The organism is Bradyrhizobium erythrophlei, from assembly GCF_042430365.1.
GTDB classification, from domain to species: domain Bacteria; phylum Pseudomonadota; class Alphaproteobacteria; order Rhizobiales; family Xanthobacteraceae; genus Bradyrhizobium; species Bradyrhizobium erythrophlei.
The window spans coordinates 1-111,718 of the sequence record NZ_JBHMET010000144.1 but is presented as its reverse complement, the minus strand read 5'-3'; the positions used below and the strand labels follow the sequence as shown (position 1 = coordinate 111,718).

Annotated in this window: 111 protein-coding genes and 2 pseudogenes (1 of these 113 cut by a window edge); 67 read left to right on the top strand and 46 right to left on the bottom strand. The window is 64.8% G+C overall.

Features of this window, described 5'->3' with window-relative positions; all coding sequences use genetic code 11:
* The 4 genes from thiD to ACFFWD_RS22110 all read left to right on the top strand — a co-directional run.
* Nucleotides 1-80 carry the final stretch of a bifunctional hydroxymethylpyrimidine kinase/phosphomethylpyrimidine kinase gene (thiD, locus tag ACFFWD_RS22125; protein ID WP_376968603.1) on the top strand. 718 nt of this gene lie to the left of the window's left edge, so 80 of the gene's 798 nt are visible here — the last part of the coding sequence; its start codon lies off the left edge, out of view; it ends in the stop codon at nt 78-80.
* A 345-nt stretch (nt 81-425) separates the two neighbouring features.
* A complete protein-coding gene (locus tag ACFFWD_RS22120; RefSeq protein ID WP_376968602.1) occupies nt 426-1,238 on the top strand; it encodes a UDP-2,3-diacylglucosamine diphosphatase in 813 nt (270 codons plus the stop codon).
* Complete coding sequence (locus ACFFWD_RS22115) at nt 1,235-2,326, top strand: glycosyltransferase family 4 protein (RefSeq protein ID WP_376968601.1); 1,092 nt, start codon at nt 1,235-1,237, stop codon at nt 2,324-2,326. Before ACFFWD_RS22120 ends, ACFFWD_RS22115 begins: the two co-directional genes overlap by 4 nt.
* Before the next feature lie 42 nt (nt 2,327-2,368).
* Nucleotides 2,369-3,358, top strand: coding sequence for a threonine/serine dehydratase family protein (locus ACFFWD_RS22110; RefSeq protein ID WP_376968600.1), 990 nt, complete (start codon nt 2,369-2,371; stop codon nt 3,356-3,358).
* Nucleotides 3,359-3,510: 152 nt separating this feature from the next.
* Here ACFFWD_RS22110 and ACFFWD_RS22105 read toward each other — a convergent pair whose 3' ends face one another.
* Complete coding sequence (locus ACFFWD_RS22105) at nt 3,511-4,749, bottom strand: hypothetical protein (protein WP_376968599.1); 1,239 nt, start codon at nt 4,747-4,749, stop codon at nt 3,511-3,513.
* Between the two features lie 75 nt (nt 4,750-4,824).
* Between ACFFWD_RS22105 and ACFFWD_RS22100 the strand changes: the two genes are divergently transcribed.
* A complete protein-coding gene (locus ACFFWD_RS22100; protein WP_376968598.1) occupies nt 4,825-6,024 on the top strand; it encodes an MFS transporter in 1,200 nt (399 codons plus the stop codon).
* On the opposite strand, the gene dgcA is transcribed toward ACFFWD_RS22100, so the two are convergent.
* Entirely contained in the window at nt 5,994-6,989 is a 996-nt protein-coding gene (dgcA, locus tag ACFFWD_RS22095) for an N-acetyl-D-Glu racemase DgcA (protein WP_376968597.1), read from the bottom strand. The two genes, ACFFWD_RS22100 and dgcA, sit on opposite strands and share 31 nt — an antisense overlap.
* Before the next feature lie 149 nt (nt 6,990-7,138).
* Here dgcA and ACFFWD_RS22090 point away from each other — a divergent pair, with 149 nt between their 5' ends.
* The 3 genes from ACFFWD_RS22090 (at nt 7,139) to ACFFWD_RS22080 (ending at nt 10,025) form a co-directional block, all read left to right on the top strand.
* A complete protein-coding gene (locus tag ACFFWD_RS22090; protein WP_376968596.1) occupies nt 7,139-8,272 on the top strand; it encodes an MlaE family ABC transporter permease in 1,134 nt (377 codons plus the stop codon).
* 2 nt (nt 8,273-8,274) lie between these two features.
* Complete coding sequence (locus ACFFWD_RS22085) at nt 8,275-9,045, top strand: ABC transporter ATP-binding protein (protein WP_376968595.1); 771 nt, start codon at nt 8,275-8,277, stop codon at nt 9,043-9,045.
* Nucleotides 9,046-9,158: 113 nt separating this feature from the next.
* Complete coding sequence (locus tag ACFFWD_RS22080; RefSeq protein ID WP_376968594.1) at nt 9,159-10,025, top strand: MlaD family protein; 867 nt, start codon at nt 9,159-9,161, stop codon at nt 10,023-10,025.
* A gap of 230 nt (nt 10,026-10,255) precedes the next feature.
* Here the strand turns inward: ACFFWD_RS22080 and ACFFWD_RS22075 are convergent, their stop codons facing one another.
* Nucleotides 10,256-16,120, bottom strand: coding sequence for an apolipoprotein A-IV repeat region-like domain-containing protein (locus ACFFWD_RS22075; protein ID WP_376968593.1), 5,865 nt, complete (start codon nt 16,118-16,120; stop codon nt 10,256-10,258).
* A 380-nt stretch (nt 16,121-16,500) separates the two neighbouring features.
* Between ACFFWD_RS22075 and ACFFWD_RS22070 the strand changes: the two genes are divergently transcribed.
* Nucleotides 16,501-16,878, top strand: coding sequence for an Hpt domain-containing protein (locus ACFFWD_RS22070; RefSeq protein ID WP_376968592.1), 378 nt, complete (start codon nt 16,501-16,503; stop codon nt 16,876-16,878).
* A gap of 170 nt (nt 16,879-17,048) precedes the next feature.
* On the top strand, nt 17,049-17,369 hold the full coding sequence (locus tag ACFFWD_RS22065) for a 2Fe-2S iron-sulfur cluster-binding protein (RefSeq protein ID WP_376968591.1): 321 nt from the start codon (nt 17,049-17,051) through the stop codon (nt 17,367-17,369).
* Between the two features lie 106 nt (nt 17,370-17,475).
* Here the strand turns inward: ACFFWD_RS22065 and ACFFWD_RS22060 are convergent, their stop codons facing one another.
* Nucleotides 17,476-17,937, bottom strand: a complete 462-nt coding sequence (locus ACFFWD_RS22060) for an acyl-CoA thioesterase (protein WP_376968590.1) — start codon at nt 17,935-17,937, stop codon at nt 17,476-17,478.
* 159 nt (nt 17,938-18,096) lie between these two features.
* Here ACFFWD_RS22060 and ACFFWD_RS22055 point away from each other — a divergent pair, with 159 nt between their 5' ends.
* Nucleotides 18,097-19,125, top strand: a complete 1,029-nt coding sequence (locus ACFFWD_RS22055) for an NAD(P)/FAD-dependent oxidoreductase (RefSeq protein WP_376968589.1) — start codon at nt 18,097-18,099, stop codon at nt 19,123-19,125.
* 134 nt (nt 19,126-19,259) lie between these two features.
* Nucleotides 19,260-19,868, top strand: coding sequence for a DUF2147 domain-containing protein (locus tag ACFFWD_RS22050; protein ID WP_376968738.1), 609 nt, complete (start codon nt 19,260-19,262; stop codon nt 19,866-19,868).
* Here the strand turns inward: ACFFWD_RS22050 and ACFFWD_RS22045 are convergent.
* Nucleotides 19,865-21,868 carry an SGNH/GDSL hydrolase family protein gene (locus tag ACFFWD_RS22045; RefSeq protein ID WP_376968588.1) on the bottom strand — a complete coding sequence of 668 codons (2,004 nt, stop codon included), beginning with the start codon at nt 21,866-21,868 and terminating at the stop codon, nt 19,865-19,867. The two genes, ACFFWD_RS22050 and ACFFWD_RS22045, sit on opposite strands and share 4 nt — an antisense overlap.
* A 90-nt stretch (nt 21,869-21,958) precedes the next feature.
* Nucleotides 21,959-23,035 carry a lysylphosphatidylglycerol synthase transmembrane domain-containing protein gene (locus ACFFWD_RS22040; RefSeq protein ID WP_376968587.1) on the bottom strand — a complete coding sequence of 359 codons (1,077 nt, stop codon included), beginning with the start codon at nt 23,033-23,035 and terminating at the stop codon, nt 21,959-21,961.
* Between the two features lie 703 nt (nt 23,036-23,738).
* Between ACFFWD_RS22040 and ACFFWD_RS22035 the strand changes: the two genes are divergently transcribed.
* From ACFFWD_RS22035 to ACFFWD_RS22020, 4 genes and pseudogenes are all read left to right on the top strand, one after another.
* The gene (locus ACFFWD_RS22035; RefSeq protein WP_376968586.1) at nt 23,739-23,975 is read left to right on the top strand and encodes a hypothetical protein; all 237 of its coding nucleotides are present in this window, start codon (nt 23,739-23,741) and stop codon (nt 23,973-23,975) included.
* Between the two features lie 158 nt (nt 23,976-24,133).
* Complete coding sequence (locus tag ACFFWD_RS22030; RefSeq protein WP_376968585.1) at nt 24,134-25,762, top strand: glycosyltransferase family 39 protein; 1,629 nt, start codon at nt 24,134-24,136, stop codon at nt 25,760-25,762.
* Between the two features lie 27 nt (nt 25,763-25,789).
* Nucleotides 25,790-26,519: pseudogene (locus ACFFWD_RS22025) on the top strand (MFS transporter); the annotation flags it as partial.
* A 290-nt stretch (nt 26,520-26,809) separates the two neighbouring features.
* The gene (locus ACFFWD_RS22020; RefSeq protein WP_376968584.1) at nt 26,810-29,212 is read left to right on the top strand and encodes an EAL domain-containing protein; all 2,403 of its coding nucleotides are present in this window, start codon (nt 26,810-26,812) and stop codon (nt 29,210-29,212) included.
* A gap of 9 nt (nt 29,213-29,221) precedes the next feature.
* Here the strand turns inward: ACFFWD_RS22020 and ACFFWD_RS22015 are convergent, their stop codons facing one another.
* Nucleotides 29,222-29,656, bottom strand: a complete 435-nt coding sequence (locus ACFFWD_RS22015) for a hypothetical protein (protein WP_376968583.1) — start codon at nt 29,654-29,656, stop codon at nt 29,222-29,224.
* 84 nt (nt 29,657-29,740) lie between these two features.
* Between ACFFWD_RS22015 and ACFFWD_RS22010 the strand changes: the two genes are divergently transcribed.
* The 3 genes from ACFFWD_RS22010 (at nt 29,741) to ACFFWD_RS22000 (ending at nt 31,461) form a co-directional block, all read left to right on the top strand.
* Entirely contained in the window at nt 29,741-30,175 is a 435-nt protein-coding gene (locus ACFFWD_RS22010) for an anthrone oxygenase family protein (protein ID WP_376968582.1), read from the top strand.
* 11 nt (nt 30,176-30,186) lie between these two features.
* Nucleotides 30,187-30,804, top strand: a complete 618-nt coding sequence (locus tag ACFFWD_RS22005; RefSeq protein WP_376968581.1) for a hypothetical protein — start codon at nt 30,187-30,189, stop codon at nt 30,802-30,804.
* Between the two features lie 63 nt (nt 30,805-30,867).
* Entirely contained in the window at nt 30,868-31,461 is a 594-nt protein-coding gene (locus tag ACFFWD_RS22000; RefSeq protein WP_376968580.1) for a YdcF family protein, read from the top strand.
* A 15-nt stretch (nt 31,462-31,476) separates the two neighbouring features.
* Here ACFFWD_RS22000 and ACFFWD_RS21995 read toward each other — a convergent pair whose 3' ends face one another.
* The gene (locus ACFFWD_RS21995) at nt 31,477-32,820 is read right to left on the bottom strand and encodes an aminotransferase-like domain-containing protein (RefSeq protein ID WP_376968579.1); all 1,344 of its coding nucleotides are present in this window, start codon (nt 32,818-32,820) and stop codon (nt 31,477-31,479) included.
* 182 nt (nt 32,821-33,002) lie between these two features.
* Between ACFFWD_RS21995 and ACFFWD_RS21990 the strand changes: the two genes are divergently transcribed.
* Nucleotides 33,003-33,242, top strand: coding sequence for a DUF1127 domain-containing protein (locus ACFFWD_RS21990; protein ID WP_376968578.1), 240 nt, complete (start codon nt 33,003-33,005; stop codon nt 33,240-33,242).
* A gap of 132 nt (nt 33,243-33,374) precedes the next feature.
* On the opposite strand, the gene ACFFWD_RS21985 is transcribed toward ACFFWD_RS21990, so the two are convergent.
* Both ACFFWD_RS21985 and ACFFWD_RS21980 read right to left on the bottom strand, forming a co-directional pair.
* A complete protein-coding gene (locus ACFFWD_RS21985; RefSeq protein WP_376968577.1) occupies nt 33,375-33,800 on the bottom strand; it encodes a universal stress protein in 426 nt (141 codons plus the stop codon).
* 164 nt (nt 33,801-33,964) lie between these two features.
* Nucleotides 33,965-34,498 carry a SixA phosphatase family protein gene (locus ACFFWD_RS21980; protein WP_376968576.1) on the bottom strand — a complete coding sequence of 178 codons (534 nt, stop codon included), beginning with the start codon at nt 34,496-34,498 and terminating at the stop codon, nt 33,965-33,967.
* Nucleotides 34,499-34,592: 94 nt separating this feature from the next.
* Here ACFFWD_RS21980 and ACFFWD_RS21975 point away from each other — a divergent pair, with 94 nt between their 5' ends.
* The 5 genes from ACFFWD_RS21975 to ACFFWD_RS21955 all read left to right on the top strand — a co-directional run bounded on the left by ACFFWD_RS21975 (nt 34,593) and on the right by ACFFWD_RS21955 (nt 42,453).
* Nucleotides 34,593-36,080 (top strand): NAD(P)/FAD-dependent oxidoreductase, encoded by a 1,488-nt coding sequence (locus ACFFWD_RS21975; protein ID WP_376968575.1) that lies wholly within the window; start codon nt 34,593-34,595, stop codon nt 36,078-36,080.
* Between the two features lie 62 nt (nt 36,081-36,142).
* Nucleotides 36,143-36,643, top strand: coding sequence for a peptide-methionine (R)-S-oxide reductase MsrB (gene msrB / locus ACFFWD_RS21970; protein ID WP_376968574.1), 501 nt, complete (start codon nt 36,143-36,145; stop codon nt 36,641-36,643).
* Nucleotides 36,644-36,826: 183 nt separating this feature from the next.
* The gene (locus ACFFWD_RS21965) at nt 36,827-38,632 is read left to right on the top strand and encodes a flagellar hook-basal body complex protein (protein WP_376968573.1); all 1,806 of its coding nucleotides are present in this window, start codon (nt 36,827-36,829) and stop codon (nt 38,630-38,632) included.
* 52 nt (nt 38,633-38,684) lie between these two features.
* Nucleotides 38,685-40,568 (top strand): flagellar hook-associated protein FlgK, encoded by a 1,884-nt coding sequence (gene flgK, locus ACFFWD_RS21960; protein ID WP_376968572.1) that lies wholly within the window; start codon nt 38,685-38,687, stop codon nt 40,566-40,568.
* Between the two features lie 7 nt (nt 40,569-40,575).
* Nucleotides 40,576-42,453, top strand: a complete 1,878-nt coding sequence (locus ACFFWD_RS21955; protein ID WP_376968571.1) for a flagellar protein — start codon at nt 40,576-40,578, stop codon at nt 42,451-42,453.
* Between the two features lie 74 nt (nt 42,454-42,527).
* On the opposite strand, the gene flbT is transcribed toward ACFFWD_RS21955, so the two are convergent.
* Complete coding sequence (gene flbT, locus ACFFWD_RS21950) at nt 42,528-42,959, bottom strand: flagellar biosynthesis repressor FlbT (protein ID WP_376968570.1); 432 nt, start codon at nt 42,957-42,959, stop codon at nt 42,528-42,530.
* Nucleotides 42,960-43,329: 370 nt separating this feature from the next.
* Here flbT and ACFFWD_RS21945 point away from each other — a divergent pair, with 370 nt between their 5' ends.
* From ACFFWD_RS21945 to ACFFWD_RS21935, 3 genes are all read left to right on the top strand, one after another.
* A complete protein-coding gene (locus ACFFWD_RS21945; protein WP_376968569.1) occupies nt 43,330-45,036 on the top strand; it encodes a DUF1522 domain-containing protein in 1,707 nt (568 codons plus the stop codon).
* Between the two features lie 201 nt (nt 45,037-45,237).
* The gene (gene flaF, locus ACFFWD_RS21940) at nt 45,238-45,603 is read left to right on the top strand and encodes a flagellar biosynthesis regulator FlaF (protein ID WP_376968568.1); all 366 of its coding nucleotides are present in this window, start codon (nt 45,238-45,240) and stop codon (nt 45,601-45,603) included.
* A gap of 27 nt (nt 45,604-45,630) precedes the next feature.
* The gene (locus ACFFWD_RS21935; RefSeq protein ID WP_376968567.1) at nt 45,631-45,996 is read left to right on the top strand and encodes a hypothetical protein; all 366 of its coding nucleotides are present in this window, start codon (nt 45,631-45,633) and stop codon (nt 45,994-45,996) included.
* An 18-nt stretch (nt 45,997-46,014) separates the two neighbouring features.
* Here the strand turns inward: ACFFWD_RS21935 and ACFFWD_RS21930 are convergent, their stop codons facing one another.
* From ACFFWD_RS21930 to ACFFWD_RS21915, 4 genes are all read right to left on the bottom strand, one after another.
* A complete protein-coding gene (locus tag ACFFWD_RS21930) occupies nt 46,015-46,401 on the bottom strand; it encodes a hypothetical protein (protein ID WP_376968566.1) in 387 nt (128 codons plus the stop codon).
* Between the two features lie 164 nt (nt 46,402-46,565).
* Complete coding sequence (locus ACFFWD_RS21925; RefSeq protein ID WP_376968565.1) at nt 46,566-47,063, bottom strand: hypothetical protein; 498 nt, start codon at nt 47,061-47,063, stop codon at nt 46,566-46,568.
* Between the two features lie 26 nt (nt 47,064-47,089).
* The gene (gene flgJ, locus ACFFWD_RS21920; protein WP_376968564.1) at nt 47,090-47,449 is read right to left on the bottom strand and encodes a flagellar assembly peptidoglycan hydrolase FlgJ; all 360 of its coding nucleotides are present in this window, start codon (nt 47,447-47,449) and stop codon (nt 47,090-47,092) included.
* The gene (locus ACFFWD_RS21915; RefSeq protein ID WP_376968563.1) at nt 47,449-48,573 is read right to left on the bottom strand and encodes a flagellar basal body P-ring protein FlgI; all 1,125 of its coding nucleotides are present in this window, start codon (nt 48,571-48,573) and stop codon (nt 47,449-47,451) included. Before ACFFWD_RS21915 ends, flgJ begins: the two co-directional genes overlap by 1 nt.
* Before the next feature lie 265 nt (nt 48,574-48,838).
* Between ACFFWD_RS21915 and ACFFWD_RS21910 the strand changes: the two genes are divergently transcribed.
* Entirely contained in the window at nt 48,839-49,252 is a 414-nt protein-coding gene (locus ACFFWD_RS21910) for a flagellar assembly protein FliX (RefSeq protein ID WP_376968562.1), read from the top strand.
* A gap of 16 nt (nt 49,253-49,268) precedes the next feature.
* On the opposite strand, the gene ACFFWD_RS21905 is transcribed toward ACFFWD_RS21910, so the two are convergent.
* Nucleotides 49,269-49,655 carry a winged helix-turn-helix transcriptional regulator gene (locus tag ACFFWD_RS21905; protein WP_376968561.1) on the bottom strand — a complete coding sequence of 129 codons (387 nt, stop codon included), beginning with the start codon at nt 49,653-49,655 and terminating at the stop codon, nt 49,269-49,271.
* Nucleotides 49,656-49,759: 104 nt separating this feature from the next.
* Between ACFFWD_RS21905 and ACFFWD_RS21900 the strand changes: the two genes are divergently transcribed.
* From ACFFWD_RS21900 to ACFFWD_RS21880, 5 genes are all read left to right on the top strand, one after another.
* Nucleotides 49,760-50,377, top strand: a complete 618-nt coding sequence (locus ACFFWD_RS21900; RefSeq protein WP_376968560.1) for an NAD(P)-dependent oxidoreductase — start codon at nt 49,760-49,762, stop codon at nt 50,375-50,377.
* A 210-nt stretch (nt 50,378-50,587) separates the two neighbouring features.
* A complete protein-coding gene (gene dksA / locus ACFFWD_RS21895) occupies nt 50,588-50,953 on the top strand; it encodes an RNA polymerase-binding protein DksA (RefSeq protein ID WP_171707889.1) in 366 nt (121 codons plus the stop codon).
* 243 nt (nt 50,954-51,196) lie between these two features.
* Nucleotides 51,197-52,003, top strand: coding sequence for a phytanoyl-CoA dioxygenase family protein (locus ACFFWD_RS21890; protein WP_376968559.1), 807 nt, complete (start codon nt 51,197-51,199; stop codon nt 52,001-52,003).
* A 60-nt stretch (nt 52,004-52,063) separates the two neighbouring features.
* Nucleotides 52,064-53,092: an SDR family oxidoreductase gene (locus tag ACFFWD_RS21885; RefSeq protein WP_376968558.1), complete on the top strand. Its 1,029-nt coding sequence runs from the start codon at nt 52,064-52,066 to the stop codon at nt 53,090-53,092.
* An 87-nt stretch (nt 53,093-53,179) separates the two neighbouring features.
* The gene (locus ACFFWD_RS21880; protein WP_376968557.1) at nt 53,180-53,965 is read left to right on the top strand and encodes a 2-keto-4-pentenoate hydratase; all 786 of its coding nucleotides are present in this window, start codon (nt 53,180-53,182) and stop codon (nt 53,963-53,965) included.
* A 94-nt stretch (nt 53,966-54,059) separates the two neighbouring features.
* Here the strand turns inward: ACFFWD_RS21880 and ACFFWD_RS21875 are convergent.
* The 7 genes and pseudogenes from ACFFWD_RS21875 to flgF form a co-directional block, all read right to left on the bottom strand.
* Nucleotides 54,060-54,152, bottom strand: a pseudogene (locus ACFFWD_RS21875) (carbonic anhydrase); the annotation flags it as partial.
* Between the two features lie 332 nt (nt 54,153-54,484).
* Nucleotides 54,485-54,778, bottom strand: a complete 294-nt coding sequence (locus ACFFWD_RS21870; RefSeq protein ID WP_376968556.1) for an antibiotic biosynthesis monooxygenase — start codon at nt 54,776-54,778, stop codon at nt 54,485-54,487.
* A gap of 133 nt (nt 54,779-54,911) precedes the next feature.
* Entirely contained in the window at nt 54,912-55,346 is a 435-nt protein-coding gene (locus ACFFWD_RS21865) for a hypothetical protein (protein ID WP_376968555.1), read from the bottom strand.
* 249 nt (nt 55,347-55,595) lie between these two features.
* Nucleotides 55,596-56,348, bottom strand: a complete 753-nt coding sequence (gene flgH / locus ACFFWD_RS21860; RefSeq protein ID WP_376968554.1) for a flagellar basal body L-ring protein FlgH — start codon at nt 56,346-56,348, stop codon at nt 55,596-55,598.
* Between the two features lie 5 nt (nt 56,349-56,353).
* Nucleotides 56,354-57,421, bottom strand: coding sequence for a flagellar basal body P-ring formation chaperone FlgA (flgA, locus tag ACFFWD_RS21855; RefSeq protein ID WP_376968553.1), 1,068 nt, complete (start codon nt 57,419-57,421; stop codon nt 56,354-56,356).
* Between the two features lie 2 nt (nt 57,422-57,423).
* On the bottom strand, nt 57,424-58,212 hold the full coding sequence (gene flgG / locus ACFFWD_RS21850; RefSeq protein WP_376968552.1) for a flagellar basal-body rod protein FlgG: 789 nt from the start codon (nt 58,210-58,212) through the stop codon (nt 57,424-57,426).
* A gap of 16 nt (nt 58,213-58,228) precedes the next feature.
* Nucleotides 58,229-58,993 (bottom strand): flagellar basal-body rod protein FlgF, encoded by a 765-nt coding sequence (gene flgF / locus ACFFWD_RS21845; protein ID WP_376968551.1) that lies wholly within the window; start codon nt 58,991-58,993, stop codon nt 58,229-58,231.
* Nucleotides 58,994-59,376: 383 nt separating this feature from the next.
* On the opposite strand from flgF, the gene fliL reads away from it, so the two are divergent.
* The 7 genes from fliL (at nt 59,377) to ACFFWD_RS21810 (ending at nt 70,342) form a co-directional block, all read left to right on the top strand.
* Entirely contained in the window at nt 59,377-59,868 is a 492-nt protein-coding gene (fliL, locus tag ACFFWD_RS21840; protein WP_376968550.1) for a flagellar basal body-associated protein FliL, read from the top strand.
* A gap of 18 nt (nt 59,869-59,886) precedes the next feature.
* Nucleotides 59,887-61,089: a flagellar motor switch protein FliM gene (gene fliM / locus ACFFWD_RS21835; protein ID WP_376968549.1), complete on the top strand. Its 1,203-nt coding sequence runs from the start codon at nt 59,887-59,889 to the stop codon at nt 61,087-61,089.
* Entirely contained in the window at nt 61,086-61,532 is a 447-nt protein-coding gene (locus ACFFWD_RS21830) for a DUF6468 domain-containing protein (protein ID WP_376968548.1), read from the top strand. Before fliM ends, ACFFWD_RS21830 begins: the two co-directional genes overlap by 4 nt.
* Nucleotides 61,529-62,329: a MotE family protein gene (locus ACFFWD_RS21825; protein ID WP_376968547.1), complete on the top strand. Its 801-nt coding sequence runs from the start codon at nt 61,529-61,531 to the stop codon at nt 62,327-62,329. The genes ACFFWD_RS21830 and ACFFWD_RS21825 overlap by 4 nt, the downstream gene beginning before the upstream one ends.
* Before the next feature lie 176 nt (nt 62,330-62,505).
* On the top strand, nt 62,506-66,393 hold the full coding sequence (locus ACFFWD_RS21820) for a tetratricopeptide repeat protein (protein ID WP_376968546.1): 3,888 nt from the start codon (nt 62,506-62,508) through the stop codon (nt 66,391-66,393).
* A 313-nt stretch (nt 66,394-66,706) separates the two neighbouring features.
* Nucleotides 66,707-69,958, top strand: a complete 3,252-nt coding sequence (locus ACFFWD_RS21815) for an AMP-binding protein (RefSeq protein ID WP_376968545.1) — start codon at nt 66,707-66,709, stop codon at nt 69,956-69,958.
* 213 nt (nt 69,959-70,171) lie between these two features.
* A complete protein-coding gene (locus tag ACFFWD_RS21810; protein WP_193395257.1) occupies nt 70,172-70,342 on the top strand; it encodes a hypothetical protein in 171 nt (56 codons plus the stop codon).
* Nucleotides 70,343-70,566: 224 nt separating this feature from the next.
* Here ACFFWD_RS21810 and ACFFWD_RS21805 read toward each other — a convergent pair whose 3' ends face one another.
* Nucleotides 70,567-71,421, bottom strand: a complete 855-nt coding sequence (locus ACFFWD_RS21805; RefSeq protein WP_376968544.1) for a Bug family tripartite tricarboxylate transporter substrate binding protein — start codon at nt 71,419-71,421, stop codon at nt 70,567-70,569.
* 315 nt (nt 71,422-71,736) lie between these two features.
* On the opposite strand from ACFFWD_RS21805, the gene ACFFWD_RS21800 reads away from it, so the two are divergent.
* The 3 genes from ACFFWD_RS21800 (at nt 71,737) to ACFFWD_RS21790 (ending at nt 75,262) form a co-directional block, all read left to right on the top strand.
* A complete protein-coding gene (locus tag ACFFWD_RS21800) occupies nt 71,737-73,497 on the top strand; it encodes an adenylate/guanylate cyclase domain-containing protein (RefSeq protein WP_376968543.1) in 1,761 nt (586 codons plus the stop codon).
* 86 nt (nt 73,498-73,583) lie between these two features.
* Nucleotides 73,584-74,378, top strand: a complete 795-nt coding sequence (locus ACFFWD_RS21795; protein WP_376968542.1) for a dienelactone hydrolase family protein — start codon at nt 73,584-73,586, stop codon at nt 74,376-74,378.
* 560 nt (nt 74,379-74,938) lie between these two features.
* Nucleotides 74,939-75,262 carry a hypothetical protein gene (locus tag ACFFWD_RS21790; protein ID WP_376968737.1) on the top strand — a complete coding sequence of 108 codons (324 nt, stop codon included), beginning with the start codon at nt 74,939-74,941 and terminating at the stop codon, nt 75,260-75,262.
* A gap of 87 nt (nt 75,263-75,349) precedes the next feature.
* Here ACFFWD_RS21790 and ACFFWD_RS21785 read toward each other — a convergent pair whose 3' ends face one another.
* Nucleotides 75,350-76,183 (bottom strand): glyoxalase superfamily protein, encoded by an 834-nt coding sequence (locus ACFFWD_RS21785; RefSeq protein WP_376968541.1) that lies wholly within the window; start codon nt 76,181-76,183, stop codon nt 75,350-75,352.
* A gap of 270 nt (nt 76,184-76,453) precedes the next feature.
* On the opposite strand from ACFFWD_RS21785, the gene ACFFWD_RS21780 reads away from it, so the two are divergent.
* The 5 genes from ACFFWD_RS21780 (at nt 76,454) to ACFFWD_RS21760 (ending at nt 80,119) form a co-directional block, all read left to right on the top strand.
* Entirely contained in the window at nt 76,454-76,690 is a 237-nt protein-coding gene (locus tag ACFFWD_RS21780; protein WP_376968540.1) for a hypothetical protein, read from the top strand.
* A 34-nt stretch (nt 76,691-76,724) separates the two neighbouring features.
* Complete coding sequence (locus ACFFWD_RS21775; protein ID WP_376968539.1) at nt 76,725-77,693, top strand: LysR family transcriptional regulator; 969 nt, start codon at nt 76,725-76,727, stop codon at nt 77,691-77,693.
* 88 nt (nt 77,694-77,781) lie between these two features.
* Entirely contained in the window at nt 77,782-78,492 is a 711-nt protein-coding gene (locus ACFFWD_RS21770; protein WP_376968538.1) for an SDR family NAD(P)-dependent oxidoreductase, read from the top strand.
* 15 nt (nt 78,493-78,507) lie between these two features.
* Nucleotides 78,508-78,756 (top strand): tautomerase family protein, encoded by a 249-nt coding sequence (locus tag ACFFWD_RS21765; protein ID WP_376968537.1) that lies wholly within the window; start codon nt 78,508-78,510, stop codon nt 78,754-78,756.
* 235 nt (nt 78,757-78,991) lie between these two features.
* Nucleotides 78,992-80,119 carry a YbfB/YjiJ family MFS transporter gene (locus ACFFWD_RS21760; protein ID WP_376968536.1) on the top strand — a complete coding sequence of 376 codons (1,128 nt, stop codon included), beginning with the start codon at nt 78,992-78,994 and terminating at the stop codon, nt 80,117-80,119.
* Between the two features lie 37 nt (nt 80,120-80,156).
* Here ACFFWD_RS21760 and ACFFWD_RS21755 read toward each other — a convergent pair whose 3' ends face one another.
* The 3 genes from ACFFWD_RS21755 to ACFFWD_RS21745 form a co-directional block, all read right to left on the bottom strand.
* Nucleotides 80,157-80,312 (bottom strand): hypothetical protein, encoded by a 156-nt coding sequence (locus ACFFWD_RS21755; protein ID WP_376968535.1) that lies wholly within the window; start codon nt 80,310-80,312, stop codon nt 80,157-80,159.
* Nucleotides 80,313-80,398: 86 nt separating this feature from the next.
* Complete coding sequence (locus tag ACFFWD_RS21750) at nt 80,399-80,911, bottom strand: OsmC family protein (RefSeq protein ID WP_376968534.1); 513 nt, start codon at nt 80,909-80,911, stop codon at nt 80,399-80,401.
* Between the two features lie 37 nt (nt 80,912-80,948).
* Nucleotides 80,949-81,374: a GFA family protein gene (locus tag ACFFWD_RS21745; protein WP_376968533.1), complete on the bottom strand. Its 426-nt coding sequence runs from the start codon at nt 81,372-81,374 to the stop codon at nt 80,949-80,951.
* A gap of 354 nt (nt 81,375-81,728) precedes the next feature.
* Between ACFFWD_RS21745 and ACFFWD_RS21740 the strand changes: the two genes are divergently transcribed.
* Nucleotides 81,729-82,703, top strand: coding sequence for an AraC family transcriptional regulator (locus tag ACFFWD_RS21740; protein ID WP_376968532.1), 975 nt, complete (start codon nt 81,729-81,731; stop codon nt 82,701-82,703).
* On the opposite strand, the gene ACFFWD_RS21735 is transcribed toward ACFFWD_RS21740, so the two are convergent.
* From ACFFWD_RS21735 to ACFFWD_RS21715, 5 genes are all read right to left on the bottom strand, one after another.
* Nucleotides 82,700-83,851, bottom strand: coding sequence for an aminotransferase class V-fold PLP-dependent enzyme (locus ACFFWD_RS21735; protein ID WP_376968531.1), 1,152 nt, complete (start codon nt 83,849-83,851; stop codon nt 82,700-82,702). The two genes, ACFFWD_RS21740 and ACFFWD_RS21735, sit on opposite strands and share 4 nt — an antisense overlap.
* A 78-nt stretch (nt 83,852-83,929) precedes the next feature.
* Complete coding sequence (locus ACFFWD_RS21730) at nt 83,930-84,595, bottom strand: hypothetical protein (RefSeq protein ID WP_376968530.1); 666 nt, start codon at nt 84,593-84,595, stop codon at nt 83,930-83,932.
* On the bottom strand, nt 84,592-85,005 hold the full coding sequence (locus ACFFWD_RS21725; protein WP_376968529.1) for a RusA family crossover junction endodeoxyribonuclease: 414 nt from the start codon (nt 85,003-85,005) through the stop codon (nt 84,592-84,594). The genes ACFFWD_RS21730 and ACFFWD_RS21725 overlap by 4 nt, the downstream gene beginning before the upstream one ends.
* Nucleotides 85,006-85,121: 116 nt before the next feature.
* A complete protein-coding gene (gene fliP, locus ACFFWD_RS21720) occupies nt 85,122-85,874 on the bottom strand; it encodes a flagellar type III secretion system pore protein FliP (RefSeq protein WP_376968528.1) in 753 nt (250 codons plus the stop codon).
* Entirely contained in the window at nt 85,871-86,791 is a 921-nt protein-coding gene (locus ACFFWD_RS21715) for a flagellar biosynthetic protein FliO (protein ID WP_376968527.1), read from the bottom strand. The genes fliP and ACFFWD_RS21715 overlap by 4 nt, the downstream gene beginning before the upstream one ends.
* A gap of 354 nt (nt 86,792-87,145) precedes the next feature.
* On the opposite strand from ACFFWD_RS21715, the gene flgB reads away from it, so the two are divergent.
* The 10 genes from flgB to ACFFWD_RS21665 all read left to right on the top strand — a co-directional run bounded on the left by flgB (nt 87,146) and on the right by ACFFWD_RS21665 (nt 96,085).
* Nucleotides 87,146-87,556 (top strand): flagellar basal body rod protein FlgB, encoded by a 411-nt coding sequence (gene flgB, locus ACFFWD_RS21710; protein ID WP_376968526.1) that lies wholly within the window; start codon nt 87,146-87,148, stop codon nt 87,554-87,556.
* Between the two features lie 21 nt (nt 87,557-87,577).
* On the top strand, nt 87,578-88,003 hold the full coding sequence (gene flgC, locus ACFFWD_RS21705) for a flagellar basal body rod protein FlgC (protein ID WP_376968525.1): 426 nt from the start codon (nt 87,578-87,580) through the stop codon (nt 88,001-88,003).
* 30 nt (nt 88,004-88,033) lie between these two features.
* Nucleotides 88,034-88,345 carry a flagellar hook-basal body complex protein FliE gene (fliE, locus tag ACFFWD_RS21700; protein ID WP_376968524.1) on the top strand — a complete coding sequence of 104 codons (312 nt, stop codon included), beginning with the start codon at nt 88,034-88,036 and terminating at the stop codon, nt 88,343-88,345.
* 143 nt (nt 88,346-88,488) lie between these two features.
* Nucleotides 88,489-88,752: a flagellar biosynthesis protein FliQ gene (fliQ, locus tag ACFFWD_RS21695; RefSeq protein WP_376968523.1), complete on the top strand. Its 264-nt coding sequence runs from the start codon at nt 88,489-88,491 to the stop codon at nt 88,750-88,752.
* Between the two features lie 18 nt (nt 88,753-88,770).
* A complete protein-coding gene (fliR, locus tag ACFFWD_RS21690) occupies nt 88,771-89,541 on the top strand; it encodes a flagellar biosynthetic protein FliR (RefSeq protein WP_376968522.1) in 771 nt (256 codons plus the stop codon).
* Between the two features lie 9 nt (nt 89,542-89,550).
* Nucleotides 89,551-90,624 (top strand): flagellar biosynthesis protein FlhB, encoded by a 1,074-nt coding sequence (gene flhB, locus ACFFWD_RS21685; protein ID WP_376968521.1) that lies wholly within the window; start codon nt 89,551-89,553, stop codon nt 90,622-90,624.
* A gap of 146 nt (nt 90,625-90,770) precedes the next feature.
* On the top strand, nt 90,771-93,341 hold the full coding sequence (cckA, locus tag ACFFWD_RS21680; protein ID WP_376968736.1) for a cell cycle histidine kinase CckA: 2,571 nt from the start codon (nt 90,771-90,773) through the stop codon (nt 93,339-93,341).
* Nucleotides 93,342-93,490: 149 nt separating this feature from the next.
* On the top strand, nt 93,491-94,459 hold the full coding sequence (locus ACFFWD_RS21675) for a Tim44 domain-containing protein (protein ID WP_376968520.1): 969 nt from the start codon (nt 93,491-93,493) through the stop codon (nt 94,457-94,459).
* Nucleotides 94,460-94,608: 149 nt separating this feature from the next.
* A complete protein-coding gene (locus ACFFWD_RS21670) occupies nt 94,609-95,286 on the top strand; it encodes a lectin (RefSeq protein ID WP_376968519.1) in 678 nt (225 codons plus the stop codon).
* Nucleotides 95,287-95,377: 91 nt separating this feature from the next.
* Nucleotides 95,378-96,085: a glutathione S-transferase gene (locus tag ACFFWD_RS21665; RefSeq protein WP_376968518.1), complete on the top strand. Its 708-nt coding sequence runs from the start codon at nt 95,378-95,380 to the stop codon at nt 96,083-96,085.
* Nucleotides 96,086-96,235: 150 nt separating this feature from the next.
* On the opposite strand, the gene ACFFWD_RS21660 is transcribed toward ACFFWD_RS21665, so the two are convergent.
* The 4 genes from ACFFWD_RS21660 to ACFFWD_RS21645 form a co-directional block, all read right to left on the bottom strand.
* Nucleotides 96,236-96,889: an acid phosphatase gene (locus tag ACFFWD_RS21660; RefSeq protein ID WP_376968735.1), complete on the bottom strand. Its 654-nt coding sequence runs from the start codon at nt 96,887-96,889 to the stop codon at nt 96,236-96,238.
* Between the two features lie 253 nt (nt 96,890-97,142).
* Nucleotides 97,143-97,832 carry an MgtC/SapB family protein gene (locus ACFFWD_RS21655; RefSeq protein WP_376968517.1) on the bottom strand — a complete coding sequence of 230 codons (690 nt, stop codon included), beginning with the start codon at nt 97,830-97,832 and terminating at the stop codon, nt 97,143-97,145.
* 246 nt (nt 97,833-98,078) lie between these two features.
* The gene (locus ACFFWD_RS21650) at nt 98,079-98,438 is read right to left on the bottom strand and encodes a GFA family protein (protein WP_376968516.1); all 360 of its coding nucleotides are present in this window, start codon (nt 98,436-98,438) and stop codon (nt 98,079-98,081) included.
* 8 nt (nt 98,439-98,446) lie between these two features.
* A complete protein-coding gene (locus ACFFWD_RS21645; protein WP_376968515.1) occupies nt 98,447-99,121 on the bottom strand; it encodes a methyltransferase family protein in 675 nt (224 codons plus the stop codon).
* Nucleotides 99,122-99,263: 142 nt separating this feature from the next.
* Here ACFFWD_RS21645 and ACFFWD_RS21640 point away from each other — a divergent pair, with 142 nt between their 5' ends.
* Both ACFFWD_RS21640 and ACFFWD_RS21635 read left to right on the top strand, forming a co-directional pair.
* Complete coding sequence (locus tag ACFFWD_RS21640; RefSeq protein WP_376968734.1) at nt 99,264-99,590, top strand: ArsR/SmtB family transcription factor; 327 nt, start codon at nt 99,264-99,266, stop codon at nt 99,588-99,590.
* On the top strand, nt 99,590-100,030 hold the full coding sequence (locus tag ACFFWD_RS21635) for an SRPBCC family protein (protein ID WP_376968514.1): 441 nt from the start codon (nt 99,590-99,592) through the stop codon (nt 100,028-100,030). The genes ACFFWD_RS21640 and ACFFWD_RS21635 overlap by 1 nt, the downstream gene beginning before the upstream one ends.
* Here ACFFWD_RS21635 and ACFFWD_RS21630 read toward each other — a convergent pair whose 3' ends face one another.
* Both ACFFWD_RS21630 and ACFFWD_RS21625 read right to left on the bottom strand, forming a co-directional pair.
* Nucleotides 100,031-100,522 (bottom strand): hypothetical protein, encoded by a 492-nt coding sequence (locus ACFFWD_RS21630; protein WP_376968513.1) that lies wholly within the window; start codon nt 100,520-100,522, stop codon nt 100,031-100,033. It lies immediately after the preceding gene.
* A gap of 133 nt (nt 100,523-100,655) precedes the next feature.
* A complete protein-coding gene (locus tag ACFFWD_RS21625) occupies nt 100,656-100,976 on the bottom strand; it encodes a Kazal-type serine protease inhibitor family protein (RefSeq protein ID WP_376968512.1) in 321 nt (106 codons plus the stop codon).
* A gap of 230 nt (nt 100,977-101,206) precedes the next feature.
* Between ACFFWD_RS21625 and ACFFWD_RS21620 the strand changes: the two genes are divergently transcribed.
* Genes ACFFWD_RS21620 through ACFFWD_RS21610 form a run of 3 tightly spaced genes read left to right on the top strand, consistent with a single transcriptional unit; the run spans nt 101,207 to nt 104,025 of the window.
* On the top strand, nt 101,207-102,862 hold the full coding sequence (locus ACFFWD_RS21620) for a fumarate hydratase (protein WP_376968511.1): 1,656 nt from the start codon (nt 101,207-101,209) through the stop codon (nt 102,860-102,862).
* Nucleotides 102,859-103,533 (top strand): DUF429 domain-containing protein, encoded by a 675-nt coding sequence (locus ACFFWD_RS21615; protein ID WP_376968510.1) that lies wholly within the window; start codon nt 102,859-102,861, stop codon nt 103,531-103,533. Before ACFFWD_RS21620 ends, ACFFWD_RS21615 begins: the two co-directional genes overlap by 4 nt.
* Nucleotides 103,534-103,581: 48 nt before the next feature.
* Nucleotides 103,582-104,025 carry a MaoC family dehydratase gene (locus ACFFWD_RS21610; protein WP_376968509.1) on the top strand — a complete coding sequence of 148 codons (444 nt, stop codon included), beginning with the start codon at nt 103,582-103,584 and terminating at the stop codon, nt 104,023-104,025.
* Here the strand turns inward: ACFFWD_RS21610 and ACFFWD_RS21605 are convergent.
* From ACFFWD_RS21605 to ACFFWD_RS21585, 5 genes are all read right to left on the bottom strand, one after another.
* Nucleotides 103,980-104,180, bottom strand: a complete 201-nt coding sequence (locus ACFFWD_RS21605) for a hypothetical protein (protein ID WP_376968508.1) — start codon at nt 104,178-104,180, stop codon at nt 103,980-103,982. The two genes, ACFFWD_RS21610 and ACFFWD_RS21605, sit on opposite strands and share 46 nt — an antisense overlap.
* A 19-nt stretch (nt 104,181-104,199) precedes the next feature.
* Complete coding sequence (locus tag ACFFWD_RS21600; RefSeq protein WP_376968507.1) at nt 104,200-104,496, bottom strand: hypothetical protein; 297 nt, start codon at nt 104,494-104,496, stop codon at nt 104,200-104,202.
* A 77-nt stretch (nt 104,497-104,573) separates the two neighbouring features.
* Entirely contained in the window at nt 104,574-105,128 is a 555-nt protein-coding gene (locus ACFFWD_RS21595; protein ID WP_376968506.1) for an inner membrane-spanning protein YciB, read from the bottom strand.
* 32 nt (nt 105,129-105,160) lie between these two features.
* The gene (locus ACFFWD_RS21590; protein ID WP_376968505.1) at nt 105,161-105,694 is read right to left on the bottom strand and encodes a hypothetical protein; all 534 of its coding nucleotides are present in this window, start codon (nt 105,692-105,694) and stop codon (nt 105,161-105,163) included.
* Between the two features lie 500 nt (nt 105,695-106,194).
* Nucleotides 106,195-107,598, bottom strand: a complete 1,404-nt coding sequence (locus ACFFWD_RS21585; RefSeq protein WP_376968504.1) for a carotenoid oxygenase family protein — start codon at nt 107,596-107,598, stop codon at nt 106,195-106,197.
* A gap of 113 nt (nt 107,599-107,711) precedes the next feature.
* Here ACFFWD_RS21585 and ACFFWD_RS21580 point away from each other — a divergent pair, with 113 nt between their 5' ends.
* On the top strand, nt 107,712-108,443 hold the full coding sequence (locus tag ACFFWD_RS21580) for a TetR/AcrR family transcriptional regulator (RefSeq protein WP_376968503.1): 732 nt from the start codon (nt 107,712-107,714) through the stop codon (nt 108,441-108,443).
* On the opposite strand, the gene ACFFWD_RS21575 is transcribed toward ACFFWD_RS21580, so the two are convergent.
* Nucleotides 108,444-109,043, bottom strand: a complete 600-nt coding sequence (locus ACFFWD_RS21575) for a hypothetical protein (RefSeq protein ID WP_376968502.1) — start codon at nt 109,041-109,043, stop codon at nt 108,444-108,446.
* 163 nt (nt 109,044-109,206) lie between these two features.
* Between ACFFWD_RS21575 and ACFFWD_RS21570 the strand changes: the two genes are divergently transcribed.
* A complete protein-coding gene (locus ACFFWD_RS21570; protein WP_376968501.1) occupies nt 109,207-109,872 on the top strand; it encodes an SET domain-containing protein in 666 nt (221 codons plus the stop codon).
* Nucleotides 109,873-110,048: 176 nt separating this feature from the next.
* Here ACFFWD_RS21570 and ACFFWD_RS21565 read toward each other — a convergent pair whose 3' ends face one another.
* A complete protein-coding gene (locus ACFFWD_RS21565) occupies nt 110,049-111,599 on the bottom strand; it encodes a winged helix-turn-helix domain-containing tetratricopeptide repeat protein (protein ID WP_376968733.1) in 1,551 nt (516 codons plus the stop codon).
* Nucleotides 111,600-111,718 lie beyond the last annotated feature (119 nt).

Sequence of the window (111,718 nt, the reverse complement as noted above, 5' to 3'; positions counted from 1 at the left end):
CCGCCGCTATAGCCGCGGCGGATCGCTTCGCCGTCGGGCACGGCCACGGCCCGGTGCATCATTTCCACAAGTACTATTAGTCTTCCGTAGTCCGGATGCAGCCAACGGGTCGCGCGAACGCGCGCCCGATGACAGGCTCCGCGAAATCCGGGAACGGACCATCCACGGATGCAAGGCCCCGGATCGTGCTTCGCTCCATCCGGGCTACGCAGGGTCGCTCCTCGCTAGTGGCGGATTGTTCGCGCGGCGCGCGGGCAACACACCACGTGTTCCGTACAACCACGGCCCCTGATGTCGCCTGATTGTCGCATCGCGCTGTTATCCGCAGTGCAGGGGCGTGCAACCGATTCTCGTTAACTTTTTTTGGGGCCTTCGGTCGCGGGGATCGTCATCGCCTTGTCATACGAAGCTGTTAGGTGCACGGCATGGGAAGCGACTCCTTGAGTGAAGAGAGCCCCGAGCGGCGCTTTCGCACTTTGTTCATCTCCGATGTCCATCTCGGAGCCCGCGGCTCGCAAGCCGACCGCCTCTTGGACTTCCTCCGTTCTCATGATGCCGACACGATCTACCTCGTTGGCGACATCGTCGACGGCTGGGCGTTGAGGTCGAACTGGTACTGGCCACAGACCCACAACGACTTCGTGCAGAAGATGCTGCGCAAGGCGCGCAAGGGCGCCAAGGTGATCTACGTCCCCGGCAACCACGACGAGTTCCTCCGCAAATATTACGGCACGCATTTCGGCGGCATCGACGTAGTCGAGAACACCGTCCATACCGGCGCCGACGGCAAACGCTACCTCGTGATCCACGGCGACATCTTCGATCTCGTGGTGCAGAACGCGCGCTGGCTCGCCCATCTCGGCGACAAGGCCTACGACTTTGCGATCCAGATGAATCGCTTCGTCAACTTCTTCCGCCGCATGTTCGGCGTGCCCTACTGGTCGCTGTCGCAATGGGCCAAGCTGAAGGTCAAGAAGGCGGTGAACTATATCGGCGCGTTCGAGACCACGCTCGCAGGCGAGGCGCGGCGCCACGGCTGCGACGGCGTGATCTGCGGCCACATTCACTACGCGACCATCCGCGACGAGCACGGCATCCGCTACATGAATTGCGGCGACTGGGTGGAGAGCTGCACCGCGCTTGCCGAGCACGAGGACGGAAGCTTCGAGATCATCACCTGGACCGACCCGGTGCGCCGCGTCGCGCCGGTTCCAAGAGTCACGGCACGCGCTGCATGACGCATATCCTGGTCGCGACCGATGCGTGGCATCCCCAGGTCAACGGGGTGGTCCGCACGCTGACCATGATGGCGCAGGCGGCAAAGAGCCTTGGCGTCGAGGTGAGCTTCCTGACGCCGGATTCGTTCCGCACCTTCGCGATGCCGAGCTACCGCGATCTCCGGCTGGCGCTGCCGAGCCCGGCCAGGATCGCGAAACTGATCGAGGCCGCAAGGCCCGACAGCATCCATATCGCGACCGAAGGTCCGATCGGGCTCTTGGTGCGCCGCCATTGCCGCAAGCACGGCGTGCCGTTCACGACCAGCTTCCATACCCGTTTCCCTGAATATGTCTCTGCGCGATCGCCGGTCCCGGAAGGCTGGGTCTGGCGCGCGCTGCGCTGGTTCCACAAGCCGAGCCAGGCCGTGATGGCCGCGACGCCGGCCCTGGCAAGCGAGTTGCGCCAGCGTGGCTTCCGCAATGTGGTGCTGTGGTCGCGCGGCGTCGATACCGCGCTGTTCCATCCGCGGGATGTCGATCTCTGCCTGCCGCAGCCGGTCTATCTGAGCGTCGGCCGCGTGGCGGTCGAGAAGAACCTCGAGGCGTTCCTGGATCTCGACCTGCCCGGCACCAAGGTTGTGGTTGGCGACGGCCCGGCACGCGCGGCGCTGGAGCGGAAATATCCGGACGCCGTGTTCCTCGGTGCCCGCCATGGCGAGGAACTGGCGGAGATCTATGCCGCAGCTGACGTCTTCGTGTTCCCCAGCCGGACCGACACCTTTGGCCTTGTGTTGCTCGAGGCGCTGGCCTCGGGTCTGCCGGTTGCTGCTTTTCCGGTCACCGGTCCCCGCGACGTGATCGGGGCGGCGCCCGTCGGCGTGCTTGATGACAATTTGCGCAATGCGTGTCTGGAGGCATCAGGCATTTCGCGGCAGGCCTGTGTGGAATTCGCCGCGCTCCACACCTGGCAGGCCTCGGCCCGGGTCTTCGTCGACCATGCCACCAATGTCCGCCCCCTTCCGCCGGAAGGCGAGGGCGAAGTGGTGGAATTCGGCGCGGAGGAACACCATTTCGCTGCCCTGCCGGCGCCGCACCCAAGCTCGCGATAATGCGTCTTGCCGGGCGATCGGCCGCCGCGATACAAATTGCGCATGACGGACATCGCCTCAAAACCACCCGTCGCTGCCGCGGACATTGACGCCGCCGCAAGGGTGGTCGCGCCGTTCGCGGTGCGTACGCCGCTCCTGACCTTCCCCGTTCTCAATGAACGCGTCGGCACCAAGGTCTTCCTGAAACCCGAGATGCTGCAGCGGACCGGATCGTTCAAGTTCCGCGGCGCTTTCAACAAGCTGGCGTCGATCCCGCAGGCCCAGCGGGGCGGCGGCGTGGTCGCGTTCTCCTCGGGCAATCACGCCCAAGGCGTTGCGGCCGCGGCCAGGATTCTCGACATGCAGGCCACCATCGTGATGCCTGCGGATTCTCCACTGACAAAACGCGAGCGCACCAAGGCCTATGGCGCCGAAGTCGTGCTCTACGATCGTGACCGCGACGACCGCGAAGCGATCGCCAACGGCATTGCCAGCAAGCGCGGGGCGACGCTGGTGCGTCCCTATGACGACCCCTTCGTGATCGCAGGCCAGGGCACCGCGGGCCGCGAGATCGCCGAGGACATGGCAGCCCTTGGGCTCGTGCCCGACATCGTCGTGGCGCCGGCCTCCGGCGGCGGCCTGATCGCGGGCGTCGCCACCGCGGTGAAGGCGAAGTTTCCGTTAGCCGAAGTAATCGTCGCCGAGCCGAAGGGATATGACGATCACGCACTGTCGCTTAAGGTCGGGCACCGCGAGCCGCATCCGGTGGCGGCGCGGACGATCTGCGATGCGCTGATGGCGGCGATGCCGGGCGAACTCACCTTTGCGATCAACAGCAAGCTGCTCGCGAACGGCGTCAGCGCGTCCGACGAGGAAGTCGGTGCCGCGGTCGCCTTCGCCTATCGCGAGCTGAAACTCGTGGTCGAGCCGGGTGGCGCCGTCGGGCTGGCCGCGCTGCTCGCGGGGCGGATCGACGCCAAGGACAAGAACGTCGTCATCGTACTGTCCGGCGGCAATGTCGACCCCGACCTGTTCGCGAAGCTGGTCGCCTGATACGACCGACGTCCAAGAGAAAAGGGGCAGAGCGCTGGTCGCTCCGCCCCGTTTTCTTTCCGAACTCGCGCTCAGCGCGTGAAGCCGCGGTGGCCTCGGTTCTGGTTCATCGACTGTAGCGCGCCTAAAAACGTCGACCTGCGCCTTACGACTTACGAGAAGAACGCGATCTTCTCGGCCTGGCTCATGCGGCGGAGCGGCGCCAAGGGATCGTTGGCCGCGGTGGTCGGCTTCTTCACAAGGCCGCTTGCGATGATGGTCGAGCCGAGCGAGATCTCGGCTGCCGGCTCTGGAGCGGGCTCGACACGGGCTTGCGGAGGCGCTGCGACGACAAGTGTCTCGGCGACCAGCGCCTCGACCGTCGGGGCCGGCGGCTCGAACCGCGGTTCGGGACCGGGCGCGAACGCCGGCTCCGACGCCTGTGCCATGATCTCGGGCTCGACGGGCGGCGCGTCAGCGATCCGCATCTCCTCGGCGATCATCATTTCGGCGTCGTCGAACTCGACCGTGTCAGGTGCGCCCATCTCCATCGCGATGATGTCGAGCACGGCTTCGTCATGTGCGTCGGCGGCGGCTTCTGCGGCGACGCGGGCAAGCTCGGCGGCCTCGGCTTCGGCGAGCGCCGCCTCTGCCTCGGCAAGCGCCGCGTCGGTCGGCTCTGGCGGCAAGGCCACGGTGGCTTCGACGACGGGTGCGCTGGCGGGCGGCGCGGCAGGTTCCGGGGCGGAGGCCGCGACATCAGTCGCCGGCGCCGCGGCAGCCGGAGAGGGCTGCGCGAACGGCGTTTCCACGGGGGCTTCGGCGGTCGGCGCCTCCGGAGCGGTTGCGGGGAAAGGCGTCTCGCTCTGGTCGAACGCGACAAGCCCGCGCGTCAACGTCGCGAAGGCGGTCTCCAGCACCGCCCTGGCGTCGTCGAGGGACACCTGCGCGGCGCTGGCCTCGATGGCGCTGGCCTGCGAATCAATGATGTCGCAGATCCGGCCGTCATTACCGATCTCGCGGAGCCGCCAGGAGATCTCCCGGATCACCCGCACCCCTTTGCGGACCGGCGCGAGCGTCTGCTCGAAGCTGACGCCATCCAGGGCCGCGATGGCGGAGGCCTGGGCGGCCTCGACCGCGCCGCGCAGCGCCGTCAGCGCCTCCTCGAGCCGCTCGTTCTGGATCGCCTCCGCGGCAGCTTGCCGCTGGGCGCTGAGGTTCTCCTCGATCCGCGCCACGGCGTCGAGCACCATGCGGGTATCGGCATTGCGGTTGCGCTTGGCGTATTCGCCGAGAAACCAGCGGCCCCGCGCGGTCTCCATGAAGGCCTCGCGGATCGCGGCATAGTCCTCCTCGCTCGGCTGGGCCGCGCGGGCGGAAATCGGCGACAGGGCGAATGCTTCTTCGGCCATCCTAATCTCTTCGCGCAAATCACTGCGCGTTACGCTAACGATCATCACGATATCGCGCGAATCGCAATTGAATTGATGCAGTCCGAATCACAAATCCCCATCGCATCCGAGGTTGCATCGCGGCGATTCGCAACGCGACTGGCCGCGTTCTACGCCACGCTGTTCGGGATGACCGGCACCCATCTGCCGTTTTTCACGGTGTGGCTGAAGGCGATCGGAATCGATGCTGCCTGGATCGGCATCATCACCGCAGTGCCGCCGATGACGCGCTTCACCGTGCTGCCGCTCGTCACCGGCATGGCCGAACGGCGTCAGATGCTGCGCGGCGCGATCATAGTCACGGGGTTCGCGACCGCGTTCGGCTTCTTCGTGATCGGCACCCAGCACCTGCCGCTCCTGGTGCTCGCGATCTATGCGCTGACCTGCTGTGTCTGGACCCCGATGGTGCCGCTGACCGATGCCTATGCGCTGCGCGGCGTGGCGCGCTACGGGCTCAATTATGGACCGTTGCGGCTGTGGGGTTCGGCCGCCTTCGTGGTCGGCGCGCTTGGCTGCGGCTTGCTGCTCGGCAGCATCGCGCCCGTGCATCTGATCTGGATCATCGCCGGCGCTGCCGCGCTCGGCGCTTTCGTCGGGCTCACGCTGGTTCCGCTGGATCGTCCGGTGACGGCATCGGCGCCGGCACATGGCGCGCGCAAGCTGCTGCACGACTCCGGCTTCCTCGCCATCATCGTCTCGTCGGCGCTGATCCAGAGCAGCCACGCCGCCTACTACATCTTCGCATCGATCGCCTGGCAGCAGGCCGGCTTCAGCGGGCTGACGATCGCAAGCCTATGGGCGCTCGGCGTCATCGCCGAGATTGTGCTGTTTGCGCTGTCGCCGCGCTTCACGCTGCCGTCCGCCGTGCTGGTGGTGATCGCCGCCGCCAGCGGCGTGGCGCGCTGGACGATTACCGCGCAGGACCCGCCGATCGCGATCCTTGCCGTGGTCCAGCTTGCGCACGGGCTGACCTTCGGGTTGACCCAGGTCGGCATCATGGGGCTGATGGTGCATCACGTGCCCACCCACATGATCGCGCGCGGGCAGGGTTATCTCGCTGCCTGCAGCGGCATCTTCTCGAGCGTCACGTCGATCCTGTGCGGCATCGTCTATGCGCGCTACGGGCAGGGCGTCTATTACATGATGGCCGCGATGGCCGGCTCAGGCGGGCTCGTGATGTGGCTCGCGCTGAACAGGTTCGCCCATCACCCCCAGAGCGCGGCGTCCGGCGGATAGATCATGCTGCCGTCATAGCGCAGACCGTGATCGCGGTCGCGCGCGAGCAGCAAGGGACCATCGAGATCGACGAAGCGCGCGGCCTGCGCGATCAGCATCGCGGGCGCCATCGACAGCGAGGTCGCGACCATGCAGCCGATCATGATCTCGAAGCCGATCGCGCGCGCGGCATCGGCCATCGCCAGCGCCTCGGTCAAGCCGCCGGTCTTGTCGAGCTTGATGTTGACGGCGTCGTAACGGCCGCGCAGGCCCTCGAGCGAGGCGCGGTCATGCACGCTTTCGTCGGCGCAGACCGCAACCGGGCGCTTGATCCGCGCCAGCGCCTCGTCGTTACCGGCCGGCAGCGGCTGCTCGATCAGGATGACGCCTGCGTCGGCGCAGGCCGCGAGATTGGCGGCGAGGCTGTCCTCGGTCCACGCCTCGTTGGCGTCGACGATCAATTCCGACTTCGGCGCGGCCTTGCGCACGGCGGCAATGCGCTCGCTGTCGCCGTCGCCGCCGAGCTTGATCTTGAGCAGGGGGCGATGCGCCGCCCTGGCGGTCGCCTCGGCCATCGCCGCAGGCGTGCCGAGCGAGATCGTATAGGCGGTGGTGCAGGGCGTCGGCGCAGGGCGGCCGAGCAGGTTCCAGATGCGCTGGCCGGCGGCCTTGGCCTCCAAGTCCGAGAGCGCGCAATCCAGCGCGTTCCGGGCGGCGCCGGGGCGCATCGCCGCCTGGAGGGCGATCCGGTCCAGGCCCCGGGCCAACGGCTCGGCCATCGCCTGCATCGCCTGCAGCGTCGCCTCCGGCGTCTCGCCGTAGCGCGGATAGGGCACGCATTCGCCACGGCCGGTGACGCCGCCCTGGCTGACTTCCGCCACCACGGTCACGGCCTCGGTCTTGGCGCCGCGGCTGATGGTAAAGGAGCCCGCGATCGGCCAGCGCTCGATGCGGGTGGACAGGGTTCGGGAGGGGGTGGAAGTCATTTTAAAGTCTACTATTTCCTGAACCGTATGCTTGCGACCTGCAACCAACTATGGCTGGTTTATGGCTGGTTAGTGACAGATTCGACAAGGCAGTCCGGGCGTGCTGGATACCTGCTTTCGAACGGCCAACCAGCCGAGGGGTGGGCATTTTGAGCGGCGACCCGACACTGGAGCGGATAGCCCAAGGCGAGGGACTGGCGTTGTGCGCGGCGGGCAACTGGACGGCCCGCTTTGCCCCTGCGCTCGAGAAGATCGTCTCCGATGCCGAGAAGCTGCGCGGCAGCCGCCCGCATATCTTCATCGACGTCTCGCAGGTCTCGAAGCTCGACACCTTTGGCGCCTGGCTGATCGAGCGGCTGCGCCGCAGCCTGAGCGACACGACCGCGGAAGCCAAGATCGCCGGGCTCTCGGCCAACTATTCCAGCCTGGTCGACGAGGTCCGCCGCGTCGGCGCCGCACCCAGGGCCGACGGCGATCCGGTGTCGATCGCGGGCATGCTGGAACAGATCGGCCGCGCCGTGGTCGGGATCGGCGGCACCATCATCAGCCTGATCGACATGCTCGGCGCGGTGCTGGCGGCGGCCGGACATGTCCTGATCCATCCGCGCAGCTTCCGCCTGACCTCCACCGTGCATCATCTCGAGCAGGTGTGCTGGCGCGCGGTGCCGATCGTGGTGCTGATCACCTTCCTGATCGGCTGCATCATCTCGCAGCAGGGCATCTTCCATTTCCGCAAATTCGGCGCCGATATCTTCGTGGTCGACATGCTCGGCGTGCTGGTGTTGCGCGAGATCGGCGTTCTGCTCGTCGCGATCATGGTTGCGGGCCGCTCGGGCTCGGCCTACACCGCCGAGCTCGGCTCGATGAAGATGCGCGAGGAGATCGACGCGCTGCGCACCATGGGGTTCGACCCGATCGAGGTCCTGATCCTGCCGCGCATGCTGGCGCTGGTCCTGGCGTTGCCGATCCTCGCCTTCCTCGGCGCGATGGCCGCGCTCTATGGCGGCGGCCTTGTTGCCTGGCTTTACGGCGGCGTCGATCCGGAAGCGTTTCTGCTTCGCCTGCGCGACGCCATCTCGATCGACCATTTCATCGTCGGCCTCGTCAAGGCGCCGGTCATGGCGGCCGTGATCGGCATCGTCGCCTGCGTCGAGGGGCTTGCGGTGCAGGGCTCGGCGGAATCGCTCGGCCAGCACACCACGTCGTCGGTGGTGAAGGGCATCTTCTTCGTGATCGTGATGGACGGCGTGTTCGCGATCTTCTTTGCATCGATCGGAATGTGACGATGGCCGAGCAGACAGCCGACGCCATCATCCGCGTCCGCGACATCACCGTGCAGTTCGGCAAGACGCGCGTGCTCGACGGGCTGAATCTCGACGTCAAGCGCGGCGAGATCCTCGGCTTCGTCGGCCCCTCCGGCGCCGGCAAATCGGTGCTGACGCGCACCATCATCGGCCTCGTGCCGAAGGTCTCCGGCCGCATCGAGGTGTTCGGCGTCGATCTCGATGCCGCAAGTGCCAGCGAGCGGCGCGGCGTCGAGCGACGCTGGGGCATCCTGTTCCAGCAGGGCGCGCTGTTCTCCTCGCTGACGGTGCGACAGAACATCCAGTTTCCGGTGCGCGAATATCTGCGCGTCTCGCAGCGGCTGCTCGACGAGATCATGGTCGCCAAGCTCGTGATGGTGGGCCTGAAGCCGGAGGTCGCCGACCGCTACCCGTCGGAACTCTCCGGCGGCATGATCAAGCGGGTCGCGCTGGCGCGCGCGCTCGCGCTCGATCCCGAACTCGTGTTCCTCGACGAGCCGACCTCGGGTCTCGATCCGATCGGCGCCGGCGATTTCGACGAATTGGTGCGCACCCTGCAGCGCACTTTGGGGCTGACTGTTTTCATGGTAACCCACGATCTCGACAGCCTTTATACCGCGTGCGACCGTATCGCCGTTTTAGGGAACGGTAAGATCATTGCAGCAGGATCGATCGCCGACATGAAGGCCTCGCCGCATCCGTGGCTGCAGCAATATTTCAACGGCAAGCGCGCCCGCGCCGTTGTGAGCTAGCGCATGATCCCGAAAAGTGGAGGCCGGTTTTCGGACAAAATCATGCGCCAACCAAGAAATTTGACGGCGCTGATGCAGCGCAGCTGCGCCAGCGTTAGTCTTCGGAGCAATTGATGGAAACCCGGGCGAACTACGTCCTGATCGGAGCGTTCACGCTGGCGGTGATCGCGGCCGCGGTCGGCTTCGTGGTCTGGTTCCAGAGCCTGCACACCACCAAGCAGCGCAGCCCGATCCGCGTCATCTTCGAGGGGCCGGCCTCGGGCCTGCGCAATGGCGGCAGCGTCAACTTCAACGGTATCAGGATAGGGGAAGTCGTCTCAGTGAAGCTCGACAATCCGCGGCGCGTGGTCGCGCTCGCGATGGTCGAGAACAACGCCCCGATCCGCAAGGACACGCTCGTCGGCCTCGAATTCCAGGGCCTGACCGGCGTCGCCGCGATCTCGCTCAGGGGCGGCGAGGAGGCCGCGCCGCCGGTGCCGCTCGACGAGGATGGCATCCCGGTTTTGACCGCCGATCCGAACGCGCTGCAGGACGTCACCGAGGCGATCCGCGCCACCTTGCAGAACGTCAACCGGATCGTCGCCGACAATCAGCAATCGGTGAAGAACTCGCTACGCAATCTCGAGACCTTCACCTCGGCCTTGGCGCGCAATTCGGAGAAGATCGACAACGTCATGCTCAAGGTCGACGGCGTGATGGGCAAGGCCGACAGTCTGATGCTCGGGCTGAACACGATCGCGGGCGGCAATTCCGGCGGCGAACTCAGCCTGATGGTGAAATCGATCCGCGAGCTCGCCGAGGACTTCGACAAGCGCTCGGGGGCGCTGATATCGGATGGCCGCCGGACGCTCGGCGACATCAGCCGCGCCGTGAACAATTTCGATCGCAATCCGAGCCGCGTGATCTTCGGCGGTAGCAACAACAGCACGCCGGAGCCCGCACCCGCGGCAGCGCCCGCGCCGCCGAGGCGGCGGCAGTGATGGGTGAATAGCATTCCTCCCTCGCCAAACCCGTCATTGCGAGCGCAGCGAAGCAATCCATATCCCCGCTTGCTTGCTGAAGTATGGATTGCTTCGTCGCTATCGCTCCTCGCAATGACGGCGGCGAGTGGCGCCTCGGCACGCGCGCACTGAACAACCAACCAAAAACAAAACGGAGGCCGTTAGGCCTCCGTTTCCATTGGTTATTCGCTACTCGATATTCGCCAGGCTCACCCCAGCCGGCCCGCGGCGTGAGCGAGCAGGGTGTAGACCAGCCCCGTCTCCGAGGTCAGGTGGCTGCGCAGCTCCTGCGGGCCGCGGCCGTCGCGGGCGACCTCATCGAGCAGGCGTTCGAACTCGCCGATATACCGATCGACGGTCTGCTTGAAGCCGCGGTCGGCGCGATACTTGCGGGCGACCTCGTCGAAGGCCTTCTGGCCGGCCGGCGTGTAGAGGCGCTTGGAGAACGCCTTGTTCTCGCCGCGCTGGTAGCGATCCCACATCTCGGCGGCGAGGTTGCGGTCCATCAGCCGGCCGATGTCGAGCGACAGCGACTCCAGCGGATTGACGGCGGCCGGCGGCGCCTGGCGGGGACGCGGTGCCTCGCGGCCCTGTGACGGCGGCTGCGCGTCGCTGCGGTTAAGCAGGTCGGACAGCCAACCGTCGCGGCCATTGTCAGAGCTCGCCGGGCTGACCGGCGGCGCTTCGGTGCGGCGCGAGGTCGGCATGCCGAGGTTCTGCATGCCGAGGTCCGGCGGCGGCAGGGTCGACGCGCTGCCGCCCGTATCGCGCATGCGGGCCTCGCCGCGGCCGCCGACGGACGCCACCATCGGCTCTTCCTGGCGCCCGTTGGCGCGGCTGCCGCTGACCACGTCGAGCCCGCGGCCGTGATGGGCGACGATGCGGTTCAGCTCGGCCAGCGCTTCGATCTGGTCGACGATCACCTTGCGCATCTGCGCGGTGTTCTCGGCGGCCTCCTGCGGCATTTCCAGCACGCCGCGGCGCAGCTCGTTGCGGGTGGCCTCGAGCTCGTTGTGCATCTCGGAGGCCATCTGCTTCATCGCCGTGACCATCGCGGAGAACTTCTCCGTCGATTCCTTGAACATCGCATCGGTCTCGGCGTTGCTCTGCTGGTACAGATCGTTCATCGCGTCGAGGGTCTGCTGCCGTTCGTTCTCGGCGGCCGCGCGGACCGCCTCGAACTGGCGGCTGATCGCCGCCGAACCGGCGCCGGCGGTTTCCGCCACCACGCGGGCGATGTCGCGGGCGCGCTCCTCGGCGGCGGCCAGCGATTCATCGAGCAACCCGGTGAAGCGTGACAGCCGCTGATCGAGATCGGTGGTGCGCAGGTCGATGGTGGTCACCAGCGATTCCAGCGCCGACTTGCGTTCGGTGACGGAAGCGGTGGTGGAGCGGTTGGCCTGCTCGACCACGGTGGCCGCCTCGATCAAGGCCTTGCCGTGGATCTCGAACTGGCTCGACAGTTGGCCGAGGTCCTCGAGCGCCTTGCCGGTCTTGCTGTTGAACACCGTCAACTGGTCTTCCAGCGTCTGCGTCGCCACGCCGTTGCGCGAGGTGACGTCGTTCATGGCGGACACGAAGTCAGCCACGCGGGTCACCAGCGCACGCTCCAGCGAGTTGAGGTTGTCGTGGGCGCCGGTCAGCACTTCCTGCAGCAGGATGTTGCCTTCGCGGAGCCGTTCGAACAGCGCCACCGTGTCGGTGCGCAGGATCTTGCTGGTCTCCTGCATCTCGGTGACGGCCGAGATCGACACCTGGCGCGACTGGTCGATCGCCGCCCGCGAGGCCTGCTCGAGGTCCTTGAGCGACTTCGCCACCGCGCCGGTCGCCTGATCGCCGGCCGACGTGATGTTGCGCGCGACGTCGCTGCCATGCGCGGCCATCGACTGCGAGAACGCTTGGCCGCGGGTCTCGATCGCCTTCAGCGCGTCGGCGGTGGCGCGATCCATGTCGGTCGAGAGCTGGTTCGACTTGGCGGTCAGCGCCTCGACCAGCGAGCCGCGGCGGCTGTCGACCATCTGCGACAGGCGATCGGCCTGCTGCTGCACATAGGTGACGATCTCGTCGGTCTTGCCGGTCATCGTCGAGCCGAATGCGCTGGAGGCTGCCAGCACCGACCGCTCGATATCGGCCGAGGTCGTCTTGACCTTGGTCGAGACCTCGTTGGACATGTTGACCAACGCGGCCTGGGCGTTCTGCGCCGAGGTCTGGATGTTGTCGGTGGTCTTGGCCGTGACCGCACCGAGCGAGCGCTCGATCTCGGTCGAGATCGTGCGGATCTGGTTGGCTGCATCGGCCGAGGTCGCCGCGAACGAGCTCTGAGCGTCGCGCGCGCTGCCGAGGATGGCCTGGGCGGTATCCGCGCCGGCCGTGGTGAGGGCACGTTCGATCTCGGAAGAGATGGTCCGGATCTGGCTTGCCGCGTCGGTGGAGGTCGCCACGAACGAGCTTTGGGCCTCCCGTGCGCTGCCGAGAATGGCCTGGGCGGTATCCGCGCCGGCCGTGGTGAGCGCACGTTCGATCTCGGAGGAGATGGTCCGGATCTGGCTGGCCGCCTCGGTGGAGGTTGCCACGAACGAGCTTTGAGCCTCGCGTGCGCTGCCGAGGATGGCCTGCGCGGTACCTGCACCGGCCGCAGTCAGCGCGCGCTCGACGTCGATCGCCAGCGACTTGACGTGATCGGCAGCTTCCGACGACGCAGCGACCAGGGTGTTCTGGGCCTCGCGCGCACCGGCTGTGATCCGCTCGATCGTCCCGGTGCCGGCCACCGACAGCGAACGCTCGATGTCGGAAGCAAGCGCCGTCACCTTGCTCGCAGCGTCCGCGGACGCGTTGACGAGGGTGTTCTGGGCATCGCGCGCACCGGCGGTGATCGTCTCCGCGGTGGCGGAGCCAGCCATCGACAGCGAGCGCTGCATGTCGGCGGCGAGCGTCTTGACCAGATTGGTCGCCTCGGTGGACGCATTGGCAAGTGTGCTCTGGGCTTCCCGCGCGCTGGCGACGACGGCCTCGGCGGTCGCGGTGCCCGCAATCGAGAGCGAACGCTCGACATCGCCGGCGAGCGACTTGACCTGGCCAGTGACGTCGGTCGAGGCCGAGATCAGCGTGCTCTGCGCCTCGCGCGCCCCGGCGGTGATGGCTTCGGCCGTGGCGGTGCCGGCGATCGACAGCGAGCGCTCGACGTCGGCCGCGAGCGACTTGACCTGGTTTGCCGCATCGGTGGAGGCGGTGACGAGCGTGGTCTGGGCTTCGCGTGCGCCGGCCGTGATGGCTTCGGCGGTTGCACTGCCGAGCATCGACAGCGAGCGTTCGACATCGGCTGCCAGCGACTTGACCTGGCTGGCGGCATCGGCGGAGGCCGAGACCAGCGTGGTCTGCGCCTCGCGGGCGCCCGACAGCACCGATGCGGCGGTGGCACTGCCGGCCGCCTGCAGTGTGCGCTCCACGTCGGACGACAGGGCCTTGATCTGGGAGGCGACGTCGCCGGAGGTCGCGACCAGCGAGGCCTGCGCGTCGCGGGCACTGGTCAGGATCGAGCTGGCGGCGCTGGTGCCGACCGCGGTCAGCACGCCCTCGACCTCGGACGAGGTGAGCTTGAGCTGGGCACCGACGTCGGTCGAGACCGTGAGCAACGCCTGCTGCGCCGTGCGCGCGCCGGTCTGGATGGTCTCGCTGGTGTTGACCACGAGGTTGGTGAGCGAGCGCTCCGCGTCCTCGACGTGGGAGCGGATGCCGGACGACAGCAATTCGGCGCGCGCCATCAGATCGTCGCTCGCCTGGCGTCCGCTGCTCTCGATGCGGCCAGCGACAGCCTCGACGCGCGAGCCGAGCAGATCCTCGAACTGCGCGACGCGAGTGTCGATGTCGTTGGCGATGGCGCCGACGCGGGTCTCGATGCCCTGCTGGATGTCCATGAACCGCGCCGAGATGGTGTCGGTCAGGTGCGCGCTGCGACCGTTGATGGTCTCGGCGAGGCGGGCGCTGTGGCCGTTGATGGTTTCGGTGACGTTGTTGATGCGATGGTCGACCGCGGCGATCGCCTGCACGGTGCCTTCGGTCAGCGTCGTGCCGAGGAGGCCGAGGCGTGAGTCGATCGACTGGATCGCCTGCGCGGCGCCGTCCGTCAGCGAGGTCGCGAGCGTGCCGAGGCGGCCCTCGATGGTGTCGGTGACCGACCTCGCGCGGTTGTCGAAGGTGACCTCGAGAGTCTTCAACCGTCCGTCGATCGTCTCGTCGAGCGACCTGAGGCGGCCGTCGAGCGACGTGTCGAGGAAGGAGAGGCGGCCTTCGAGCGAAGAGTCGAAGGTCGAGAGCTTGTTGTCCAGCGAGGCGTCCAGATTGGTGACGCGGCTGCCGAGCGTGGTCTCGAACTGCAGCAGGCGCTGGTCGAGTGAGGCGGTGATCTCGCCGCCGTTCGAGGTCAGGCGGTGATCGAAGGTGTCGACATAGTTCTTCAGGCTGTCGGCGATGTCCTGGGTGCGCTGGCCCATGCGCTCGACGATGTCGCCGCCGAAGGTCTTCACCGTGCGGTCGAATTCCGAGATGTGGCGGGTGATCAGCGCGCCGAGCGTGCCGGAGTCGCGGGCAAACTTCTCGGCGAGCTCGCTGCCGTGGTTCTTCACCAGCTCGTCGAACGCGCTCATCTGCAGCGACAGCGAATCGTGCGCGGTCTCGGTTTGGCTCACCACCTTGGCGACCAGCGAGTTGACGGTGACGTCGAGCGCCTCGCTCGCCTTGTCGCCGGACGTCATGATCTGGCCGGCGAGGCGGTTGCCGGCGTCGTCGATCTTGCCGACGAGGTCGTTGCTGCGGAGCTCGAGCTCGAGCAGCAGCGAGTCCGAGGAGTTCTTCAGGGAGTCGTGGACCTGCTCGGTGCGGTCGGAGATGCCGTCGACGATGGTCGACGAGCGCTGCTCGAACTCGCTGGTGATGCGGTCGATGCGCTCGTTCAACATCTCGTGGACGCGGTCGGCCAGATCGACGAACTCGTCATGGACGTGGCCGGTCTTGAAGTTGAGGCTGGTGGTCAGCCGCTCGGAGGCGTCCATCACGGCGCGCGTGGTTTCGGCGCTGGCTTCCTCGAGGCGATCGAGCAGGTCGCCGCCGCGCTCGCCGAGCGCGAGGATCATGTTGTCGCCGGCGTGGCTCAGCGCCGTCGTGATGTGCTGGCCGCGCTCTTCCAGCGCGCCGGTGATGCTCTTGGCGACCTCGTCGACGCGCGAGGCGATCGCATCCGAAATCAGCGCGATGTCGTGGCGCAGGTCGATCTGCACGCCGGAAATCGCGCTGCGCACCTGCTCGGCCTGGCCGACCAGATTGTCGCGCTGATGGGCGATGTCCTGCAGCAGCGCGCGGATGCGCACCTCGTTGTCGGAATAGGCGCGCTCGAGCGCCGCGACCTCGTTGGCAACGAGGGTTTCGAGCTCGCCGGCGCGCGCGATCGCGCGCTCGACGCCGTCGCCCATCGCCGCGACCTCGCGGCGGATCGCCTGGCCGACGGTCACCATGGAATCGGCGGCGGCATTCTCGGGCTCGGAGAAGCGGATCGCGACCTGCGCCATCGACTGCGCGATCATGCGCATTTCCTGGCCGCGCCAGGCAAGGCTGGCGAGGAAGTAGAACAGCAGGATCGGCGCCAGGAACAGCGCGGCGAGGCCGGCCACGGCGAGCGCGCCGCCGCTCTGCAACGAGGGCAGGAAGGCAAAGGTGAGGATGCCGCAGCCGATCAGCCAGACACCGGCGGACAGCGTGGCGAGCGTATAGACGTTGCGGGCAGGGCGGCCCTTCTGCAACGCCTGCAGGAGCTGGCCGATAGTTTCGCGATCGTCATTGGCGGCGCGGCGCGGGCTGCGCGGCTCCTCGATCGGTTCGAACACTGGACGGTCCGCGGCGGGGCGGGGCTCGAATGAGGTGGCCGAGAAATCGGCCGCGGCTGGCGGAAGGCTCGGCGGCGCGACGTCCTCGTTGACGGGAGAGCGGTTCTCCGCGCCCTGTTCGCCGATATTGAGGGCCTCCTGGATGGCAGAAAGCGCGACTTCGGTGGGATCTTTGACCTTCTTGGGATTGTTCGCCATGTTCAGTCTAAGCCCTCTTACTATTTTACGCGTCGGCGACCTTGCGAACGTCCCCTCGCAAGCTCGAAGCCGGTGCCCACAGCGGAGTGCAATCGCCCGTCGGCGGCTTGTCCGCTACATCCGCAAACATCCTATTGGTTGAGCGGATCGAATGAAATGGTTGCGATTAAGACATTCTTAATCATCGTTAACAGCTTTAAGCCATAAGGCCTTATGGGTACACGAAATTCCCGTGTCACCCCGTCAATTGTGTCGGGATCGTGTCCGAAATCGGGCAGATTTGCAGTTAATCCCGACAACAATCCGTTAACCAGTTTCATGATTGGCTAGGCCAACAGCCCCGCCGGAAACGTCCCCGGCGGAGACAACTTGGACAGGCCATGCCGCTTCACCTCGAACGGATTGAATGGATGCCATCGCCGCCGCTCGCTCCCGATGACGGTCCGATCGATCTCGACCACCTGCAGCGCATGACACTCGGCGACGCCGGCCTCGAGCAGGAGGTGCTGGCGATGTTTTCCGCCCAGTCGGCCAAGATCTTCGGCGAACTGACCGCCTTGCCGGCCGAGGGGGCGGCGCGCGCGCACACCCTGAAGGGCTCGGCGCGGGCGATCGGCGCATTTGGCGTCGCCGAGGCCGCCGCCCGGCTGGAGGCTGGGGTCGCGACTGGTTCCGACCCGTCAGATCTGCTGGCCGAACTCGGGACTGCGATCGCCGAAGCGCGGGCCGCGATCGACGTGATGCTGCGCCGTTCCTAGGTCGCTGGGCGCCCGATGGGTGCCGAAGCCCAGATCCCGTCGTATGATGCGGCAAAACGGGCCGGCAGGTTTTCCTCCCCCGGGCGCTAGCGCTGCGCGGGTCGACCCGTTATAGGACTGCCGGGACCCTTCCTTCCATCGTCCGGCGTATTCCGGCAGCATGAGCGACCATGGCCAAAATCCACTTCATCGACCATTCCGGCGAGAAACGCACCATTGAGATCGACAACGGCGCGACCGTGATGGAAGGGGCGATCCGTAACGCCATCCCCGGCATTGAAGCCGAATGTGGTGGCGCCTGCGCGTGCGCGACCTGCCATGTCTATGTCGATGAAGCCTGGCGCGAGAAGGTCGGTGCACCTTCGCCGATGGAAGAGGACATGCTGGATTTCGGCTTCGACGTACGGCCGAATTCGCGGCTGTCGTGCCAGATCAAGGTGACCGACGAGCTCGACGGCCTCACCGTGTCGACGCCGGAACGCCAAGCCTAGCGCATCATCGGTTCTGATCGCATCAGGACCGAATTTCTCGCGTGTTGTTTCAACGCGTTTTCGTCACGCGAACCGGATTCACGTCGCTCGAAAACGCCATCGCGCCTCACTCGCCGTCCGGATTGACGCCGCGACGGACCCAGCGCCGGAAATTCTCCTTGACCTCGGCCGGCAGCGGCGCCGGCCTGCGTGTGGCTTCGTCGATCATGACCGTGATCGCTTTCGCTGATGCCACGCAGCGTCCTTCGGAAAACACCACCTGATCGAACGCGGTCGACGTCCGTCCGAATCTGACGAGACCAAGCCCCAGTTCGATCTTGCCCGGCCAGTGCAGCTCGGCGCGGAAGTGGATGTCGAGGCGCACCATGATCCAGCCAAGGCCCGGCGGCATCAGTCCCATGCCGGGATCCTTCACCAGCGTGACGCGGCCGGTTTCGAAATAGCTCGCATACACCGCATTGTTGACGTGGCCGTTCGGATCGAGATCGGCAAAGCGGACATTGTCCGAGAGCCGATAGGGGAAATCTTCCAGGCGCGGCGCGTCTTCAGTGCGGATCGGGGCGTTCACAGGGGTCTCCGTTGGTGTCCCGACCATACAGCCCAGTTGCCGTGGCTCGGCAAGGGGTTGCCGCGCCGGCCTCTGCCCCTATTATGCATGTCAGGATCCGGCACCCGTGGCTGGACAGGCGAGAGCCGTCCGGTCGACCTCAACTGAAAAGAAGCGGATATGAGCGAAGTGATCAAAACCGATGTGCTGATTATTGGCGCGGGTCCGTGCGGACTGTTCGCCGTGTTCGAACTGGGCCTGCTCGACATGAAGGTGCATCTGGTCGACATTCTCGACAAGATCGGCGGCCAATGCGCCGAGCTTTATCCGGAGAAGCCGATCTACGACATCCCGGGCATCCCCTTCGTCACCGGCCAGGGGCTCACCGATCAGCTGATGGAGCAGGTCAAGCCGTTCAACCCGACCTTCCATCTCAACGAGATGGTGGACACGATCGAGAAGATCGGCGATCCGTTGTTCCGCGTGAAGACCGACGCCGGCAAGGAGTTCGAGGCCAAGGTCGTCGTGATCTCCGCTGGCGGCGGCTCGTTCCAGCCGAAGCGGCCGCCGGTGCCGGGCATCGAGGCCTATGAGGGTACGTCGGTATTCTACGCCGTGCGCAAGATGGAGCAATTCCGCGACAAGAGCATCCTGATCGTCGGCGGTGGCGACTCCGCGCTCGACTGGACGCTCAATCTGCATCCGATCGCCAAGCGCATCACGCTGCTGCACCGGCGCGATGATTTCCGCGCCGCCCCGCACAGCGTCGAGCAGATGCGCGCGCTGGTCGCGGACGGCAAGATGGATTTGAAGATCGGTCAGGTCACAGGTCTTGAGGGCGCAAGCGGCCAGCTCGCGGCCGCGACCATGAAGGGCAACGACAACGCAGTCTCCATGATCGCCTGCGATACGATGCTGCCGTTCTTCGGCCTCACGATGAAGCTCGGCCCGGTCGCGAACTGGGGCGTGGCGCTTGAAAACAACCTGGTGCCGGTCGACACCGCGGCGTTCGAGACCAACGTGTCGGGCATCTTCGCGATAGGCGACATCAACACCTATCCCGGCAAGCTGAAGCTCATTCTCTCCGGCTTCCATGAGGGTGCGCTGATGGCGCAGAAGGCGCACCGCTATGTCTATCCGGACAAGCGGCTGGTGTTCCAGTACACGACATCGTCGTCGAGCCTGCAGAAGAAGCTTGGAGTGAGCTGAAGCCGGTCCGAGCCAGATCAAAGACCGTGTACGCCGCGCCACGGCCCCTGCGATCGGTGACGCAGGCACTGGAACCCACCGCGAAATGGCCTTAGTCTGAGGCCATGCATTCGCTGGTTGGTCAGGTGACGATGATGCGGACTGCGCTATCCAGACTTCGATTGATGCTGCCGGTCGCAATTGCGCTGCTCGCCGCGGCGCTGCCGGCGCAGGCCGACGAGCCGTCGGCCGAGGGGTTGTGGCAGAAGGTCGAGGACGGTAAGCCGGCCGGCTGGTTCCTCGTGATCGATCACAGCGGCATCTTCGAAGGCGTGATCGCGAAGATGTTTGCCAAGCCCGGCGACCCGCCCAATCCGGTCTGCTCGAAATGCACCGACGATCGCAAGGACGCGCCCTGGCTCGGCATATCCTTCATCCGCGACATGAAGCGCGACGGGTTGAAATACGAGAACGGCAACGTGCTCGATCCGCGCGACGGTAAGACCTACAAGGCCAAGATGACCGTCAGTCCCGACGGACAGACGCTGACGATGCGCGGCTTTGTCGGCATCTCCCTATTCGGGAAGGACGAGGTCTGGACGCGCCTGCCGGACACCATGCTCGCGCAGGTCGATCCCGCCGTCGTCGCCAAATATCTGCCGGCACAGGCCGCAGCGATGAAGCCGCCACCGGCCCCTGCCATGAAGCCGCCGCCCGCGGCACCGAAGAAGGGCGTGGCTCCCGCGGCGGCGCCTGCGCGCTAATACAATCCGCCGGTCTTGCCGGATGGTGCAGGCACATTGGGCGCCACCGGGATGGGCGGCACCGGCTGCGAAATGATCTCCGGCACCGCGGTGTCGAGCTGCAAGACGCTGGCGGCTGCCGGCACCGCCGCATCCGCCATTGCGGCGTGTCCCTCTGCGGTCGGATGCACCGCGCCGCCATAGACCGCCGACAGGATTCCCCAGGTCGCGTCGTGGATATCATTCGGCTGCATCGAGGACGGCAGCCCCTGCGGATAGGTCATCGCCGCGAAATAGCTGTCATTGGCATCGCGGATCCAGCGCACACGCGGAAGATAGGCGCGGTATTCGCCGGCGCTGCGGCCGCATTTCAGCGGCTGATTGGCCGCGGTGACGATATCAGGGTCGAAGCTCTCGCCGTTGGCGGCGAAACACTCGCGGTCGAATTCCGGATCGGTCGCTGCGCGCGCGCAGAAGCCGTGGCTTGCGAATGTGTCCTGGTGTCCGTCTACGAAGGTCATGCGGTCGGAGCGCGGATTGCGGCAGATGATGCCGGACTGGCACAGCGCGATCGCCTTGAGCTGCGGCAGGAATTCGTTCTGGACGAAGCCGGAAACCGCGGCGAGCCGCTGCGGATCAGCGTTGAAGGAGGGGTGGATGTCGAAGCCGGCGCGGCCGCCGGGACAGGGCGCGCCGCCGCCGGCCAGTGTCGGATTGGCGTAGGTCGTGTAGATCACGCGCGCGAGATCGCCGCCGACCAGCGGCTTCAGCGCGTCGCGCAGCTTGGCAAAGCCGGCCGGCAAGTCGCGCGCCAGCGCCGATCGGGCGTCGTCGACGGAGGCCATCGAGCCGCCGCGCTTGAACAGCGTCCGTTCAATCGGGGTGTCCACGATCACGTCGGCGACGAGGCCGGAGAAATAGATATCGTTGGCGCCGATCGACAGCAGCACGAGATCAAGCTTGCGGTCGGGCTGGCGCCGCTGTGCGGCGGCAAGCGCCTCACGCAACTCCGAGAGCTGGCCGTTGACGGAGCCCGCGCAGGTATTGGCCGATTTCGTCGGCAAACATTCCTTCGCACGCTGGGAGCCGAGCAGGCCGTCGGCGATGGTAGCGCCAGAGCAGGCCAGCGGCAGGTAGGTCACCGCGATATGCGGATATTGCACGGCGAGCGCCAGCGCCGTGCGGGTCTGGTAGCTATACAGCGACCTATGACAGGCCGAGTTGAGCCACAGCGCGCTGTGCCGCTGCCAGTTCGACAGGCTATCCGGCGCTTCGCAGGCCCGTCCGCCTTTGTAGCCGGCGCGGCTCGGCCGGTAATATTGCGCGGTCGCGGAGCCAAGATAGGAGCGGAAGCAGAACCCTTCGTCGGACAGGGCGATCGCGCGGTCGGGATTGCCCTCACCGGAAGCGATGCTGTCGCCGAGGCCGGCGATGAAGAAATCGCGTACCGCGATCTCGGTGGAAACGCGCTGGTTTGCGTCCGAACCGCTCGCGACGTCAACGGTTGCGACCGTCGTGCGGCCGTAGCGGACGCGGAGATTGATAGGCTCGGCGCAGTCGAAGGTCGAGGATTGCGGCCCGTCGCCGTCGTCGAACGACCAGGCGCAGGTCGCGCCGACCGGGACCGCACCGGTGAGGCGGACGACGATCGCGTGGTCGATCGGCGTCAGGTAGTTTTCCTTGACGTTGTCACGGGTGCAGGGCTCGTTGACGCGGCCCTGCACGTCGATGCAGAGCCGGTTCACCACGTTGCGCGCCCAACCGCGGCCGTCGCTCTGCAATTCCAGCGCCTGCTCGGAGGCCAGTACGCTGCGGCCGAGGCCGCTTTCGACATGGAGGCGGAAATCGCGCTCCTCGCGGAACAGGCGGAAACGGTTACGGACTTCCCAGGATATCTGCAGCGGCGGATTGCCGGCGTCCTGCGCATCGGCGGCCGATGCAAATGCCGCAACCAAAGCGCCGGCGAGCAACGCCGCGCCTGCCGTCCAACGAAATGAAAATCGAGCCAGAAATCGAGCCATGGCGCGTTTCACGTCAGCGGTAAGGCAAAAATAAGAGAGCGGGAGTTTGGAGGACCGAAAAAGCCGCACCGAGGGCCGATAAAGTCGCTGTTACCGTTTCAGCCGCTTGATCCGCTGCTGCCGGCTTTCGATTGGTTGCCGCACGGTCGCCGAAGCCGTGCAGGCTTGGCTAAGTCTCCGCCGTTCCTGCCAGGGCTGCACCACGTTGAGCCACAGCTCGCGCGCGCCCATGATCGAGATCGAAATCCCGAACGGGATCAGGAAATAGAGGATACGGAACACCACCAATGTCGCCAGCAGCTGTTCCCTGCTGAACTCCGGCAGCGCCACCAGCATCGCCGCGTCGAACACGCCGATCGAACCGGGTGCGTGGCTGGCGAAGCCGAGCAGTGTGGCCAGGATGAACACCACCGCCAGCGAGATGAAGTCGATATCCGGCTGGGTGGGCATCAACAGATACATCGCGAGTGCGCAGAAGCCGAGATCGACCACGCCGATCAGGACCTGCAGCAGTGTCAGCCTGGCCGATGGCAGCACCACCTTCCAGCCGTTCTGGCCGAGCTCGCGGCGCTTGTCGCCGGTCATGAGCCAGACGAAATAGGCGCCGATGCCGGCAAGGCAGCCGATCGCGATCAACCGGTTCATGGCCGGGGGCAGCAGGTCCATCGCGGAGGCCGCCCAGGGGTGCCAGGCCATGCCGAAGCCGAGCACGAATAGGTTGCCGAGCCAGAAGGTCAGTCCGGACAGGAAGCAGATCTTCGCGACGTCGATCGCGGTCAGGCCGTAGTCCGAATAGATCCGGAAGCGGATCGCGCCGCCCGTGAAGACGGTGGCGCCGATGTTGTGGCCGATCGTGTAGCTGGTGAAGCTGGAGAGCGCCGCGATGCGGTAGGGGATGTGGGTCTTGCCGATCGTTCGCAGGGCGAAGAAATCGTAGAAGGTCAGGGTACAGAAGGCGCCGACCACACAGAGCGCGGCCAGCGCGATCCGATGCGGTGCAATATCGGTGAGGGCGGTCAGGATGATGCTGGTATCGACGCCCTTGAGCGTCCGGACCAGGGTCGTGACCGCAAAGGCGATGATGAGGACACTCGCAGCGATCCCTAGCCGTTTCCAGCCGATCTTTTCCTTGAAGCCACGCCCGAGCGTGGTCAGCAGCCGATGCATTCATCCTCCCGGCGGGGCGGCAATTTCAGTGGGACCCGGTCACAAACGGCGACGGGTGACGGGCAAGCGCACCGTGCGCGAAGACCCATAAGGCAAAACCGATGCGTTGTGCAGTCCTTGACAAGCCAAGCTTCGGCCCTCGTTGGTCGTCTTTGTCATACTGGCTACATATGTCATCGCCTTGCCGAATGTGAGTCGCAGGTCGGGTATCCGCGCCGCTGATTTGGCAGGGTGTGCCACGGTTCGAACCGGTTTCCGTCAAGGTTTTCCGCATTTTTGCCTCATCCGCGTGATCGTGGCGGCGCTCGCCGACGCTATCGAATGGACAATATGCGCGGGTGAGGGGACTTCCGTACCGCCGGAGCCGTTTACCAACATGTCAAAACCATGTGCGCGGCGTCGGCGCATCGCGATACGCGCCGTCGCCCCCGGAAAGGATCGCCCGGCAGCCGCGGCTAGTCCCTACGTCTATTGAGGCAAAACGCCGCGCAGGGCGGCACCGGCGCATTTGCTCCGACCGACACCACACCGGGGGCGCTTTCACACTTCGATCAGTAGCGAAATGTCACATCGAAACGGGCGCCTATGTCTCGAGTTGGTTCCTGATGCGAGATGATCCATGCAAGGCACGTCCCTGAACATCCGGCCCTTGGCAGAGGGGTAAACCGCATTCCATTCCGGCCGGTCGAAGCTGGCGTCGACATTGACGCTCGCCGCCATGAGTCTCGGCTACGGCGTCGTGCAGCTCGACGTCACCATCGTCAATACCGCGCTCAACGCGATCGGCGCCTCGCTCGGCGGTGGTGTCGCCGAGCTGCAATGGGTCCCAAAGCGGAAACGGGAGCGACTGGGTTCCCGACCGCTCTTATGGAGTAAGTGCAGACACTCCCGGTCCAAATGGTTGCTGCCTTATTGCTCGATTTCGTCCATCCGAGATTAAGGCCTCGGTAACGCGGTTGATATTATTTGCTGCTCGACCTAGCACGCTAATTTAGCTCTAATTTTGCGAAGCGAGAATGTAATAGGCGGGCAAGTCGTTGTTTGTATATACGGCGAGTTCGGCTGCCTAATACTTCGACAGGTTGGGTGGCCGGGCCCTTGTTCGATTTCACATTTTCAGAACTTGCAAAACGTTCCGACCAAAATCCCGCGCCTTGGCGGCGGCCCCTCATAAAGTGGTTGAATGGTGTGGAGTCGGGTTGGGCCATACCACTGATGCTGCTCTGCTTTGTCACTATCTGGACGGCCTACCTGGTCGTTGCCTACATCGGCTCGGATCTCCACCCGGACGTACTTGAAACCTGGACGCTTGGTCGTCGCTTCGAGTGGGGTAACCCAAAGCATCCGCCGCTAATGGGTTGGGTCGCAAGGGCATGGACGACGGTCTTCCCCGTGAGCGATTGGACAATGCAACTGATGGCCATGGTCAACGCGGCCGTGGGGTTGTGGGCCGTTGATCTGATCTCTAGGCAGTTCGTGACTGGTCACAAGAGAGTACTGGTCCTGCTCTTGCTGATGCTGACCCCGGCCTATCAGTTTCATGCCCAACGGTTCAACGCGAATAACGTATTGCTCTCGCTGTGGCCGTGGGCCACGTACTGTTTCCTGCGCTCTGTCCAAACACGAACTGTGATCTGGGCTGCCGCTGCAGGCTTTACCGCGGCGTTGGCCATGCTCGGCAAATATTACTCGATCTTCTTGGTGGCCGCCTTTTGCATTGCGGCGATCGCGAACTCTTCGCGGCGAGCTTACTTCAGCTCTGCGGCTCCCTACGTTTCTATTGCAGCAGGTTCCCTTGCTCTCGCGCCCCACGTCTATTGGCTTGCCAACAACGGTGCGGCGACATTCGACCACGCTATGACTCACACGGGATTCGACCTGGTCACGGTCTTATTCGATGTACTTAACTTTTTGGCGGGGCTCGCAGCAGCACTGAGCGTCGCAGCCATAACCTGGCTCATGATCGCAGGTCGACGTCTGGATCGTGTGGCTGGAGACTTCAAAGCAGCCGACCCAGGACTGAAGCTTTTGCTCTCTGTCTTAGTTGCCACAATTGTTCTTCCAATCCTGACTTCGCTTACCCTTCGGACGGATTTGCCGTCGCTTTGGGCACTGCCGGGCATCTTTCCGCTAGCGGTCCTGGTGGTCTGTACGACGAGCTATCCGATCGAACAGTTCTACACCGTAAACGCGACTGTGCTGGCTGCTGGAATAGCGGTGGTGGCGACCACTGTTGCAGCCCCAATCCACGCGGTTTATCGCAACCACTATGGCTACGAGGAAGGTCGGAACTTTTATCGTCAGGCTGCTCTCGAACTCACTCGTCAATGGCATGAAGTTGGCGATGGGCCGCTCCCTCGCGTAAGCGGAGATGATTCCCTCGCCTTCGCCGCGGCGTTTTACAGTCCAGACCATCCTTTCTATTCACGACCGTTCGCGTACCAGTACACTTGGAAGGTGCCGCGAAAAACGACGATAGAACGCGGTTGGGCGGCGCTCTGCTTCGCGGATCAAATTGACTGCCTGGATTGGATGGCCGTGGCGGGAGCACGGTCCGAATATTCTGTTCGGCACGAGTTCACTGTCCAGGCCAATTTGCTGGGTATACCGGGTATCAGTCGAAGCGTCGTGTCTTTGATTGTGCCCGCGCGAGAGCCATCACGGGTTGACGCTCCGGACTGCGGCGATGCACCGAACGCTGACATCGCAAGACTCGGCAAGACTTAGGGCCCGGGTGGAACAGCTTTGCGGGCACTGGCGGGCCTGGTGCTGTCTGCCGTGTTCGCGCTGCTGTTCGTTTGGCGCGAGGCCTGTGCATCGCAGCCAATGTTGCCGCTGTCATTGTTCAGGCAGCCGATCTTCGCGCTGACGCCGCTGGTCGGTCTCCTCGTCAATGTCGCGATCTACGGGCGGATCTTCGTGCTCAGCCTTTACTTCCAGCAGGTCAACGGCCTGTCGGCGTTTGCGACCGGCCTCGCCTTCGTGCCGATGCTGGGTGCGGTGCTGCCGGTCAACCCGGTCGCGCCACGTATTGCCGAGCGGATCGGTGCAGCGCGACCATCTCACTCGGCGCGGCGATCTCCGCCGGCGGATGTCTCGCAACGCTCGGCATCGATCGCGGCACGAGCTACTGGGCGATGGCCTTGCAACTGACCGCGCTGAGCTGCGGGCTTGGCCTGCTGGGCCGCCGCTGACATCGACATTGCTCGGCAGCGTCGAGCCGTCGCGCTCCGGCATCGCCGCCGGCGTGCTGAATGCGACCCGGCAGACCGGCAGCGTGCTGGGCGTCGCGCTGTTCGGCTCGCTCGTCAGCCAGTCTGCCGCCTTCATTGCCGGCCTCCACGCTGCGCTGGTCATCCCGGCCGGCGTGCTGCTCGCAGCCTGCGTGCTGATCCGGATCGGTGCCCGATCACCTGCGCAGCAGCGAGCGATGCCGCTGATTGCGGACGGTTGCGCACGCATCCCAAGGTCGCTCGCGGAATGACCTCCGGGGCGCATCCGCCACCGATTCCAGGGCGGCCCGGCCGGTGACGCGCATCACCGATCGCGACATCTCCACCGGTCTTCTCCACCGGTCTTCGTCTTGCCGATGCTGGTCGTCAATTGGCGTCCGGCTTGCACGGATGTGGGTATACGGGACGCAGAAAACTTCTGCCCCTTCAGTGGCTTCGTGGAAGGTTCAATGCTTCTTCACCATCTGCGCAGGCTTGTCGCGGAAGTTACCGTTAATACACCAATGGAGCTGTTTTTATAGGTCCATAACGGGGGCCTATAATGTATCGCGTATTCACCTGTCTCACGACCGAGCACGATTGGCGGCTGGTTGTCCTTGGCGGCGTCATCTGTCTGCTCGCCAGTGCTGTCGCGATCAGCCTGTTCCATCGCGCCCGGGCCTCGAAGGGGCGCTCGCGCGAGATCTGGATCGGGCTCGATGCAGCGGTCGGTGGGTGCGGCATCTGGGCCACCCATTTCGTCGCCATGCTGGCCTACGACCCCGGCATCGAAGCCGGATACAGCGTCCCCGTCACCCTGCTGTCGCTGGTGCTTGCAGTCGCGATCCTCGCGGTCGGACTTGCCGTCGCATCGCTCGACAAGCGCTGGTGGACAGTCGCGGCCGGCGGCGCGATCGTCGGCGTCGGCGTTGCGGCCATGCATTACACCGGCATGTCCGGTCTGGAGTTGCCCGCGCGCATCGTCTGGTCGCCGGGCATCGTTGTCGCCTCGATCGCGTTCGGCAGCCTGTTCGGGGCGCTTGCGCTCGTCGTTGCCGCGCGCGGTGAGGGCATTGGCCACACGGCAGCGGCAACGGGCCTCTTGACCGTTGCGATCGTCTCGCACCATTTCACGGCAATGGGCGCGGTGACGGTGGTCCCCGACCCCACGATCGTCCCCGACGGGCTGTCGATCTCGCCGCCGGTGCTTTCGTTCATGACGGCGATTGCGGCCTTCGCCATTCTCGGCATCTCGCTGATCGCGTCCATTCTCGACCGTCGCGCCAAGAGCGAGCTGCACAAGCAGAAAATGGTGCTCGACACCGCACTCGAGAACATGTCGCAGGGGCTCTGCATGTTCGATGCCGACGGCCGCATCATGCTGTTCAACGAGCGCTACGGCGAGTTGATGGGCCGCAGCCATGTACCGCTGCAGGGCCGCCTTCTGATCGATGTGCTGCAGGACCTGCGCTCGATCGGCCAGTGGGAGGGTGATCCCGAGGAATTTTGCGCCGGCCTGATCGCCGAGGCGAAGGCGGGCAACGCCGCAACGCGCATCGTCGAGCGTCACGGACGCTCGATCCGCGTGGTCGACCAGCCTATGAAAGGTGGCGGGTGGGTCGCGACCTTCGAGGACATCACCGAATGGCAGCAGGCCCAGCAACAGATTTCGCACATGGCGCGCCATGATGCGTTGACCAACCTGCCGAACCGGACGCTGTTCCGCGAGCAGCTCGAGAAGGCGCTGAGGCTCGCCAAGCGCGCCGACCAGCTCGCGGTGTTCTGCCTCGATCTCGATCATTTCAAGGAGATCAACGATACGCTCGGACATCCGATTGGCGATGCGCTGCTGCGGGAGGTCGCGCGCCGGCTCGGCGAATGCGTGACCGAGCACGACACCGTGGCGCGGCTCGGCGGCGACGAGTTCGCCATCGTGCAGTTCTGCAGCAATTGCGAGCCGTCGGTCGTGTCCGCGCTCGCCAGCCATGTCGTCGAGCGGATCGCAGCTCCCTACGAGATCGGCGGCCATCAACTGGTGATCGGCGTCAGCGTCGGCATCTCGCTTGCGCCCGAGGACGGCAAGAACCCCGACGAGCTGTTGCAAAAGGCCGACCTCGCGCTTTACCGCGCCAAGGCGGACGGCCGCGGCACCTACCGCTTCTTTGAAACCGGCATGGATGCGCGGGCCCAGGCGCGCCGCGTGCTGGAGCGCGACCTGCGGCTGGCGCTGCAACGTGATGAGTTCGAGGTCTACTACCAGCCGATCCGCGATCTTGCGGGCGACCGTATCGTCGCGTTCGAGGCGCTGGTGCGCTGGAACCACTCGCTGCGCGGCCTGATCGCTCCGAACCATTTCATTCCGGTCGCGGAGGAAACCGGCATCATCGTTCAGCTCGGCGAAATCGTGCTGCGCAAGGCCTGCATGGATGCCGCAGGCTGGCCGCAGGACATCGCGGTTGCCGTCAATTTGTCGCCGGTGCAGTTCAAGAATCCTAGTCTCGTGACGTCGGTGAAGGCCGCGCTGCAGGCCGCTGGCCTGTCGGCGGATCGCCTCGAGCTCGAGATCACCGAATCGGTGCTGCTGCAGAACAGCGAGGCGACGCTTGCCGTGCTGCACGAGCTGCGCGGCTTCGGGGTGCGGATCTCGCTCGACGATTTCGGTACCGGCTATTCGTCGCTCAGCTATCTGCGCAGCTTCCCGTTTGACAAGATCAAGATCGACCGCTCCTTCGTCACCGACCTTGCGACGCGCGACGAGTCGATGGCGATCGTCCGCGCGGTGACGGGGCTCGGCAAGAGCCTCGGCATCGTGACGACGGCGGAAGGCGTCGAGACCGATCAGCAGTTCGACCTGCTGCGCCAGGAAGGCTGCACGCAGGCGCAGGGCTATCTGTTCAGCCCGCCGCGGCCTGCTGCCGACGTCGCCAAGATGCTCCGCAGGGTGCCCGAACGGTCGGTGGCCTGAGCCGATTTCCTAGGCCTTGCGCAGCGCGAAATAGGCGCCGCAAAACGCCATCACGGCGCCGAGGCACAGCGCCGCAATGCCGGCGAGCACGCCCGAGACGGTCGGGATCGGGCTTGGCGCCGATGCAGACTGGCCGGCCCCGGCCAGGATCAGCACGCCGACCACGATCAGGAACTGGCGCATCCGCTGCGGAATCTGCCCCGATACGGCGCTATCCATCAGGTTGGCTGTGAAGTAGCCGCCTGAGAAGCCCACGCTTGCGATCAGCCACCACGCGATCGCCGCGCCTGCCGGCATGAAGTCGTGCGTGTCGGATCGCCACAGGCCGCCGAGATCGAGCCCGTAGCGCGCCCCGAGCATGTGCACGGCGAGCGCCAGCAGCACTCCTGTGATCATCGCGCCGCCAAGGATGAGGTGACGCGGAAAAGAGGTCGTCTCAGGCATGCTCCGCTTGTAAGATAAAGCCGGCGCGCCGCGCAAGCTTGCGCGCGCTCTTAAGGACGCGAGACCCTGTGGAGAGGTTCGTCGATGGCGAATGGCCTTTTGGCGCTGATGGTGGCGTCGATCTTCACGGGGGCTGCGGTCTACGTGAATTTTGCCGAGCAGCCCGCGCGGCTGATGCTCGATGACCGCGCACTGCTCACCGAATGGAAGCCGTCGTACCGGCGCGGTTTTGCGATGCAGGCGCCGCTGGCGCTGGTCGGCTGCATCCTCGGCCTCGTCGCCTGGTGGCAGGCCTCGCATCCGGCCTTCCTGGTCGGCGCGGTCGCGATGATCGCGCCATGGCCGTGGACGCTTCTCGGCATCAAGCCGACCAACGATGCGCTGCTGGCGATCGCGCCGGACGACGCAGGACCGCAATCACGGGCGCTGATCGAAAAATGGGGCGGGCTTCATGCCGTGCGCAGCGTGCTCGGCGCGGTCGGGACGCTCGCCTATCTCTGGGCATGCCTGCAGCGCTAGGGCAGGGCGAGATGGCATCCGCGTCTGCCGAACCGCGCCCTGAGCCTGTCCGTTATGCCTATAGGGCGTCGCTGATCGGCTCGGCGCATGAATTCGAGTTGACCGATGCCGGGCTGGCGTGGCGGATCGCGGGCCGCTCCGGCGTGTGGCCTTATGCCGACATCGCCATGGTCAAGCTGTCGTATCGCCCGGTGTCGATGCAGCAGCAGCGATTTCGCGCCGACATCGACAACGCCAAGGGCGGACGGATCGCCATCCTCTCGACCACCTGGCAGACCGCGACGCTGGTCGCGCCGCAGGGCAACGATTATCGCGACTTCATCGTCGAGCTGCATCACCGCATGCAGGCGGCGGGCAGCAGCGCCGCGCTGGTCGGCGGCCTCGGGCCGAAGACCTACACCGCAGCGCTGGCGCTACTGGCATTCCTGGCTGTCGCCATGGCCGGGCTTCTGCTGCGCGCGCTGCTGACGTCCGAATGGACCGGCGCCCTGTTCCTGGTCGGTTTTGCGGCGCTGTTCGCCTGGCAGATCGGCGGCTTCATCACGCGCAACCGGCCGCGGCGCTACCGCTTCGATGATCTGCCGGACGCGCTGCTGCCGCGCGCTGTCGCAAAGCGCAATGAAACGTGACTTCGTACCTCGCTCCGCGCACGGCATGTTCGGTCCGCATCGTCGTGACCTGGAGCATTGCGTGTGGAGGATCGAAGCTTGCGGATTCCATCCGAGGATGAGATCGCCGCGATCAATGCGCAGCACTTGATCGATACGCCGCTCAAGCCCGCCGATCTCCTGTTCGTGTTCGGGACGCGCGTTGACGTCGCCGCGCGGGTCGACGTCGCGGTCGGTCTTTGGCGCGATGGCCTCGCCCGCTGGGCGATCGTGAGCGGCGGCGTGACCGCGGGCGGCGATCGTTCGGAATGCGCCGTCATCAAGGAAGCGATGGTCGCGCGCGGCATTCCGCCTGACAGGATCCTCGAGGAGCATCGCGCGATGAACACGGGCGAGAACGTGATCTTCTCGCTGCCGGTGATCGATGCGGCGCTCGGGCGTGACAACATCAGGAGCGTGATCTGCCTCGGCAACACCTGGACCGCACGGCGCTATCCGATGACGCTGCACCGGCACTGGCCGGAGGTCGAGAAGATGCTGGTGACGGTCGACAGTTTCGCCACGCCGCGTTCGCTCTGGCACGCCGACCCGGAATTTCGCCGCCGTGTTCTCGTCGAGTGGGACAAGATCGAACCTTACAAGGCAAAGGGCTTTATCGCCGAGTGGCCTGTCGGGTGAACTGCGAAGGCGCAATCATTCGGTCGAGTCAAAATCCTCTTCGGTAGCGTTCAGCATCCCGGCAAGGGTCCGCAGGCCGAGGTCGAGTTGCTCCATCGGCGGCGCGGCGAGTGCGAGCCGCACCGCATTGGGCGCGTGTCCCGGCGTGACGGCGAACGTCGTCGACGGCGTCAGCGCGATGTCGCGGCGCGCGGCGGCTGCGACGAAGGTCTGCGAGCGCCAGTGCGGCGGCAGGGTCAGCCAGAGGTGATAGGATTTCGGGTTTCTCTGCACTTCGAAATCGGCAAAATGCCTTGCCGCGATTTGCTGGCGCCGCCCGGCATCGATCCGTTTCAGCCGCGACAGCTCCGCTGCCGTGCCGTCCGCCATCAGCCGCTGTCCCGCGGCGAAAGCATAGCCCGACGCCGTCCAGCCGCCCGAGCGCACCGAGGCCATGATGCTCTCGCGCAGCCGCGGCGGCGAGACGATGAAGCCGAGCGCGAGCCCGGGCGCCACCTTCTTCGACAGGCTGTCGAGCACGATGCAATTGTCGGGCGCGAGCGCGGCAAGCGGAACCTCGTCGTCGAGGAAGCCATAGACCGCGTCCTCGATGATGGTGAGGTCGAGCTTTTCGACCACGCGCAGCAGATCGGAGCGGCGCTCCGCCGGCATGGTGATGCCGAGCGGGTTCTGGATCGTCGGCTGGATGTACAGCGCTGACAGATGCGCCTCGCGATGCGCCTTCTGCACGGCGTCGGGCCGCACGCCATGCTCGTCCATCGCCAGCGGCACCAGCGTGACGCCGAGCCGCGCCGCGATGCCCTTGATGAAGGGGTAGGTCAGCGCCTCGACGCCGCAGCGTCCGCCAGGCGGCGCGACGGCGGCCAGTGCTGCTGCCATGCACTGCCGTCCGTTGGCGGTGAAGACGATCTGGTCGGGGCTCGGCGTCCAGCTCCTGCGCGCGAGGAATTCGGCCGAGATGGTCCGCGCTGCCCGCGTACCGAAGCTGGTCGCCTGGCGTAGCGCGACCTCGAGCGCCTCCGGGCGTTCGAGTCCTTCGAGGCTCTTGGCGATCATCGTCGCCTGGTGCGGCAGCAGCGGATAGTTGAATTCGAGGTCGATGCGCGCGCCGCGCGGCTCGGTAGGCGCAGCGACGCCACGACGCGCCTCGCCGGAGACGAAGGTGCCGCGGCCGACCTCGCCGACCACGAGCCCGCGCCGCAACAGCTCAGTATAGACCCGGCTCGCGGTCGATACGGCGATCTTGCGCTCATAGGCGAAATGCCGCTGCGGCGGCAGGCGGTCGCCGGCCTTCAGCGCACCGCTGGCGATCTCGGCGGCAACGGCGTCGGCCAGCTTCAGATACTCGAACTTCGACATTATTGCACCGAGAGCAATGTTTTACTTGCTCCGAGACATGTACGGGATCATTTAAAGAGAAACAAGCCCGCGATTGTACTGAGGATAGCGAAAGCGATCCGAGGTGGTTGACGACGCAAGCGCCAACACCGGCGTTTGCGTCAACGGCGTTGTAATGCCGTCGGGCGCCGCAGGAGATGACAATGACCACGATATCCTCAGCCGCCGTGCCGCCCGCGCAGTCCAGCATATTGGGTGGGTTGCTCCGATTGCTCCGAGGTTGGGCCGATGCGCTCGCGACCTATTGGGTGCGCCGCGAGGCGATCAAGACCCTGAGCCAGCTCGACGACCGGGCGCTGCGCGATATCGGGATTTCGCGTTGCCATATCGAGACGGCCGTTGCCGGCAAGGTCGATCAGTTCGAGCTCGTCCGCATCCGCTGAGATCAAGGAGAGCGGCGCTCGCGTGAAGCTGGGGCATGATGCGACCGGATCGCATCATGCTTCATCTTTCTTCATCTTTGCCTTGACGCGCTGTCTTCACGCGGACGGGAGTCCACTTCGCTCAACAACGCTTCAGTGCCGCACCACCAGCACCGAGCATTTGGCGTAGCGCACCACGTGTCCGGCATTCGAGCCGAGGAAGTAGGTGCGCATCGCCGGACGGTGCGAGGTCATCACGATCAGGTCGGCCTTCATCGCGGCGGCTTCTTCGAGAATCTCGTGATAGATGCCGCCCTGGCGGACCACGCCGGAAATCCGCGACGGGTCGATACCGGATTCGCGCGCCACGATCGCAAGCGCCTCTTCCGACGTTTCCCGCTGCTGACTGTCGAAATCGGCGGGCACATATTCGGCCAGCATCACCGGCGTCATCGGCAGCACGTTGAGCAGGCGAACCGAGCCGTTCCAGGTCTTCGATAATGTCGCTGCGGTGGCGATCGCAGGCTTCGCCAGATCGGTATCGGCGAGGTCGATCGGCACGAGAATGGACTTGTACATCTGCGCCTCCTGTCCGCGATTGGTCTGGAGCCGTCTTCGTCCCGTTGCGTCGGGACGCGAGCCCTCTTTTTCTTGCGATGCGTCTTGTGACGCATCTTAACGCGAACGGGTCCCCTGTCGCGCAAACGCAATATAGCACGGCCTGACGGCGATGTCCGCCGCCGTCAGCCGCGCGAGGAATGTCTCAACAATTTCGGACTGACGAACAGGATCAGCTTGCCGCGGCCGAACGACACTTCGTTCCAGTCGTCGATCGCGAAATCGAGAATGGCAAGCCCCGAGGTCGGCAGATTGTCGCTGAGCGCCTTCTTCGCGGCGTCGTCGCCGCTGCCGGTCAATGTCAGCGCAAGCTCGTGCAAGCCCGGGTTGTGGCCGACCAGCATCAGCCGCTTTGGGTCGACGGCGGAGGCGATGCGGATCGTGGTCAATAGTTGCTTCAGATCGGCGCCGTAGAGCTCTGGTAGGAATTCGACTTTCGGCTGCGGCGCGAGCCCCTCGCGTGCGATCTCCCAGGTCTGCGCTGCGCGGACCGCGGGCGACACCAGCACCTGATCGGGCAAGGGCGGGTGGCGGCCGATCCAGTGGCCGATTTCGGCGGCGTCGTGCCGGCCGCGCTCATCGAGGCGGCGGTCCTGGTCGTGGCCCGAAGGCGCGTCGTGTTCGGTCTTGGCATGACGCAACAGCAGCAAACGGCGCATGGACTTCCATCTCGATTCGTTCAACCGGCATTAATTCTACAGGCCGATGCCAAGGACAAGGTGACAAGCGCCGCAGCGGTTCGTAAGAAACGCCATGAGCGAGACTTCCACAAGTGCGGTCGACGGCCCCGATGCCGCGGCTTTGCCCCGTGCACGCCTGGCATTCGATCTTGACGTCGATGTCTGCGTGGTCGGGGCGGGGCTTGCCGGCCTGACGGTGGCGCGCGAGACGGCGCGGCTTGGTGCCAGCGTCGCCGTGCTCGAGGGCCGCCAGGTCGGCTGGAACGCCTCCGGCCATCAGCTCGGCACCGTGATGCCGGGCTTCAGCCTGCCGATCGCAGATCTGATCGAGCGGGTCGGGCTCGACGATGCCCGCGAGCTCTGGGCGCTATCGAAGGAGGGCGCTGAATATGTCCGCAGCACCGCCACCGAGGAGCTGATCCCGGGCATCGGCTATAGCGATGGCGCGCTCGAAGTGTCCAATGTCGACGTCGGCGAGGCGTTGATCAGCCGCCTGCAGACGCTGGCCGAAGACTTCGCGACCGACGTCGAGGGCTGGCAGGTCGATCGCGTCCGCAGCGTGCTGAAGACCGGTCGTTACTTCCACGGCATCTATTTCCCAAAGGCGTTCCAGATCGACGGCCGAAAATATGTCCACGGCCTCGCGGCGCTGGCGACGCGGGCGGGCGCGCGGATCTTCGAGGACACGCCGGTCGTCAGCATCGATTTTTCGGGCATCCGCAAGCGTATCGTGACGCCTTCGGCGCGGCTGCGTGCGTCGCATATCGTGTTGGCGGGCAACATTCACCTCGGCGCGCCGCTGAAGCGGCTGTCCGAGACGCTGCTGCCGGTGTGGCGCTATGCGGCGCTGACCGAGCCGCTCGGCGCGCAGCTTGCGGCGGCGATCGCCTTTCAGGGCTCGGTGACCGACAGCGACGGCATCGATCATTTCCGCGTCGTCGGCGGCGATCGACTGCTGTGGGCCAGTCCGGAGGCCACCTGGGACGCGCGGCCGGCGCGGTTCGGCGCCGCGGTCCAACGCCGGATCGCGACCGTATTTCCGCAGCTTGGCAAGGTGCCGATCGAAAAGACGTTCGGTGGCGCGGTCGGCGTGACCGTGCACGGCATGCCGCAGGTTGGCCAGTTGCGCAAAGGTCTGTGGGTCGCGAGCGGCTTTGGCCGCCAGGGACTCAACACCTCGGCGATGGCCGGGCAGTTGATCGCCCGCAGCATCCTCTGGGGCGATGATCGCTGGCGGCTGTTTTCGCCGTTCGAGCTGGTCTGGGCCGGTGGCACCACCGGTCGTGTTGCGGGCCATCTGATCGGGCTGTGGGCGAGGGGGGCCTCGTCCGCCTCAGGAGCGCTCGCCCGTTACCGCGAGGGCGCCCGGGCAAAGCAGCGGGTCCGCGAGGCGCGCCTTGCCGAAGCCAATCTGAGGGCTGGAACCCGGGGGCCGCAGCGCCGTGATCCGCCGGGAGCCGTGCGCCCGGTGCCGCCACCGCCGGCAGAGCTGCGGCAGGGCGGGGATGCGCACCCCGCCATCTCGCAAGAAAGTGAGAACATCCCGGATCGTTCGATGTAACTTCTCGCAGGATGCCCCGTATTTGATGGCGAACAATGGGTCGTCCGCATCGGAGAGGATTGATGATCGATCGCCGTATCCTGCTTGCTTCCGTCGCCAGCCTGCTTGGCCTCGCCGCCTTCCGCTGGCTGCGCGCCTCGCCGGCGCAGGCCGCCGAGAAATTCGAGATCGAGAAGACCGACGCCGAGTGGCGTGCGCAGCTGACGCCGCAGCAATACGAGATCCTGCGCAAGCAGGGCACCGAGCGGCCGGGATCGAGCCCGCTGCTCAAGGAACATCGCAAGGGCATCTTCGCCTGCGCAGGCTGCGACCTGCCGCTATTTTCCTCCGACACCAAATATGAGAGCGGGACGGGCTGGCCGAGCTTCTATCAGCCGCTGGAGAACGCGGTCGGCACCACCCAGGACCGTGCCTACGGCATGGTCCGCACCGAGGTGCATTGCCGCCGCTGCGGCGGCCATCTCGGCCACGTCTTCGACGACGGTCCGAAGCCGACCGGACTACGCTACTGCATGGACGGATTTGCGCTGGTGTTCCACCCGGCCACGCCGTCGGCCACCTGACGCTCCTTCCCGGCAATTGTTGCCGGCCCGGCAATTGTGCCCCGGTCCCTCGACCGGGGCTTTTTTTTCAAGCGCCTGATTCCGCTGCGTTTTGCCTCGTGGCACGGCCCTTGCGACAGTCTCCGCCGATGCGGCCAGTTTTCGGATCATGAGCCGCCGGGAATCGAATTTGGAGAACATGTCATGGGTATCTTCGGCGCTCTTACGACCTCTGTTGGCGGCTTGCGCTCAGAGTCGTACGCACTCGAAAACATCTCAGGCAACATCGCCAACTCGCAGACCACGGCGTTCAAGCGGATCGACACCTCATTCCTCGACCTCATTCCGCAGACCGCGCTGACCGCGCAGCTCGCTGGCGGCGTCACCGCGCAGTCCCGCTCCACCAACTCGGTGCAGGGCGACGTGCAGTCCGCTTCCGTCGCGACCTTCATGGCGATCAACGGCAGCGGCTTCTTCGCGGTGCAGAAGCCCGGCAGCTTCACTGACGGTTCGCCGGTGTTCGACGGCGTCGACCGCTTCACCCGCCGCGGCGACTTCCAGCTCAACAAGAACGGCTATCTCGTCAACGGCGCCGGCTACTATCTCGAGGGCGTGCCGATCGATCCGACCACCGGCAACCCCTCGGGCTCTTCGCCGAAGGTCCTGAGATTCCAGAACGACTTCCTGCCGGCGCAGAAGACCACCAAGGTCGACTATCGCGCCAACCTGGCGTCGTACCCGCTGACCACCAAGCATGACACCTCGGTGCCCGGTTCCGAACTGCTGCAGCCGGGTTCGTTCAGCGCCGGACACAATCCGCTGGTGCTCGGCACGCCAGCCGCGCCCTATACTGACGCCTCGACCTCCGGAACGGTGCAGAACAACAAGGCGACGCCGTCGGTGGCGAACACCGGCAGCACCGCGCTGTCGGGTGCCGCCGGCACCAACTCGATCAACGCCAATTTCGTGGCCGGCGACACCATCACGGTCGACGGCACCGTCATCACCTTCGTGGCGTCCGGCGCCGTCGGCAACCAGCTCAATGTCACCGACAACATCTCGACCCTGCTGAGCAAGATCGACTCGATCACCGGCACGGCGATCCCGTCGTCGATTTCCGGCGGCTCGATCACCCTGCATTCAGGCACGACGGCGGATCTCTCGGTCACCAGCTCGAACTCGACCGCCTTCGCGGCGCTCGGCTTCACTGGCACCGCGGTTGCGACCCGCGGCGGCGGCGGCACGGTCGGCACCGGCCAGGTCGTCGGCAACGACAACACGACTTTCCTCAACGAGAGCGTTGCCGGCGGCGCAGTGACGACCTACGACGTCTCGGGCGCTCCGGTGAACCTGCAGTTCCGCTGGGGGAAGACCGACAGCGCCTCGCTCGGCGCCGGCCACACCGACACCTGGAACCTGTTCTACCAGGTCAATCCCAACGCCACCGGCACGCAGGTGGCTTGGCAGAATGCCAATGTCAACTTCACCTTCTCGGCGAGCGGCCAGATGTCGCCGGCGATCGCGTCGGTGACGCTCAACAACGCCGTCGTCAACGGCGTGTCGCTCGGCAGCCCGGTCGTCAACTTCGGCACCGGCGGCGTGACCCAGTTCGCCGACGCCAACGGCAACGTCCAGGTCAACCAGATCCAGCAGGACGGTTTCCCCGCCGGCCAGCTGCAATCGGTGAGCGTCTCGACCAACGGCCGCATCGTCGGCAACTACACCAACGGCCGCAACATCGACCTCGCGCAAATCTCGGTGGCGACCTTCAACGGCACCAACTTCCTCAAGCGCATCGACGGCGGCGCGTTCGAGGCGACCGACGAGTCCGGCGCCGCGTTGTTCGGCAAGGCCGGCACCATCGTCGGCTCCTCGCTTGAAAGCTCGAACACCGACATCGCCGATGAATTCACCAAGCTGATTGTCACCCAGCAGGCCTACTCGGCGAACACCAAGGTCATCACCACCTCCAACTCGATGGTGCAGGATCTCCTGAACGTGATGCGCTGATCGCGGCGATGACGCACGCGGCACGAAGTGAAGTAAGGGCGAGTAACACGTCATGGGTTTGAGCCAAGCCCTCTCCACCGCGATGTCGGGCCTGCGCGCCACGCAGGCGTCGCTTTCGCTCGTGTCGTCGAACGTCGCCAATGCGGAAACGCCCGGCTACACCAAGAAGACGTTGAACCAGGTCGCCGGCACCACCGGCGACTTCGGCTCGAGCGTGCTCATCAACGGCGTCAACCGCCAGCTCGACCAGTATCTGCAGAGCCAGCTCCGCACCGAGACTTCGGGCGCCGCCTATGCCGACACCCGTTCCACCTTCCTCGCCAACCTGCAGAGCGTGTACGGCAATCCGGACAGCACCGGTACGATCGAGGACGCCTACAACAAGTTTCTGACCGCGCTCCAGGGTCTGTCGACAAGTCCCGACTCGCAGTCGGCGCGCATCGGGGTCGTCAACGCCGCGCAGACCATGGCGCAGCAGCTCAATGCGGCCTCGCAGGGCATCCAGAACCTGCGCGCCAACGCCGAGACCGGCATCAACGATTCGGTCAACGTCGCCAACAACGCGCTGAAACAGATCGCCAACATCAACAATCAACTGCAGAACAGCGGCCAGACCGACGCGTCGACCGCGGCGCTGCTCGACCAGCGCGATCAGTACATCTCGCAGCTGTCGCAGTTGGTGGACATCCGCACCGTCACCAACAATTTGAACCAGGTGACCGTGTTCACCAACTCCGGCGTGCAGCTGGTCGGAACCGAAGCGGCGACGCTCAGTTTCAATCCGCAGGGCACCATGACGCCCAATACGCTGTACAATACCGATCCGACCAAGAGCAATGTCGGCACCATCAGTATCACGTTTCCGCATGGCGGCAGCTACGACATGGTGTCGACCAACTCGATCCGCTCCGGCAAGATCGCCGCCTATCTCGAGCTGCGCGACAACACGTTGGTGAAAGCGCAGACCCAGGTCGACCAGTTCGCCGCTTCGATGGCCAGCGCACTGTCGGACAAGACGACGGCGGGAACGGCGGCGCCGGCTTCGGTCGCGCCGCAGACCGGCTTCGATCTCGATCTCACCGGGCTGCAGAGCGGCAACACAATCCACATCACCTACAAGGACAATACCACCGGCATCACGCACAACCTGTCGATCGTCCGCGTCGACAATCCGAGCGTGCTGCCGCTCAGCAACACCGCGACCGTCGACCCGAACGACGAGGTGCTCGGGGTCGATTTCTCCGGTGGCATGAGCTCGGTGCTGTCGCAGCTGAACGGGGCGCTCGGCTCGACTGCGAACCTCCAGTTCTCGAATCCATCCGGATCGACCCTGCGCGTGCTCAACAACGGTGCCGCCAACAGCTCGACCGTGAATGCGGCGTCCGTCACCACCACGATCTCCTCGCTCACCTCAGGCAATCCGCAGCTTCCGCTGTTCACCGACAATGGTGGGCCCTACAGCGGCGCGATCACCGCGAACGGGTCGCAGATGACCGGCCTCGCGGCCCGTATCAGCGTCAACACCGCGGTGATCGGGGATCCCTCGCGCACGATCGTGTACTCGACCAACCCGCAGACCGCGGCCGGGGATACCACGCGCTCCGACTTCATGCTCTCACAGCTGTCGAAGGGGACCTACACCTATTCGCCGCAGACCGGGCTCGGCACCACCGGCGCCCCGTTCTCCGGCACGTTGCTGAACTTCGCGAGGCAGTTCATCAGCCAGCAAGGTGAGAACGCGACGTCCGCTAAGCAGCTGGCGGACGGCCAGGACGTCGTCCTCAACACGCTGCAGAGCAAGATGAACGCGTCGGCCGGCGTCAACATCGACGACGAAATGGCGCATCTACTGGCGCTGCAGAACGCCTATTCCGCCAACGCGCGCGTGATGTCGTCGATCAAGCAGATGTACGACACGCTGATACAGGCCATGTGAGGGTAAAATGGCGATCGATGGCGTTAACGGCAGGACTTCCTATATCGGCTCCGCGATCGTCAATCTGCGGAACCAGCTCAACGACTTGACGACGCAGCTTGCGACCGGAAAGGTTTCGACGACCTATGCCGGGCAGGGGCCGGATCGCGGGTTTGCGCTGAGCCTGCGCGCGCAGGTCTCGGGCATCGATGCCTTTTCCGACACCGCAAAAAACGTCAACACCCGCCTGAGCGTCGCCAATCTCGCGCTACAGGGGCTGTCCAACATCGGGGCCCAGGTGAAGAGCGCCTCGACAACGGCGACGCTGACGCTCAACAACAACGGCCAGACGTCGGGCCAGATCACGGCGCAGGCCGCGTTCGCCAACGCTGTGTCGCTGCTGAACAGCCAGTCGGGCGACCGCTATCTGTTTTCCGGCCGCGCCACCGACACGCCGGCAACCGTGCCCGCCGACACCATGTTGAGCGGGACGGCGACCCAGGCTGGCCTCACCCAACTCATCAACGAGCGCAGGCAGGCCGATCAGGGCACCAGCAATATGGGCCGCCTGACCGTATCGTCGCCGCCGGCGACGACCACCGTGACCAGCGTCGCCGAAGACGGTTCGGCGTTCGGGCTGAAACTGCTGTCGGTGCAATCCTCGCTGACCGGCGCCACCGTGACCCAGCCGACCGGCACGCCGCGGGCCACCGCGGTCGATCTCGGTGCCGTCAACCCGAACAATGGCGACAAGATCAAGTTCAACTTCACGCTGCCCGACGGCACGACGGAAGCGATCGAGCTCACGGCGACCACGACGAACCCGCCGCCATCAGGCTCGTTCCTGATCGGCGCCAATACCGCTGCGACGACGACGAACCTGCAGGCGACGCTGACCTCGTCGATCCAGAAGCTGGGCGACACCTCGCTGGTCGCGGCGTCGGCGATCGCCGCGTCGAACAATTTCTTCAATCCGGTCGCGTCGATTTCGGGTGCTGCGGTCAACAACCAGAACGCCCCCGTGGCGCCGATCACCGGCGCGACGAAGCTGTCGGGTGCGGCAGGCACGGATTCGCTCACCACAGGCTTCTCGGTCGGCGACACCATCACCGTGAACGGCACGCCGATCACCTTTGTCGCGTCGGGGGCGACCGGCAACCAGGTCAACATCACCGACAACGTCCAGACCCTGCTGTCGAAAATTGACCAGATCACGGGGACCAAAAATCCGTCGACCATCAGCAATGGCGCGATCACGCTGCATGGCGCCGACGGCGCGAACCTGTCGATCGCAAGCTCCAACTCCGCCGCACTTGGTGCGCTCGGCATTGCCAACAACGCCACCGCGACGCCGGCGCCGCTACGGGTCGGGGGCCCGCCGTTCAGCACCGCGACCAGCCTGGTGGCGGGGACGCCGGCCAACACCGTGTTCTGGTACACTGGCGAGAATGGCACTGGCTCCGCGCGCGGCACCGCGGTGGCCCAGGTCGACCAGTCCATCACCGTGCAATACGGCGCGCGCGGCAACGAGCAGGCGTTCCGCTATCAGTTGCAGAACATCGCGGTGTATGCGGCGGTCACGACCAACGCCAGCAATCCGAATGCGAGCGCCCAGGTGACCGCGCTCGCGCAGCGGATCACGGCGAACCTCGCCCCGCAGACCGGCCAGCAGCAGATCACCGACGTGCAGGCCGAGTTCGCCGGCGCGCAGACCGCGATCAAGGCCGCCACCGACCGCCAGACCCAGCTCAAGGGAATGGCGCAGACCATGCTCGACTCGATTGAAGGCATCAATCAGGACGAGGTCGCGACCAAGATCCTCGCGTTGCAGACCAGCCTGCAGGCGTCGTACCAGACGACCTCGATGCTCTATCAGACCACGCTCTTGAAGTACCTGCCGGTCTGATCGCGCGATCATCGAGGCGCCGACATGAAAAAGGCCTCCGTTTGGAGGCCTTTTTGTATTCTGCGGTGGAGCGCCTACGCCGATTTGCGGCTGTTGTCCTGCGCGGCTTCCTGCAGGCTGCGCGCGGTTTCGAGCACCTTCTCTTCGTGGCTGATCAGCTTCTTCGATTCCTTCAGCGCGTGATAGAGATCGCCATTGAGGATGAAATTGTTGATGCCCTCGATGAACGGCCATGCGCTCGGCATCGCCATGATGATGTCGCGCACGAGGCTGAAATAGGTCGGATGGTGCGCCATCGGATCGGGCGACAGGTACATCAGTTGCACCGCCAGGTAGATCAGCTTCGCCGGCGTGTCGGCGGTCTCCGGCGTCAGGATGTCCTTTTCGCGAAGGATCGGAATCCGGTCGCCGTCGATCAGGAGGCGGGCGCGCTGATCGGTGTTGGTGATCACGCAGGAGCCGACGATGATGCGCTCGTTCGGTTTGAGTTCGACCTTCAAAGCCATGCCCGTTCTCCGTTGCCGCCAGTTGCGCAGGGTGTCGTTGCAGCAAATCGAATGTGATGTCGGCTCTGCTTAGCAGCCGCCGTCGCGACCGCGGGCCGATGCGACAGCAATCCTTTCCGATCATGGTTAACAGTTGGTAAACGGTCCAGGCCTGGACGCCGTGCGCGCGCCAGAAATGTGCAGCAGAGGCAGTGGCTTCTTGCACGGACCTGATCCTGCAGGAGCAATTCTATTCTGTTGCATTTGAATAAATTCCCCTCCCGCGGTTTCGTTTTTTCTTCGAGCGTTGTTCGCAAGAATGGGCCATCCGCCCGATCAGAAAGGATTGGAGCGGCTCATTTCCTCAATTTCACACCAGAAAGGTATGAAAATGTCCGGTATCGTTCTCTCGGCTTCCGTTCGTCAGAACCTCCTCTCGCTCCAGTCAACCGCCGATCTGCTCGCCACCACGCAGAACCGCCTTGCCACTGGCAAGAAGGTCAACACCGCGCTCGACAACCCGACCAACTTCTTCACGGCGCAGTCGCTCGACAACCGCGCCAGCGATATCAATAACCTGCTCGATGGTATCGGCAACGGCGTGCAGGTGCTGCAGGCCGCCAACACCGGCATCACCTCGCTGCAGAAGCTGGTCGACAGCGCCAAGTCGGTCGCCAATCAGGCCCTGCAGACCCAGGTCGGCTATTCCTCGAAGTCGAGCTTCTCAGTCTCCCTCGGCGCTGGCGCCACCGCGTCCAACCTGTTCGGCGGCAGCTCCTACACCGCCGCGACCCTGACCGGTCTGGTCACCAAGAACAACCTCACGACTCCCGCCAACGTGACCGCCGCGACCTCGCTGACGGTTGCCGCCAACGCCGACACCATCACCGCTACGATCGCCAATGGCGACACGCTGACGGTCGATGGCCACACCATCACCTTCAAGACCGGTGCGCCCCCAGCGGCCGCCGCAGTGACCGCGGGCTCCGGCGTCAGCGGCAACATCGTCACCGACGGTGCGGGCAACTCGCAGGTCTATCTCAACGCCGGTGCCGCCAATATCGGCGACCTCCTGACTGCGGTCGACCTCGCGACCGGCGTCAAGACCGCCGCGATCTCGGCGGGCGCAGCTACCATCAGCACCGCGTCCGGCGCCACCGCCGCCTCGGTCGTCGGCGGCCAACTCACCATCTCGACCGGCACCACCGCCGACCTCTCGATCAGCTCGAGCAATTCGACGCTGCTCGCCTCGCTCGGCATCGGCAACGGCTCCGCCACCACCTCGCTGGCGCGCACGCCTTCGAGCAGCTCGAACCTCGCCATCGGCACCGTGCTTCAGGTGGCCGCGGTCGGCACCGGCACCGCGACCAACATCACCTTCGGCACTGGCGCAAGCCAGATCAAGGACCTCAACGGGCTGAACGCGGCGCTGGCGGGCAACAACCTGCAGGCTACGGTGGATGCCTCGGGCACGCTGACGATCACCACCAACAACGACAACGCCTCGCAGCAGATCGGCGCGCTCACCGGCTCGACCAATCTGTTCGCCGGCAAGTCGGCGTCGGCTCCGGTCCAGGATCCGAACGCGCAGGCGGCCCGCGCCGGCTTGGTCTCGCAATTCAACAACATCCTGTCGCAGATCACCACCACCGCGCAGGACTCCTCGTTCAATGGCGTCAACCTGTTGAACGGCGACTCGCTCAAGCTGGTGTTCAACGAGACCGGCAAGTCGACCTTGAACATCACCGGCACGACCTTCAACGCGGCGGGCCTTGGCCTGTCCAACCTGACGGTCGGTACCGACTTCATCGACAACACCGCGACCAACAAGGTGCTGACCTCGCTCTCGAACGCCTCCAACTCGCTGCGGTCGCAGGCGTCCGCGTTGGGTTCGAACCTGTCGATCGTGCAGACCCGGCAGGACTTCTCCAAGCACCTGATCAACGTGCTGCAGACCGGCTCGTCCAACCTGACGCTGGCCGACACCAACGAGGAAGCGGCCAACAGCCAGGCGCTGTCGACCCGCCAGTCGATCGCAGTGTCCGCGCTGGCGCTCGCCAACCAGAGCCAGCAGAGCGTGCTCCAGCTGCTCCGCTAAGACGCACGACGGAAACGGCGGGGGAAACCCCGCCGTTACCTTTTGGCGGGATCAAGTCCCGCAGGATACCGTTATGCCGTGCTTAAGGCGCATTTGGTAACGGCCGCTAACCATATTTAAAGGCGCGGCTCGTATAAAAAATGGGCACTCTCTTGCAGTCTCTCAGCGGCCCAAGAAATCCGCGTCCATCGAGGTCATTGAATGTCGAATGCAGCCCAGGCCTACGCACGCACGTCAGCCACGACGGCGTCCCCACGTGAAATCGAAGCGCAGGCGCTCTTGAAGGCTGCCCGGCAGCTGCAGGAAGTCCAGACCAACTGGACCGGCCCAGGCAAGGCGATGGATAACGCGCTGCTGTTCAACCGCCGGCTGTGGTCCATCTTCATGAGCGCGGCGCAGGGCGACGACAACCCGCAGCCGCTCGAGGTCCGGCAGAACATCGCCAATATCGGTGTGTTCGTGATGAAGCAGACCATCGACATGCAGATGAATCCGGATCCTGCGAAACTGAAGTCGCTGATCGACATCAACTGCAACCTGGCCGCCGGCCTGTCCGGCCGCGGCTGATCGGTCCGGTTTCGACGGAGGTTCGGCATGGCCGACGTGATGAGCATCCTGTCGGCCAACTACAAGGCCGTGGGCCTGACCGTTCCGTCCAAGACTCCCTATGTCCCGGTTGACCCCAGCCTCTATCAGGGTAGCTGGAGCGGGAAATACGCCAACAACAAGACGTTCAAGATCACGGTCTCGAACGTCTCGGGCTTTCGCGGCAAGGTGCACTATGAGAGCGACGGCACCAACAAGTATCAGGATGTGCTGATCAAGGACGGCGGGTTCCGGGTCGGCGATACCAAGTTTCAGCTGGTCAAGCAGGGCACGGCGTTGATCAAGAACGTCGTCAAGGATCCGGCGACGGGATCGACTTATCTCGACCAGGCCTACGCCAAACAGGCGAGCTGACGATTCAAATCACTTCATTCAAACGTGGCGGTCGGTCGCGCGCAGGCGCGTCGGCGCTTCCTTGCTGAGATCGAGCGCGTGAAAATAGGCGCGGCGACGCAACACCGCTTCTTCCGGAAACTGCTTGACCACCTGGCTCGTGCGATCGTCGACCACCTGGTAGACGATGGCGGCCGCCTCGCGGTCGATGATCACCTGGTTGGTCAACGACGCACTCTGATTGATCAGCGATGCATTGACGGCGTTCGCGTCGATCGTCACGCGCACGCTCGGCTCCGGAGCCGTGACGCTCTGGCGCAGCGGCAGCTCGGTCGCAACGGCCTTCTGCGCAGTCTCGCTTGCGGGAGGTGCGATCGGCGCCGCAACCGGTGCCCCCACCGGCTTGATGTTGAAATCCGTACTCATGGCAGCCTCCTAGTGCGCAGGCACTAGCTCTAGCTTTGAGTCAAATCCCAACCCCTCACGGTCCGCAACTATACGGGCCACCTCTCAACAGGCTGTTAGAGAACGCGCTGAATCCCGCGCTGACGCGCATGCGCTGAATTGACGAAAATTGTAGCGAACCGCGCTCAGAGTGAGCGGCTGACCGAGAGCGGCGTCATGTTGCGCGGGCCGGGCGCGGCGCGCTGTCCGCTTGCGGTGTAGGTGTTCGGAATGTTGCGGCGCTGGATCTCCGAATTCACGCCGCGCACGATGCCTTCCGACACCGCATGTGCGGTCGCCAGCACCGTCAGGTTGACCTGCAGCATGGCGCGGAACGTATCGTGATGGCGGCGCAACGTCGTCAGGAGCTCGGGCGCCGTCTGCGACAGCATCTTCTGCGCGGCCTTCAGATGCTCGGCAGCGACCATATAGCGCCGCGACAATTCCGATTTCTGGGCTTCGAGCTGCATGCCTTCGCGCACCTTGCCTGCGCGCACCAGCTCGGTCTCCCGCTCGATCACGGCGATGAGCGCGCTCATCACCTCCATCAGCTCTTCGGCGAGCCTCGAGACCTCGGGCGGCGTCGACGGCACCTGCCGTGCGGCGAGGGCGGGCGCTGGCCGCTGAAGGGGACGCTGGTTCATCTCACGCTTCTCCGTCGGGCGCGCGGTCAGCCGGCGCGGTTGGCTTGCTGGAGGATCAGGGTGCGGAACACTTCGTTGGAAATGCCGACGCCGCCTGCCTTGGCGAAGTTCTTCGAATATTCGTCGGTCAGCATCGAGCGCCACGGGCCGGTGCCGGGCGTGTCGCCGAACGGGCCTTCGCCCTTCAGGCCGGTGGTCATCTGCGAGAACATCGAGTTCAGGAACATCGCCTCGAAGTCGGTCGAGGTCTTCTTCGCCTTGGCCTGCGCCTCCGGCGACACCTGCTTCAACGCGTCCTGGAGCAGTGGGTCGGGGCGGCCCTTGAACAGCGGCATCACCGCCTTCTTCGGCATGCTGCTGTGAGTGGAGTTGATCAGGCTGTCCATCACATCACCTCGATATCGGCCTGGATCGCGCCGGCGGCCTTGATCGCCTGCAGGATGCTGATCAGGTCGCGCGGCCCGATGCCGAGGCCGTTGAGGCCATCGACGAGCTGTTGCAGCGACACGCCGTCCTTGACGACCGCGAACTTCTTGCCGTCCTCGCTGACGCCGACGCTGGTGCGCGGTGTCACGACCGTTCGGCCGCGCGACAGCGGATTGGGCTGGCTGACCTGCGGGCTTTCCGAGATCGAGACGGTGAGATTGCCCTGCGCGACCGCAACGGTCGCGACGCGGACGTCGCGGCCCATCACGATGACGCCGGAGCGTTCGTCGATCACGATCTTCGCCGCGAGATCGGGGTCGACCTGCAACTGCTCGATCTCGGTCAGGAAGGCGACGACATTGCCCTTGAATTCCGACGGGATCGAGAGCTGCACGGTCGAGGGGTCGATCGGCTCGGCAGTCTTGACGCCGAGGAAATCGTTGACCGCGGCGGCGATCCGCTTGGCGGTGGTGAAGTCGGCGTTGCGCAGCGCCAGCCGCACGTTGGGGAGGCGGTTGAGCGCGAACTCGATTTCGCGCTCGATGATGGCACCGTTGGCGATGCGGCCGACGGTCGGCACGCCGCGCACGACGCTCGCCGCGGCGCCTTCGGCCGCGAAGCCGGCGACCGCCACCGATCCCTGCGCCACCGCATAGACATTGCCGTCGGCGCCGAGCAGCGGCGTGACGAGCAGGGTGCCGCCCTGCAGATTCTTGGCATCGCCGAGCGCGGAGACGGTGACGTCCATGCGCGTGCCCTGGGTGCCGAACGCCGGCAGATTGCCGGTCACCATCACGGCGGCGACGTTGCCGGTGCGGATGGTGGCGCCCCGGATGTTGACGCCCATGCGTTCGAGCATCGCCTGCAGCGACTGCTTGGTGAAGGGGATGTTGTTGAGGGTGTCGCCGGTGCCGTTGAGGCCGACCACGAGACCGTAGCCGATCAACTGGTTCTGGCGCACGCCCTCGATGTTGGCGAGGTCCTTGATCCGCGACGTCGCGGCTGCGGGCATGGCCGACAACGCCAGCGCAACCAGCGCGGCGCAGGCCATTGCGAATAGTCTTGCGTTGCGGATGCCGGGCATCCCAGTGCTCCCCTCGAACCAACACGCGGATCACGCGACACTCCCATGACGGCGATCCGCGATTAACCATGCGAGCCCCGTGCCACGCCGAGTGGAAGGGGCAATGTGTTGATATATTTATCGAAATTGTCGCTCCGTCGTTTTGCTCCGGTTTGGCAGGGAGCGCGAAACTGCCGTGCGGCGGCAGAAATTGCCGGGTCGTTTACGTCCCGTTAACCATAAAACGGCGAAGCTCGCGGCACGCGGGGTCAGCGAGATCATCACAATGCGCATCTATGGACCGAACGGCACCACGCTTGGCTCGCCCACGAGCTCGACGCGTCGTACCTCTTCGACCGGCTTCTCGTTGCCGGATACGACGTCGGTGCCTGACGAGGTCCGCTCCACCGCCGCGCCGAAGGCCGCCGCCAGCATCGACGCGCTGCTCGCGCTGCAGGGCGTCGAAGATATGACCGAACGCCGCAAGCGGTCGGTCGCACGCGGCAAGGGCGCGCTCGACGTACTCGACGACCTCAAGCTCGGATTGCTGTCCGGCAATTTCGATCCCTCGACCGTGAGCCGGCTGCGCAATGCCGCCGCGAGCTTGAAGGAATCCTCCGGCGATGCCGGCCTCGACGCAGTGCTGAGCGAGATCGAGCTGCGCGTCGAAGTCGAGCTCGCGAAGGCCGGGCAATACTAGCTCCTCCGCTTTTGCCTCACGCGGCGAGATCCTTGCGCTGCGCGTCGTAGCGGCGCTGCGCGGCCAGCACCTCCTTCAGATTCTGCTCGGCCCAGTCGCGCACGGGATCGACGGCGGCCGCCAGCGTCAGCCCGAGCGGCGTGATCGAATATTCCACCGTGACCGGCACGGTCGCGATCGCGCGGCGGCGGAGCAGGCCGTCGCGCTCGAGACTCTTCAACACCTGCGACAGCATCTTCTGCGAGATGCCCTCGATCGCGCGGCGCAGCTGGTTGAAGCGCATCGGCTCGTCGCGCAGCAGCAGCAGGATCAGCACCGCCCATTTGTCGCCGATCCGGTCGAGGATCTGGCGCGTCGGGCAGTTGGCGGCATAGGCATCCGGTTTCAGTGCAGCGGCTCTCATCGCGGTTACTCCGGCGTAATCAGGTGACGCATAAGTGCGCACTTCACACCTACATCCATTTGGCTATCTAGTCACCATCGGAAACTACCAATTGGAGACCCCGGATGAAGATTGCTGTCGCCGGCGCGTCCGGCCGGGCCGGCTCGCGCATCACCGCCGAACTCGCCCGCCGCGGCCACACCGTCACCGTCACCGCCATCGCCCGCCACCCCGAGAACGTCGCCAAGCTGCCGAACGTCACGCCCAAGAAGGGCGACGTGTTCGACCAGGCCGGGCTCGCCGCGCTGTGGACCGGCCATGACGCCGCCGTCAGCGCGGTCCACTTCCTGGCCAGCGACCCGGCCAAGCTGATCGGCGCGGCCAGGGAGTCCCGGGTCGGCCGCTATTTGGTGGTCGGCGGCGCCGGCAGCCTGGAGGTGGCCCCCGGCGTCCGGCTGGTGACTACCCCCAATTTCCCGCCCCAATACAAGGCCGAGGCCGAGAAGGGCGGCGCGTTCCTGGACCTGTTGCGGCAGGAAAGGGAACTGAATTGGACCTTCCTGTCGCCCTCGGCGCTGTTCGTGGACGGCGAACGGACCGGCAAGTTCCGCCTCGGGACCGATCAGCTCCTGACCGCAGCCGACGGGAAAAGCTGGATCTCGTTCGAGGATTTCGCAGTTGCACTCGTCGACGAAATCGAGCGTCCGGCCCATATCCGGAGCCGGTTCACGGTCGGCTACTGAGGGGCCCGGCCGACCCCCAAGCGGGGCGGATAACTTTGCCTGTGCAAGGCTTTGGGGGCAGCCCGCAATTGCCGGGTGCAGATATTGTCTGTCACATGTCATGGCTATATAAGGCGCCGCGCGGAGGGATGATTTTCTCTCCGCTTCACAGGGACATGGCTGCCTTTGGAAAAGCTGAAGAACTACCGGCCGACTGAAAAAGAGCCTTTCATGAATGAGCGGCAGCGCGACTACTTCCGCGCCAAGCTGCTGGCCTGGAAGGACGAGATCCTCCGCGAATCGAAGATCACCCTGCAGACGCTGCAGGAGGAGAACGTCAACCACCCAGACCTTGCCGACCGCGCGTCGTCGGAAACCGACCGTGCGATCGAGCTCCGCGCCCGCGACCGCCAGCGCAAGTTGATCTCCAAGATCGACGCCGCGCTCCAGCGCATCGAGGACAACACCTACGGTTATTGCGAGGAGACCGGCGAGCCAATTTCGCTGAAGCGGCTCGAAGCCCGCCCGATCGCGACGCTGTCGGTGGAAGCGCAGGAGCGCCATGAGAAGCGCGAAAAGGTCTATCGCGACGAGTAGGTGCGATGGCCGGCCGCCATTGATTGATTCCGGCGCGCGCCGGCTGTAGCTTCGCGCCGTTATGATGACCCGTACTCTCAGCATCGCTTCGGTTTTCTTCCTGGGCGCTTGATCCCGCTTCCATCTGGAAGCGCAGATCGGCCCGGCAGGCATCGCCTGGCGGGGTTCCCCTGAACAGAACGAGCCGGCCAGACTCCGCGTAGCGCGGAGCACCGATGGCTGGCGGCAGCTTGAGAGACAATCATGACCCATCGCGACGGCGCGCGTGCGCTTGATGCCGCGCAGATCGAGCAATTCATCGAACAGGGCTTTGTCCGGATCGACAACGCTTTCCCCCGGGAACTCGCGGAACTGGGCCGCGCCATCATGTGGCGCGATCTGCCCTGCAGCGAACACGATCCCTCGACCTGGACGCGGCCGGTGATCCGGCTGCCGGGCTATGGCGAGGAACCGTTCCGGCAGGCGATCAACACCCCGGTGCTGTATCGTGCGTTCGATCAGATCGCGGGCCGTGGCCGCTGGCATCCGCGCGACAACATCGGAACTTTTCCGGTGCGCTTTCCGCATCCCGACGATCCCGGCGATGACGGCTGGCATGTCGACGTCAGCTTTCCCGGCGACGATTGCGATCCGAACGAGCGGCACGACTTCTCGGCCTGGCGGGTCAACATCGTCTCGCGCGGCCGCGCGCTTCTGATGCTGTTCCTGTTTTCCGATGTCGGCGAGGATGATGCGCCGACACGGATCCGGATCGGCTCGCATTTGCCGATGGCGCGATTTCTGGCGCCGGCCGGCGAGGCCGGCCGTGCCCGCATGATGCTCGATGACATCGGCGCTGATTGCGAGGTCGCGCTGGCGACGGGAGAGGCCGGCACCGTCTATCTGTGCCATCCCTTCCTCGTTCATGCCGCCCAGAAGCATCGCGGTACCAGACCGCGCTTCATGGCGCAGCCGGCGCTCGGCCCGGCCGAGCCCTACCGGCTGGAACGCGCGGACGGTGCCTATTCGCCGGTCGAGATCGCGATCCGCCGGGCACTCGGCATCGGCTAGACTCCCGGTCAGGCGGCGCAATCTCCACCGGCACCACCGAACCATAGAAAGGGCAACACGATGAGTACGGTCTTGGTGACGGGCGGATCGGGATTCATCGGCGTGCATACCATCCTGCAACTGATGGACGCGGGCCACGAGGTACAGACCACCGTGCGCAATCCCGATCGCAACAAGGACGTGATCGCGATGCTGCGCGAGGGTGGCGCGGCGTCGCCGGACAGGCTCTCCTTCGTCACTGCCGACCTCCTGCGCGACGACGGCTGGCGCGAGGCGGTGGCCGGCTGCGACTACGTGCTGCATGTCGCCTCGCCATTGCTGTCTTACGTGCCCGCGGACGAGAACGAGCTGATCATCCCGGCGCGCGACGGCACCTTGCGTGTGCTCCGCGCCGCGCGCGACGCCGGCGTGAAGCGCGTCGTCGTGACCTCCTCGATGGCGGCGATCGGCTACGGCCATCCGCCGCGATCGACGCCGTTCGACGAGACGGATTGGTCCAACCTCGATGGCGAGGACGCGCAGGCCTATCCCAAATCCAAGACGCTCGCCGAGCGTGCCGCCTGGGATTTCGTCGCCAGCGAAGGCAATGGTCTCGAGCTTGCGGTGGTCAATCCGACCGCCGTGTTCGGGCCGGTGCTCGGACCCGATTTCTCCGGCTCGATCGGCATCGTCAAGGCGCTGCTCGACGGCGCGATGCCGGCCGTGCCGCGGATCTATTTTGGCCTCGTCGACGTGCGCGATGTCGCCGACCTGCATCTGCGCGCGATGACCTCGCCCAAGGCCAGCGGCGAACGCTTCCTCGCCATTGCCGGCGAGACCATGTCGATCCTCGAGATTGCCCGCGTGCTGCGCGACAAACTCGGCAGCAGGGCGCGACGGGTGCCGCGGTTCCAGGCGCCGGACTGGCTGATGCGGCTCGCTGCACGGCGCAACCCGATGGCCCGCGCGGCCCTGCCGCTGCTCGGCAAGGTCAGGCACGCCACCAGCGCCAAGGCGCAAACCCTGCTTGGCTGGCGACCGCGCAGCAACGAGGAGATGATCGTCGCGACCGCCGAGAGCCTGATCCGGCTCGGCCTGGTCAAGACGTGACGGCGTCTGCCGTCTGATAGACTTGCCAGCCAACGCCCCGGGTGCTGAATTGCGATGAGCAAACAGGACAACAGGGAGGCTGCGCCGATGGACAGGATCCTCGCGGCCGCAAAAGCAATCGCTACCGCCCGCCGCAGCCGCGCGCCGCTGAAGGCATTGCCAGCCGATATCGTCCCGCGCGACGAGACCGAGGGCTACCGGGTGCAGCGCGCGCTGCACGATCTGCTGCGTGGACAGGTCGGCAGCCTCGTCGGCTACAAGATCGGCTGCACCAGTGCCGTGATGCAGCAATACATCAACATTCCGCATCCCTGCGGCGGCGGCGTGTTCGAGAAGGTCGTGCACGACAGCGGCGTGAAACTGCCCGCCGGCGATTACGTCCATGTCGGCGTCGAGTGCGAGATCGCGGTTCGCCTCGCGCGCAACCTCGCGGCCAGCGAGGCGCCGTTCACCGCCGAATGGGTGGCTGAGGCGATCGAGGCCTATCATCCCGCGATCGAGATCGTCGACGACCGCTACGTCAAATGGGAGACGCTGGGCGCGCCCACCCTGATTGCCGACGATTTCTTCGCCGCCGGCTGCGTGCTCGGCGCGGCGGTGCCGCGCATTGCTGCGCCCGATCTGCTTCGCGTCACCGGCCGCGCCATCGTCAACGGCAAGGAGGAGGGCCGCGGCACCGGCGCCGACGTGCTCGGCCATCCCCACAACGCACTTGCCTGGCTTGCCAATCATCTCGCGGCCGACGGGCGGGGCCTGCATGCCGGGCAGATCGTGCTGACCGGCAGCCTGGTGAAGACGGTGTGGCTGAAGGCCGGCGACAGCGTCGTGATGGAGCTCGATGGTCTCGGCAAGGTGGAGGCGAAGTTCACGTAGAACAATCGTGGTCGTCCCGGCTCCCGTGCGCAATCGCGCACTAGGCCGGGACGACACCGAGTGTTTGTCGACACCTCTGGTTATCCCAACAGCTTCACCCGATCAGTTCGACCTTGCCGTCGGTGAGCCGATAGACGCCGCCGACGATCTTGAGCTTGCCCTGATCGACCGCCGCATTGAGGATCGGTGTCTTGCGAGGAGACACCAGCCACACCACGTTCGTGACGATCGCGAGCCGCCCCTCGTGTCGGGAGGAACGGGCAAATCAATACACTGATTTGCGCTTCCAAAAAACAGAAATATTCTTCGGGGCAGGGCTTGCCACGTCGGGCAAATCAGAGCTATGGCGCGGCCCAGCGGGAGCCCCCTTTATCCGCTCGCCCTTGCGGACACGTATGCTAATGTCACTGCACACGCGGAAAGTACTGCTGAGCCAAGTTTTTCCCTCTCGCAACCACAGGCGATTGGCGAGGCGCTACGCGCAGCGCCTCGGGGCGACGTCAAGAAGATCTGCAGCCGTCACGCCTTGGTATGGACGATCACCGGACCCGCGACCGCGGTGGCCTGCCCGACCAGCAGGGGTCCGAGATTCTCGTCGATCCAGGCGAGCGCGCGCCGGTTGGCTTCCTCGGCGGCGGCAAAATTGTTGAAGATGCTGATCGCGGTGACCGTGTCGTCGCCGGCATAGACCACGTAATAGGCCATGAAGCCTTCGACGTCGCTGATGATCGGGATCGCGCCTTCCTTGATCCGGCGTGCGAGTTCTTCGGCCGTGCCGGACTTCGCCTTGGCGTGACGGATGGCGGCATACATGTGGTCCTCCTTCCGGCTGCATCGGTTCGTGCTGCGCTTCGCGCGCTGGCGATGCTACGCCCGGCCGGGCGGCGGCGCCACGGGCTTCCGGAGCGGATCTGGTCTTGACAATTGCGCGGCCGGTATCCGGTGATCAGCCGAAGCGCTTGACGAACGGCTTCGCCGCGCGGCGGTCGGCCGGAAGCCGCGGCAATTTCCTGAGATCAGGCGACGTCGCGGGACGCTTCGGCTCGGGCGCGGGTGCGGGCTCCTGTTGCAGGAACAGCGTCGCCTCGAAGCGCAGGCCGGGCGCCTGCTTCGCAGTGCCGGCGCAGACCGCGGTGGTGCCCCTGAACTCTCCGGTCAACTCGGCCTCGACCTCGTCGAGCCCGAACACGGTGGTCGGACCGTCGGCGTAGCGTCGGGTCAGCAGCGTTGCTGTGAAGCTGTTGTGCTCGACCTGATAGGAGCCGCTGTAGACGAACATGGAGTCGCCGCCAGAGATGCGGCCGTTGAAAAGATGGACGATCCCGGTGCCTTCACCGCGCGCCGTCCGGAACCAGGCCGCGTATTCGCCGTCTCTGAGCATTGCAAGACATTTCGGAAAGAACACTGCGCCGCGTCTAGCTAAGGTGCGACGCGGTCAACCGCCAGCACGCCATCGCGCGACAGTTAACGGTTCGAGAAGGAGGCTCTGAAAGTTGTAAGGAGGCGGATTGCGAGGTCCTTTTTGCGGAGAGGAAACGACCGCGGCCCTCGCCAGGGGAGCTGACGAGGGCCGCGTTGGTACACCGCGTCGCGCCTAGGTTCGCGACGAGATGTGGGAGCTCAAGAAAGGTTAGAACGGCAGCAGCACGTCCATGACCTGTTGGCCGTAGCGCGGCTGTTGCACGTCGGTGATCTGGCCGCGGCCGCCATAGGCGATGCGGGCCTGTGCGATCTTCGAGGAGTCGATGGTGTTGTCGCTCTGGATGTCCTCCGGGCGCACGATGCCGGCGACGATCAGTTCGCGGATCTCGAAGTTGACGCGGATCTCCTGCTTGCCTTCGACCACGAGGTTGCCGTTCGGCAGCACCTGGGTGACGACGGCGGCGACGTTGGTCTGCAACGCTTCCTGGCGGTTGACCGAGCCCTTACCGTCGCTGCTGGCGGTCGAGTCGGCGGTGAGGATGCGGCCGGGCAGGATCTTGTTCGCCTGCGTGATGGTCTGGGCGCCGATGAAGTTGGTGATCCCCGAATCTTCCTTGTTGGTGCGGCTGCGCTGGGTCTCGTTGGCGATCGCCGCCTTGTCGGTGAAGTTCACCGTCACGGTCATGATGTCACCGACGCGCGCGGCGCGCTGGTCCTTGAAGAAGGCCCGCGATCCGTTCCGCCACAGCGAGTTCGGGCTGTAGGAGGCGACCTCCGGCTTCGGCATCGGCATCTGCACCGGCTTGTAGCCCGGCTGCGTGGTCGGATTCTCGATCTCCGTCAGCTTCGGCTTCTCGCCGATCTGGGAGAGACGGTCGATCGACGAACAACCGCTGGCGATTGTTCCGAGCGCCAGCAGGGCGCCGGTCAGGATGAGACGGTTGATACGATAAGCGTACATGAACTTTACTCGGCGTTTGGAGCGACTGAACTCAGTTTGACTGGTGCGGAGGGCTCGGCGTCGGCGACCGGCTGGCGCGGCGCGGCGACGCTGATCGTGACTTCGCCGCGGCCCGTGACGACGCCGGAGACGACGCGCTTGGACTGCAGATTCATCACACTGACGACGTCGCCCTCGGCGCCGCCGTCCATCGCCTTGCCGCGGATGGTGAGGTAGAGGCCGGCTGAGCGATAGACCAGCGTGACGCCCTGGTCGCGGGTGACGAGATCTGGCTTCGCGAGATCGGCTGTGCGCAGCGCTTGCCCGGCGCGGAGCTGGCGGCGCGCCTGCATGCCGACGGCGCCGTCGCGCACCGCGGCCTCGCCGCCGACCTCCGCTTTCGGGCGCCGCTCGACCAGCACGTCGGAGGCCTTCAGCACTTCGCCGCGCTCGACATTGCGCACCAGCACCGCGGCCTCGACGGTCTCGACCGCCGTTCCGGTGAAGCGCAGCTTGAGTGGGGCGGTGCCGGCCTCGTTGGCGATCTCGAACGTGACGTCGAAGCGGGAGTTGCGCGGCTCATAGCGCACCGCAACCGGCTGCATCGCGCCGGAGTTGGAAGATTCGAGCCGCATGTCGCCGGGATCGCGGTCGAAGGTCAGCGAGATGTTGGCGGCGTCGCCGAGTCCGTTGCGGCGCTCGAGCGCGCGCGCGACCTGCTGCTGGATCTCCGACGTCTCCAGGGTGCGGGAAAGCCGCGTCACCGTGATCTCCTTTAGATCGCGGGTGTCGACGCCGATCATCTGGTGGGTGCGCAGCACATTGAGGACCTGCGCGACCGGCAGCGTGCCCGTGGTGCCGAGGTCGGGCGCGCGGTAGATCGCGATGGTGGCGGCGGGGCCGGCATTGTCGATGAGGTCGCCGACCCGCACGATGTCGCCTGATACCGTGACATTGCCGCGCAGCGCCGGCACGGCGATGGCGTCGTTGCGGCTTTGCGCGTTTGCCGAGGTCGCGGTTGCGGCGACCGACGTGACGCCGGCGGCGAGCAGGGCGGAGGCGATGAGGAGCGAGCGGGCGAGCATCGAGATCATCCTCAGCGGAACAGGTTGGAGGTGGACTGCAGCATCTGGTCGGCCGCCGAGATCACCTTGGCGTTCATCTCGTAGGCGCGCTGGGCTGCGATCAGGTCGGAGATTTCCGAGACCACCTCGACATTGGCCTGTTCGAGGTTGGACTGCTGCATGTCGCCGAAGCCGTCGCTGTTGGCGGTGCCGTCCTGCGGCTGGCCGGAGGCCGGCGTGTCCGTGAACAGATTGTCGCCGATCGGCTGCAGGCCGGCCTTGTTGATGAAGCGGGTCAGGCCGATCTGGCCGAGCGTGGTCGGGGTGGTCGAGCCCGGCAATACCACCGAGACCTGGCCCTGGCTGTTGATAGTGAGCTGCGAGGAGTTCTGCGGGATCGTGATCGTCGGCTGCACCGGGTTGCCCTGCGCATTGACGATACGGCCCTGGTTGTCCATCTGGAACGAGCCGTCGCGGGTGTAGGTGAAGGTGCCATCCGGCATCTGGATCTTGAAGAAGCCCTCGCCGCGGATCGCGATGTCGAGGTCGTTGCCGGTCGGCGACAGCGTGCCCTGGCTCATCAGGCGCGGCGTGCCGACGGTCTTCACGCCGCCGCCGAGATCGATGCCGACAGGCAGGATGGTGCCCTGGGCGGAGGCCTGCGCGCCGACGCGGCGCACATGGTCGTAGATCAGGTCCTGGAACGCGGCGCGCTGCTTCTTGTAGCCGGTGGTGCGCAGGTTCGCGATGTTGTTGGAGATCACCTGAACGTTGAGTTCCTGTGCCGCCATTCCGGTCGCTGCGGTGTAGAGTGCGCGCATTGGTCAGTCCCCCGGATCAGGCCGGCACGTCGGCGAGCTTGTCGATCGCCGATTTGTGCAGGTCGCTCTGCTGCTGCAGCAGCGCAGCGATTTGGGTGTAGGTCCGCGTGATCTCGATCATGCGGCTCATCTCGGTCACGGAATTGACGTTCGACTTCTCGATGAAGCCCTGGCGCAGCTGCGACTTGGTGTCGGGTGCGGGCGCGTTGGCTTCGCCGGCCGCATAGAGGTTGGAGCCCTCCTTGAGCAGGCGCTGGGCCTGCGCGAAGGAGACCATGCGCAGCTTGCCGCGCACCGAGTCGATGCGGCCGATGCCTTCGAGCACGGTGACGTTGCCGTCGGCGGCGATGCTGATCTCCTTGTCGGTCTGCTGGAACACGATCGGGCCGGAATCGCCGAGCACCGGAAAGCCCGAGCTGTTGACGAGCTGGCCCTGGTTGTTGATCTGCAGATTGCCGTCGCGGGTGTAGCGCTCGCCGCCGGGCGTCTGCACCACAAGGAAGCCCGCGCCGTCGATCGCGACGTCGAGCGGGTTCTTGGTCTCTTGCGACGGGCCCTGGCTGAAATCGTGGATGGTGGCGCGGTCCTGCACGAACGAGATGCGGCGGTCCGGGGACACGAAATTGTCCTCATGCGCGTTCGACGCCAAATATTCCTGGAACAGCGACCGGTCGGCCTTGTAGCCGGTGGTGCCGACATTGGCGATGTTGTTGGCAACGACATCCATTTGCCGTTCCAGCACCATCTGCTTCGATAATCCGACCAGAAGCGTATTCTGCATCGGTGGTTCTCCCCTGTGAGGTGATCCGATGCGAAAGCTCTCCCAAGCCGCCACGCCGGACCGTCGATAACCTCTGGGGCTCTCCCAAGCCCTTCGGTTACGCCGTCCTCTCAGCGAAAGCCGTGCCAACCGGGAATGTTGTGTGTTTTGAAGGGGGTAGGCGTTTTGCCGGATGTTCAGCGGGGCGGCAGAAACGGTTTGTTGACCATATTTGCCCGGCAGTTTTTTCCTAGTTGAGGGGTAATCCTAAGCTTCCGTTAACCATTATTACCGTAGCGTTGCCGTCATTGGGGCGCGCGTGTGCGCCGGCGGCATGTATCGCGTCTTGAAAGCCTGGGCTGGTGGCAATCGCGTTCGCATCCTTCATTTGAAGCGGGCGGACGATGGCGGACGAGGAAAAACCTGATAGCGGCGAGGGCGCAGAGGCCGCCCCGAAGAAGGGCAAGCTCAAGCTGATCATTGCCGCCGTCGGCTTCCTCCTCATCGTCGGCGGCGGTGCGGCGGGATGGTTCTTCTTCATGCGCGGCCACGGCGAGGAGCACCACGCCGAGGCGCCGCCGCCGAAGCCGCCGTCCTTCGTCGACGTCCCTGACATGATGGTCAACCTGGTCGGCGCCCCCGGCGAGCGCGTGCAATATCTCAAGCTGAAGCTCGTGCTCGAGGTCAAGGAAGAGAAGCAGGTCGAGGCGATCAAGCCGGCGCTGCCGCGCGTCACCGACCTGTTCCAGACCTATATGCGCGAACTGCGCCCGAGCGACCTCAACGGCTCGGCCGGCCTGTTCCGCCTCAAGGAAGAGCTCACCAGGCGCGTCAATTCGGCGCTCGCGCCCAACCAGGTCAGCGCGGTGCTGTTCAAGGAAGTCGTGATCCAGTGACGGGGCGGATGTAGAGCCATGGCCGGCAACGACCAGATGGACCAGGACGCCATTGCGGCACAATGGGAAGCCTCGCTCGACTCCGAGGATCCCGCCGTCGCCGCGGAAGAGGCCGCCAAGAACGAACTCACCGAGAGCATGGCGCTGCAATGGGCTGCCATGGTCGAGGACGGCAGCCGCGACTTCGGCGCCAAGAACAACAACAGCGAGCGCGTGCTCTCGCAGGAGGAGATCGACAATCTCCTCGGCTTCACCGTCGGCGACGTCAATCTCGACGACCATTCCGGCATCCGCGCCATCATCGATTCCGCGATGGTGTCCTACGAGCGCCTGCCGATGCTCGAAATCGTGTTCGACCGCCTGGTGCGGTTGATGACGACGAGCTTGCGCAATTTCACCTCCGACAACGTCGAAGTCTCGCTCGACCGCATCACCTCGGTGCGCTTCGGCGACTACATGAACTCGATCCCGCTGCCGGCGGTGCTCTCGGTGTTCAAGGCGGAGGAGTGGGAGAATTTCGGCCTCGCGATGGTCGATTCCAACCTGATCTACTCGATGATCGACGTCTTGCTCGGCGGCCGCCGCGGCCAGACCCAGCTCCGCATCGAGGGCCGGCCCTACACCACGATCGAGACCAATCTGGTCAAGCGGCTGGTCGAGGTGGTGCTGGCCGATGCTGAGCAGGCGTTCCGCCCGCTGTCGCCGGTGACGTTCACGATCGACCGCCTCGAGACCAATCCGCGCTTCGCCGCGATCAGCCGCCCTGCCAACGCCGCGATCCTGGTGCGGTTGCGCATCGACATGGAGGACCGCGGCGGCAATGTCGAGCTGCTGCTGCCCTACGCAACCATCGAACCGATCCGCAACGTGCTGTTGCAGATGTTCATGGGCGAAAAATTCGGCCGCGATCCGATCTGGGAAGGCCACTTCGCGACCGAGGTCGCGCAGGCCGAGATCGCGGTCGACGCCGTGCTGTACGAGGCCGACATTCCGCTGAAGCAGCTGATGAAGCTGAAGGTCGGCGACACCCTGCCGCTCGAGATCCGCTCCGATGCGCTGGTCTCGGTCCGCTGCGGCAACGTCACCCTGACCGAAGGGCGCATGGGCCGGGTCGGCGACCGCGTCGCGATCCGGGTCACCAAGAATTTGCGCAAACCCCAAACCACCTTCGCGATGTTCGAGAAGGCCGACGAGCAGACCAAGATGATGGAGGCACCATGAGTCATGGACTTGGAATAGCAATCGAGAGTCTGGTGGCCGTGCTCCTGACGGTGACGATCGGCTATTGCTGGTTGCTCAACAAACGGCTGCAGCGGCTGAAGGCCGATGAGCATTCGCTGAAGGCGACGATTGCCGAGCTGATCACCGCGACCGAGATCGCCGAGCGCGCGATCGGCGGGCTCAAGCACACGGTGCGCGACGTCAACGAGAACCTCGGCACCCAGCTCGCCGAGGCGACGCAGATGTCGATCCAGCTGAGGAACGCGCTCGCCGAAGGCGACAATGTGGTGCGCCGTCTCTCCAAGATCGCGCTCGCGGCACGGCCGGCCGAACCCGCAGCCCCAGCGGCGCCGCCGGCGCCGAAGGTTTCCACCGCGCGCGCGGTCGCGGCCGCTGCTGAAGCCTTCACCGAACGCCGGAGGGCCAGCGGTCTCGCTGCATGAAGTCGTTCCGTGACATCAGGGTCATCCCCGTCGTCCTGGTCGCGATCTTCGGCCTGATGGTGCTGAAGATCGCGGGCCTCGTGCTCGATGGCGGCTATGTGTTCGACTACGATCCGCAGTCGACCAAGCCGTCATGGGCGCAGGAGAACTTCAACTTCCCGCGCGGCACCGAGGTCCGTGCCGAGCCGAAGATCAAGGTCGACCCCTCCGACATCACGGGATCGGTGCACGGCAAGGAAGAAAAGAAGGAGGAGCCGAAGCCGGCCGCCGCCGCCGAGCCGCCGCCGAAGCCCGACGGCGTCGTCGTCAACATGGAGCAGGCTGCGCCGGTGTCGGCCTCCGAGCGCGCGATCCTTGAACGGCTGCAGGCGCGCCGCCAGGAGCTCGAGCAGCGCGCACGCGAGGTCGAGATTCGCGAGAGCCTGCTGAAGGCCGCCGAGAAGCGCATCGAGGCCAAGGTCGATGAGGCCAAGGCCAACGACGCGAAGTCGAGCGCCGCCGCGGCCGCGAAGGCCGAGGCCGACGCGGCGCGCTTCAAGGGTATCGTCACGATGTATGAGAACATGAAGCCGAAGGACGCGGCGAAGGTGTTCGACCGCCTCGAGATGAACGTGCTCTACGACATCGCCTCGCAGATCCAGCCGCGCAAGATGTCCGACATTCTAGGCCTGATGCAGCCCGAGGCCGCCGAGCGACTTACCGTCGAGCTCGCCCGCCGCGCCGGCGGCGACAAGTCGGCCTCGACCGCCGAGCTGCCCAAGATCGAAGGCAAGATGCTGACGCCGAAGTCGAACTGACGGCGCTGTGACAGATTGACGACGGTGCCGGCGGCGCGTCCTGCGGTTTCGATCAATTAAGGCATCGCAAACGGGCGTGTTTAACAGCTCCTTAACGCCACCAATCCAAGATCGGAGGCGCGTGGGCGAGGGCGCTTCGCGCTGGCTTGGCTGAGATCCCGAGAAGACGTTTCGAGATGGCGCGAACGGCTGCCGCTGGAACATGGTCGCAAGGCCGCGCATGGGCGCGGGCTGCGGTTCTGCGTGCGTTCGCCGCAGGTCTCGTCCTTGGCCTGATCATCCCGGCCGCCGCGCGGGCTGACGACCCGGTGCGGGGCGAGGCGACGTTCTTCGCCGCCAACGGCTATGCCCGGCTGGTGCTGAAGCTGAAGGAGGACGTCGAGTCCCAGGTGATGACTGCGGGCTCGATCATCGTGATCCGCTTCAAGCGTCCGGTCGACATCCCCGTCGAGAAGCTGGCCGACGCGGTGCCCGACTATGTCGGCATGGCGCGACGCGATCCCGACGGCTCGGCGATCCGCCTTTCGCTGACGCGTCGCGTGACCGTCAACACCATGACGGCGGGCGAGCGCATCTTCGTCGATTTCCTGCCCGACGGCTGGACCGGGCCGCCGCCGTCGCTGCCGCAGGAGGTGATCCGCGAGCTTGCCGAGCGCGCCCGCGCCGCCGAACGCCTGTTGCGGCAGCAGCGCGCCGCCGAGGCCGCGAAGAAGAAGCCGCCGGTGCGCGTCCGCGCGCTGGTGCAGCCGACCTTCGTGCGTTTCGTATTCGAGGTGCCCGACGGCGTCGGCGTTTCCTCGGTGTTGAACGAGCAGAAGCTGACCTTGTCGTTCAACTCGGTGCTGACCTTCGACCTCGCCGACGCCAAGGTCGCCGCACCTCCAAACGTTGCCTCGATCACCGCGCGCGCCGATGCCGACACCTCGGCCGTCGACATGACCCTGATCGGCGACGTCGACGTGCATTCGTTCCGCGAGGAGAAGAACTACATCATCGACGTCGCCTTCCAGCAGAGCGAGCAGCAGGCGGCACCCGCCGAAGCGCATGGCGCCAGCGCCGCGCACGCCCCGGCGTCGGCAATGCCCGCGGCCGCCTCGCTGGTGCCGACCGCGCGCGGCAAGCTGAAGGAGGCGATGCCGCTGCAGCAGCCGCCGGCGATCGCGCCGGTGACCTCGGAAGGCATCGCCGAGCAGGCCAGGATCGAGATCAAGCCCGAGCCGGCCAAGCCGGAGCAAGCCAAATCGGAGCAGGCGAAATCGGAACAAGCGAAGTTCGAACCGGCCAAGGTCGAGCCGTCGAAGGCCGATGTGTCATCGGCCGAGCCCGCGCCGCCGGTCGAGACCGCTTCGGAGCAGCCTGCCCACGACAAGCCGGTACCAGCCGCCGCACCGGCGACGCCTGTCGCGGAAGCGGCAGCGGAGCCGGAGAAATCAGCCATGCCGCATGACGGCGCGCCTGCGCCGGCTGAGCCTAGGCCGTCTGCCGCGAGCGAAGCGCCGAAGTCTGCTCCATCTGTTGCGGAGGCCGCGCCAGAGGCGCCGATGGTCAAGCCGGCCGCGGTCGAAGCGCGCCCCGCGGAGGCGCGTCCCGGCGCCAAGGGCGCATCGGTCGAGGCGCAGCGCGACAGCGACGGGCTGCGCGTCACGTTCTCGTTCCCTGCGGCAACGCCGGCGGCGCTGTTTCGCCGCGCCGATGCGGTGTGGATGGTGTTCGACACGCCTGACGCGATCGACGTCGAGCCGATCCGCGCCAAGGGCGGCGCCGTGATCGCCGACGTCAGCCGCGTGCCGCTGGAGAAGGGGCTCGCGGTCCGCTTCCGCCTCAACCGGCCGCAGATGCCCTCGCTCGAGAGCGACGAGCGGTCGCGCGGCGTGAGCTGGACGCTGACCTTCGCCGACCGCGTCCAGAAGCCGCCGCTGCCGCTCTCCGTGGTGCGCAACATCTCCGATCCCGCGCTCGCCAATGTCAGCGTGCCGCTGGCCAATCCCGGCCAGCTCCTCAGACTGCTCGATCCCGATGCCGGCGACATGCTCTGGGTCGTCACCGCGCCGCCGCCGACCCGCGGCATCATCAAGCGGCAGGATTTCGTCGAGCTGTCGCTGATGGAATCGATCCATGGCCTCGTGGTCCATCCGAACTCCGACGACGTGAAGGCCGAGGTCGGCGCCGATAAGGTGATGTTGGGACGGCCGGGCGGCCTGACGCTGTCGTCGGCCGACGTCGCCGCCGAGCGCGCCACCGCCGCCGTCAAGCCGCTGTTCGATGCCGACGAATGGCGCAAGAACCAATCGGAGAATTTCCTGCCGCGGCTAGACGGCCTGGTCACGGCGATGTCGGCGGCCAACGCCGAGCAGTTGCCGCAGGCGCGGCTCGATCTCGCCGATTTCTACATGGCGCGCGGCATGTACCCGGAAGCCCATGGCGTCGCCAATCTGATCCTGTCCGAGAGCAAGCGCGGCAGCGAGGAGCCGGCGGTGGTGATGGTGCACGCGGTGGCGAGCATCCTGATCGGCCGTCCGGCGCAGGGCCTGAAGGACCTCGCCAACCCTGTGATCGGCAACGGCTATGATTCCCAATTGTGGAAGGCGCTCGCCTTTGCGCGCCAGGGCAAATGGGCCGACGCGCGGGAGAAGTTCAAGAATGCCGAGTTTTCGGTGGCGACGCTGCCCTCCGACCTGCAACGCATCATCACCATGGACTCGATGAAGGCCTCGCTCGAGGTGAAGGACTATGCCGGCGCCGCGCGGCGCAAGAGCGAGCTCGACGTGATCGGCGTTCCCGCCGACGTCAAGCCCGCGGTTGCCGTGTTGCGCGGCCGGCTCGCCGAGGCGCTCGGCCAGGAGAAGGACGCGCTCGACGCCTATCGCTTTGCCGCGAACTCGGCCGATCGTCAGGCCGCGGCCGAGGGCAAGCTGCTGGAGACCCTGCTGCGGCAGAAGCGCGGCGAGATCGGCCAGGCCGACGTGCTGAAGGAGCTCGAGCTGCTGTCGATGATGTGGCGCGGCGACGCCATCGAATTGAAGACGCTGTTCGTGCTGTCCAGGATCTATTCCGAGACCGGGCGCTATGCGGACGCCTTCGCCGCGACCCGTGCCGCGACGCGGTTGCAGCCGAACTCGCCGGAATCGCGCCAGGCGCAGGACGCGGCGTCGGCACTGTTCGTGCAGCTGTTCCTCGGCCCCAAGGGCGACGAGATGCCGCCGATCGACGCGCTCGGCACCTTCTACGATTATCGCGAGCTGACCCCGATCGGCCGCCGCGGCGACGAGATGATCCGCCGTCTCGCCGACCGCCTCGTCAGCGTCGACCTGCTCGACCAGGCCGCCGACCTCCTGCAATACCAGGTCGACAAGCGGCTCGAAGGCGCGGCCCGCGCCCAGGTCGCAGCCCGGCTTGCAATGGTCTATCTCACCAACCGCAAGCCCGACCGCGCCATCGCCGCACTGCGCTCGACGCGAATCGCCGACCTCTCCGGCGAGTTGCGCACGCAGCGGCTGCTGCTCGAGGCGCGCGCGCAGAGCGACGTCGGCCGCCACGACCTCGCGCTCGACATCATCTCCAACATCACCGGCCGCGAGGCGATCCGCCTGCGCTCGGATATCTACTGGGCCTCGCGGCAATGGCGCGAGGCGTCCGAGCAGATCGAGCTCTATTACGGCGAGCGCTGGCGCGACTTCACGCCGCTCAATGCCGGCGAGAAGGCCGACGTCATCCGCGCCGTGGTTGGCTACGCGCTCGCGGAGGACGCCATTGGCCTGTCGCGGTTCCGGGAAAAATTCGCGCCGCTGATGTCGGGCGAGGCCGACAAGCTCGCCTTCGACGCCGCCAGCAAGCCGGTGGCGACCTCGAGCGCCGAGTTCGCCCAGATCGCGCGGATGGCCGCGAGCGTCGACACGCTCGACGGCTTCATCCGCGAAATGAAGACCCGCTTCCCGGATGCCACCGCCCGCGCGCCGCTGCCCGAACCGGTCACGACCGGATCGCTGCCGGACAAGGTGAAGGCCGATCCTGTCAGCGCGCTGCCCGCGATCAAGGGCGAGCGGCGCGCGAGCGCTGCGCGCTAGGGGCGCAACTATAGAAGCGCGATGTCTGCTCTTAGGAGCAATGGCGACATGCGCTTAGAGCGTGAGCGTGCCACCGTTTGACCCGAAACGGTCGTCGGCCACGCCGGACAGCGGCTCAACATACTGCTATAAGCGTTGAGCTTCCTAAGATGCTGTCAGAATGGGCAACTTGCCTAAGCTCAGCCGAGGCGCCTGCGGTCGACTGCCCGACGACGTTATCCGCGTATTCTCGCCCTTCAATGTGTTTGATGGTTCTGGGAAATGACTTCAGCAGCGCAGGATACGGAGCGACATTGACGAAGAGGGGGCGGCGTTGTCGAATATTGTCAAGGAATTGCAGAACGGTATCGCACGCAAGAGCGCCGGCAGACGCCCCTTTCCGTGCGTTCGAGATCTCCTCGCCGACCATGCGGAAAATGCGCCCGAGCGCCACGCCATTCTGGCCCCCGCACGCCTCCCGATGACGTATGGCGCGCTGTGGACGCAGGCAAACGATGTGGTTTTCGGGTTGCGGAACATCGGCGTGCGCCGAACTGACAGGGTCGCGGTGGTGTTGTCGGACGGACCAGAGGCTGCAGTAGCGGCGATCACGGTTGCAGCCGGCGCGGTTTGTGTACCTCTCAATCCGGGTTTCACGTGTGATGAATACGAGCGTTATTTCGGCGAATTGCGCCTAGCGGCGCTATTGACGCACGCTGACTTGAATTCGGCCAGCCGACGCGCCGCCCGCATCCAGGGCGTGCCCGTGATCGATGTGTCGATGCGGCCCAACGAGGGGGCCGGCGCGTTCAGTGTTGTCGGTCGGGCACCGCAACTCCTGGCTGACGACGAGTTTGCGTCCAGCGCTGACGACGCGTTCATCCTGATGACATCTGGCAGTACGTCGCGGCCCAAAACGGTCCCTCTGACCCATGCGAGCGTCTGTCTGTCGGCCGACAACGTTGGCGCCGCCTTGGAGCTTGAGGCTCGCGACCGATTGCTGAGCGTGCTGCCTCTCTTTCATGGGCATGGCTTGATCTCGGGACTTCTGGCCGCGCTTGCGGCGGGCTCCAGTGCGGTCTGTCCGCCCGGCTTCGATGCAACAGCGTTCTTCGGCTGGCTGACGGAATTTCGACCAACCTGGTACACGGCGGTACCGGCAATCCATCGCGCGCTATTGGCGGCGGATCCCTACAGGCAGGCTGCGCAGCGGTCCTCCTTGCGGCTTGTTCGTTCGGCTTCGACGTCTCTGTCGTCGGAAGTGCTCGACGGACTGGAAGCGTTATTTGGTGTTCCCGTTATCGACACCTACGGCATGACGGAGGCCGCCACCCAGATCGCTGCAAATCCCTTGCAGCGGCGAAAGCGCGGTTCAGTCGGCCGGCCGGCCGGCCCCGAGATCGCGATACTGGACAGTGGAGGTCGTCGCTTGCCGTCCGGCAAACGTGGAGAGATCGCGCTGCGAGGTCCCACCATAACCAGGGGGTACGACAATGATGCCGCCGCTACCGCGTCCGCATTTCAGGGCGGCTGGTTCCGGACCGGCGACGTCGGATACCTGGACGCCGACCGGTATCTCTTCATCGTCGGTCGCATCAAGGAGATCATCCATAAGGGCGGGCAGAAGGTTGCCCCCGCCGAGGTAGAGGGGGCCTTGCTGAGCCACCCGGCTGTGATCGAAGCCGCTGTTTTCCCTGTCCCCCATGAGCGACTGGGCGCGGACGTCGCCGCCGCTATCGTGCTGCGCCAGGACGCAAAGGTGAGCGCACAAAGTCTCCGAGACTTTGCCCGAGGACGCCTGGCCGGGTTTAAGGTCCCTGGCCTCATCCTGATTGTGCCGGAGATCCCGAAAGGCGCCGGCGGGAAGATCAAGCGCAATGAACTTGCGGCCGGCTTTTCAAAGACTCGACCAATCCAGGACGGCGGCAAGGAAGATGCGCCCAGCTCGGAATTGGAGCGTCAACTGGCCGGTATCTGGAAGGACATCCTGGATATCGATCAGATCAGCGTTGACCAGGATGTCTTCGCGCTCGGGGTGGATTCACTTGCCATGACGCAGATGATTTCGCGTGTGGAGGAGCGCTTCGGCATCACCCTGTCATTCGAGGATATCTTCAGTTCGTCGACCGTTGCGGCTCTTGCGCTTCGCCTTGAATCATCAAAAGGGGGCGCCGGCTCGTTAGCGCGCCCGCACGATCCGCCAACGGAGATCTCGCGCGCTGATGGAGATGGCCCACAGCCGGTGTCCATCGTGCAGGAGCGCATGCTGCGCATCGAGCGAAAACTACCCGGATTACCCCAGTTCAACCTGCCGTTCGCTTATCGATTGCAGGGCCGACTAAACATTCCCGTGCTCGAGCAGAGCCTTGCCGAGGTCGTGCGTCGGCACGACATGCTGCGCACGGTGTTTATCTGGCAGGGTGAGGTTCCTCTCGCTCGCGTCGTGCCGGACGTCGATGTCAGATCAATCCTGACCGTGAAGGATTATGCAGCCCCGGCGCATACCGGAGATGCCCGGGCCAAGGAACTGCTGCTGGTAAAGGCGAAGTTGGAAGCCGAGCGGGGCTCCTTGGCGCCGATCGACATGAACAATGCGCCACTGTTCCGGGCCTACATCTTCCGGCTCGACGCCAGCGACAATGTTTTGCTTCTGGTCATGCACGATATCATCATTGATGGCTGGTCGATGGCAATCTTCATGGAGGAGCTTTTGGAGATCTATGCCGCTTCGATTGCCGGTGCGAAGGCGCAGCTGCCGGAACCATCGTTTCAGTTTTCCGACTTCGCTCGCTGGCAGCGTTTGTGGTCCAGCACCGAGGAAGCAAACAGACAGTTCGCTTACTGGAAGCGGTGCCTCGACAAAGCCTCACCTCCATTTGCGGCCCCGAAAAGCAGCGTTGGAAGCGAATTGACCTCGCGCGTTCTCCAGGAACCATTCCAAATATCGAACAATCTGGTGACGCAGCTGAGCGCCATGAGCCGTGACCGGGGCGTAACTCTGTTCATGAGTTTACTCGCCGGTTTCAAGACTCTGCTGTTGCTCCGGAGCGAACGCAACGACATTTGCGTAGCGACTTTGATGGCCAATCGGCCTCAACTCAGGACAGAACGCGTGATCGGTCCGTTCGCGAACACAACGATTATCCGCACCCAACTTGATGCTGATCTGACCTTTAGCGAAGCGCTTAATCGCGTGCGCAAGGCCGTCTTGGAGGCTTACGCCAGACAAGAACTTCCCTTCGATATCATTGCCAGCCGACTAGCGGAAGAAACCGGCTTGTGCCCGGCATCGCTCGTTCAAGTTTATTTCGTTCTCCAAGTTGCGTTCCGCCGAGCGCTCCAGCTGCCCGATCTGACGGTTCGGCCGTTCGGCTACCAAGAAGAACGGTCTGCCATGCCGATCGATCGCGCTTGGCTTTCGATAACCCTCAAGGACACCCCGTCGGGGATTACCGGCATATGCGGGCGTAAGGACGACTTGTTCGAGCCAAACACCGTCCAGAATTGGATTGCCGATTACACGGCAATCTTGGCCAATGCGGCCGCAAACCCCAACAAGCAGCTTGGCCGATTGATCGATCCTTGAAACGATCAGGTCAGTCGCACCAAGCCGGTGAAAAAAGTGCAAAGCTTTGTGCCGGGGTCCTGCCACGCGCAAGGTAGCCCAAAATTCGTCCGATCCGAGTATCATCCAGCTTGATTATCTACTAGAAATTGTCGACAATTCAGCCGCGCACTGGACAAGGGATTGATCAAATCTAGTTTTTGCCACTTGGAGGCGGCGATGTGTAGATTTGCAGTGGATCTCATCGACTTCGAGGAATTGACCGCGGCGCAAAGGAAAGCACTGCTAAAGGACCTGCAGAAGCGCAGGGATGCTCTTCAAGCGCAGCTTGAGGGTGTCAATGAATCGCTGAAGGGCGTCAACCAAGCGCTCAAGACGGTCCAAAAAGTATCAAAGCGCCGGTAGTGCCCCGGGCCGCCGGCGCCCGACAAGGCTGCAAACTGGTCTCCGTGCTTCATCCGTGCAGGGGCTCCGTGATCGGAGCTTGAGGCAACCCCCAAACATGGGCTTGCCGAATGCGGAGAAGACGGCGGAGCGCCTGACCAAAGGGCACGCAAAATCGACACTGCTCCGGACGGCAGAGTGTGAAGCCCGTAGTCACGTCATGGCCGGCCACCGTTGCTGCTGTGTCAGGGTTGAATTCCGAGCACCTTAAGTATTGGCGCCCACTGGGCGTAATCTTTCTCATGCATCGCTCGTGCTTCAGCACCGGATCGCCATACATGCTTAAATCCGACATTTTGCAGTTTTTCTTGAGAACGTTGCGATGCTTGCCGGAAAATCTCGGAGAGTCGGGCGACTTCCTCCGCTGATGTTTCCGGCGGAGCGAAGATGCCGACCCATCCTTCCGTCTCAATCCCGCTGCCGGTTTGCGCAAGAATGCGAAGCGAATCTTGAAACGGGAGAAAGTCTGGAAAAGGAACAATCGCAACCGCGACGTGCCCCCCAAGGACACTGAGGATCGCCGGCGCCGACCCTTGATAGGGCACGTGCACCATCGGCACTCCGTAGTCGTTGAAAAGCTTTGTACCTATGAGATGGGGAATGCTCCCGGCGCCTGCGGTGGCTACGGTGCGATATTTCTCCTCGCGCGAGGCTTCCTTCATGTACTCAGCAAGATGCGCGGCAGCGTCTTTTCTCGTGACAGCAACGTATGAGAAGGTCGCCGAAATTCCGATGGGCACGAGCTCGCTTTGAGGAGACGTTCTGAGTGACGATGTGGAGGACATGAACAAGAGTGTCTGAGTCCCCTTTTGCCGAAGTACCCAATCCGCCGCTATCGCCCCTCCCGCACCAGGTCGATTTTCCACGATCGTCGAGGTTCGCGTAATCTGCTCTGCTGCTTCAGCAATGATTCTGGCTGCGGTTGAAGAGGTTCCCCCTGCCGCAAATCCCACAACCAATGTAATCTGCCCATCATTCGGCAGTGCGGGACTGGAGAGCATCACAAGCGCGGCGAGAAATAGCGGCGTGAGTCTCGTCATGCGCTGATCCCTTTTTCGACGAGTATCGCGATTTTCAAAGACAACTGGACCACGCGCCCTTCAAGGGCGCAACCTCCGAAAGAACGTCATCTGACCGGCTTGGCGCTCTCCGGCACACTGCGGGCGCGCCCATCCGTCCGCGAATCGCACACGCTTCGCCATCAAAACAGGCAGAATTCGATACCGAGATCGATCTCGCCGATCTCAGCGGGCTGGCACGGTCTGTAGGACACCGGTGTTCGGAGCCCGATAGACACCTCCTGCTTCTGACAATAGACTTTGATTAAAGATCGGATCGGATCAGGGCGAGCTTTTATGGCCGCAGACCGTGTGGAACGGCGACTGAGTGCTATTTTCGTGGCCGATGTGGCTGGCTACAGCCGCCTAATGGGTGCTGATGAGGAGGGTACGCATGCCCGGCTGAACGACCATCTGTCCGCGCTCCTCCATCCCGAGATCGAAAAGCACGGCGGGCGGCTCATCAGAAGCGCCGGCGACGGAGTGTTGGTGGAGTTTGCCAGCGTGGTCAGCGCGATGCGATGCGCCGTTGCGATACAGCGTGGCATGATCACCCGAAACACCGATGTGCGAATTGAGAAACGGATCGAGTTCCGCATTGGCATCAATGCCGGTGACATCATTATAGAAGGCGGCGATATCTTTGGGGACGGGGTAAATGTTGCGGCTCGGCTCGAGGCGCTTTGCGAGCCGGGCGGTATCTGTGTGTCGCAACGCGTACGAGAAGATACGCAGGATAAGCTTGACGTCGAATTCGAAGATAGTGGCGAGCATCAACTGAAGAATATTGCGCGGCCGGTGCGGGTCTATCGCGTGTCGTTCGGCAACGCTTCGGCGCGACCGGCGCTTGCGCTTCCCGACAAGCCATCGGTCGCTGTCCTGGCTTTTGAGAATATGAGTCGCGACCCGGAGCAGGAGTACTTTGCGGATGGAATTTCGGAAGACATTATCACTGAGTTGTCCCGCTTCTCCGACTTGTTCGTGATCGCCCGCAATTCGAGTTTTCGATACAAGGGCAGAGCGATTGATTTGCGTCAGGTGGGTCGAGAACTCGGCGTGCGCTATGTTCTGGAGGGCAGCGTTCGTCGGGGCAATGACCGAGTTCGGATCACGGCGCAGCTGATTGATGCTGCAAGTGGCGTCCACCGCTGGGCCGAGCGCTATGATCAGAAGTTAAAGGATGTATTTGCGATCCAGGACGACGTTGCGCGGACGATCGCCGCAATTCTGGTCGCGCATGTGAACATGGCGGAAGCCGAACGCACCTTGCTCAAGCCGCCCGCGACTTGGCAGGCCTACGATCACTACATGCGCGCGGCTGCGGCCTGGATATCGTTCCAGTCCTCGTGGCAAATGGCGGAATTATTGAGGACACGAGGGCATCTTGCAGATTCGCTGGCCATCGATCGGAAATATGCCCGTTGCTATGCAATGCTGGCCAGCACTCACCGGGTGGCTTGGCTCAATCCCCTGAACGATGAATATTTGAGCCCGACTATCCTTGACCTGGCCATCAAATTGGCGCGCACGGCAATTGCGCTCAATCCGAGCCTGCCCGAAGCCTATGCCGAATTGGGCTATAATATCATCCGGAAGCGTGACTTCGACGCAGCGACTGCCGCCGCCGAAAGAGCGCTTGCGCTAAACCCCAATTTCGCGGATTACCGGCTTGCGCAAATTTTTTACTCGGTGGGAGAGCCGGCAAGAGCTATTGCCATCGCCAAGTTGCAAATGCGCCTTGATCCATTCCATCCGCATTTTGCGCCGTTGATGGCCGGCGTAGCTCACTACCACCTCAAAGAGTACCACGATGCCCAACATTGGTTGACTGAAGCGATTGGCCGCGCGCCCAATCACCAGTATGGCCACGCCTTCTTGGCCGCGACGTACGCTCAGCTGGGACGAATGGAAGATGCTCGTGTAGAGGCAAGCGAGGTTCTACGCCTGAATCCAAGATACAGCATCAGCGGCACCCAGAAGCAGGTATCCATTCTCAAACGCGCCGAAGACTTGGAGCACCTGGTTGATGGGCTGCGAAAGGCCGGCCTTCCACCATAGCGCAGCCTGCAAGGGCCTTCACAGCCTAGCGTAGCAATCGCTGGCATGCCAATCTGGTGCGGTGCCAAACCCGCGGGGAGGTCAGCATGAGAACGAAAATAGTGGGAACGCTTTGCGCTTTCGCAATGGTTACAAGCGCAAACGCTGCGATCAGGGAGCAGCCGGTCACGTATACGGACGGCGAAACCACGATGAAGGGCTTCGTCGTATACGACGACGCGATTCAGGCCAAGCGACCCGGTATCGTGATGGTGCATGAGTGGTGGGGCATCACCAACCACATGCATAGCGAGGCGCGGAAGTTCGCGGAGCAGGGCTACACGGCCTTCATTGCCGACATGTATGGCGATGCCAAGACCGCCGACAACCCGAAGGACGCCGGCGCGCTCTCGTCGTCAGTGATGGAGAATCCGCAGGCGATGGAGCAGCGCTTCAACGCAGCGCGGGGCGAACTCGCCAAGCAAGCCTCGGTCAATCCGCAGCGGATCGGCGCCGTTGGCTACTGCTTCGGCGGTGCGGTCGTGTTGAACATGGCGCGCGCCGGCGCTGATCTTGCCGCCGTTGCGGGCTTTCACGCAACGCTTGGTCTCAATACCCCTGCGCCTGCGCCGGGCAGCGTCAAAGCGAAAATCCTCGTGCTGAACGGTGCGGACGACGCCTTCGTGAAGCGCGAGCAGTACGATGCGCTCAAGAAGGATTTCGACGCAGCGAAGGCCGACTATCGGGTCATCGAATATCCCGGCGCTGTGCACGCGTTCACGAACCCCGAAGCCACCGAGCTCGGCAAGAAATTCAACCTGCCGATCAGATACGACGCCAAGGCTGATCAGGAATCGAAGGCCGAGGCTGCCAAGTTCTTTGCCGCTGACCTGAAAAAATGAACAAAAGGCGGGCCGCGCTCCGATGGGACGGGGGGCTTGCCTTTCGACCATGCCGCATGATGTGCCGTCGATGACGGGGCATGCTGCGATGCCGCGATTGGGGATAGATCTTGGCTTGAATAATCATGGCCAATTGACTCTGCCGGGATGCGGCGTAGCCTCCTCAGCGGATCGCGAGCCGGCCTCCCACGCCAGCCGAGCCAGTGCGGGTCGCTCCCGCCCGTGCCAGTCAAAGTGGGCCGATTCCACGCGTTAGGTGCACCAGAACGGCGCTGGCAACAGCGCCGTTTCTAATTGGGCAGGGTTGTCACGGTCCCGGTTGCGAGGGGCGTTTGTCGGACGTCGTAGCGCGAGAGAGGGCGATCGCGAAGAAAACATTTGCGTCGTTGCCGCGGCGCTCGCCATATTCACCGCGATGGTGCTTCCCCCAAAAGATGTGACTCCAATCACAGCCGCTCGGGGAACGTTGGTCAGCGTGGGTTTGCATGAAAATGAGGAAGTCTACGACGTGGTTCTCTCAAATCGCCGCATTGGTGCTTGTCGCTGGAGCTCCAGGCTTGGTGGGGGTGTCTGTGGCACGGGCCGCTTCTGATTGTTCAATGTCAGCAACACTGGCGGATTGGGGTGAGAATTCGACCGCCGACATTGACCTCACGTCCGGGGCAAGCTGCCTGATTCCAATCAGGATGCGCGGAACGGCGAGCAATTCTGACATTTCGCAAAAGCCGGCACACGGCAAGTTGAAGAAGCTCGACACATCGTCGTTCGAATACACGGCGAAGGCCAAATACAAGGGAAGTGATACGTTCGTCATCAAGGCAACCGGGCAGGGGCCGACGGCTTCCGGCACGTCGGTCATCACGGTGCACGCGACGATCAAATAGCGCTCATTGCGTGCACTGCATGGGGACGCGTCGGAAAATCTCCCGAGCGAAGGGCAAATCGTGACTGACGCCGTTACGGTCCGGGGGTCACCCAGGCGGTCGAAATGATCCCCTTGTCGTCGAGCGCGATGCGCCAGTGCGTGGCGCCGTTGTCGTGCCTGACGCTGTAGACGTCTTCGCCCTGCTCGCCGACGCCGAGAAAGCGGATCGACTGGATTGCGCCGAGGTCGGCGAGGGCTGAAGCCACTCCATCTGCTTGCGGGTTGCCGCCGCAAGCGCGGGGCTCATCTCATTGTAGTTGGGATTCCCCGACGCGATCCCGCCGATCAGGCGGTGAAGCGCGGCCTCGGTTCCAGGGCTGGCCGACTGGTTCTTGACGCGCTCCGCGGTCTGATCGGCGATCTTCTTCGCCGTCGCGGCGTCGATGCGCGGCATCGGAATATCGCTCCCGTTCTGATGCAGGATCAGCGAGGTGGCCCGTCCGGCCGGCCCGACCACGAAGCTGACCTGCGCGTCGACGATCTTGGCGAAGAATTCGGTCTGGCTTTCCGCAAAGAACCGTACCGAGCGCTGTCCGGTCAGTTGCATCACCAGGTGATGCTCGTCGGGTGTGACCGTGAACACGGCGTGGTCGCTGAGCTGGTAGAATCCGGCGTAGCCGTCGAGCACGGCTGCATCCACTGCGATCTCCTGTCGCACGACGCGCGAGGCTGATTCCGTCGTGGAACCTGCGGCCTGGGCCGGTGTGTCGGCCGGACCGCCGGCGGACTGGATCCGGGCGGCCAGCGTGTTCCAGTCACGCAAGCCGAACAGTTTGGCGATCAGCTCGAGGCTGTCGCTATGGGTGAGGGAGATTGATTTGGCGCCGAGCGCTTCGCGCAGCGTCTGCGCCATGGCCTTGGCATCGCGGAAATCGCGCATGGGATGATCCTCTGCATCGACGAACGGAGACCGTCAGGTGCTTGCGTTGCTGACCCGTTCGTTGGGCAAAGGAAGCCTGAAACATGGCTTGATACGTTCACCGTCCCCGGGAGGGGTGCAAGCGGCGGGTAGTATCGACCCGCCGCGAATGTGCGCCGGAGACCCGCGATTTGTCAATTGCAACAGCTCGTGATCGCATTCGTGCTCTCGACATATGGCCGTCAAATCTGCAACCTTGCGTCCGGACAAGCCGGGGAGGATGCCGTCACCATGAGCAAGCCGATCAAGACCGAAGCCGAACTCGTCGCGATGGCGCGTGCCGAGTTGAAGGTGCATTCCGACTGTCCCGACGGCATCAACATCTCGGTGCTGCGCGACGGCGACAGCTGGGAATTCCGCGCCAGCGCCGACGAGGCCACCGTCGCAAAGCCCGGCTATCCCGAGTGCGTTGCGATGCTGGTGCAAATCGGCGATCACCTCAGCAAGCAGTATGACGTGAAGGGGTGAGCGCCGCTGCCAACGCCTCGAGCCGGGAGAATTCATGGACCGCATCGACGCCATGAAGGTCTTTGTCGCGGCGGTCGATGAGGGCAGTCTCGCCGGCGCGGGCAGGCGGCTGCGCCGGTCGCCGGCTGCGGTCAGCCGCGCGATTGGGTTTCTCGAGCATCATGTCGGCGCCGAGCTGCTTCACCGCACCACAAGGTCACTGAAGCTCAGCGATGCGGGCCAGCGCTATGCGGTGGCCTGCCGCCGCATCCTGACCGAGCTCGAGGAGGCGGACATCCTTGCCGGCGGCGAGCGGACCGCGCCGCGCGGCACGCTGACGATCACCGCACCCGTGGTCACCGGCGAAGATGTGCTGCGGCCGCTGCTCGACGCTTTCATGAAGGATTATCCGGCGGTCTCGGTCCGGCTCATGATGCTCGATCGCACCGTGAACCTGATCGACGAGGGGATCGACGTTGCGCTGCGCATCGCTCATCTTTCCGATTCCAACTTCGTGGCGATCAAGCTCGGCGAGGTTCGTCGGGTGGTCGCCGCATCGCCGGCATATCTCGCGCAACATCCTGTCATCAACGAGCCGGCCGACCTGGCAAAACACCAGATCATCGCGATGACGCATTTCGGGCTCGACTCCTGGAGCTTCCCGCCGGCCAGGAATTCGAAGGTCGCGCGCGCGATCCAGTTCACGCCGAAGCTCGTCGTCAACACCGTGCGCGCGGCGGTCGCCTCGGCGGCGGAAGGATACGGCGTCACCCGGCTGTTCTCCTACCACATCGCCGAGGAAATTCGCGACGGGCGGCTGCAGATCCTGCTCGCCAAGGACGAGCATCCGCCGCTGCCGGTGCATCTGCTCGCCCCGCAGGGGCGCTTCGACGTGCCCAAGGTGCGCGCTTTCGTCGATTTCGCCGTGCCGCGGCTGAAGCGCTATTTCGAACGGCTGTCGCGTGAGGCCAGCCGCAACGCCGGCGCCATTCGTTCGCCGCGCGGAAGAGTGTCCGCCGAATAGCGGGCATTCGCACGAAAAGCTGACATATCTAGGTTGCTCTCCATCGAGGCGGTGCTGTTGCCGCTTCACCAACAGATGGAGAGAGATCATGGGTGCAGAGCAGAAAGTTGCCATCATCACCGGCGCGTCGCAGGGGATCGGCGAGGCCTTGGTCAAGGGCTATCGCGACCGCAACTATCGCGTCGTCGCCAATTCCCGCAGCATCAAGCCGTCCTCGGACCCCGACGTGCTGACGGTCGCAGGTGACATCGGCGATCCCGAGGTTGCGGACCGCATCGTCAAGCAGGCGCTCGGACGTTTCGGCCGCATCGATACGCTGGTCAATAACGCCGGCATCTTCGTCGCCAAGCCGTTCACCGACTATACCGACCAGGACTATGCTTCGGTGCTGGCGATCAACCTCAACGGCTTCTTCTACATCACAAGGCGTGCCGCCAGGGAGATGGTGAAGCAGGGATCGGGGCATATCGTCCAGATCACGACCAGCCTCGTCGATCATGCCAACAGCAACGTTCCCTCGGTGCTGGCGTCGCTGACCAAGGGTGGCTTGAACGCCGCAACCAGGTCGCTCGCGATCGAGTATGCCGCGAAGGGCATCCGCGTGAACGCGGTGGCGCCGGGCGTAATCAAGACCCCGATGCACGGCCCGGAGACCCACGATTTCCTCGCCAAGCTGCACCCGGTCGGACGGATGGGCGAGACCAAGGACATCGTCGATGCCGTGCTGTTCCTGGAGAATTCCGGCTTCGTCACCGGCGAGATCCTGCATGTCGACGGCGGCCAGAGCGCCGGCCACTAACCCACGGAGCATGCCATGCCGATCGTCACGATCCAGGTCACGCGTGAGGGGACAACGCCAGGGGCGTCGTCCACCACGTCAGAACAAAAGGCCGCGTTGATCAAGGGCGCCAGCGAGCTGCTGCGCGACGTGCTCAACAAGCCGATGGAATCGACCTTCGTCATCATCGAGGAAGTCGACACCGACAGTTGGGGCTGGGGCGGGCTGCCCGTGCTTGAATATCGCAAGAAGCTCGCGGCCGCACGCGCGGCGCGGCCGCGATAAGCCTTCGCGACACATCGCGTTGTGGCTTCCGCCCCGACGCGCCGGCTCCTTGTGATCGCTGCGAGCGATTGCTGCGATCGCTACTAATCATTTTCCACGGCCGGCTCAGGGGCCTACGCCATGTCAATGTCGAGCACCAACATTGATCGTCATCACCACATCACGCCGCGTCGCGACGCGGGCAGGCCGGTCTGGCTGTCGGCCGTCGCGGGACTGTGTGCGTCGCTGGTCGGGCTTGGCCTGGCGCTTTGCCTACACGCCGCTGATCCCGGCCCTGATTGCGGCCAAGTGGTTCACACCGGCCGAAGCGGTCTATCTGGGGGCGGCGAATCTCGCCGGCTATCTCGCCGGCGCGCTGGTCGCCCGCGACCTCGGGACGCGCATAGGTTCGGTGCGGGCGCTGCGCGGCATGATGGTGCTGGCCTCACTCTCCTGCGTTGCCTGCGCGGTGCCGATCTCGTTCATCTGGTTCTTCGGCTGGCGCTTCCTCGCCGGGATCACCGGCGGCGTCATCATGGTGCTGGCGGCGTCGACCATCCTGCCGCACACCGCGCCGAGCAAGAAGGGGTTTGTCGGCGGCGTGATCTTCGCCGGCGTCGGCCTTGGCGTCGCGGCATCGGGCACGCTGGTGCCGCTGTTGCTGCAGCAGGGCGTCAAGCAGGCCTGGTACGGCCTCGGCCTGCTGTCGGCCGTGCTGACGCTGTTGAGCTGGAGGGCGTGGCCCCCGGAAGCATCCGCGGTGCACGGCGAGGCGGCGCATCATGACGCGGGCCGCGCCGCGCGATCGTCGCTCGTTGTGATGCTGTGCGTGGAATATGGTCTCAACGCGCTCGCGCTGGTGCCGCACATGGTGTTCCTGGTCGACTTCGTGGCCCGCGGGCTTGGGCAGGGGATCGCGGCGGGGTCGCATTACTGGGTGCTGTATGGCCTCGGTGCCATCGTCGGGCCGCTGCTGACCGGGCACCTGGCCGACCGCGCCGGATTTGCCGCGGCGCTCCGCGTCGCCTTCCTGGTCGAGGCCGTCGCGGTCGCGCTGCCGGCGGCGAGCACGTCGGCGGCTTCGATGATCGTGTCGAGCGTGATCGTCGGCGGCTTTACGCCGGGTATCGTGCCGCTGGTGATCGGCCGCATCCATGAGCTGCTGCCGCATTCCGCCGCCGGCCAGAGCAGTGCGTGGGCGCAGGCCACGACGACCTTCGCGCTGTTCCAGGCGGCGGGTGCCTACGGCCTGTCCTACCTGTTCGCGCATAGCGGCGGCGACTACGCGCTGCTGTTCGTGATCGGCGCGGCCGCGGTGGCCATCGCCCTCGCATTGGAGCTCGTGGGCGCAATCTCTATCGGTCGCGCGCGGTCGGGCGCCTGACTTCGGCTTGGTCCGCCCCGCGACGCGAAGCAGCAACTCATTGATTGCCTGGTGGCTGAGCTGACGGCGGCGAACGCCCATCGCGTCGCCAGGCGCTGATGGCCGAGCGTCCGAGCAGGCGCTGGTGCAGCGCGGAGACCTGCGCGATCACGCCGTAGGTCAGGGGCAGGGCATCGAACAGGACGAAGAACATGTCACCTCTGGTGGTGGCGTCGGAGATGTCGTTCGGGGCGACGGGCCGTGGCCCGCCGCAACAAGGCACGCGTGCCGCGTCGGCGCTCAATGCGCCCTGGTCATCGTCACGCTGGTTTTCGGCCTGTTCTGGATGGTCTGGAAGATCACGCAGTATTTGTCCGTGAGCTGAACCAGCTGATCGAGCTCGGCCGCGGAGGCATCGGTGTCGATCTCGAATGCGAGGCGGATCTCCTTGAAGCCGACCGGCACGCTGTCGGTCACGCCGAGCGTGCCGCGCAGGTCGACGTCGCCTTCGGCGGTCACCACGACCGACCTGAGCGGAAGGTCCAGCACCGCCGCGGCGGCGCGCATCGACACGCCGGCGCAGGCGATCAGCGCCTCCAGCAGCATGTCGCCCGAGCAGAGCTCGCGGCCCGAGCCGCCGACCTTCGGATGAATGCCGGCGATGGCAAGGCCACGGCCGGTTTCGACCTTGCAGGTCACCGCGGCCGCATCCGCCGTGCCGCGGGCCTTCAGCGTGAGCAGCGCGGCCTCGGCGTCGCTGGCGTACAGCTCGCGATAGGGGCCCTGGCTGGTGCGGAATGTCTCCAGATCCATGATCGTCTCTCCTTTGAGGTTGGCGGTTGCGTGATGGCTATTCGGGCAACACGGCGCCGGAGCCGCCGAGCTCGGCGGGAAAATCCTTCAGCTTGGGCAGGCCGTCCTTCATCGGCAGCACGGTCTCGGCATAGTTGACGTGGACACCGGGCGTGAAACCCAGCGTCGGGATCGTCGCCGCGTAGACGTCGACGAGGCCGAGCGGCGGATGGTCGGTCATGAGGTGGCCGCCGCAGCGCTTGCAGAACTGGCGGTCGCTGGTTTCGGTCTTCTTGAAGCGGCCGAGATGTTCGGCGCCCCTGACGACCTTCACATGCTGCGGATGCCACAGCGTGAAGGCGTTGACGGGCGCCGCCGACCAGGAGCGGCAGGAGCTGCAATGGCAATAGCCCATCGCCTCCGGATTGCCCTCGACCTCGATCTCCACTGCGCCGCAGAAGCATTTTCCCCTATGTGTCGTCATCGCTCCGGTCTCCTTGTTGTGGTGAGCCGATCGGGCTCCCTCGTGCATGCCCGGTGTAGTCATTCCACCGCCGGATTGAATGATCGCACGTTCGCCTTGCTTGACGCGGCGTCCGCTTTCGGCGGGGGGAGAGGCATCGGTTTGATCGGCCGTACGGATTGCTTGATCCGGCGTCCGGTTCGCAGCCGCGCCGCCAATTTCTTGAATTGTCGGCCGTTCTGGACGACTAAAGCGAGATGAGGTCGGAATGGACCGTCATCGCGCTTTAGTTTCTTGTTTGAGCATGATCTTTTCGGAAAACCGCGACACACTTTTCCGGATCATGCTCGAAGAGACCACGTTTAGCGGGTTCATATGGCAACCGATGCGCTTTCCGATCTGCTCAAGACCGTCCGCCTGACTGGCGCGGCCTATTTCGAGATCGCGGCGCGGGAGCCGTGGTCGGTGCACTCGCCGGCGCGGGAATTGATCCTGCCGCGCATCCTGCCCGGAGCGGATCACCTGATCGCCTATCACGTGGTGACCTCGGGCCGCTGCTGCGCGAGCCTGGTCGGCGGTCAGTCGCTTGAGCTGGAGGCGGGCGAGGTCGTGGTGATCACCAACGCCGATCCGCATGTGATGTCGAGCAGCGCGGGCATGCTGGCCGATCCGCCCGATGCCGACATGATCGAGATCGCCGCTGCGGGACGGCTGCCGTTCCACGTCAATCTGACGTGTGGCGGCGCGCCGTCGGCGCGGCTGGTCTGCGGCTATCTCGCCTGCGACGCGCGGCCGTTCAATCCGTTGCTGGAGTCGCTGCCGCCGATGCTGAAGGCCGGCGGCGAACGCCGCAACGACGTCGGCGGGCTCGGCCAGTTCATCCACTTCGCCGTCGCCGAGGTCGCCGATCGGCGCGTCGGCAGCGAGAGCGTTCTGACGAAGCTCAGCGAATTGATGTTCATCGACGTGGTACGGCGCTATGTCGAGGCGTTGCCGCCGCAGCAGACCGGCTGGCTTGCAGGTCTGCGCGATCCCTCCGTCGCCAAGGCGCTGGCGCTGATCCACGCGCGGCCGTCCTTCGGCTGGACGGTGGAGGGGCTGGCGCGGCAATGCGGGGCGTCGCGCACCGTGCTCGCCGAGCGCTTCGTCGAGCTCGTCGGCATTCCGCCGATGCATTATCTGGCGAAATGGCGCATGCAGGTCGCCTCGGAGATGCTGAACGGCAACGCCAACATGGCCGAGATCGCGGCGCAGGTCGGCTATGATTCCGAAGCGGCCTTCAGTCGCGCCTTCAAGAAGATGATCGGCGTGGCGCCGTCAGTCTGGCGCCACCGGTCTCGCGCGGACTAGCTTCGCAGCGCGCGGGCCAGCGCGGCGACGAAGCGATCGGCGTCGGCTTCGTCGTTGAAGACATGCGGCGAGATGCGCATCCGGCCGAGCCGCGGCGCGACGTAGATGCTCTCGAGTGCAAGGCGCGCGATCAACTCCTTCGGCATGCCCGCGGCAAAGCCGAGGCTCAGGATATGCGGCGCGCGCAGGCGGCGGTCGAGCGTGCTGACGCCGAGATCGCGCACGCCGTCAGCGATCCGCTGCGTGAGCATGCCGATCCGCTCCGCAACCGCATCCGCGCCCCAGCCCGCCATCATCTCCATGCCGATCGCGGCCATCTCCATAGAGATGAAATGATCGCGCTCGCCCATGTCGTAACGGCGGGCATTGTCGACATAGGCGAGATCGGTGAAATAGACCGCGTTCTCGGCGTTGACATTGCGTCGGCCGGCCGCGGTCTGCTCCAGCGGCACGCCGTTCTGGTGGCGCTTGGCCATGTAGAGGAAGGCGCGGCCGTAGGGACCGATCAGCCATTTGTAGGTCGGGAACATCGCGGCGTCGGGGTCGAGGCGCTTGACGTCCATGCTGAGCACGCCGGCGCTCTGCGTCGCGTCGATCACGAACAGCGCGCCGTGCCGGCGCAGCGCGGCCTGCACGCGTTCGAGATCGATCATGCCGCCGTCCGACCAGTGCACCGAGGAGATCGAGGCAAGGCCGACCGGCGGCGCGCCGGAGCGTTCGATCACTGCGAGCACCGCCGAGGTCCAGTCGCCGTCGTCAGGCCGGTGGATCGTCTCGACCACAAAGCCCTGCGCGTCGGCGCGGCCGTGCCATTCCAGCACCGGCGACGAATGATCGTCCTCGAGCACGATCACGCGCGTGCCGCGCGCGACCGGCAGCACCTTGGCCGCGGTCGCGATGCCGTAGCTGATCGACGGGATCAGCGCGATGTCGTCAACGTCGGCATTGATCAGACGGGCGGCGGCGGCGCGGGCGCGCTCGTGCTGGCGACCCGCGAAAGCTGCATCCAGCGTCCAGGGCTGGCCCTTGCGGCCGACCGCGGCGCGGCCGGTCTCGAGCATCTTCAGCGGCAGCGGGCTGTAGGACGCCGAATTGAGGTAGCAGACGTCGCGGGGAATTTCGAACAGGTCGCGCTGTGAGGGAAGCATGTCGGCTCGTTGCTGGAATTGACGGAGGAGGGAGCGGCGTGGTCGAACCGACATCCGTCCCATGCTTGCCATGGAGACTCAGGCAAGGGCATCATTGAACCGCAGGGGGGCTGATATTTGACCGGCAGCCGCCATTTTTCGAAGAATGGACACAAGCCACAGCAGATCCTCGCTTCTGACCTCCGTGCCAAGATCACCATGAACGAGCTGGTTACGCTGTTCTGACAAAGTCCTCATCCGGTCCGCTTCGGCGGGAGCCAGCAGTCCCTCCTGACTCAATACCTGAACCAATCTTCCTGGCGTTTGCGGTCGATCGAACCTTCCCGCTATTGAAGCTCTGCCTTCTGCCTCAAAAGTTGCCCATGCAAGCAGGAACGCCGCGCGCAGAGCATTCATTTGCTGAAGTCGTTCGATCTCCTCAATCGCGCCATCGATCGCTTGGCGAGACTGCACGGGGACCGTCTTGCCTGACGACGTCGGCGCCACGAGCAGAACCTTGAGCTCCCACTCGCGTTGCTTTGCAAATCGCGCCGCTATCTCTTTCAGCTTCTCGCTTCCCAACGGCCTCGCTACTTCCAAGACGATTTTCTTGCCATTGCCCGTCGCAACGGCGTCCGGTGTGTAGTCGCCAAGAAATTCAGGGACGAGAGGCGCGCGAGGTTGCACGAACACGTCGTAGCCTTCGGACTCGAGCCGCTCGATCTCACGCTGTAGCACCTGCTCTTCGATCGCGGTGTTGCTCATCGCAATTCCTCGAACGGGTCGTTGGATACCCGCACATAAAGCACAGGTTTTGGTCTGGTGATCGCGTCGACGACCGTCGTCGACGGATTTGAAAAACTGAACACGTTGCCGGGTTCGAACTTCTGGACCACGACACGTTCGACCTGCACGTCATCAAGATAAATATGGGCGCTAAGCGAGTCCAAGACAAGCTTGACGATGTTGTCTACGTCCCCCGCCATAGGCTCATCCGGGAGGTAGTACAGAGTTACGGCGATGCGTTGATCTGAGGCGAAATGTGGCTGAGGAATGACGTCTCGGCTGGCAGCTTTCACGCGATCCTTCCAGGCGTCTCGCGCGTCGGCATTCTTGGCTTGAAACGAAACAGGCGTACCATAGACAAGAAATTCTATTGGAAACGAGATTTCCATTCGCTGTGCCCGCAATCGTCGCGGGCATGCTAATGGGCTGCTCCTGGTTGTCAATTCGGGCGGTTGTCTCTGATGGTTGTATTTGATTTTGTGAGGGCGCGCGCAACTATGGGGCGCTACCCCCCGTAACTCTGCACCAGGCTGCCGGCGACCAGCGACCAGCCGTCGACCAGCACGAAGAAGATCAGCTTGAACGGCAGCGACACCACGACCGGCGGCAGCATCATCATGCCCATCGACATCAGGACCGAGGCGACCACGAGGTCGATGATCAGGAAGGGCAGGAACAACAGGAAGCCGATCTCGAAGGCGCGCTTCAGCTCGGAGATCATGAAGGCCGGCACCAGGATGCGCAGCGACATGTCTTCCGGCGTCGCCGGCGGCGGCTCGCGGGAGAGGTCCATGAACAGCTTCAGGTCCTTCTCGCGCACGTTCTTCTGCATGAAGCCGCGCAGCGGCACCGCGGCGCGCTGCAGCGCCTCCTCGACACCGATCTGGTTGGCGACCAGGGGCTTGATGCCGTCGTCATAGGATTTCTGCAGCACCGGTCCCATCACGAAGGCGGTGAGGAACATCGCGAGCGCGATCATCACCGAGTTCGGCGGCGCCGTCGCGGTGCCGAGCGCGGTGCGGAGCAGCGACAGCACGACCACGATGCGCGTGAACGACGTCATCATGACCAGGATCGACGGCGCGATCGAGAGCACCGTGAGCAGCGCGATCAACTGGATCGCGCGCTCGGTGACGCCGCCATTGCCCTGGCCGAGATTGATGCTGATGTCCTGCGCCACCGCCGGATCGGCGAGCGATCCGGCGACAATCAGGGCAGCGATGAAAAAAACTCTACGCGGGGAGGCCGACAGCCTCACGAAGGATTCTTTGGCCGGCCGAGGAGGGACGCCATCTCGTCTTCGAGGTTTTCAAATCCGCTCTTCTGCGGAGCGGGCGTGGCAGCGGGCGTGGCAGCGGGCGCCGGAGCCGGGCGGGCCGCAGGCGCGTCCGGCGCAACCGGCGGCGCGACTGTCTCACCGCCAGCGCTTGGCGGGCGGCGCAGCGCCGCCTCGAGCCGTTGCGCCATCTCGGCGAGATTGGCGTCGGCGTTCTGCGGTGGCGGCGGAGCGGCAGGCGCCGGAGCAGGCGGCGGTGGCGGGACGGCGGCGCGCTCGGGCGCGCGAGCCGGCGGTGCTTTCGGCGGCTCGCTGCCGCGCGGCGGGCGCGGCATGGCGGGCTCGGAGCGCGGCAGCCGCGGCGGAATCGGATCAGGCCGCGGTTCGCCGCGCTCGGGGGTGAAGCCCGCGAGCGGGTCGCTGCGGCGCTCCGCGATCGGCGGCATCGGACGGCGGACCTCGTCGGCAAAAGAGGGGCGCGCGGCGCGGACCGGCGGCTCCGGCATCTGCGGCTCGGGCTGGTCGAAAATGTCGGTTCGCGCGCCTTCGCCGTCGGTCCAGGCGGCGTCGGGCAGCGGGGCGACCCGCGGCGGGGCGTCGCTGGCGACCGCAGGCCGCGGCGCCTCGCGGCCGGGCATGGCGCGGACGATATTGGGTTCCACCACGATGTCGCTCGGGCCGCCGATCATCAGGAGGTGCTCGACATTGTCGCGGCGGACCAGAACCAGGCGGCGGCGGCCGTCAACGGCGGCGGCGTCGATCACCGCGAGCCGCGGCATGCGCCCGCGATTGGTGTTGGCGCCAAGGCGGCTGCTGCCGAAGCGGCGGACCAGCCACGCGGCAACGCCGATCAGCGCCAATACGGCCACGAACGCGAAAAAGAAGTAAAGTGCCTGCATACTTGAGTCCCCGGCCATCTTGGCCTTCCTCGGCTTCCGGCTTCAGCGAGCACGGACTGACCTTGCACGGCGAATCACGCCCGAGATTCGCCTTATTGCTTACTTCCCAACGGCATTGCAGCCAGCCGAACTATTAATAGACCAAGAATCGCTTGTCCCAAAACGACTTCTCAGTGCCCCACACTGGGTTGGTCGGGGCTGGTTAACGCAGCCATCGTGGCGAAAATGCGCTTCTCAGGGGCCGTTTGTGGCGTTCTCCACGGACGGTTCCGGATTTTAACCAACCGTTAACCATACACCGGGCAAATTCTGCCTACCTCGGGAGGCCCCAGAGGTTAACGGAGCCAGCGGCCCATGCCCATGAACGATCTTCCGATCCTGTCGGCGCTGCGCACCAAGATGCAGTGGCACCAGGAACGCCAGCGGGTGCTCGCCGAGAACATCTCCAATTCGGACACGCCGAACTTCTGGCCGCGCGACCTGGTCGAACCGAAGTTCGACCAGAACGGTTCCACCGTCGGCGGCGGTGTCGGGACGCTGCCGCTGATGAAGACCAGCGCGACCCACATGGCCGCGCCGGGCGCGCCGGACAATTTCGACAATGACCGCGGCCGGAGCGGCTTCCAGACCCGCCCCGCGGGCAACGCCGTCAATCTCGAAGAGCAGATGCTGAAGGTGTCGGCCAATCAGATGGATTATGCGGCGGCGACGTCGCTCTACACCCGCAGCCTCGGAATGCTCAAAATCGCGATCGGCAAGCGCTGAGGCGCGAGGGGAGACTAGGTCATGGCAGACGAGGCCGGCGACTTCGCCCGCTCGATGAGCATCGCGACCTCAGGCCTGCGCGCGCAGGCCGGGCGGATGCGGGTGATCTCGGAAAACATCGCCAACGCCGATTCGACCGCGCAGACCGCAGGCGGCGATCCCTATCGCCGCAAGGTGCCGACCTTCTCCTCTGCGCTCGACCGCACGCTCGATGCCAAGGTGGTGACGCTCGGCAAGGTGCGGCCCGACCAGTCGGCGTTCCGCATCAAGCACGAGCCGGGCAATCCGGCGGCGGATGTCTCAGGCAACGTCAAATATCCCAATGTCAACGCGCTGGTCGAAATGACCGACATGCGCGACGCCCAGCGCTCCTACGAGGCGAACCTCAACATCATCAGCGCCACGCGGCGGATGATCCAGCGCACGCTCGACATCCTCAAGGCCTGACGCACCACAACAAGACAGGGATCGTAGACCATGGCCTCACCGACAGTCGCCGCCAACGCCTATGCCAGCCTCGCCAGGATGATGGAGCGGGGCGGCGCCGAGAAGGCGAGCCAGGCGGTCGCCGGCCCGTCGTTCAGCGCGCTGCTGAAGGATGCCGTCGGCAGCGTGATGGAGACCGGCAAGAAGTCCGACGCGCAGACCATGGTGATGGCCTCGGGCAAAGCGAATGTGATGGATGTGGTGACGGCAGTCGCCGAAACCGACGTCGCGGTGTCGACGCTGGTCTCGGTCCGCGACCGCGTGATCCAGGCCTACGAAGACATCATGAAGATGCCGATTTAACGTCCCTTGGGAGTCATCCCGGGGCGATGCGCAGCATCGAACCACAGATGTGCAATTTCACATCGGGGGATCTCGAGGTTCCGGGTTCGATGCTTTGCATCGCCCCGGAACGACAGTGGAAGTTGCAAGAGCGAGAACGACAAATGACCGGCCCTGAAACCCTCGACGTGGCGCGCGACGCGATCTGGACCATCGTGGTGGTGTCGTCGCCCTTGATGGTGGTCGGCCTCGTGGTCGGCGTCGTGGTGTCGCTGTTCCAGGCGCTGACGCAGATCCAGGAGCAGACGCTGATCTTCGTGCCGAAGATTCTCGCGATCTTCGTCACGCTGCTATTGGCGCTGCCGTTCATGGCGGATTCGCTCTACGCCCACATGATGCGGATTTCGTCGCGAATCATCGGTGGTTGATGCTCTAATGGCGCGGTCATGCGCATCGACGTCTCCCTGCTGCCGGCGCTCGCCGCCGTCTTCGTGCTGGTCTTCGCGCGCGTGGGCGCGATGGTGATGCTGTTGCCCGGTTTCGGCGAGAGCAACATCCCGGCGCGGGTGAAGCTCTCGATCGCGCTGCTCCTGACGCTGATCATCCTGCCGCTGCATCGCAACGCCTACCATGTCGACATGACATCGCTGACCTCGCTCGGCGTGCTGATGGTGCATGAGATCATCATCGGCATCGTGCTCGGCGCCACCGCGCGCGTGACGCTGTCGGCGCTCTCGGTCGCGGGCTCGGTGATCGCCCAGCAACTCGGGCTCGGCTTCGTCACCGCGATCGATCCGACCCAGGGCCAGCAGGGCCAGATCATCGGCAACTTCCTCACCATCCTCGGCATGACGCTGCTGTTTGCGACCGACAGCCACTATCTGGTGATCGGCGCCTTGAGCGAGAGCTACCGCATCTTCTCGCCGGGCGAGGTGATGCCGACCGGCGATGTCGCCGCGCTTGCGACACGTGCATTCGCCGCCGCCTTCAAGATCGGCCTGCAACTGTCGGCGCCGTTCCTGGTGTTCGGCCTGGTGTTCAATATCGGGCTCGGCGTGCTGGCGCGGCTGATGCCGCAGATGCAGGTTTACTTCGTCGGCGTCCCGCTCTCGATCATGGCCGGTTTTGTGATCTTCGCCGTCGTGCTCGCCGCGATGATGGGCACTTACCTCGACTATTTCCTCGGCGTCATGCGCCAGCTTGCTCCGCTGAACTAGGGAGCAGCGATGGCCGAGGATACTGACGACAAAACACAAGACCCTACGCAAAAACGTCTCGATGACGCGCATGCGAAGGGCGACGTCGCCAAGAGCCAGGAGGTCAACACCTGGTTCGTGATCGCCGGCTCCACGCTGGTGCTGTCGACCTTCTCGAGCTCGATCGGCGGCGGAATCCTGATGCCGCTGCGCAATCTGGTCGCCAACTCATGGATGATCCGCACCGACGGCGCCGGCCTGCTCGCGCTGACCCAGTCGCTCGGCTATGCCGTGATCGTCGCGATCGGCGTGCCGTTCCTGATGCTGGCGCTGGCGGCGATCGCCGGCAACATGGTGCAGCACCGTTTGGTGTGGTCTGGCGAGTCGCTGAAGCCGAAGTTCAACAAGGTGTCGCCCGGCGCCGGCTTCAAGCGGATCTTCGGCAAGCAGGCGGCGGCGAATTTCCTGAAGGGCCTGTTCAAGCTGATCGCGCTCGGCGCCGTCATGGTCGCGGTGCTGTGGCCGGAGCGGCTGCGCCTGGAGGCCTTCCTGCACCTCGACCCCGCCGAACTGCTGCCCGCGACCACCAGCCTGACGCTGCATCTGATGGGCGCCGTGGTGGCGATGCTCGCGGCGGTCGCGATCGGCGACTACTTCTTCCAGTACCGGCAATGGTACGAGCGGCAGAAGATGTCGCTGCAGGAGATGAAGGAGGAGTTCAAGCAGTCGGAGGGCGACCCGCACATCAAGGGCAGGATCAAGCAGTTGCGGGTCCAGCGCGCGAAGAAACGCATGATGGCCCAGGTTCCCAAAGCCTCGGTGATCATCACCAACCCGACCCACTTCTCGGTGGCGCTGGCCTACGACCGCAGCATGGCTGCGCCGGTCTGCGTGGCCAAGGGCGTCGACAATATCGCCTTCAAGATCAGGGAGATCGCAAAGGAGCACGACATTCCGATCGTGGAAAACGTGCCCCTGGCCCGCGCGCTCTATGCCACCGTCGAGGTCGACCGGGAGATCCCGGTCGAGCACTATCACGCGGTTGCCGAAATCATCGGCTACGTGATGCGGCTGAAGCGGGGCTTGAGCGGGCTGAGGCCGTGAGAAACCGGGCAGATATCCGCCTGAAATGCGCGTAACCTGCGAAATAGCGCCCTGATGGACTTGCGTTTTCGGGTCCGATTCAGGCACTCAGGGGCGGGCGGCCCGACCGGACGCGCCCGCGATGCCGACGAGCCATGTCCCTCCAGATGACCGCCGAAACCAACGATCCTTCCGCGACCGAGCCGTTCGTGGCCCACGGCCCGGTGCGACGGGGCGGCAGCATCGTGCTGGTGCTCCTGATCGCGGCCGGCATCGTCGCGGTGGCGGTCTGGCTGATGACCATCGGCCGGACCCAGGCGCAGCCCTATATCCTCGGCGTGCTGGCGCTGCTTGCCACGATCGGGCTGTTCAACCTGTTCGCCTTCGCCGCCGGCATTATCCGCTTTTCCGATCGCTCCATCGACGATCCCGTGATGGGGCGCATCGCCGACCACGCCTATGACGGGCTCGCGGTCACCGATCCGCGCGGTCACGTGGTCTATTCCAACGCCGCCTATCTCACGCTGACCGGCGCGGCCGGTCCGCAGGACGTCCGGCCCGTTGAACGCGTTTTCATCGGCAACCCCGATGTTTCCGAGGCGGTGTTCCGCCTCCTGAAGGCGGCACGCGAGGGTAAGCGGCAGCAGGAGGAGGTCCGCGTCGCCGGCCATGACGGCGGGCAGGGTCGCTGGCTGCGGCTCCGGGTGCGCCCGCTCGGCCAGGCCAAGCGCGACGCGAAATACGCGGTGTGGTCGATCGCCGACATCACCCGCGACCGCGAGCGCCAGGAGGACGTGTTCCAGGAGTTGCGGCACGCGATCGAATATCTCGACCACGCGCCATGCGGCTTCTTCTCGGTCAATCCGGCCGGCGAGATCGCCTATGTCAACGCGACGCTGGCGAACTGGCTCGATTACGACCTCGCCGAGATCGGGTCGGGCGGGTTGAAGCTGACCGATATCGTGTCAGGCGACGGCGCGGCGCTCCTGACCTCGATCGTGCCGGTGCCGGGCGAAGTGAAGACCGAGGTCTTCGACATCGACCTGCGCATGCGCGGCGGCAAGACGGTGCCGGTGCGGCTCTATCACAAGCTCGCCTTCGGCGCCGACGGCACCGCCGGCGCCTCGCGCACGCTCGTGATCAGCCGCGCGCGCGACGAGCATTCCGATCCCGAAAGGGCCGCCGAAGTGCGCTTCATGCGCTTCTTCGACCACACGCCGATGGCGATCGCGACGGTGGACCGGGGCGGCAACGTGGTCGGCGCCAATGCGCGCTACGCCAAGCTCGCGCAAAGCCTGAACGGCGAGGGCAGCGCGGCCCAGTCGATCTTCCGCGCCGTCAATCCGCGCGACCGCGGCCTTCTGATCGCGGCGATCAACCAGGCCGCCGAAGGGCAGGGCGACATCCCGCCGGTCGAGGTGATGCTCGACGGGCCGAAGGAGCGCTTCGCCCAGTTCTTCGTCACAACAGTGGAAAAAGACGAGCGCGACGCCGAGACCGCGATCGTCTACATGCTCGAGACCACCGAGCGGCGCACGCTGGAAAACCAGATCAACCAGTCGCAGAAGATGGAGATGGTCGGCCAGCTCGCCGGCGGCATCGCGCACGACTTCAACAACGTGCTGTCGGCCATCATGATGGCGAACGACTTCCTGCTGAACGCGCACAAGCCGACCGACCCGTCGTTCCAGGACATCATGCAGATCAAGCAGAACGCGACCCGCGCGGCGACGCTGGTGCGGCAGCTGCTCGCGTTCTCGCGCCGCCAGACGCTGCGGCCGCAGGTGCTCGACCTCGGCGACGCGCTTTCCGATCTCACCATGCTGCTGCGCCGGCTGATCGGCGAGAAGGTCAAGCTCGACCTTGTGCACGGCCGCGACCTCTGGCCCGTGAAGGTCGACGTCTCCCAGTTCGAGCAGGTGGTCGTCAACCTCGCGGTGAACGCGCGCGACGCGATGCCGGACGGCGGCAAGCTGATCATCCGCACCGCGAACGTGTCGACGGAAGAGGCCGCGCAGCTCGCCAACAAGGGCATGCCGGCGGCGGACTACGTCAAGATCGAGATTTCGGACACCGGCACCGGCATTCCGCACGAGATCATCGACAAGATCTTCGAGCCGTTCTTCTCGACCAAGGAGGTCGGCAAGGGTACCGGTCTCGGCCTGTCGACGGTCTATGGCATCGTCAAGCAGACCGGCGGCTTCGTCTATGTCGACTCTAAGCCGGGCGAGGGCACCACGTTCCGCATCTTCCTGCCGCGGCATCGGGTCGAGCAGGAGGTCACAGCATCAGACACTCAGGCGACCAACGGCGCGGCGAAGGACGCGCCTGCCGCCGAGGCGCCGAAGCCGAAACCGGACCTCACCGGGCAGGGCACCATCCTGCTGGTGGAGGACGAAGACGGCCTGCGCTCGCTGAATGCGCGCGGCCTGCGCTCGCGCGGCTACAGCGTGATCGAGGCGGCCAACGGCGTCGAGGCGATGGAGGCGTTCGACGAGAACAACGGCGCCGTCGATCTCGTGGTCTCCGACGTCGTGATGCCGGAGATGGACGGTCCGACGCTGCTCAAGGAAATGCGCAGCCGCAATCCGGACCTGAAGATCATCTTCGTCTCGGGCTATGCCGAAGACGCCTTCGAGAAGAGCTTGCCCGAGAACCAGCAATTCGCGTTCCTGCCGAAGCCCTTCACGCTGACCCAGCTGGTCGCGGCGGTGAAGGAAACCATGACGGCGCAATAGGTCGCGTGTTCCCCTCCACAAGGACCATATCGTGACGTCTCCGCGACCGAGGGCCGCAGCCACGGTTCCCTTTTACCGCTTCCCTTTTGTGCAACCCTGCCCATCTTAGGGGCGCTTCCCCATGCCGGGGACTTCTCGAGGAAACCAAGATGAATTTCTCGCAACGCACGCGTGGAATTGTTCGGGCAATCGCCGTGGCGATGGCGCTGGCACTGCCCGTGGTCATGACCATTTCGGCGGCGGACGCCCGGGTCGGCGGTGGCTCAGGCTCGGGGTCGCGCGGCTCGCGCACCTTCTCCGCGCCACCTTCGACCAGCACGGCGCCGGGAACCGTCGCGCCGATGAACCGTACCTTCAGCCAGCCTGGCAGCCCCAACATGGGCGCGCCGGCCGCGACCTCCGGCGGCCTGTTCGGCCGCGGCGGAACCGGCCGCGGCCTGCTCGGCGGCCTCGCCGCCGGCTTCCTCGGCGCCGGCCTGCTTGGCATGCTGTTTGGCGGCGGCATGTTCTCCGGCCTCGGCGGCCTGTCGTCGATCCTCGGCCTCCTGCTGCAGATCGGCCTGATCGTGCTGGTGGTGCGGCTTGCGATGTCGTGGTGGCAGCGCCGCGGCACGCCGGCGGCGGCCTATGCCAGTGGCCCGACCACCGGCCCCGGCGGTCCGCAGCCGAACTACCGCTCAGGCTTCGGCTTTGGCCTTGGTTCGTCCAACGCGCCGGTCGAGATCGCGCCTGCCGACTATGAGGCGTTCGAGCGCCTGCTCGGCGAGATCCAGACCGCCTGGTCGAACGAGGACATTGCCAAGCTGCATACGCTCGCGACGCCGGAAATGGTGTCGTACTTCTCGAAGGACCTCGAGCAGAACAAGGCGCGCAACGACGTCAACAAGGTCTCGAACGTGAAGCTGCTGCAGGGCGACCTCGCCGAAGCCTGGCGCGAAGGCGAAAGCGAATATGCCACCGTGGCGATGCGCTTCTCGCTGGTCGACAAGACGCTGGAACGCACCACCGGCCGCTTGGTTGCCGGCAGCGAGCAGCCGGTCGAGGTCACCGAGGTCTGGACCTTCGTGCGCCAGCGCGGCGGCAACTGGGAACTCTCCGCGATCCAGCAGACCAACTGATCGATTTCCGATAATGACAATGCAAGGCGCCGCGGCTCACATCCGCGGCGCCTTTGTTTGTACGCTTCGTGAGCCTGTCGCAGCATCGGAATATCCAGCGCTGCTGCGGGTTGATGTCAGCGACCCACAACAACCATCGGGAGGATGAAATGAACGTCGTTGCTCGGATTGCCGTTCCCGCCTGTCTTGCGCTCGCCGTTTGTGCCGCGCCGCCGGCGCGGGCCCAGACCGCCGACACCAGCTTCTTCCTGACCAGCAACGGCGTCGGCAATGGCGGCAATCTCGGCGGGCTCGCCGGCGCCGACAATCACTGCCAGACGCTGGCGCAGGCCGCGGGCTTCGGGGCGCCGAAGACGTGGCACGCCTATCTTTCCACGCAGGCCGCCGACGGCCAGCCCGCGGTGAATGCGCGTGACCGCATAGGCAAGGGGCCGTGGAAGAATGTCAAAGGCGTCGTGGTCGCCAAGGACGTCGCCGACCTCCACAGTGCCGGCAACAACCTGACCAAGGAGACCGCGCTCTCCGAGAAAGGCGAAGTCATCAATGGCGCCGGTGACAAGCCGAACCGCCATGACGTGCTGACAGGATCGCAGCCGGACGGCACCGCGTTTCCTGCCGGTGAGGACCGCACTTGCAAGAACTGGACAAGCTCGACGCAAGGCGCCGCCATGGTCGGGCATTTCGACCGCAAGGGCTTGCGCGACGACGAGCCGTCAAAATCCTGGAACACGTCGCATCCCTCCCGCGGCCCCGACGGCGGCTGCTCGCAGGCCGACCTGAAGAGCACCGGTGGCGACGGCCTGTTGTACTGCTTCGCGGCGAACTGATCCTCCATTGGTGCGTTGACGCCTGCGAGATCGCCCCGCAAATTGCGGGGCGATCTCTGCCGTCCAAGCCGCACAAGCCCAAGGATCGTTCATGCATTATCAGCTTTACTATTGGCCCTCTATCCAGGGCCGCGGCGAATATGTCCGGCTCGCGCTCGAGGATGCGGGCGCCGCCTACACCGACGTCGCGCGCGGCAAGGGCGGCACCGGCGCGATGATGAAGTTGATGGACGCGCAGAAGGGCACGCCGCCGTTTGCGCCGCCGTTCCTGAAGGCCGGCAAGCTCGTGATCGGGCAGACCGCCAACATCCTGCTCTATCTCGGCGCGCGCCACGGACTTGCGCCGAAGGCGGAAGCGGGCAGGCTGTGGGTGCACCAGCTGCAACTTACCATCGCGGACTTCGTGCTGGAGATCCACGACACCCATCATCCGCTCGGTCCCTCGCTCTATTACGAAGAGCAGAAGGCGCCGGCGAAGCGGCGCACGGCGGAGTTCTGGAAATCGCGCGTGCCGAACTACCTCGGCTATTTCGAGGATCTGGTGAAGGCCAATGGCGGCGCCTTCGTCACCGGCCGTCGCGCGACCTATGTCGATCTCTCGCTGTTCCAGATCGTGGAGGGGCTGCGCTACGCCTTCCCGAAGCGCATGCAGGTCTTCGAGAAGAAGGTGCCGCGTCTCGTCGCGCTGCACGATCGCGTCGCGGAGCGACCGAACATCAGAGCCTATCTGGCGAGCCCGCGGCGGATCCCGTTCAACGAGGAGGGGATTTTCCGGCGCTACAAGGCGCTGGATATTTGAATTGTCTCGTCGGCTCTCTCGGTCGTCATGGTCGGGAAGGTTTTGACCGAGACCGACACCCGCTGAGTGTGGAGATTTGAAGCTCGCCTCGCGGCTTTCTTCGAGGCCGGTGCGCAACCGGCCTCCTTGGGAAGCAGCAACTTGACCCATTCACTTGGTGGTCGCCTGCTTCTCCAGCGTGCAATCCGGGCCGGATTTGTTGGCGGCGCGCGCGGCTTCGACTTCTTGCTGCGCCGCGCGGAATTCTGCGATGAACTCGGGATAGGAGTGAAGCTGGGCAACCGCCGCCGAGGCGACCACACGGCCCGCATTCACGTCGCTTTGCCAATGGACGCCGCATTGCACGCGACTCTGTCCGAAATCATATCCACGCTGGATGATGGCGTCGGCCTTGTCCGGGATCATCTCCGCCAGGATCAACGCCCAGCCCCAACCAAACGCGGAATGTCCCGACGGATAAGAACCATCCTTGCGGAGGAAATCGGCCTCCTCGGGCGAGCAGATGGTATTGTCATTCGCCGCCACGAAAGGCCGCGTTCGATTGTAATGAATCTTGGCTTTGTAGGTGGAGAGGCCGGTATCGATCAGGGTGCGGCGCAGCAGTGTGTACAAGTGCGGCGTTGCCTCCGGCGAAATCGTGACGCCGATCGTACAGGCAAATGCGTCGACGACATGCGGCGACTTGTAGTCGGCGTCGCGTGCGGCAAGCTTCCAGCGTGCCGATTCGCGTAACGGAATCGCCGCCTTGCGCGCTTCATCATCAACGGCCTGCGCTGGGGATCCAGGCGCTGGCGGCGGCGGCACCAACGCGAGGCTGTCGATCAGTTTGTCACGCGGGATGAAGCCGGCGATAGCCGCGGGCTTGGGCTGGAACTGACCCTCGGAAGCGGGCTTGCCGGCCGGCGCCTGCTGCGCGTTGGCCGGCGATCCGCAGCCAATGACTGCGCCAAAGCCCAGAACGAACGCAGCGCCAACCAAGCGGTTTGATATCCCGCCATTCAACCTTCTCATGTACTTTCCGCCCTTCAATTGTATGGAAAACTTGTCTGCTGATGACCTATTCGAGCGGCGCGAGGCCGAACTCGACGAAACGGGTGTCATTGGTCAAGGTTTCAATCAGCCGGTGACTGGAGGTCTCGTCAGCAGTGCTCAGGATCGCGTCGTGGTCGAGGAAGCGGCCTTCGCCGGCGCCGTAGGCGCTGACCGTAGAGGCCGCAAACCCGTGCGCTTTGACTATTGCGAGAATTGCCGGTTCGTGCAGCGCGCCGTCTCGGCATTGGCGCAGATGCAACCTAAGTTCGATTCGCCGATGCAGCCGCTCTTCCCATTGGCGCAGCAGGGTCAGCGTCGTCAGGGTCAAGAGCGTTGTGACCATTGCCGGGAAGTAGAAGCCGATGCCGATCAGGACACCGATCGACGCGGTCGTCCAGATCGAAGCGGCCGTCGTCACGCCGCGCACTGAGAAACCTTCCTTGATAATGCCGCCTGCGCCGAGGAAGCCAATGCCGCTCATCACGCCCTGAATGATGCGGCCAGCCGACGCGTCGAAGGCCTGGGCCACCGGTATCCCGTCCTTCCAATCGAAAATGCTGATCAGCATGAGTTGGCAGGTGGCGAGGCAGACCAACGCATGTTCGCGAAAGCCGGCCTGCCGGCCTCGGCGGCTGCGCTCCAACCCGATCATCCCACCCGCACAGAGCGCTCCCAGAAGACTTAGCCCAATCTTCAGGTAGGCATCTTCGATCAACTGTTCCTCCCGGCGATGGATGTTGTCTTGCGGTTCGTGCTGTATGGCTCATGACAGATTTGTGACGGTTTACCAACGTGGCAGCGTTTCGAAAGGTGCGATTGAACTTCAAGCGGGTTAGTTTAGGACAACCGGGAGTGCGAAGAAGCTTCAGCCGCCGGCACGCCGCTCGCCGTCACCACGAAATTGCGGCGCCGTCCTTCAGACGGCTAGGCCCGGGCATGACGAAGTGATGGGAGGACGGGTCTACCGGCTCCGCCCATCCAACGGCGTCATCGCGATCTTCGACAGCTCGATGCCGTCGATGCAGCTCACATTGAGCGCCACCATGTCGGTGCCGTCAGGCTTCTTGCCGCGGGCGAACACCTCGACGCCGCAATCAATGCAGAACTGGTGGCGGATCGCGTGCTGATTGAAGAGATATTCCTTGAGATTCTCCGCGCCGGCGCGGAGCTGAAAGCTCGCCGGCGGCAGGAAGGCGAAGTGCAGCCCCTTCTTGGTGCAGATCGAACAGTTGCAGGCGGTCACAACAGCCATGTCGGTGGTGCATTCGAAGCGCACCTGGCCGCAATGGCAGCCGCCGGTATAGACCTTGCTGTCAGCCATATCGTTTCTCACCAGAGCCCGGGAACGAGACGATAGCGCACCCGCGCGGCGTAGTCAGCATAGCCGGGCAACCCCGCCGTCAGCGTGCGTTCCTCGATGCGGGTGCGGATGGCGAACAACAGGAAGAACAGCGGCAGGAAGGCTAATCCCCACCAGGAGCCGAGCAGCAGCGGCACGCCGGCGAAGAACAGCATGACGCTCGCATACATCGGATGGCGGACCAGCGCGTAGGGGCCGGTCGAGATCACGTGATGATCGCGCTCGGCCTGCACCTTCACGACCGGGGCCGCGAACGAGTTCTCGCGAAACACCCACATGATCAGCGCGGTCGAGACCAGGTACATCGCGATGCCGAGCACGATCAGCGGCACGCCGGCATCGGCGCCGCCGAACCGGCGGTCGAGCCCCATCGCGACGAACCAGAGGAAGGCGATGACCACGAACGCCAGCATGAAGCGCTTGTCCTCCGCGGGCTGCTCCTCGCGCGCGGTCAGCCGCATCCGTTCGGCGAGCAGTCCCGGATCGACCTTGGCAAGCCACAGGCCGCAGGCCGGGCCGATCACGGCCGAGGTGACGAAGAAGGTCCACGCGCCGGGCCAGTTGAGCGTGCCGGCGGCGCCGAACAGAAGCGCGGCCATGGCGAGGGTGAAGAGCGAGTTCTGCAAGAGGAGCTTGCCGATCATGAGCGGCTCCAACCGATTCCAAGGGCGGGGATGATCGCGCGCGCTTTCCGGCAAACTTGCGACGGCAGTCATCAACTTTCGGAGCATCGAAGCGGGCATTCCGGCGTTGACAATCATATAAGCAGTGACTTATATGTTGGTCATGACCCCGGCCATGCAGCTCACCAGCGTGATGAAGACCCTCGCCGATCCGACGCGGCGGGCGATGTTCGAGCGCATTGCGCGGGAAGGGGAGATCGCGGCGACCGGGCTGGTGCGGGGATCGAAGGTCTCGCAACCGGCGGTGTCGCAGCATCTGCGCGCGCTGCGCGATGCCGGCCTCGTCAGCGAGCGCCGCGACGGCCGCCATATCCACTATCGCGTGGTGCCGAAGGGGCTCAGTCCGCTGATCGACTGGCTCGGCCACTACCAGACGTTCTGGCAGGAGCGGTTCGAGAACCTGGAAAGACTGTTGAAGGAGAGTGAGTGATGAGTGTGACGCGTGCGATCACGGTCGAGAAGGTGCTGCCTTATGCGGCCGACAAGATCTGGCGGACGTTGACGACGAGCGAAGCGATCGCGAAATGGCTGATGCCGAACGATTTCGTCGCGGCCACGGGGCGGAAATTCAACTTCCGCACCACGCCGATGGGCGATTGGGACGGCGTCGTGCATTGCGAGGTGCTGGACTGCGATCCGCCAAAACTGTTGCGCTATTCCTGGAAGGGCGGCGCCGACACCAATCCCGACTATGGCTCGAAGCTCGACACCACCGTGACCTGGACGCTGACGCCGGTCGAGGGCGGCACGCATCTGCGCATGGTGCACGACGGCTTCGTCTTCCCCGGCAACCAGTTCGCCTTCGACGTGATGAGCCCAGGTTGGGGCAAGGTGCTCGACGGCATCGCGCGGGTCACCGCAGAAGGCTGATCACTCGTTCTTGCCGCGCCGGACCGTGATCGACGCTTCGGTCTTGGTGCGCGTGCACTCCATGTTGAGCCGCTTGTAGCGCATGCTGACCTTGTCGCCCCGCAACAGCCCCATGCGCTTCAGGCAGCGCGACGTGCCGGTCATGGTGTCGTCCTTCGGCAACGTGAAGATCAGCGCCGTGGCCGAACCGACGAGGTTGAAGAACTCCGGCTTCATCCTGCGGTCGGTCTTGGCATAGAGCTCGGTCGAATAGTCCTTGCCGCGGCAGCCGAGCGACAGCTCCTTGGCCGCCGGATGGGTGAGATAGGTGATGTTGGCGGCGCTGAAATTGACCTTCAGCCCGTCGATCTGGCCCGCGAGCTGCCTGGCGATGTCCTCGCAGGGATCGGCATAAGCGGGCGCTGCCGCGAAGGCTGCGAGCAGCGCCAGCACTGCCGCCGACAAGCTGGAGCAAAAGCTGAACGGCAAGCGTCGGCGCAATCGTCGTGTCATGAATACCCCCCGCGGCATCAAATGCGCGAAGGTTCATGCAGGCTCCCGCGGACCGCGTCAATACGTGCCGCGACCACGTGACGTGGTCACGGAAGGCCGGCCGCCGCGCCAAATCGGCCGCGCAGTCAAGCGCCTAATAAGCGGCTTTGCACTTGCCGTCATGCGCCTTGGAGACGCCGGCCGCCTGGCGCTCGCAATCATTGCCATAGGTCTTGCCGTCGCAGCCGCAGACGGGGCGGAAGATCTTGTTGCAGATCTTCGGCATGCGCGTGCAGGTGCCCGTCATGTCGAAGCGGCCGCACGTTCCGGGCTTGAACTGGCAGAACAGGCCGGCGTCGCACTGGATCGGGATAATGCCGCCGCACTGCTGGCCAATGCCGACCGCGTTGGCGCCAGACGGGACCGAGATCAGCAACGCCAGCGCCGCGAACGAGACGAAAAGCCCTCTCTTCATGATTGCCTCCCTTGGTTGGCCTTGGAGCGATAGGCTCATCGATATCACAACTACAGATTACATATCTGTGGGAAATCCCACATGGATTGCTGAGGCGTGCATGGCAGGGCGGTGCCGGCTTCCCTTCCTTTTGTCCCAAAAATGCTTAGAACGGCTCTACATCACCGGCCGGCCCTTCAGCGGCCCGTTCCGGCCTTTCGAACCCGACGAGCAGCCCAAACGAGCAGCCCATGAACGCCCCCACCGCCTTTCCCGACCAGCAGAAGCCGGTTCCGCCCTACAAGCACACCCCCCTGTTCCCGCTTGGCGCGGATACCACCCCCTACAAGAAGGTGACGAGCGAGGGCGTGCGGGTCGAGAAGGTGCTCGGCAAGGACATGCTCGTGGTGTCGCGCGAGGCGTTGCGGGCGCTGTCGGAAGCGGCCTTCGGCGAGATCAACCACTATCTGCGGCCGGGCCACCTGAAGCAGCTCCGCTCGATCCTCGAGGACAAGGAGGCCAGCGACAACGACAAGTTCGTCGCCTTCGACTTCCTGAAGAACGCAAATATCGCAGCCGGCGGCGTGCTGCCGATGTGCCAGGACACCGGCACTGCGATCATCATGGGCAAGAAGGGCTGCAACGTGATCACCGATGGCGACGACGAGGCCGCGCTGTCGGAAGGCGCGCGCGACGCCTATCTGCGCCGCAATTTGCGCTATTCGCAGGTGGCGCCGCTGTCGATGTATGAGGAGAAGAACACCGCCAACAACATGCCGGCGCAGTGCGAGATCTACGCCGAGGGTGACGACGCCTACAAGTTCATGTTCATGGCCAAGGGCGGCGGCTCGGCCAACAAGAGCTTCCTGTTCCAGGCCACACCGTCGGTGCTGACCAAGGACCGTCTGCTCGCCTTCCTGAAGGAGAAGGTGCTGACGCTCGGCACCGCGGCGTGCCCGCCCTACCATCTTGCGATCGTGATCGGCGGCACTTCGGCCGAGCTCTGCATGAAGACGGTGAAGCTTGCCTCGGCGCGCTATCTCGACGCGCTGCCGACCCACGGCTCGGCCGACGGCAACGCGTTCCGCGACCTCGAGATGGAGCAGGAAATCCTCAAGATGACGCAAAGCCTGGGCGTCGGCGCGCAGTTCGGCGGCAAATATTTCTGCCACGACGTGCGCGTGATCCGCATGCCGCGTCACGGCGCCTCGCTGCCGATCGGCTTGGGTGTCTCATGCTCGGCGGATCGCCAGGTGCTCGGCAAGATTACAAAGGATGGTGTCTATCTCGAGGAGCTCGAGCATAATCCGGCGCAGTATCTGCCGGCGGTGGAGCAGTCGCTCGGCGGCGAGGTGGTCAAGATCGACCTCAACAAGCCGATGAAGGAGATTCTGGCGACGCTGTCGCAATATCCGATCAAGACCCGTGTCTCGATGACCGGCACCATGATCGTCGCGCGCGACTCCGCGCACGCCAAGCTGCGCGAGCGGCTGGAGAAGGGCGAGCCGCTGCCGGATTACTTCAAGAATCATCCGGTGTATTACGCTGGTCCCGCCAAGACGCCCGACGGCTATGCCTCCGGCGCGTTCGGCCCGACCACGGCGGGACGCATGGATTCCTTCGTCGACCAGTTCCAGGCCGCCGGCGGCTCGATGGTGATGGTCGCCAAGGGCAACCGCGCGGTCGCGGTGCGCGAGGCCTGCAAGAAGCACGGCGGCTTCTATCTCGGCTCGATCGGCGGCGCGGCGGCGAACCTCGCCGAGCACTGCATCAAGAAGGTCGAAGTGGTCGAGTATCCCGAGCTCGGCATGGAAGCGATCTGGCGCATCGAGGTCGTCGACTTCCCGGCCTTCATCATCATCGATGACAAGGGCAACGACTTCTTTAGGGAATTGAACCTGGGTTGAGGGCGCTCGGCCTCGACGGATTTTCCAAAGGGTGGGTCGCCGTCGTCATCGACGGCGACCGGCAAGACATCTCATTCCATCGCGAAATCGCAGACGCGCTGTCACGTCCGTTCGACAGGGCGGGGATCGATATTCCGATCGGGATGACTGACGATGGCGAACGCGTGTGTGATCGTCTCGCACGCGAACGCCTGCGTCCGCACACCTCGCGCGTCTTCACCGGCGCGCGGCGCTGGTTGTGGGAGGAGTTTCGCGATCCCGGCCAAGCGAACGAGGCAGCACGGCGTCGCGGCGAGAGCCGCGTCTCACGCCAGCTCTGGCATCTCGGCAAGAAGATCATGGAGGTCGACGCGTTCGTCCGCGCGAACGGCGCGCACGACATCCGCGAGGTGCATCCCGAACTGGTGTTCCTGCGGATGAATGACGGCACCCCGCTGCCGCGCAAGAAATCGGAGGAGGGCGATGCTCTCCGCCGCAAACTACTCAAACGCGCGGGCTTTCGCGAGATCGATCGCTGGCTCACGAAGCTGCGCATCGGCACCGGCGCCAAGCGCGACGATGTGCTCGACGCCTGTGCTGTTGCAATTGCTGCACGCAGCCCCGCCGGAAGCGTTCCGGAGGGGCCGCCGCCGTTTGACGAGCACCGTCTGCCAATGCAAATCTGGTTCTGACCCCCGCTCCTTGGGCCATGCGCGAGCGCAACTGGAGGTGTGAACACCATGGTTGAGTGGTTCGATGACCTGAAGATCGGCATGCGCTTCGCGAGCGGGAAGGCGACGGTGTCGAAAGAAGACATTATCCGCTTCGCCGCCGAATACGATCCGCAACCGTTTCATCTTGACGAGGAGGCCGCCAAGTCGTCCGTCTTCAAGGGGCTCGCTGCGTCCGGTTGGCAGACGGCGGCGATCGCCATGCGGCTTGCGACGGAGTGTCGGCCGTTCGGGCCACATCCGTTGCTCGGCGCCGGCGTCGACGATCTGCGCTGGCTGAAACCGGTGCGGCCCGGCGATACGCTTCATCTCGAAGGGGAGGTGATGGAGCTGATACCATCGCGGTCGAAGCCGCAGGGTGTCGCCCGCGTCAAATGGACTGCCTTCAACCAGCATGGCGAGCCGGTCTACACCTTCAATCCGATCGCCATCGTGCCGAGCCGTCCGAACTGACGCGCGCCGGGTGAAGAGGCGGTGGAGGCGGTCGGCAGAGCCGGCACCAGCGCAACCGCGCTCGCGCGCCACGCCGCTTCGGCCTCGCTCGCCGGCTCCGCCATCGCCGCCGTGGCGAGCAATGCCATGACGGCGATGGACGTGAGGATGCGCATTGCGTTCGCGTGGGGCGCGTTACGCCCGCGTGCCGGTGAAGGGGAAGCTGCCCATCGGGCCGATGCCCATTTCGCCGGAGATGCTGTCGCCGGCCACCTTGCCCGAGAAGTCGAGCGTCAGCGGCATCGGGTTGGTGATGGAAACCTTCCAGGCCACGGCGTCGCCGTTCACGGTGCCGTCGAAGATCTCGGTCGAATTGCCTTCGGCGCCCTGCGTGCCGCTGAGCGTGCCGCCCGCGCTCGTCAGCGACAGCGTCGCCTTGCGCTCGCCCATCGGCGTCGTCATGGTGAGATTCCAGTTTCCGTCCACCGCCATAAATGTCCTCCCAAGGTAAAGCGTGCGCGGCGGTATAACCCATCTTGCCGCCTGCGCCTAGTTTGCGGCTGCGGCGATCAGGCGCGGGCGGCCGCGCGCAGGCGGCTTCCGATCAGCAGGCGGAAGGCGACGTACTGGATCGCGAAGGCGGCGATCTTGGCGCCGACCAGCACCACCGAGACGTAGAAGGCCCACAGCTTCATGTCGCCGGTCGAGGCGACCGCGATGGTGCCGGCGGCGAGCACGAACATCAGCGCCGCCCACGCATAGCCGGCGAAGGTCGCATATTCCGGGATCGTCTCGGTCACGATCGGCGGCAGGTAGCGCAACAGCCAGCCGCGCTTGAGCATGATCATGCCGATCGCGATGTGACCGATCGCGGGTTTCGCCAACACGAAGCGCGGATCATTGGTCAACAGCGTCGCACCGCCCAGCACGATGACAAGCGCCAGGCTCGCCCAGGTCATGTAGCCGAGCGACTGCCCCTTGACGCGCGCGTAGACCACCTGGGCTATCGCGCCCGCGATTGCGACGCCGGTGGCGAGCAATACGTTGTCGGTCGCAAGATAGATCACCAGGAAGACGATGGTGGAGAGGAAATCGGAGGCGAGCCGGCGAAAGACGTCCTTCATCGTGGCGTTTCCTGTGCCTTTTGCAGGGGTGTTTAGTGCGACGGCAGTGCGTTGGCCGGCGGCGTGCCGTACTTGGCCTTGCGATACTGCGGATACCATTTGGTGAAATAGACCGCGCTGTTGCGGGCGGCGAAGGCAACCAGCAGGCCCGACCACAGCGGCAGGCTCGGCACATAGAGCAGCGCGATGTTGCCGATCATCATCAACAGCGCGGCCGCGGTCCACGCCCAGGTGATCAGATAGTTGACGCGCTCGAAGCTGGGCAGACGCGCAGTATCGGCGTCGACCACTTCCATCGCGTATTGGCGCGCGAAGGGGTGGCGGAACACGATCGACAGCAGCGACACCAGGAAGATGCCGGCATCGACCGAGAATCTCACGGCCGTGCTGCTCAGCGTCGCGTCGACGAAGCTGAGGTAGCCGCCGATCAGGGTGAACACGATCACCGAGCCGACGCCGAGGATCTTGATGGTGCGGCCGCGCGCGATATCGAGTGCGATCACGGCGAGGCAGATCAGCGCGGCGCAGAACAGGCTCACGGTGGCCGAGGTCACCAGCATCAGCATGGCGAAGGCGCCGTAGGGGCGAGGATCAGGAAGATCGTCATCGGAAGCCTCTTAAGGGCCAATCTTTACACCGTAAAGATACCCTAGGGGTGCGGCGATGCATCGTCAAGCGAAATCTTGACAGTGTCAAAATCGTGAAGAGATTGAAGAAATATAAGAGATTTCATGGAGTTGGAAGCAGGCTGGTCGCGCGCGACCCGTGTGGCTTCGGCGCTGACATCTCCGAGTCGTCATGGCCGGGCAAAAGCGCGAAGCGCGTCTTCGCGCTAGATGTCCCGGCCATCCACGTCTTTTCACGCGAAGGCCAGGACGTGGATGCCCGGCAGCCGGCTACGCCAAGGCTTCGCCGTGCTCTGTTGTCAGCCTCGCCGAAGCTTCAGCGAAGGCGGGCACAAGGCCGGTCATGAAGAGTTTGTGGAGCGACTGACCACACCGGGCCACACCGAACGTGCCGCGCGAGCCGCACATGCGATGGGCCCGGAATGACGGGGAGGCGGATGTTACTCCGCGCCCACCCAATTGCCGTGGAATCCATCCGGCACGCGGTGGCCGAGATGGACCAGCGCGGTAGGGCCGGCCTCGACATCGGTCGCGTTGAAGACGGCGAGGTCGCTGCGGTTCTCGCGTGCACGCCAGACCACCGCGAGCAGCCAGCCGTCGCCCTCGGCAGCATCCGCGCCGCGTTCGACGAACACGGGTTCGGAGATCGTGTCGCCGGCGGGCAGCAGATAATGGCCGAGCCGCTTGCCACGGCCGTCGACATGCACGATGCCCGACAGCGCGCCGAACATCGGCAGATCAGGATTGGCGCAGGCGTACCAGCCGTGATTGCTGGTCACGCCGGCGCGGCGATCGTCGACGCGGGGGAATTCGCCGGTGAGGTCGTCGAGATAAACCTGCGAGAAGCGATCGGTGTTGCCGGCAAGGTCGAAGGTCCAGCGGCAATAGCGCGCGCGGTTCTTCTTCGGATCGGTCGGCGAGCCGTCGGGATGGTTGAACAGCGGCGCTTCCTCGAACTGCATCACGTCGGCGATGATGCGATTTCCCTCTTCCCAGGCATTCATGACGTGGAAGACGTAGCAGCTCTCGGCACGGAACCAAGTGATGTCCTTCGACGAGCCGCTGCGCTTCATCACGCCGACATAGGCGCCTTTGTCCGGCTCCCAGGCGTAGGGCGCCTGTCCGCGCATCGCGCGCTCCATGCTGCCGGTGATCGGCAGGATCGGGAACAGCACATGGTTTTCGGTGACGATGAAGTCGTGCACCATGCTGGCATAGGGCGCCTCGAACCGCTCGAACCGCGTCACCACGCCCGATGAATTGACCGCGCCGTAGGACAGCGCCGGCGTCAATGGCCCGGCCGCGTTGTAGCCGAAGAAGACGAGCTCGCCGGTTGCGGGATCGATCTTCGGATGCGCGGTGAACGGGCCGGAGATCGTGCCCTTGTAGTCGCAATAGCCAAGACGGTTGAGCGTGCCGGGCTCGATCTCGGTCGGCAGATGGCCTTCCTCGAGCGCGAGCAGGCGGCCGGCATGGAAGATGATGTTGGTGTTGGCGACGCCGCCATCCGCAGGCGTCGACGCCGGCGCGTCCGGCAGCTTGCGGCCGAAGCCGCCGTACAGCGCGCGGCCGGCGTCGTGCTCGGCCTGCCATTTCGGGGTGCGGACCCAGCGGTTGCGGTAGCTGGCGCGGCCGTTCTCGAGGTGGAAGGCGTGCAGCATGCCGTCGCCGACGAACCAGTGCGCGCCCGGCGCATCGAATTGCGGGTTGGGGCCGTTGCGGTAGAGCGTGCCGTTGAGCTCGCCCGGCAACTCTCCTGTGATCTTCAGGAACGGTGCGTCGGCTTCAAAGGGGATCGGCGCCAGATTGGTTCTGGCGGCGTTGGTCGTCACCTGGTCGAGCATGTCGCGCTTCCTCTGTTCTGATCTTTACATCGGAAAGATAAAGCTAGAAGGGGCGATAGGTAGCGTCAAGCAAAATCTTTACACTGTAAAAATTGCGTCATATAAGGTGACGCATGGCTAGATTGTCCAAGGAAAACAAGGCGGGCCGCGCTCAACCGGTGCGGACCCGCCGCATCCCGCGGCCCGCGGCCGTTCGTCCCGCATCACGGCGCGGCCGGGCAGGCGACGCGCCCTATCATCACGGCGACCTGCATGAGGCGCTGCTGAAAGCCGCCGAGCAGGTGCTCGAGCGCGATGGCCTTGCCGGGCTGACGCTGCGCGCGGTGGCGCGCGAGGCCGGCGTGTCGCACGCAGCACCAACGCATCATTTCGGCGATCTCACCGGGCTCGTCAGCGAGCTCGCCGCGATCGGCTTCCGCCAGTTCAACGACGCGATGATCGCGGCCGGCGCGACCGGCTCGACACCGCTGGAGAAGGGGCTCGCGCGCGCCAAGGCCTACATCGCCTATGCGCAGGCGCATCCCGGCATGTACGGGCTGATGTTCCGCACCGAGCGGCTCGATATGTCGAGGCCCTCGCTGCACGAGGCGGCGAACGCCTCCTTCGCCGGGCTCGCCGGCTCGATCGGCGCCACCCGTCACGAGCAGATCCAGGAAAAGGCGCTGTCGCTCGAGCAGGCCGCGGCGATCGTGCGTGCGTGGTCGCTGGTCCACGGCTTCACCATGCTGCTGCTCGACGGACGGCTGACCGACGTGCTGAGCCGAATGCCGCCAGGCAGCAACGCCGACATGCTGTTCGAGGCGATGCTGAAGGGCGGCGCGATCAGCAAGCCGCCGCCGTCATAGTCACCGCCTGGTCAGTGCGGTGGTCCGGCCGCTTTGGCCGATGGTCTTGACCTCGTCCGTGCCGCACTTGAAGTCGCGGGCGAATTCGTCGGCTGCCTGCCGCGCCAGCTCATTCGCGTTGGGATTCGCCGCGACATCGACATAGGCGACGTGGCACACCGCGCCGGGCGGCAGCCGCGTCACCGCGAGCATTGCCTTGGTCGTGGGACGGCCGTCCTTGTCCTGCTCGCCGTTGTCGGCGATCAGCCAGCGCTGAATGATTGCGAACGGCTGGTCGCCCTTGGCGCGCCATTCGACCGTATGCGCAGCCGAATTGAACGGGCCGAACCAGGCTTGAGCAGCGGGTTCCTTCGCCGCCGCCTGCCGGTTACGGCCGACCGACACCACTTCGCGCAGATCGCCCTCGCTGACCAACACCACGAGCCCCGCCTTGCCCCGGCATACCCGGGTGGTGCCGCCGTCTTCGCCGGGCTTGCCGATCATGCGGCAATCCTTCGGTGCCGACGAGGTATAGCCGCTGCCGATTGTTTGGGCGCCGGCCTGATCAAGATTCATGCTGATCAGGGCCATCGCGGCTGTTGCAAATGTGACGTAATTCATCGGGAAAACCCTGCGATCCGGACCCATTCGTCTGTGACGTGTACAATCTGGGGAAGGTTCACACGACATGCGGGAAATACCTGACAGGCGCGCGGAATCGTCCTAGAAGGGCGGCTTCGCAACTTCCCGTCGTTTGCACCTGCGTGCCGTAGCCTCGATCGTCATGCCCACGATATCACCGAACAAACCCTACCGCGTCGGCCGTTCCCGCACCGGACTTGGCCTCTTCGCCACCAAGCCGATCAAGAAAGGCAGCAAGATCATCCGTTATTTCGGACCGATCCTGGACTGCAAGAAAAAGGAAGAGGACGAGATCGAGAACAAGTATTTGTTCGAGCTCAACAACCGCTGGACCATCGACGGCTCGGTCCGCGAGAACATCGCCCGCTACATCAACCACGCCTGCAAGCCGAACGCGGAATCCGACGTCCGCCCACGCAAGCGCAAGGTGTTCATCCGCGCCATCAAGAACATCGAGCCGGGCGAAGAGATCAACTACGATTACGGCACCGACTATTTCAAAGCCTATCTGAAGCCGATCGGCTGCAAATGCGACGCCTGCGAGAAGAAGCGCAAGAAGAAGCGCGCTGAGGCAAGGGCGGAGCGGCTGCGGCTGAAGGAAAAGGCCGAGCGGAAAGCACAGCGGAAGGCTGAAAAGCTCGCCAAGGAGAAGGCCAAAGAAAAGGTCACTGCAAAGGCGAAGCCAAACGGCGCCAAGGCGAACGGCAGGCTGAATGGCAAGCAACTGAACGGCCATTCCCTCGTCAGGGCTGCCGGCAAGAGGGCTGCCGCCCCGAAGCGCGGCGCCGCGCGGGCACTCCAAGCCTGACACCGCTCTCCGGAACCAGGGCATACTCACAAGCCGGGAAGCCGCGGAGCAGTGTCAAGTTTGGCGTCCCGACATTACTGGCGGGAAAGCCGACATCGCCGGAGGTCGGAGACGGGTCCAATTGCAGACATTGCGTCTCGCGCTCGTTCACCTCGTCTGCACAAGCGAGCGCGGCTCTATTCCGGCAGCCCTGCTTTCCGAAGGCCCTCAATCAAGAGCTTCGAGTTCGATTGCCCGCCCCGATCGATCCACACGGATATTGTAAAGGAGGGATCGAACTCAAGCACACGCGCCGCCGCCTCACGGGCCTCCGCGTCACGTCCGAGATGGGCGAAGGCGGACGCGAGACAGCGGTAAGCCGCCACATAAGAGGGGTTCTGACGCAGGGCTTTCTTCCCTGCGAGAATGGCCGCGTCAAAGCGACGAAGCTCAACAAAGGCCATCCCCATCCCAGCAAACGTCAGGTGTAGCCGCGGGTCGACCGGGCTCAGGCGCAGGGCACGTTCAAAGCTCCGAACCGCTTCCTCCGGCAGCCCCGCAACTCTATAGACCTCGCCTCTGCAGCTCCATGCCCGAATTGCATTTGGGTTGAGCGCGACCGCCCGGTCCGCCATTTCGATCTCGCTTTCACTATCGCCAACCATGAACGCCGAGGTTACGGCAGCGATTGATAATATCTCCGGATCACTATCGTCGATGCTTAAAGCCAACCGAGCAAGCCGAACTGCTTCCTTGCGCTCGAATTGAGGATCGACCGCATAGCCCCAAACGACGTTTTGCATGTGACCGACGCCTGCCCAAGCCGCGACAGGGCCGAACCGAGGGTCCAGCTCCAAAGCGCGGTGCGCCAGCCTTATCGCCTCGGCCAAACCTTCGCGGGTCATTAGGTAGAACTGCTGCATGGCTCGGAGATAAAAGTCATAGGCGGTGAGGTTCTCCGGTCGCCTGCGTGCCGCCATTGCCATTTCTGTTTGCAGCATTTTTGGCTGAATTGCCGAGACAACGGCGGCCGTCACTTCGTCCTGAAGAGCGAAAATGTCGGTCAGGTCGCGCTCGAACCTGTCCGCCCAAAGGTGCGCGCCCGTGGCCGCATCAATCAACTGCCCTGCGATGCGAACTTTTCCCGACGCCTTGCGCACAGACCCCTCGAGGACATAGCGCACGCCAAGCCTGCGTCCGACCTCTTTGATATCGATGGCTTTGCCTTTGAAGGTGAAGCTCGAATTGCGGGCGATGACGAACAACCATTTGAACCGCGACAGCGCCGTGGTGATCTCCTCAACCATTCCGTCCGCGAAGTATTCCTGTTCGGGGTCGCCGCTCAGGTTCTCGAACGGCAGCACGGCGAGGGAGGGCTTGTCGGGAACCGCAAGAACGCTCTCGGGCGCATCGCCGGGATTGGGGCTCGTAGCGTCGCGCGCCTCCCGCACCTGTCCGACGAAACGGAAACCCTTGCGCGGCAACGTCTTGATCAGGCGCTGCTCCTCCCCGGAATCGCCGATTGCGCTTCGGGCCACATTCAGCCGGGTCGTCAGTGCTGCATCCGAAACGCTGCGCCCATTCCAAACGGCATTGATGAGGTCGTCTTTACTGACGACGCGTTCCCGGTTGCGGATCAGGTAGTCAAGCAAATCGAACACCTGCGGTGCGACGGAAACGACGTCCGCCCCGCGATGCAGCTCGCGCCGGTCGGCGTCGAACACGTACTCCTCGAAGAGATAGCGCAAGATGCGAATCCCCCTGCGTGAGAGCCCCCGATAACCGGGTAGCGCTTTGGCATCGCTGCACATCGCAAGAATAAGCTGCCGGTGAGGAAAATGTAAGCGGCCGGTCAAGCTTTCAATTA

Bases quoted from the DNA above. Each gene is read 5' to 3' on its own strand.
- ACFFWD_RS22120 (WP_376968602.1), top strand. From the start codon at position 426: ATGGGAAGCGACTCCTTGAGTGAAGAGAGCCCCGAGCGGCGCTTTCGC.
- ACFFWD_RS22115 (WP_376968601.1), top strand. From the start codon at position 1,235: ATGACGCATATCCTGGTCGCGACCGATGCGTGGCATCCCCAGGTCAAC.
- ACFFWD_RS22110 (WP_376968600.1), top strand. From the start codon at position 2,369: ATGACGGACATCGCCTCAAAACCACCCGTCGCTGCCGCGGACATTGAC.
- ACFFWD_RS22105 (WP_376968599.1), bottom strand. From the start codon at position 4,749: ATGGCCGAAGAAGCATTCGCCCTGTCGCCGATTTCCGCCCGCGCGGCC.
- ACFFWD_RS22100 (WP_376968598.1), top strand. From the start codon at position 4,825: ATGCAGTCCGAATCACAAATCCCCATCGCATCCGAGGTTGCATCGCGG.
- dgcA (WP_376968597.1), bottom strand. From the start codon at position 6,989: ATGACTTCCACCCCCTCCCGAACCCTGTCCACCCGCATCGAGCGCTGG.
- ACFFWD_RS22085 (WP_376968595.1), top strand. From the start codon at position 8,275: ATGGCCGAGCAGACAGCCGACGCCATCATCCGCGTCCGCGACATCACC.
- ACFFWD_RS22080 (WP_376968594.1), top strand. From the start codon at position 9,159: ATGGAAACCCGGGCGAACTACGTCCTGATCGGAGCGTTCACGCTGGCG.
- ACFFWD_RS22075 (WP_376968593.1), bottom strand. From the start codon at position 16,120: ATGGCGAACAATCCCAAGAAGGTCAAAGATCCCACCGAAGTCGCGCTT.
- ACFFWD_RS22070 (WP_376968592.1), top strand. From the start codon at position 16,501: ATGCCGCTTCACCTCGAACGGATTGAATGGATGCCATCGCCGCCGCTC.
- ACFFWD_RS22065 (WP_376968591.1), top strand. From the start codon at position 17,049: ATGGCCAAAATCCACTTCATCGACCATTCCGGCGAGAAACGCACCATT.
- ACFFWD_RS22055 (WP_376968589.1), top strand. From the start codon at position 18,097: ATGAGCGAAGTGATCAAAACCGATGTGCTGATTATTGGCGCGGGTCCG.
- ACFFWD_RS22050 (WP_376968738.1), top strand. From the start codon at position 19,260: ATGCGGACTGCGCTATCCAGACTTCGATTGATGCTGCCGGTCGCAATT.
- ACFFWD_RS22045 (WP_376968588.1), bottom strand. From the start codon at position 21,868: ATGGCTCGATTTCTGGCTCGATTTTCATTTCGTTGGACGGCAGGCGCG.
- ACFFWD_RS22040 (WP_376968587.1), bottom strand. From the start codon at position 23,035: ATGCATCGGCTGCTGACCACGCTCGGGCGTGGCTTCAAGGAAAAGATC.
- ACFFWD_RS22020 (WP_376968584.1), top strand. From the start codon at position 26,810: ATGTATCGCGTATTCACCTGTCTCACGACCGAGCACGATTGGCGGCTG.
- ACFFWD_RS22015 (WP_376968583.1), bottom strand. From the start codon at position 29,656: ATGCCTGAGACGACCTCTTTTCCGCGTCACCTCATCCTTGGCGGCGCG.
- ACFFWD_RS22010 (WP_376968582.1), top strand. From the start codon at position 29,741: ATGGCGAATGGCCTTTTGGCGCTGATGGTGGCGTCGATCTTCACGGGG.
- ACFFWD_RS22005 (WP_376968581.1), top strand. From the start codon at position 30,187: ATGGCATCCGCGTCTGCCGAACCGCGCCCTGAGCCTGTCCGTTATGCC.
- ACFFWD_RS21995 (WP_376968579.1), bottom strand. From the start codon at position 32,820: ATGTCGAAGTTCGAGTATCTGAAGCTGGCCGACGCCGTTGCCGCCGAG.
- ACFFWD_RS21990 (WP_376968578.1), top strand. From the start codon at position 33,003: ATGACCACGATATCCTCAGCCGCCGTGCCGCCCGCGCAGTCCAGCATA.
- ACFFWD_RS21985 (WP_376968577.1), bottom strand. From the start codon at position 33,800: ATGTACAAGTCCATTCTCGTGCCGATCGACCTCGCCGATACCGATCTG.
- ACFFWD_RS21980 (WP_376968576.1), bottom strand. From the start codon at position 34,498: ATGCGCCGTTTGCTGCTGTTGCGTCATGCCAAGACCGAACACGACGCG.
- ACFFWD_RS21975 (WP_376968575.1), top strand. From the start codon at position 34,593: ATGAGCGAGACTTCCACAAGTGCGGTCGACGGCCCCGATGCCGCGGCT.
- msrB (WP_376968574.1), top strand. From the start codon at position 36,143: ATGATCGATCGCCGTATCCTGCTTGCTTCCGTCGCCAGCCTGCTTGGC.
- ACFFWD_RS21965 (WP_376968573.1), top strand. From the start codon at position 36,827: ATGGGTATCTTCGGCGCTCTTACGACCTCTGTTGGCGGCTTGCGCTCA.
- flgK (WP_376968572.1), top strand. From the start codon at position 38,685: ATGGGTTTGAGCCAAGCCCTCTCCACCGCGATGTCGGGCCTGCGCGCC.
- ACFFWD_RS21955 (WP_376968571.1), top strand. From the start codon at position 40,576: ATGGCGATCGATGGCGTTAACGGCAGGACTTCCTATATCGGCTCCGCG.
- flbT (WP_376968570.1), bottom strand. From the start codon at position 42,959: ATGGCTTTGAAGGTCGAACTCAAACCGAACGAGCGCATCATCGTCGGC.
- ACFFWD_RS21945 (WP_376968569.1), top strand. From the start codon at position 43,330: ATGTCCGGTATCGTTCTCTCGGCTTCCGTTCGTCAGAACCTCCTCTCG.
- flaF (WP_376968568.1), top strand. From the start codon at position 45,238: ATGTCGAATGCAGCCCAGGCCTACGCACGCACGTCAGCCACGACGGCG.
- ACFFWD_RS21935 (WP_376968567.1), top strand. From the start codon at position 45,631: ATGGCCGACGTGATGAGCATCCTGTCGGCCAACTACAAGGCCGTGGGC.
- ACFFWD_RS21930 (WP_376968566.1), bottom strand. From the start codon at position 46,401: ATGAGTACGGATTTCAACATCAAGCCGGTGGGGGCACCGGTTGCGGCG.
- ACFFWD_RS21925 (WP_376968565.1), bottom strand. From the start codon at position 47,063: ATGAACCAGCGTCCCCTTCAGCGGCCAGCGCCCGCCCTCGCCGCACGG.
- flgJ (WP_376968564.1), bottom strand. From the start codon at position 47,449: ATGGACAGCCTGATCAACTCCACTCACAGCAGCATGCCGAAGAAGGCG.
- ACFFWD_RS21915 (WP_376968563.1), bottom strand. From the start codon at position 48,573: ATGCCCGGCATCCGCAACGCAAGACTATTCGCAATGGCCTGCGCCGCG.
- ACFFWD_RS21910 (WP_376968562.1), top strand. From the start codon at position 48,839: ATGCGCATCTATGGACCGAACGGCACCACGCTTGGCTCGCCCACGAGC.
- ACFFWD_RS21905 (WP_376968561.1), bottom strand. From the start codon at position 49,655: ATGAGAGCCGCTGCACTGAAACCGGATGCCTATGCCGCCAACTGCCCG.
- ACFFWD_RS21900 (WP_376968560.1), top strand. From the start codon at position 49,760: ATGAAGATTGCTGTCGCCGGCGCGTCCGGCCGGGCCGGCTCGCGCATC.
- dksA (WP_171707889.1), top strand. From the start codon at position 50,588: ATGAATGAGCGGCAGCGCGACTACTTCCGCGCCAAGCTGCTGGCCTGG.
- ACFFWD_RS21890 (WP_376968559.1), top strand. From the start codon at position 51,197: ATGACCCATCGCGACGGCGCGCGTGCGCTTGATGCCGCGCAGATCGAG.
- ACFFWD_RS21885 (WP_376968558.1), top strand. From the start codon at position 52,064: ATGAGTACGGTCTTGGTGACGGGCGGATCGGGATTCATCGGCGTGCAT.
- ACFFWD_RS21880 (WP_376968557.1), top strand. From the start codon at position 53,180: ATGGACAGGATCCTCGCGGCCGCAAAAGCAATCGCTACCGCCCGCCGC.
- ACFFWD_RS21870 (WP_376968556.1), bottom strand. From the start codon at position 54,778: ATGTATGCCGCCATCCGTCACGCCAAGGCGAAGTCCGGCACGGCCGAA.
- ACFFWD_RS21865 (WP_376968555.1), bottom strand. From the start codon at position 55,346: ATGCTCAGAGACGGCGAATACGCGGCCTGGTTCCGGACGGCGCGCGGT.
- flgH (WP_376968554.1), bottom strand. From the start codon at position 56,348: ATGTACGCTTATCGTATCAACCGTCTCATCCTGACCGGCGCCCTGCTG.
- flgA (WP_376968553.1), bottom strand. From the start codon at position 57,421: ATGATCTCGATGCTCGCCCGCTCGCTCCTCATCGCCTCCGCCCTGCTC.
- flgG (WP_376968552.1), bottom strand. From the start codon at position 58,212: ATGCGCGCACTCTACACCGCAGCGACCGGAATGGCGGCACAGGAACTC.
- flgF (WP_376968551.1), bottom strand. From the start codon at position 58,993: ATGCAGAATACGCTTCTGGTCGGATTATCGAAGCAGATGGTGCTGGAA.
- fliL (WP_376968550.1), top strand. From the start codon at position 59,377: ATGGCGGACGAGGAAAAACCTGATAGCGGCGAGGGCGCAGAGGCCGCC.
- fliM (WP_376968549.1), top strand. From the start codon at position 59,887: ATGGCCGGCAACGACCAGATGGACCAGGACGCCATTGCGGCACAATGG.
- ACFFWD_RS21830 (WP_376968548.1), top strand. From the start codon at position 61,086: ATGAGTCATGGACTTGGAATAGCAATCGAGAGTCTGGTGGCCGTGCTC.
- ACFFWD_RS21825 (WP_376968547.1), top strand. From the start codon at position 61,529: ATGAAGTCGTTCCGTGACATCAGGGTCATCCCCGTCGTCCTGGTCGCG.
- ACFFWD_RS21820 (WP_376968546.1), top strand. From the start codon at position 62,506: ATGGCGCGAACGGCTGCCGCTGGAACATGGTCGCAAGGCCGCGCATGG.
- ACFFWD_RS21805 (WP_376968544.1), bottom strand. From the start codon at position 71,421: ATGACGAGACTCACGCCGCTATTTCTCGCCGCGCTTGTGATGCTCTCC.
- ACFFWD_RS21800 (WP_376968543.1), top strand. From the start codon at position 71,737: ATGGCCGCAGACCGTGTGGAACGGCGACTGAGTGCTATTTTCGTGGCC.
- ACFFWD_RS21795 (WP_376968542.1), top strand. From the start codon at position 73,584: ATGAGAACGAAAATAGTGGGAACGCTTTGCGCTTTCGCAATGGTTACA.
- ACFFWD_RS21785 (WP_376968541.1), bottom strand. From the start codon at position 76,183: ATGCGCGATTTCCGCGATGCCAAGGCCATGGCGCAGACGCTGCGCGAA.
- ACFFWD_RS21780 (WP_376968540.1), top strand. From the start codon at position 76,454: ATGAGCAAGCCGATCAAGACCGAAGCCGAACTCGTCGCGATGGCGCGT.
- ACFFWD_RS21775 (WP_376968539.1), top strand. From the start codon at position 76,725: ATGGACCGCATCGACGCCATGAAGGTCTTTGTCGCGGCGGTCGATGAG.
- ACFFWD_RS21770 (WP_376968538.1), top strand. From the start codon at position 77,782: ATGGGTGCAGAGCAGAAAGTTGCCATCATCACCGGCGCGTCGCAGGGG.
- ACFFWD_RS21765 (WP_376968537.1), top strand. From the start codon at position 78,508: ATGCCGATCGTCACGATCCAGGTCACGCGTGAGGGGACAACGCCAGGG.
- ACFFWD_RS21755 (WP_376968535.1), bottom strand. From the start codon at position 80,312: ATGTTCTTCGTCCTGTTCGATGCCCTGCCCCTGACCTACGGCGTGATC.
- ACFFWD_RS21750 (WP_376968534.1), bottom strand. From the start codon at position 80,911: ATGGATCTGGAGACATTCCGCACCAGCCAGGGCCCCTATCGCGAGCTG.
- ACFFWD_RS21745 (WP_376968533.1), bottom strand. From the start codon at position 81,374: ATGACGACACATAGGGGAAAATGCTTCTGCGGCGCAGTGGAGATCGAG.
- ACFFWD_RS21740 (WP_376968532.1), top strand. From the start codon at position 81,729: ATGGCAACCGATGCGCTTTCCGATCTGCTCAAGACCGTCCGCCTGACT.
- ACFFWD_RS21735 (WP_376968531.1), bottom strand. From the start codon at position 83,851: ATGCTTCCCTCACAGCGCGACCTGTTCGAAATTCCCCGCGACGTCTGC.
- ACFFWD_RS21730 (WP_376968530.1), bottom strand. From the start codon at position 84,595: ATGAGCAACACCGCGATCGAAGAGCAGGTGCTACAGCGTGAGATCGAG.
- ACFFWD_RS21725 (WP_376968529.1), bottom strand. From the start codon at position 85,005: ATGGAAATCTCGTTTCCAATAGAATTTCTTGTCTATGGTACGCCTGTT.
- ACFFWD_RS21715 (WP_376968527.1), bottom strand. From the start codon at position 86,791: ATGCAGGCACTTTACTTCTTTTTCGCGTTCGTGGCCGTATTGGCGCTG.
- flgB (WP_376968526.1), top strand. From the start codon at position 87,146: ATGCCCATGAACGATCTTCCGATCCTGTCGGCGCTGCGCACCAAGATG.
- flgC (WP_376968525.1), top strand. From the start codon at position 87,578: ATGGCAGACGAGGCCGGCGACTTCGCCCGCTCGATGAGCATCGCGACC.
- fliE (WP_376968524.1), top strand. From the start codon at position 88,034: ATGGCCTCACCGACAGTCGCCGCCAACGCCTATGCCAGCCTCGCCAGG.
- fliQ (WP_376968523.1), top strand. From the start codon at position 88,489: ATGACCGGCCCTGAAACCCTCGACGTGGCGCGCGACGCGATCTGGACC.
- fliR (WP_376968522.1), top strand. From the start codon at position 88,771: ATGCGCATCGACGTCTCCCTGCTGCCGGCGCTCGCCGCCGTCTTCGTG.
- flhB (WP_376968521.1), top strand. From the start codon at position 89,551: ATGGCCGAGGATACTGACGACAAAACACAAGACCCTACGCAAAAACGT.
- cckA (WP_376968736.1), top strand. From the start codon at position 90,771: ATGACCGCCGAAACCAACGATCCTTCCGCGACCGAGCCGTTCGTGGCC.
- ACFFWD_RS21675 (WP_376968520.1), top strand. From the start codon at position 93,491: ATGAATTTCTCGCAACGCACGCGTGGAATTGTTCGGGCAATCGCCGTG.
- ACFFWD_RS21670 (WP_376968519.1), top strand. From the start codon at position 94,609: ATGAACGTCGTTGCTCGGATTGCCGTTCCCGCCTGTCTTGCGCTCGCC.
- ACFFWD_RS21665 (WP_376968518.1), top strand. From the start codon at position 95,378: ATGCATTATCAGCTTTACTATTGGCCCTCTATCCAGGGCCGCGGCGAA.
- ACFFWD_RS21650 (WP_376968516.1), bottom strand. From the start codon at position 98,438: ATGGCTGACAGCAAGGTCTATACCGGCGGCTGCCATTGCGGCCAGGTG.
- ACFFWD_RS21645 (WP_376968515.1), bottom strand. From the start codon at position 99,121: ATGATCGGCAAGCTCCTCTTGCAGAACTCGCTCTTCACCCTCGCCATG.
- ACFFWD_RS21640 (WP_376968734.1), top strand. From the start codon at position 99,264: ATGACCCCGGCCATGCAGCTCACCAGCGTGATGAAGACCCTCGCCGAT.
- ACFFWD_RS21635 (WP_376968514.1), top strand. From the start codon at position 99,590: ATGAGTGTGACGCGTGCGATCACGGTCGAGAAGGTGCTGCCTTATGCG.
- ACFFWD_RS21630 (WP_376968513.1), bottom strand. From the start codon at position 100,522: ATGACACGACGATTGCGCCGACGCTTGCCGTTCAGCTTTTGCTCCAGC.
- ACFFWD_RS21625 (WP_376968512.1), bottom strand. From the start codon at position 100,976: ATGAAGAGAGGGCTTTTCGTCTCGTTCGCGGCGCTGGCGTTGCTGATC.
- ACFFWD_RS21620 (WP_376968511.1), top strand. From the start codon at position 101,207: ATGAACGCCCCCACCGCCTTTCCCGACCAGCAGAAGCCGGTTCCGCCC.
- ACFFWD_RS21610 (WP_376968509.1), top strand. From the start codon at position 103,582: ATGGTTGAGTGGTTCGATGACCTGAAGATCGGCATGCGCTTCGCGAGC.
- ACFFWD_RS21605 (WP_376968508.1), bottom strand. From the start codon at position 104,180: ATGCGCATCCTCACGTCCATCGCCGTCATGGCATTGCTCGCCACGGCG.
- ACFFWD_RS21600 (WP_376968507.1), bottom strand. From the start codon at position 104,496: ATGGCGGTGGACGGAAACTGGAATCTCACCATGACGACGCCGATGGGC.
- ACFFWD_RS21595 (WP_376968506.1), bottom strand. From the start codon at position 105,128: ATGAAGGACGTCTTTCGCCGGCTCGCCTCCGATTTCCTCTCCACCATC.
- ACFFWD_RS21590 (WP_376968505.1), bottom strand. From the start codon at position 105,694: ATGCTGATGCTGGTGACCTCGGCCACCGTGAGCCTGTTCTGCGCCGCG.
- ACFFWD_RS21585 (WP_376968504.1), bottom strand. From the start codon at position 107,598: ATGCTCGACCAGGTGACGACCAACGCCGCCAGAACCAATCTGGCGCCG.
- ACFFWD_RS21580 (WP_376968503.1), top strand. From the start codon at position 107,712: ATGGCTAGATTGTCCAAGGAAAACAAGGCGGGCCGCGCTCAACCGGTG.
- ACFFWD_RS21575 (WP_376968502.1), bottom strand. From the start codon at position 109,043: ATGAATTACGTCACATTTGCAACAGCCGCGATGGCCCTGATCAGCATG.
- ACFFWD_RS21570 (WP_376968501.1), top strand. From the start codon at position 109,207: ATGCCCACGATATCACCGAACAAACCCTACCGCGTCGGCCGTTCCCGC.